The 115,343-nt window shown below is 68.8% G+C and carries 95 protein-coding genes and 1 other RNA gene (1 of these 96 running past the window's edge); 37 read left to right on the top strand and 59 right to left on the bottom strand.

Annotation, left to right across the window (positions count from 1 at the left end):
* Nucleotides 1-2,048 carry the 5' portion of a glycosyl hydrolase family 28-related protein gene (locus ACIBH4_RS00480; protein ID WP_362767666.1) on the bottom strand. It extends 16 nt beyond the left edge of the window, so only the first 2,048 of its 2,064 coding nucleotides appear in the window; it begins with the start codon at nt 2,046-2,048; its stop codon lies off the left edge, out of view.
* Between the two features lie 226 nt (nt 2,049-2,274).
* Nucleotides 2,275-2,454: a hypothetical protein gene (locus ACIBH4_RS00475; RefSeq protein WP_362508953.1), complete on the bottom strand. Its 180-nt coding sequence runs from the start codon at nt 2,452-2,454 to the stop codon at nt 2,275-2,277.
* A 1,080-nt stretch (nt 2,455-3,534) separates the two neighbouring features.
* Here ACIBH4_RS00475 and ACIBH4_RS00470 point away from each other — a divergent pair.
* The 6 genes from ACIBH4_RS00470 (at nt 3,535) to ACIBH4_RS00445 (ending at nt 13,072) form a co-directional block, all read left to right on the top strand.
* Nucleotides 3,535-4,929: an endo-1,4-beta-xylanase gene (locus ACIBH4_RS00470; protein WP_362508956.1), complete on the top strand. Its 1,395-nt coding sequence runs from the start codon at nt 3,535-3,537 to the stop codon at nt 4,927-4,929.
* Between the two features lie 483 nt (nt 4,930-5,412).
* On the top strand, nt 5,413-7,473 hold the full coding sequence (locus ACIBH4_RS00465; protein WP_362767663.1) for a family 43 glycosylhydrolase: 2,061 nt from the start codon (nt 5,413-5,415) through the stop codon (nt 7,471-7,473).
* A gap of 100 nt (nt 7,474-7,573) precedes the next feature.
* A complete protein-coding gene (locus ACIBH4_RS00460; RefSeq protein ID WP_399171409.1) occupies nt 7,574-9,025 on the top strand; it encodes a non-reducing end alpha-L-arabinofuranosidase family hydrolase in 1,452 nt (483 codons plus the stop codon).
* Between the two features lie 219 nt (nt 9,026-9,244).
* Nucleotides 9,245-11,080, top strand: coding sequence for a family 43 glycosylhydrolase (locus tag ACIBH4_RS00455; RefSeq protein WP_362768249.1), 1,836 nt, complete (start codon nt 9,245-9,247; stop codon nt 11,078-11,080).
* A 23-nt stretch (nt 11,081-11,103) separates the two neighbouring features.
* Nucleotides 11,104-11,265 (top strand): hypothetical protein, encoded by a 162-nt coding sequence (locus ACIBH4_RS00450; RefSeq protein WP_362508969.1) that lies wholly within the window; start codon nt 11,104-11,106, stop codon nt 11,263-11,265.
* Between the two features lie 133 nt (nt 11,266-11,398).
* A complete protein-coding gene (locus ACIBH4_RS00445) occupies nt 11,399-13,072 on the top strand; it encodes a lectin (RefSeq protein ID WP_362768251.1) in 1,674 nt (557 codons plus the stop codon).
* 173 nt (nt 13,073-13,245) lie between these two features.
* Here ACIBH4_RS00445 and ACIBH4_RS00440 read toward each other — a convergent pair whose 3' ends face one another.
* Nucleotides 13,246-14,157, bottom strand: a complete 912-nt coding sequence (locus tag ACIBH4_RS00440; RefSeq protein WP_362508975.1) for an aminoglycoside phosphotransferase family protein — start codon at nt 14,155-14,157, stop codon at nt 13,246-13,248.
* Nucleotides 14,158-14,382: 225 nt separating this feature from the next.
* Here ACIBH4_RS00440 and ACIBH4_RS00435 point away from each other — a divergent pair, with 225 nt between their 5' ends.
* Nucleotides 14,383-15,264 carry a hypothetical protein gene (locus ACIBH4_RS00435; RefSeq protein ID WP_362508978.1) on the top strand — a complete coding sequence of 294 codons (882 nt, stop codon included), beginning with the start codon at nt 14,383-14,385 and terminating at the stop codon, nt 15,262-15,264.
* Nucleotides 15,265-15,398: 134 nt separating this feature from the next.
* Here the strand turns inward: ACIBH4_RS00435 and ACIBH4_RS00430 are convergent, their stop codons facing one another.
* Nucleotides 15,399-15,857, bottom strand: a complete 459-nt coding sequence (locus tag ACIBH4_RS00430; protein ID WP_362508981.1) for a hypothetical protein — start codon at nt 15,855-15,857, stop codon at nt 15,399-15,401.
* Between the two features lie 104 nt (nt 15,858-15,961).
* Between ACIBH4_RS00430 and ACIBH4_RS00425 the strand changes: the two genes are divergently transcribed.
* On the top strand, nt 15,962-16,192 hold the full coding sequence (locus ACIBH4_RS00425; protein WP_364236448.1) for a VOC family protein: 231 nt from the start codon (nt 15,962-15,964) through the stop codon (nt 16,190-16,192).
* Here ACIBH4_RS00425 and ACIBH4_RS00420 read toward each other — a convergent pair.
* From ACIBH4_RS00420 to ACIBH4_RS00385, 8 genes are all read right to left on the bottom strand, one after another.
* Nucleotides 16,169-16,789 carry a hypothetical protein gene (locus ACIBH4_RS00420; RefSeq protein WP_362768254.1) on the bottom strand — a complete coding sequence of 207 codons (621 nt, stop codon included), beginning with the start codon at nt 16,787-16,789 and terminating at the stop codon, nt 16,169-16,171. The two genes, ACIBH4_RS00425 and ACIBH4_RS00420, sit on opposite strands and share 24 nt — an antisense overlap.
* The gene (locus ACIBH4_RS00415) at nt 16,786-17,583 is read right to left on the bottom strand and encodes a hypothetical protein (RefSeq protein ID WP_362508987.1); all 798 of its coding nucleotides are present in this window, start codon (nt 17,581-17,583) and stop codon (nt 16,786-16,788) included. The genes ACIBH4_RS00420 and ACIBH4_RS00415 overlap by 4 nt, the downstream gene beginning before the upstream one ends.
* Nucleotides 17,584-17,897: 314 nt before the next feature.
* A complete protein-coding gene (locus ACIBH4_RS00410) occupies nt 17,898-18,524 on the bottom strand; it encodes a hypothetical protein (protein ID WP_362768257.1) in 627 nt (208 codons plus the stop codon).
* 171 nt (nt 18,525-18,695) lie between these two features.
* Nucleotides 18,696-19,079: a MazG nucleotide pyrophosphohydrolase domain-containing protein gene (locus tag ACIBH4_RS00405; protein WP_362768259.1), complete on the bottom strand. Its 384-nt coding sequence runs from the start codon at nt 19,077-19,079 to the stop codon at nt 18,696-18,698.
* 97 nt (nt 19,080-19,176) lie between these two features.
* Entirely contained in the window at nt 19,177-19,512 is a 336-nt protein-coding gene (locus tag ACIBH4_RS00400) for a helix-turn-helix transcriptional regulator (protein ID WP_362508996.1), read from the bottom strand.
* The gene (locus ACIBH4_RS00395) at nt 19,509-19,880 is read right to left on the bottom strand and encodes a type II toxin-antitoxin system RelE/ParE family toxin (protein ID WP_362768262.1); all 372 of its coding nucleotides are present in this window, start codon (nt 19,878-19,880) and stop codon (nt 19,509-19,511) included. Before ACIBH4_RS00395 ends, ACIBH4_RS00400 begins: the two co-directional genes overlap by 4 nt.
* A gap of 130 nt (nt 19,881-20,010) precedes the next feature.
* Nucleotides 20,011-20,214 (bottom strand): DUF397 domain-containing protein, encoded by a 204-nt coding sequence (locus ACIBH4_RS00390; RefSeq protein WP_362768265.1) that lies wholly within the window; start codon nt 20,212-20,214, stop codon nt 20,011-20,013.
* Nucleotides 20,201-21,049, bottom strand: a complete 849-nt coding sequence (locus ACIBH4_RS00385) for a helix-turn-helix transcriptional regulator (protein WP_362509005.1) — start codon at nt 21,047-21,049, stop codon at nt 20,201-20,203. The genes ACIBH4_RS00390 and ACIBH4_RS00385 overlap by 14 nt, the downstream gene beginning before the upstream one ends.
* A 199-nt stretch (nt 21,050-21,248) precedes the next feature.
* Between ACIBH4_RS00385 and ACIBH4_RS00380 the strand changes: the two genes are divergently transcribed.
* From ACIBH4_RS00380 to ACIBH4_RS00365, 4 genes are all read left to right on the top strand, one after another.
* Nucleotides 21,249-21,428, top strand: coding sequence for a hypothetical protein (locus tag ACIBH4_RS00380; protein ID WP_362509008.1), 180 nt, complete (start codon nt 21,249-21,251; stop codon nt 21,426-21,428).
* Between the two features lie 62 nt (nt 21,429-21,490).
* Nucleotides 21,491-21,817: a hypothetical protein gene (locus ACIBH4_RS00375; RefSeq protein ID WP_362509011.1), complete on the top strand. Its 327-nt coding sequence runs from the start codon at nt 21,491-21,493 to the stop codon at nt 21,815-21,817.
* Entirely contained in the window at nt 21,814-21,999 is a 186-nt protein-coding gene (locus tag ACIBH4_RS00370) for a hypothetical protein (protein ID WP_362509014.1), read from the top strand. Before ACIBH4_RS00375 ends, ACIBH4_RS00370 begins: the two co-directional genes overlap by 4 nt.
* Before the next feature lie 262 nt (nt 22,000-22,261).
* Nucleotides 22,262-22,495 (top strand): hypothetical protein, encoded by a 234-nt coding sequence (locus ACIBH4_RS00365; RefSeq protein WP_362509017.1) that lies wholly within the window; start codon nt 22,262-22,264, stop codon nt 22,493-22,495.
* Here ACIBH4_RS00365 and ACIBH4_RS00360 read toward each other — a convergent pair.
* Together ACIBH4_RS00360 and ACIBH4_RS00355 are read right to left on the bottom strand one after the other, a co-directional pair.
* Entirely contained in the window at nt 22,467-22,763 is a 297-nt protein-coding gene (locus ACIBH4_RS00360) for a helix-turn-helix transcriptional regulator (RefSeq protein WP_362509020.1), read from the bottom strand. The two genes, ACIBH4_RS00365 and ACIBH4_RS00360, sit on opposite strands and share 29 nt — an antisense overlap.
* Before the next feature lie 394 nt (nt 22,764-23,157).
* Nucleotides 23,158-23,922, bottom strand: coding sequence for a transposase family protein (locus tag ACIBH4_RS00355; RefSeq protein WP_362768267.1), 765 nt, complete (start codon nt 23,920-23,922; stop codon nt 23,158-23,160).
* 456 nt (nt 23,923-24,378) lie between these two features.
* On the opposite strand from ACIBH4_RS00355, the gene ACIBH4_RS00350 reads away from it, so the two are divergent.
* Complete coding sequence (locus ACIBH4_RS00350) at nt 24,379-25,458, top strand: DUF6461 domain-containing protein (RefSeq protein ID WP_364236446.1); 1,080 nt, start codon at nt 24,379-24,381, stop codon at nt 25,456-25,458.
* A 201-nt stretch (nt 25,459-25,659) separates the two neighbouring features.
* The gene (locus ACIBH4_RS00345; RefSeq protein WP_362509026.1) at nt 25,660-26,295 is read left to right on the top strand and encodes a class I SAM-dependent methyltransferase; all 636 of its coding nucleotides are present in this window, start codon (nt 25,660-25,662) and stop codon (nt 26,293-26,295) included.
* A gap of 84 nt (nt 26,296-26,379) precedes the next feature.
* Here the strand turns inward: ACIBH4_RS00345 and ACIBH4_RS00340 are convergent, their stop codons facing one another.
* From ACIBH4_RS00340 to ACIBH4_RS00310, 7 genes are all read right to left on the bottom strand, one after another.
* A complete protein-coding gene (locus ACIBH4_RS00340) occupies nt 26,380-27,684 on the bottom strand; it encodes an FAD-dependent oxidoreductase (RefSeq protein WP_362768270.1) in 1,305 nt (434 codons plus the stop codon).
* Nucleotides 27,681-29,054, bottom strand: a complete 1,374-nt coding sequence (locus tag ACIBH4_RS00335) for an NAD(P)/FAD-dependent oxidoreductase (RefSeq protein ID WP_362768272.1) — start codon at nt 29,052-29,054, stop codon at nt 27,681-27,683. Before ACIBH4_RS00335 ends, ACIBH4_RS00340 begins: the two co-directional genes overlap by 4 nt.
* Complete coding sequence (locus tag ACIBH4_RS00330; RefSeq protein ID WP_362509035.1) at nt 29,051-30,484, bottom strand: FGGY family carbohydrate kinase; 1,434 nt, start codon at nt 30,482-30,484, stop codon at nt 29,051-29,053. The genes ACIBH4_RS00335 and ACIBH4_RS00330 overlap by 4 nt, the downstream gene beginning before the upstream one ends.
* On the bottom strand, nt 30,481-31,950 hold the full coding sequence (locus tag ACIBH4_RS00325; protein ID WP_362768275.1) for an amino acid permease: 1,470 nt from the start codon (nt 31,948-31,950) through the stop codon (nt 30,481-30,483). Before ACIBH4_RS00325 ends, ACIBH4_RS00330 begins: the two co-directional genes overlap by 4 nt.
* 182 nt (nt 31,951-32,132) lie before the next feature.
* Nucleotides 32,133-32,900 (bottom strand): DeoR/GlpR family DNA-binding transcription regulator, encoded by a 768-nt coding sequence (locus tag ACIBH4_RS00320; protein ID WP_362768277.1) that lies wholly within the window; start codon nt 32,898-32,900, stop codon nt 32,133-32,135.
* A 114-nt stretch (nt 32,901-33,014) separates the two neighbouring features.
* Nucleotides 33,015-34,142, bottom strand: a complete 1,128-nt coding sequence (locus tag ACIBH4_RS00315) for an FAD-dependent oxidoreductase (RefSeq protein WP_362768280.1) — start codon at nt 34,140-34,142, stop codon at nt 33,015-33,017.
* Between the two features lie 350 nt (nt 34,143-34,492).
* Nucleotides 34,493-35,044 (bottom strand): hypothetical protein, encoded by a 552-nt coding sequence (locus ACIBH4_RS00310; protein ID WP_362509048.1) that lies wholly within the window; start codon nt 35,042-35,044, stop codon nt 34,493-34,495.
* 479 nt (nt 35,045-35,523) lie between these two features.
* Between ACIBH4_RS00310 and ACIBH4_RS00305 the strand changes: the two genes are divergently transcribed.
* Nucleotides 35,524-37,071, top strand: coding sequence for an alpha/beta fold hydrolase (locus tag ACIBH4_RS00305; RefSeq protein WP_362768283.1), 1,548 nt, complete (start codon nt 35,524-35,526; stop codon nt 37,069-37,071).
* Between the two features lie 356 nt (nt 37,072-37,427).
* Here the strand turns inward: ACIBH4_RS00305 and ACIBH4_RS00300 are convergent, their stop codons facing one another.
* From ACIBH4_RS00300 to ACIBH4_RS00235, 14 genes are read right to left on the bottom strand one after another with little or no spacing between them, the layout of a single operon-like run.
* Entirely contained in the window at nt 37,428-38,432 is a 1,005-nt protein-coding gene (locus tag ACIBH4_RS00300) for a diiron oxygenase (RefSeq protein WP_362509054.1), read from the bottom strand.
* Entirely contained in the window at nt 38,432-39,211 is a 780-nt protein-coding gene (locus tag ACIBH4_RS00295; protein WP_362768286.1) for a phosphodiesterase, read from the bottom strand. The genes ACIBH4_RS00300 and ACIBH4_RS00295 overlap by 1 nt, the downstream gene beginning before the upstream one ends.
* On the bottom strand, nt 39,195-40,445 hold the full coding sequence (locus ACIBH4_RS00290) for an ATP-grasp domain-containing protein (RefSeq protein ID WP_362509060.1): 1,251 nt from the start codon (nt 40,443-40,445) through the stop codon (nt 39,195-39,197). Before ACIBH4_RS00290 ends, ACIBH4_RS00295 begins: the two co-directional genes overlap by 17 nt.
* Nucleotides 40,442-42,076, bottom strand: a complete 1,635-nt coding sequence (locus ACIBH4_RS00285) for a CTP synthase (RefSeq protein ID WP_362768289.1) — start codon at nt 42,074-42,076, stop codon at nt 40,442-40,444. Before ACIBH4_RS00285 ends, ACIBH4_RS00290 begins: the two co-directional genes overlap by 4 nt.
* Nucleotides 42,077-42,089: 13 nt before the next feature.
* The gene (locus ACIBH4_RS00280) at nt 42,090-43,388 is read right to left on the bottom strand and encodes a cation:proton antiporter (RefSeq protein ID WP_362768292.1); all 1,299 of its coding nucleotides are present in this window, start codon (nt 43,386-43,388) and stop codon (nt 42,090-42,092) included.
* Nucleotides 43,388-43,912 carry a dCTP deaminase domain-containing protein gene (locus tag ACIBH4_RS00275; RefSeq protein ID WP_362509069.1) on the bottom strand — a complete coding sequence of 175 codons (525 nt, stop codon included), beginning with the start codon at nt 43,910-43,912 and terminating at the stop codon, nt 43,388-43,390. The genes ACIBH4_RS00280 and ACIBH4_RS00275 overlap by 1 nt, the downstream gene beginning before the upstream one ends.
* A complete protein-coding gene (locus tag ACIBH4_RS00270) occupies nt 43,909-45,495 on the bottom strand; it encodes an AAA family ATPase (protein ID WP_362768295.1) in 1,587 nt (528 codons plus the stop codon). Before ACIBH4_RS00270 ends, ACIBH4_RS00275 begins: the two co-directional genes overlap by 4 nt.
* Nucleotides 45,488-45,919 carry an SRPBCC family protein gene (locus ACIBH4_RS00265; RefSeq protein WP_362768298.1) on the bottom strand — a complete coding sequence of 144 codons (432 nt, stop codon included), beginning with the start codon at nt 45,917-45,919 and terminating at the stop codon, nt 45,488-45,490. The genes ACIBH4_RS00270 and ACIBH4_RS00265 overlap by 8 nt, the downstream gene beginning before the upstream one ends.
* A complete protein-coding gene (locus ACIBH4_RS00260; protein WP_362509077.1) occupies nt 45,919-46,455 on the bottom strand; it encodes a DUF6031 family protein in 537 nt (178 codons plus the stop codon). Before ACIBH4_RS00260 ends, ACIBH4_RS00265 begins: the two co-directional genes overlap by 1 nt.
* Nucleotides 46,452-47,519, bottom strand: coding sequence for a DUF6001 family protein (locus ACIBH4_RS00255; protein ID WP_362768301.1), 1,068 nt, complete (start codon nt 47,517-47,519; stop codon nt 46,452-46,454). The genes ACIBH4_RS00260 and ACIBH4_RS00255 overlap by 4 nt, the downstream gene beginning before the upstream one ends.
* Nucleotides 47,516-49,135 (bottom strand): alkaline phosphatase family protein, encoded by a 1,620-nt coding sequence (locus tag ACIBH4_RS00250; protein WP_362768304.1) that lies wholly within the window; start codon nt 49,133-49,135, stop codon nt 47,516-47,518. The genes ACIBH4_RS00255 and ACIBH4_RS00250 overlap by 4 nt, the downstream gene beginning before the upstream one ends.
* Nucleotides 49,132-49,890 (bottom strand): HAD hydrolase-like protein, encoded by a 759-nt coding sequence (locus tag ACIBH4_RS00245; RefSeq protein WP_362509085.1) that lies wholly within the window; start codon nt 49,888-49,890, stop codon nt 49,132-49,134. The genes ACIBH4_RS00250 and ACIBH4_RS00245 overlap by 4 nt, the downstream gene beginning before the upstream one ends.
* Nucleotide 49,891: 1 nt before the next feature.
* Complete coding sequence (locus ACIBH4_RS00240) at nt 49,892-51,043, bottom strand: hypothetical protein (RefSeq protein ID WP_362768307.1); 1,152 nt, start codon at nt 51,041-51,043, stop codon at nt 49,892-49,894.
* A 6-nt stretch (nt 51,044-51,049) separates the two neighbouring features.
* A complete protein-coding gene (locus ACIBH4_RS00235) occupies nt 51,050-53,479 on the bottom strand; it encodes a dCTP deaminase domain-containing protein (RefSeq protein ID WP_362509091.1) in 2,430 nt (809 codons plus the stop codon).
* A 263-nt stretch (nt 53,480-53,742) separates the two neighbouring features.
* Here ACIBH4_RS00235 and ACIBH4_RS00230 point away from each other — a divergent pair, with 263 nt between their 5' ends.
* Nucleotides 53,743-54,942, top strand: coding sequence for an ATP-grasp domain-containing protein (locus ACIBH4_RS00230; RefSeq protein ID WP_362768310.1), 1,200 nt, complete (start codon nt 53,743-53,745; stop codon nt 54,940-54,942).
* The gene (locus ACIBH4_RS00225; protein WP_362509097.1) at nt 54,939-56,138 is read left to right on the top strand and encodes an MFS transporter; all 1,200 of its coding nucleotides are present in this window, start codon (nt 54,939-54,941) and stop codon (nt 56,136-56,138) included. Before ACIBH4_RS00230 ends, ACIBH4_RS00225 begins: the two co-directional genes overlap by 4 nt.
* A 124-nt stretch (nt 56,139-56,262) precedes the next feature.
* Here the strand turns inward: ACIBH4_RS00225 and ACIBH4_RS00220 are convergent, their stop codons facing one another.
* The 5 genes from ACIBH4_RS00220 to ACIBH4_RS00200 form a co-directional block, all read right to left on the bottom strand.
* Nucleotides 56,263-58,986 carry a BTAD domain-containing putative transcriptional regulator gene (locus ACIBH4_RS00220; protein ID WP_362509099.1) on the bottom strand — a complete coding sequence of 908 codons (2,724 nt, stop codon included), beginning with the start codon at nt 58,984-58,986 and terminating at the stop codon, nt 56,263-56,265.
* 667 nt (nt 58,987-59,653) lie between these two features.
* An RNA gene (rnpB, locus tag ACIBH4_RS00215) (RNase P RNA component class A) lies at nt 59,654-60,048 on the bottom strand.
* A gap of 367 nt (nt 60,049-60,415) precedes the next feature.
* Complete coding sequence (locus ACIBH4_RS00210) at nt 60,416-61,741, bottom strand: bifunctional RNase H/acid phosphatase (RefSeq protein ID WP_399171406.1); 1,326 nt, start codon at nt 61,739-61,741, stop codon at nt 60,416-60,418.
* A gap of 5 nt (nt 61,742-61,746) precedes the next feature.
* Entirely contained in the window at nt 61,747-62,487 is a 741-nt protein-coding gene (locus ACIBH4_RS00205; RefSeq protein WP_362509105.1) for a C4-type zinc ribbon domain-containing protein, read from the bottom strand.
* Nucleotides 62,484-63,320 carry a Nif3-like dinuclear metal center hexameric protein gene (locus tag ACIBH4_RS00200; protein WP_362768313.1) on the bottom strand — a complete coding sequence of 279 codons (837 nt, stop codon included), beginning with the start codon at nt 63,318-63,320 and terminating at the stop codon, nt 62,484-62,486. Before ACIBH4_RS00200 ends, ACIBH4_RS00205 begins: the two co-directional genes overlap by 4 nt.
* Nucleotides 63,321-63,492: 172 nt before the next feature.
* On the opposite strand from ACIBH4_RS00200, the gene ACIBH4_RS00195 reads away from it, so the two are divergent.
* The 3 genes from ACIBH4_RS00195 to ACIBH4_RS00185 all read left to right on the top strand — a co-directional run bounded on the left by ACIBH4_RS00195 (nt 63,493) and on the right by ACIBH4_RS00185 (nt 66,910).
* The gene (locus ACIBH4_RS00195; RefSeq protein WP_362768316.1) at nt 63,493-64,932 is read left to right on the top strand and encodes an NAD(P)/FAD-dependent oxidoreductase; all 1,440 of its coding nucleotides are present in this window, start codon (nt 63,493-63,495) and stop codon (nt 64,930-64,932) included.
* Nucleotides 64,933-65,077: 145 nt separating this feature from the next.
* Nucleotides 65,078-66,109, top strand: a complete 1,032-nt coding sequence (locus ACIBH4_RS00190; RefSeq protein WP_362768319.1) for a dipeptidase — start codon at nt 65,078-65,080, stop codon at nt 66,107-66,109.
* A 198-nt stretch (nt 66,110-66,307) separates the two neighbouring features.
* Nucleotides 66,308-66,910 (top strand): TetR family transcriptional regulator C-terminal domain-containing protein, encoded by a 603-nt coding sequence (locus ACIBH4_RS00185; RefSeq protein WP_362768322.1) that lies wholly within the window; start codon nt 66,308-66,310, stop codon nt 66,908-66,910.
* On the opposite strand, the gene ACIBH4_RS00180 is transcribed toward ACIBH4_RS00185, so the two are convergent.
* The 6 genes from ACIBH4_RS00180 to ACIBH4_RS00155 form a co-directional block, all read right to left on the bottom strand.
* Complete coding sequence (locus tag ACIBH4_RS00180) at nt 66,855-67,784, bottom strand: DMT family transporter (RefSeq protein WP_362768325.1); 930 nt, start codon at nt 67,782-67,784, stop codon at nt 66,855-66,857. The two genes, ACIBH4_RS00185 and ACIBH4_RS00180, sit on opposite strands and share 56 nt — an antisense overlap.
* Nucleotides 67,785-67,978: 194 nt before the next feature.
* Nucleotides 67,979-69,250: an MFS transporter gene (locus ACIBH4_RS00175; RefSeq protein WP_362509124.1), complete on the bottom strand. Its 1,272-nt coding sequence runs from the start codon at nt 69,248-69,250 to the stop codon at nt 67,979-67,981.
* A 282-nt stretch (nt 69,251-69,532) separates the two neighbouring features.
* A complete protein-coding gene (locus tag ACIBH4_RS00170; protein ID WP_362768327.1) occupies nt 69,533-72,709 on the bottom strand; it encodes an amino acid adenylation domain-containing protein in 3,177 nt (1,058 codons plus the stop codon).
* Nucleotides 72,706-74,808, bottom strand: coding sequence for a non-ribosomal peptide synthetase (locus ACIBH4_RS00165; RefSeq protein WP_362768330.1), 2,103 nt, complete (start codon nt 74,806-74,808; stop codon nt 72,706-72,708). The genes ACIBH4_RS00170 and ACIBH4_RS00165 overlap by 4 nt, the downstream gene beginning before the upstream one ends.
* Nucleotides 74,802-76,250, bottom strand: coding sequence for a condensation domain-containing protein (locus ACIBH4_RS00160; protein ID WP_362509133.1), 1,449 nt, complete (start codon nt 76,248-76,250; stop codon nt 74,802-74,804). Before ACIBH4_RS00160 ends, ACIBH4_RS00165 begins: the two co-directional genes overlap by 7 nt.
* Complete coding sequence (locus tag ACIBH4_RS00155; RefSeq protein WP_362509136.1) at nt 76,237-77,757, bottom strand: condensation domain-containing protein; 1,521 nt, start codon at nt 77,755-77,757, stop codon at nt 76,237-76,239. The genes ACIBH4_RS00160 and ACIBH4_RS00155 overlap by 14 nt, the downstream gene beginning before the upstream one ends.
* Before the next feature lie 1,022 nt (nt 77,758-78,779).
* Here ACIBH4_RS00155 and ACIBH4_RS00150 point away from each other — a divergent pair.
* Together ACIBH4_RS00150 and ACIBH4_RS00145 are read left to right on the top strand one after the other, a co-directional pair.
* A complete protein-coding gene (locus ACIBH4_RS00150; RefSeq protein WP_362768333.1) occupies nt 78,780-79,364 on the top strand; it encodes a copper resistance CopC family protein in 585 nt (194 codons plus the stop codon).
* Entirely contained in the window at nt 79,361-80,392 is a 1,032-nt protein-coding gene (locus ACIBH4_RS00145; RefSeq protein WP_362768336.1) for a CopD family protein, read from the top strand. Before ACIBH4_RS00150 ends, ACIBH4_RS00145 begins: the two co-directional genes overlap by 4 nt.
* Here the strand turns inward: ACIBH4_RS00145 and ACIBH4_RS00140 are convergent.
* On the bottom strand, nt 80,350-81,471 hold the full coding sequence (locus ACIBH4_RS00140; RefSeq protein WP_362509145.1) for a hypothetical protein: 1,122 nt from the start codon (nt 81,469-81,471) through the stop codon (nt 80,350-80,352). The genes ACIBH4_RS00145 and ACIBH4_RS00140 overlap by 43 nt on opposite strands.
* Before the next feature lie 258 nt (nt 81,472-81,729).
* Here ACIBH4_RS00140 and ACIBH4_RS00135 point away from each other — a divergent pair, with 258 nt between their 5' ends.
* Complete coding sequence (locus tag ACIBH4_RS00135) at nt 81,730-84,429, top strand: alpha/beta fold hydrolase (protein ID WP_362768339.1); 2,700 nt, start codon at nt 81,730-81,732, stop codon at nt 84,427-84,429.
* On the top strand, nt 84,426-85,364 hold the full coding sequence (locus ACIBH4_RS00130; RefSeq protein WP_362509151.1) for an ABC transporter permease subunit: 939 nt from the start codon (nt 84,426-84,428) through the stop codon (nt 85,362-85,364). Before ACIBH4_RS00135 ends, ACIBH4_RS00130 begins: the two co-directional genes overlap by 4 nt.
* 122 nt (nt 85,365-85,486) lie before the next feature.
* On the opposite strand, the gene ACIBH4_RS00125 is transcribed toward ACIBH4_RS00130, so the two are convergent.
* Entirely contained in the window at nt 85,487-85,651 is a 165-nt protein-coding gene (locus ACIBH4_RS00125; RefSeq protein ID WP_362509264.1) for a hypothetical protein, read from the bottom strand.
* A gap of 137 nt (nt 85,652-85,788) precedes the next feature.
* On the opposite strand from ACIBH4_RS00125, the gene ACIBH4_RS00120 reads away from it, so the two are divergent.
* Nucleotides 85,789-87,903, top strand: a complete 2,115-nt coding sequence (locus ACIBH4_RS00120) for an ATPase (RefSeq protein WP_362509154.1) — start codon at nt 85,789-85,791, stop codon at nt 87,901-87,903.
* A gap of 1 nt (nt 87,904) precedes the next feature.
* On the opposite strand, the gene ACIBH4_RS00115 is transcribed toward ACIBH4_RS00120, so the two are convergent.
* Complete coding sequence (locus tag ACIBH4_RS00115; RefSeq protein WP_362509157.1) at nt 87,905-88,900, bottom strand: 4-epi-cubebol synthase; 996 nt, start codon at nt 88,898-88,900, stop codon at nt 87,905-87,907.
* Nucleotides 88,901-89,231: 331 nt separating this feature from the next.
* Between ACIBH4_RS00115 and ACIBH4_RS00110 the strand changes: the two genes are divergently transcribed.
* Nucleotides 89,232-90,140 carry a PAC2 family protein gene (locus ACIBH4_RS00110; RefSeq protein WP_362509160.1) on the top strand — a complete coding sequence of 303 codons (909 nt, stop codon included), beginning with the start codon at nt 89,232-89,234 and terminating at the stop codon, nt 90,138-90,140.
* 69 nt (nt 90,141-90,209) lie between these two features.
* Complete coding sequence (locus ACIBH4_RS00105) at nt 90,210-91,286, top strand: Gfo/Idh/MocA family oxidoreductase (protein WP_362509163.1); 1,077 nt, start codon at nt 90,210-90,212, stop codon at nt 91,284-91,286.
* Nucleotides 91,287-91,289: 3 nt separating this feature from the next.
* Here the strand turns inward: ACIBH4_RS00105 and ACIBH4_RS00100 are convergent, their stop codons facing one another.
* A complete protein-coding gene (locus tag ACIBH4_RS00100) occupies nt 91,290-92,090 on the bottom strand; it encodes a tyrosine-protein phosphatase (RefSeq protein ID WP_362509166.1) in 801 nt (266 codons plus the stop codon).
* Between the two features lie 273 nt (nt 92,091-92,363).
* Nucleotides 92,364-94,463: a M6 family metalloprotease domain-containing protein gene (locus tag ACIBH4_RS00095; RefSeq protein ID WP_362509169.1), complete on the bottom strand. Its 2,100-nt coding sequence runs from the start codon at nt 94,461-94,463 to the stop codon at nt 92,364-92,366.
* Nucleotides 94,464-94,604: 141 nt separating this feature from the next.
* On the opposite strand from ACIBH4_RS00095, the gene ACIBH4_RS00090 reads away from it, so the two are divergent.
* Both ACIBH4_RS00090 and ACIBH4_RS00085 read left to right on the top strand, forming a co-directional pair.
* On the top strand, nt 94,605-95,678 hold the full coding sequence (locus ACIBH4_RS00090) for an imidazolonepropionase-like domain-containing protein (RefSeq protein ID WP_362509172.1): 1,074 nt from the start codon (nt 94,605-94,607) through the stop codon (nt 95,676-95,678).
* Nucleotides 95,679-95,791: 113 nt separating this feature from the next.
* On the top strand, nt 95,792-96,283 hold the full coding sequence (locus ACIBH4_RS00085; RefSeq protein WP_364236353.1) for a nitroreductase/quinone reductase family protein: 492 nt from the start codon (nt 95,792-95,794) through the stop codon (nt 96,281-96,283).
* Between the two features lie 43 nt (nt 96,284-96,326).
* Here the strand turns inward: ACIBH4_RS00085 and ACIBH4_RS00080 are convergent, their stop codons facing one another.
* The 5 genes from ACIBH4_RS00080 to ACIBH4_RS00060 all read right to left on the bottom strand — a co-directional run bounded on the left by ACIBH4_RS00080 (nt 96,327) and on the right by ACIBH4_RS00060 (nt 102,589).
* Nucleotides 96,327-98,048 carry an FAD-binding oxidoreductase gene (locus ACIBH4_RS00080; RefSeq protein WP_362509175.1) on the bottom strand — a complete coding sequence of 574 codons (1,722 nt, stop codon included), beginning with the start codon at nt 98,046-98,048 and terminating at the stop codon, nt 96,327-96,329.
* Between the two features lie 198 nt (nt 98,049-98,246).
* Entirely contained in the window at nt 98,247-99,755 is a 1,509-nt protein-coding gene (locus tag ACIBH4_RS00075) for an aromatic amino acid ammonia-lyase (protein ID WP_362509178.1), read from the bottom strand.
* Nucleotides 99,752-100,924 carry a long-chain fatty acid--CoA ligase gene (locus ACIBH4_RS00070; RefSeq protein WP_362509181.1) on the bottom strand — a complete coding sequence of 391 codons (1,173 nt, stop codon included), beginning with the start codon at nt 100,922-100,924 and terminating at the stop codon, nt 99,752-99,754. The genes ACIBH4_RS00075 and ACIBH4_RS00070 overlap by 4 nt, the downstream gene beginning before the upstream one ends.
* A 71-nt stretch (nt 100,925-100,995) precedes the next feature.
* Complete coding sequence (locus tag ACIBH4_RS00065) at nt 100,996-101,250, bottom strand: acyl carrier protein (RefSeq protein WP_350949577.1); 255 nt, start codon at nt 101,248-101,250, stop codon at nt 100,996-100,998.
* A 64-nt stretch (nt 101,251-101,314) separates the two neighbouring features.
* Nucleotides 101,315-102,589, bottom strand: coding sequence for a beta-ketoacyl-[acyl-carrier-protein] synthase family protein (locus ACIBH4_RS00060; RefSeq protein WP_362509184.1), 1,275 nt, complete (start codon nt 102,587-102,589; stop codon nt 101,315-101,317).
* A gap of 674 nt (nt 102,590-103,263) precedes the next feature.
* Between ACIBH4_RS00060 and ACIBH4_RS00055 the strand changes: the two genes are divergently transcribed.
* The gene (locus ACIBH4_RS00055; protein WP_364236440.1) at nt 103,264-105,450 is read left to right on the top strand and encodes a BTAD domain-containing putative transcriptional regulator; all 2,187 of its coding nucleotides are present in this window, start codon (nt 103,264-103,266) and stop codon (nt 105,448-105,450) included.
* On the opposite strand, the gene ACIBH4_RS00050 is transcribed toward ACIBH4_RS00055, so the two are convergent.
* Both ACIBH4_RS00050 and ACIBH4_RS00045 read right to left on the bottom strand, forming a co-directional pair.
* The gene (locus ACIBH4_RS00050; RefSeq protein WP_362509187.1) at nt 105,396-106,109 is read right to left on the bottom strand and encodes a class I SAM-dependent methyltransferase; all 714 of its coding nucleotides are present in this window, start codon (nt 106,107-106,109) and stop codon (nt 105,396-105,398) included. The genes ACIBH4_RS00055 and ACIBH4_RS00050 overlap by 55 nt on opposite strands.
* Before the next feature lie 13 nt (nt 106,110-106,122).
* Nucleotides 106,123-107,433, bottom strand: coding sequence for an activator-dependent family glycosyltransferase (locus ACIBH4_RS00045; protein ID WP_362509190.1), 1,311 nt, complete (start codon nt 107,431-107,433; stop codon nt 106,123-106,125).
* A gap of 201 nt (nt 107,434-107,634) precedes the next feature.
* Here ACIBH4_RS00045 and rfbA point away from each other — a divergent pair, with 201 nt between their 5' ends.
* The 7 genes from rfbA (at nt 107,635) to ACIBH4_RS00010 (ending at nt 114,749) form a co-directional block, all read left to right on the top strand.
* Nucleotides 107,635-108,507: a glucose-1-phosphate thymidylyltransferase RfbA gene (rfbA, locus tag ACIBH4_RS00040; RefSeq protein WP_362509193.1), complete on the top strand. Its 873-nt coding sequence runs from the start codon at nt 107,635-107,637 to the stop codon at nt 108,505-108,507.
* Between the two features lie 22 nt (nt 108,508-108,529).
* The gene (gene rfbB, locus ACIBH4_RS00035) at nt 108,530-109,561 is read left to right on the top strand and encodes a dTDP-glucose 4,6-dehydratase (protein WP_362509196.1); all 1,032 of its coding nucleotides are present in this window, start codon (nt 108,530-108,532) and stop codon (nt 109,559-109,561) included.
* Nucleotides 109,562-109,901: 340 nt separating this feature from the next.
* Nucleotides 109,902-110,696, top strand: a complete 795-nt coding sequence (locus tag ACIBH4_RS00030) for an NAD-dependent epimerase/dehydratase family protein (protein WP_362509199.1) — start codon at nt 109,902-109,904, stop codon at nt 110,694-110,696.
* A 28-nt stretch (nt 110,697-110,724) separates the two neighbouring features.
* Complete coding sequence (locus ACIBH4_RS00025) at nt 110,725-111,765, top strand: ketoacyl-ACP synthase III family protein (protein WP_362509202.1); 1,041 nt, start codon at nt 110,725-110,727, stop codon at nt 111,763-111,765.
* Between the two features lie 31 nt (nt 111,766-111,796).
* Nucleotides 111,797-112,987, top strand: a complete 1,191-nt coding sequence (locus ACIBH4_RS00020) for an acyl-CoA dehydrogenase family protein (RefSeq protein ID WP_362768342.1) — start codon at nt 111,797-111,799, stop codon at nt 112,985-112,987.
* A complete protein-coding gene (locus ACIBH4_RS00015) occupies nt 112,984-114,471 on the top strand; it encodes an amino acid adenylation domain-containing protein (protein ID WP_362768345.1) in 1,488 nt (495 codons plus the stop codon). The genes ACIBH4_RS00020 and ACIBH4_RS00015 overlap by 4 nt, the downstream gene beginning before the upstream one ends.
* Before the next feature lie 14 nt (nt 114,472-114,485).
* Nucleotides 114,486-114,749: a phosphopantetheine-binding protein gene (locus ACIBH4_RS00010; RefSeq protein ID WP_362509211.1), complete on the top strand. Its 264-nt coding sequence runs from the start codon at nt 114,486-114,488 to the stop codon at nt 114,747-114,749.
* A gap of 117 nt (nt 114,750-114,866) precedes the next feature.
* Here the strand turns inward: ACIBH4_RS00010 and ACIBH4_RS00005 are convergent.
* A partial coding sequence (locus ACIBH4_RS00005; protein WP_362768348.1) for a nucleotide disphospho-sugar-binding domain-containing protein occupies nt 114,867-115,343 on the bottom strand: 477 nt, incomplete at its 5' end.

The raw sequence follows: 115,343 nt of genomic DNA, 5'->3' as shown, positions 1-115,343 counted from the left end.
GCCGGCGGCGTGACCACCGGTGGGCGGTCGTCGCAGGTGATGGTGTTGGGCAGCATCCACGGGGCGAGCCAGGCCCCGGTGGCGCCGCCCCCGTCGTTGCCGCCGAGGTCGGTCAGGGAGAACTCCGAGCCGGTGGGCGGGAAGTTGAACGAACCGCAGTTGTTGACGCCGACCGCGCCGACGTTGCGGGCGTCCACGTTCTCGAAGGAGGCCGATCCCTTCACCCGCGCGCTCACCACCGAGGTGCCGGTGCCGTCGACCCTGATGTCCTTGAAGTGGACGTTCGTGATCGAGTACAGGTCCTTCACTCCCCACTCGCTGACCAGCATGATCGCGTTGTAGGTGTTGTCGAGGAAGTGGTTGCCGACCACCTGGATGTCGGCCTCGATGTTCTTGTCGAGCGCGTAGAGCCAGATGGCTCCCAGACCGATGTTCCAGTTCAGCTCGTACGTGCCGGCCCGGACCGTGGTGTTGTCCTTGATCGACAGTTTCCCCGCGAACGCCTCGGCGCCGAAGCGGGAGCCGACGTGGATGCCGCTGCCCTCGCGGATCGGGTCGGCGACGAGGTTGCCCGAGACGGTGTTGTCCGTGCCGCCGTAGACGGCGATGCCGTTCGCGAGGGTCGGCGTCTGCACGGTGTTGCGGTCGAAGGTGTTGCGGGCGTTGGCGATCTTCTCGGACCACAGGGCGAGGCCGTCGTCACCGGTGTTGCGGATGAAGTTGTTCGACACGACCGAGTCCGTGACGCCGCCGTGGAAGTTGAGGGCGTCGGCGATCTGGTCGACGATGATGTTGTTCGTGATCCTCAGGTTCCTCATCGGCCCGTCGAACCACATGCCCACCTTGGTGCGGTGGATGTGGAGGCCGTCGACGGTCGAGTCGCTCAGCGCCCCGCCGATGCCGTTCACCTGGTCGGTGTCGATGCGCTCGCGGACGTCGCCCTCGATCGCGAAGCCGGACAGGTGCACGTTCCTGCTGCCGCCCTTTGACGCGTCCTTGCCGTAGAAGCCGACTCCGGTGTGCACCGAGCCGTCGGGGGCCGGGGAGGGAAGGGCGACCTGTCTGCCCTTGATGATCGTGTACCAGTTGCCGGCGCCTTCGATCGTCACGTCGTCGACGACGATGTGGCGGTTCACCTGGTAGACGCCCGGTGGGATGTAGACCTTGAGGCGGCCGCGCTTGGCGAAGGCGATCGCCTTGTCGATCGCGTCGGCGGAGTCGCGCCTGCCGAGCGGGTCGGCGCCGAACGCCAGCACGTTCGCCGCGACGAGCCTGACGTGCGGCGCGCCGACGAGCTCCGAGCCGAGCAGGTCGATGACCGTCCACGCCGCGTTGCTCCCGGCCGGGACCGTGAGCCGCACCCTGTCACCCGCGCGGTACGTCCTGCCGAGCAGGAGACGCTGCTCGTCGTAGAAGTGGGTCGGGCGGAACGGCTTCGTGATCGTCGGGGCGGGCGTCGTGGCACTGGGAACGCAGGCGCACTCGGTGATCCACCAGTCGGGGTGCAGCAGGTCGGCGTTCGGGTCGTTCGTGAACGGATACTGGTTGTAGAGCCACGAGTACTGCGACGTGAGGGTCATCACCTTCCTGCCGCCGCCGTTCACCGTGACGTGTAGCGGCGCGGTGATGCCACCGCCGTTCGGGGCGTCCGGAATGCTGTAACGCACGGTGATCGCGTTCGCCGCCTTCGGCAGCGTGAACTCGACGTGCTGCCTTGGCGTCAGCCTGACCGCCCTGCGGCCTGACGCCTCCCCCGCGAGCGTGTACGCATCGCGGTCCGGGCCGATGGTCATGCCGTTCGTCGTGGCGTTCTCGGCCTCCTGCTCGGTGAAGGCGACATCGGCGCCCCGCCCGGCGACGAGTGACGGGTCGAGGGCGGCGCGCGTCACCACGGGGGCCGGGGCACCGCCCGTGCCCGCGAGGGCGGGGGGACCGGGCACGACGCCGAGGCCGGTGAAGGCCACGATCACCGCCGCGACCGCCGCCGACGCCCTTCGCGGTGGCCCGCCTGTCCGTCTCGCCGCGGCTTCCGTGATGCTCCGTGACATTCGGATGCTCGTTTCTCTCGGGGGAACACCTGAAAACGCTCGGGGCGGAGCGAACGCCACGAGGGTGAGGCGACCGTAGGACTCCGGCGCCTCGCCCCACAAGAGTCTTGCGAAATAGTTTCGCAATCTTGCTCTATAGCTGCGGATACCTCACAGGTTCTTGCAATGCGAGTCATGGATCATTGCGATGTTCCGTAACGTACGACCCACCCCGATGCGATGTGGGTCACTGGAGATCCATGGCCTCGCGGGCACGCGTCCGGGTGCCCGCGCTCACCGCCGGCAACACCGCGGTCACGATGCTGGAAAAGGTCAGGGTGAGGTGGTCCGCTCCGTCCGCGAAGGCTCCGCGTGTGATGTACGTGCGGAGCGACACCGTCCAGACGGCCGCCGTCCAGGCGAACACGAGGGTGAAACGCCACGGCGAGCCCCGCGTCGTCCCGGCCTCCTGTGAGCGGCGGGCCGGGCGGCGAAATCAGAAGGGGCAACGCGCGCTCGCGCCCCGGAGTGGCCCCGCAGGCCTTCGGCTGCGACCTCGAGGCCGAAAGCGCCGGCCTACCGCCGGCAAACCGACCCGCACGTGTCAGGGCAGGACGAGGACCTTGGTGCCGGGACGGTGTCGGCGAATGTCCCGAACCACCCTCGAGATCACCCATGGCCGAGGGGCCACCCGAACGGCGGTGAGCCGGGCAGCGAGGGCTGATCGGTGCGATATGAGTGTTTGCGCTAACACCCCTGCGAGCAATGTAAGGCCCGCGTTACGGCCGCGTCAATCGTTCACATCACAGAAACCTGTCCTGGCTCCATCGGGGTTTTCGGCCCTCCCAAAAGGGGGGCCACGCCCTCGCGAGCCGGGAGCTCGGCGCCCGCGCCTCTCGCCTCCGCCGAAGCGGCCCCTCCCCCGCCGGACACGTGGAACGATCGTCGATCCGGCGGGCATCGGGGGTCGGCGAGAAGATTTTCACCGATCGGTCCCCCTCCCCAACTTGTCAACCAGGGGTCTTGAGGAAGTCAGCTGGATTCGGTCAGAATTCCATGGTTGCCAACTGGTAACTTCTGTGAAACTTTCACATTCGCAGGCAACGCGACGCGATCTCCCTCTGGACGAATGCCCAGGCCGGAAACGTTTCGTTAGCAATGCCCAGGTCAGCGAGGGTCATGACTCGTTGACGGTGGATCGGACAGTCGGATGTACTCCCCGACAACGCACTTACAGGAGCAGGCCATGGAGATCTGGAAGCCCAGATGTTAGCGATAACAAAGCTCGATGGCCGCTGCCCCCTCGACCTGGCCAAGGAGCGTTGGATGCCCGTCTCATCCCGAACGCGAGCCCAGGACGGACCTTTGGCCCGCCTCCCGCGGTGCCGGCGACCCGCCCACCTCGCGACGACGGCTCTGGTCGGCTCCCACCCGCTCTCGAAGCCCGGCCTGCTCCTCCGGACCGACTCCACCCGCTGACGCCTCATCACCCCCCCAAGGAACCGGCATGCTCTTCACCGCGATCCCAACCATCGCCTCGAAAGCACGACGAACCATCACCATCGCGCTCGCCGCCGCCCTCGGGGCCGGCGTCGTGGTCTCCGTCCAACAGACCGCCTCCGCCGCGGAGACGACGCTCGGGGCCGCCGCCGCCCAGTCGGGCCGTTACTTCGGCGCGGCCATCGCGGCGGGCAGGCTCGGTGACTCCACCTACGTGAACATCCTGAACCGGGAGTTCAACTCGGTCACCGCCGAGAACGAGATGAAGTGGGACGCCACCGAACCCCAGCGCGGCAACTTCAACTACAACAACGCCAACCGCATCGTGAACCACGCGATCGGCCGGGGCATGTCGATTCGCGGACACGCCCTGCTGTGGCACCAGCAGATGCCCGGATGGGCCCAGGGTCTGTCCGGCTCCGACCTGCGCAACGCCGCCATCAACCACGTCACCCAGGTCGCCACCTACTTCCGCGGCAAGATCCACTCCTGGGACGTCGTCAACGAGGCCTTCGCCGACGGCGGAGGCGGCGGACGCCGTGACTCCAGCCTCCAGCGAACCGGCAACGACTGGATCGAAGCCGCCTTCCGCGCGGCCCGCGCCGCCGACCCTGGTGCCAAACTCTGCTACAACGACTACAACACCGACGGCATCAACGCCAAGAGCACCGGCATCTACAACATGGTCCGCGACTTCAAGTCACGCGGCGTCCCCATCGACTGCGTCGGTTTCCAGTCCCACCTGACCAACTCCACCCCCAGCGACTACCAGGCCAACCTCCAGCGCTTCGCGGACCTCGGCGTCGACGTCCAGATCACCGAGCTCGACATCTCCGGCTCCAACCAGGCCAACGCCTACGCCGCCGTCACCCGCGCCTGCCTGAACGTCGCCCGCTGCAACGGCATCACCGTCTGGGGCATCCGCGACAGCGACTCCTGGCGCACCGGCCAGAACCCCCTCCTCTTCGATGCCTCGGGCAACAAGAAGGCCGCGTACACCTCCGTCCTGAACACGCTCAACTCAGTCACCCCCAACCCGTCCCCCACCCCCACGGTCACGCCCACGCCCACGCCGGGTCCGGGCGGGCCGTGCCGGGTGGGGTACACCCTCAACGCCTGGAACAGCGGATTCACCTCGGCGATCACCATCACCAACACCGGGTCCTCCGCGATCAACGGCTGGTCGCTGACGTTCGGCCTGCCGTCGGGCCAGACCATCACCTCGGGCTGGAACGCCACCTACTCGCCCTCCAGCGGCCAGGTGACGGCGCGCAACGTGAGCTACAACGGCTCGATCCCCGCCGGCGGTTCGATCGACATCGGCTTCCAGGCCAACCACACCGGCAACACCTCCGCGCCCTCCTCCTTCACCCTCAACGGGAACACCTGCTCCCGCGCCTGAACTCCCGGTGGGGAGAGGCCGTCCGCCCGTGATCGGCGGGCGGACGGCCACACCACCGGCGGCTCGGTGGCATCGTCCCCCAACCCGACCACAGCGGTAATCCGGCAGCTCCACCTCGTTCTCCCCCCAACGGCCGGACCTGCGGTGTGACCTGACCTCACCCCGCGCCCCCGGTCCCGTCGTCCACCGGACGACGGGACCGGGCACCCCCCACCTGTCTCACCCCCCAGAGAAAGGAACGCCTGTGTCACCCAGCCGCAGGCAGTGTCGCCACCGCCCAGCAGCGTTCCGGTCGCACGACTTTTCGGCCCGCCTTCCGCGGCACCGGGGCCACATGCCGCGCATCGACTCGATCAACGCGTCGTCGAGTGCCTCCGACCGGCAGGACGCCACATTCAAGGTGAGGTCGTAATCGAAGTGTTAACGCTAACAAAATCCTTCAAGGGAGGACGTATGCCTTTTAAAAGGCGAAATCGCCTGCGCATGCTGCTAGCCGCCCTCACCTCGATCGTGCTCACCGGTGCCCTGCTCACACTCGCCAGCCCCGCGGCGACCGCGGCGACCGTCGACACGAACGCCTGGTACGTGCTGGTCAACCGCACCAGCGGCAAGGCCCTGGACGTCTACAACCTCTCCACCGCCGACGGCGGGCGCATCACCCAGTGGACCCGCAACAACAACAACAATCAGCAGTGGCAGTTCGTCGACTCCGGTGGCGGCTACTACCGCATCAAGTCCCGCCACTCCGGCAAGGTGCTGGACGTCAGCGGCTTCTCCACCGCCAACGGCGGCGCGGTCGTCCAGTGGGCCGACCTCAACGGCACCAACCAGCAGTGGCGCCTCGCCGACTCCCCGGACGGCTACGTGAGATTCGTCAACCGCAACAGCAACAAGGCCATGGAGGTCCAGAACGCCTCCACCGCCGACAACGCCAACATCGTCCAGTACGACGACTGGGGCGGCAACAACCAGCAGTGGCAGCTCGTCCAGGTCGGCGGCGGACCGAACCCGACCCCCACCCCGACGCCGACGCCGGGTCCCGGTGGCAACTACACCAACCCGGTCGTGTGGCAGGACTTCGCCGACGGTGACATCATCCGGGTCGGCGACGCCTACTACTACTCGGCCTCGACGATGCACTACTCGCCGGGCGCGCCGATCCTGCGCTCCTACAACCTGGTCGACTGGGAGTACGCGGGCCACTCGGTCCCCAAGCTCGACTTCAACTCGAACGCCTACGACCTCAACGGCGGCCGGGCGTACGTGAAGGGCATCTGGGCCTCGACCCTCAACTACCGGCCGAGCAACAGCACCTACTACTGGATGGGCTGCATCGAGTTCAACCGCACCTACGTCTACACCGCCTCCGCGGTCGACGGCACCTGGACCAAGCGCTCCCAGATCAACAACTGCTACTACGACGCCGGTCTGCTCGTCGACGACAACGACACGATGTACGTCGCCTACGGCAACGGCACGATCAGCGTCGCCCAGCTCTCGGCCGACGGCCTCAGCCAGGTGCGCGCCCAGCAGGTGTTCCAGACCCCTTCCAGCGTCGGCGGCACCCTTGAGGGCGCCCGCTTCTACAAGCGGAACGGTTACTACTACATCTGGCTGACCAAGCCCGCGAACGGCCAGTACGTGCTGCGCTCGACCAGCCCGTTCGGCCCGTACGAGATGCGCCAGGTCCTGCTGAACATGCCCAGCCCGATCTCCGGCGGCGGCGTGCCCCACCAGGGCGGACTGGTGCAGACCCAGAACGGCGCCTGGTACTACATGTCGTTCGTCGACGCCTACCCCGGCGGCCGGGTGCCCGCTCTCGCGCCGATCACCTGGACCGGCGACGGCTGGCCCACGATCCAGACGGTGAACGGCGGCTGGGGCGTCAACTACCCGAAGCCGAACATCCAGACCAACAAGACCGTTCAGTCGATGATCGGCCCCGACACCTTCACCTCACCCTCGCTCGGCCACCGGTGGGAGTGGAACCACAACCCCGACGACTCACGCTGGTCGACCGGGAACGGCCTGCGCCTGCAGACCGCGACCGTGACGAACGACCTGTACAACGCCCGCAACACCCTGACCCACCGCATCCAGGGGCCGTCGTCGACCGCGACGATCGAACTCGACTACTCGCAGATGGCCAACGGCGACCGCAGCGGCCTCGCCATCCTGCGTGACCAGTCGGCCTGGATCGGCGTCAAACGCGACAACGGGGCGACCCGCGTCGTGATGACCAACGGGCTGACCATGAACAGCAGCTGGCAGACCACGGGAACCGGCACCGAGGCGGCGAGCGCCAACGTCTCGGGCGGCCGGATCTGGCTGAGGGTCAACGCCGACATCCGGCCCGGCTCCGGACGGCAGGCCCGCTTCTCCTACAGCACCGACGGGACCAACTTCACCGCGCTCGGACCGGCCTTCACGATGAACAACGCCTGGCAGTTCTTCATGGGCAACCGCTTCGGGATCTTCAACCACGCCACCCAGGCCCTCGGCGGCTCGGTGACCGTGCGCCGCTTCGACCTCACGACCCCGTAAGACCAAAAAACACCCTATGAGAACCGTCCCAACCAGCCCTTCCGCTCCCCGTCGGACGAAATCGGAGTGAATTGTGAGATTTAAACCCCTAGCCGTCATCATGGCGGCGGCCACCTTGCTGGTGAGCCTGTTCGTGGCCGTCCAAACCGCGAACGCGGCGACCGTCGACACGAACGCCTGGTACGTGCTGGTCAACCGCAACAGCGGCAAGGCCCTGGACGTCTACAACCTGGCCACCAACGACGGCGCCCGCATCACCCAGTGGACCCGTAACAACGGCAACCAGCAGCAGTGGCAGTTCGTCGACTCGGGCGGCGGCTACTACCGCATCAAGTCCCGCCACTCCGGCAAGGTGCTGGACGTCAGCGGCTTCTCCACCGCCAACGGCGGCGCCATCGTCCAGTGGGCCGACCTCAACGGCACCAACCAGCAGTGGCGCCTGGCCGACTCGGCGGGTGGCTACGTGCGCTTCATCTCCCGGAACAGCAACAAGGCGCTGGAGGTGCAGGGCGCCTCCACCGCCGACGGCGGCAACATCGTCCAGTACGACGACTGGGGCGGCAACAACCAGCAGTGGCAGCTCGTCCAGGTCGGCGGAGCGAACCCGAGCCCCACCCCGACCGTGACGCCGACGCCGGGCACCTGCACCCTGCCCTCGACGTACCGCTGGACCTCCTCGGGCGTGCTGGCGAACCCGAGGTCGGGCTGGGTCTCGCTCAAGGACTTCACCGTCGCCCCCTACAACGGCAGGCAGCTCGTCTACGCCACCACCCACGACTTCGGCAGCAGCTGGGGTTCGATGAACTTCAGCCTGTTCACCAACTACTCGGAGATGGCCTCGGCCAGCCAGAACGCGATGAACTCCGGCACCGTGGCGCCCTCGCTGTTCTACTTCGCGCCGAAGAACATCTGGGTGCTCGCCTACCAGTGGGGCGGGGCCGCCTTCTCCTACAAGACCTCCACCGACCCCACCAACCCCAACGGCTGGTCGTCGGCGCAGACGCTCTTCTCCGGCAGCATCACCGGCTCCAACACCGGCCCCATCGACCAGGCGCTCATCGGTGACGGCCAGAACATGTACCTGTTCTTCGCCGGAGACAACGGCAAGATCTACCGGGCCAGCATGCCCATCGGCAACTTCCCCGGCAGCTTCGGCTCGAACTACACGACCATCATGAGCGACACCACGAACAACCTGTTCGAGGCCGTCCAGGTCTACAAGATCCAGAACGAGAACCGCTACCTCATGATCGTCGAGGCGATCGGCTCGCAGGGCCGCTACTTCCGGTCCTTCACCGCCACCAGCCTCGGCGGCAACTGGACCCCGCAGGCCGCGACCGAGAGCAACCCCTTCGCCGGCAAGGCCAACAGCGGCGCCACCTGGACCAACGACATCAGCCACGGTGAGCTGCTGCGCACCAACGCCGACCAGACCATGACCATCGACCCCTGCAACCTGCAGCTGCTCTACCAGGGCCGCAACCCCAACTCCAACGGTGTCGACTACGGCCTGCTGCCCTACCGGCCCGGCCTGCTCACCCTGCAGCGATAACACCATGACGCCGATCCGGCTCGAACGTCTCCGACGCTCACCGCGAAGGCGCACACCCCACCGGGTGAACGTCGTCACGGCACGCGATCAGGACCGGTTCGAGCCGGAACGGCGCGAGACCGATCCCCTCTGAACCGCCCCGGACGCGTCGGAGACGCCGAGCCGCCGCGTCCGGGGCCACCAACCCCCCCAATGAACGCCGCCTGAGGGAGACGACCGGTGAGACCCGCACTTCGCACGGCGAGGAGAAGAGCTCGCCGCCTGATCCTCTGGACACTGAGCCTGCTGATGTTGATCGCGTTGTCACCGCTCTCCGCGAGGGCGGACAACCCGATCGTCCAGACCATCTACACCGCGGACCCCGCGCCGCTCGTCCACAACGGCCGTGTCTACCTCTACACCGGCCACGACGAGGACGGCTCGACGTACTTCACCATGCGCGACTGGCGGGTCTTCTCCTCCACCGACATGGCCAACTGGACCGACCACGGCTCGCCCATGAGCCTGGCCACCTTCGCCTGGGCCGACGCCAACGCCTGGGCCGGCCACGTCGTCCCCCGCAACGGGAAGTTCTACTGGTACGTACCGGTGCGCAACCGGGCGACCGGCGGGATGGCGATCGGGGTCGCGGTCGGCGACAGCCCCACCGGGCCCTTCCGTGACGCGCTGGGCCGCCCGCTCGTCGAGAACGGCGAGATCGACCCGCACGCGTTCATCGACGACAACGGGCAGGCCTACCTGTACTGGGGCAACCCCCGTCTCTGGTACGTCCGGCTCAACACCGACATGATCTCCTTCTCCGGCAGCCCCACCCAGATCCCGCTCACCGCCGCGGGCTTCGGCGCGCGCAGCGGCAACGCGAGCCGGCCCACCCTCTACGAGGAGGGGCCCTGGGTCTTCAAGCGCGGCAACCTCTACTACAACGTGTTCGCCGCAGAGTGCTGCTCGGAGTTCATCGCCTACTCCACGGCGCCCAGCGCCACCGGACCGTGGACCTACCGGGGAACGATCATGCCCCGCCAGGGCGGCAGCTTCACCAACCACGCCGGGATCATCGACTTCAACGGCGGATCGTACTTCTTCTACCACAACGGCGCGCTGCCGGGCGGTGGCGGCTACACCCGCTCGGTCGCCGTGGAGAAGTTCACCTACAACGCCGACGGCACCATCCCGACCATCAACATGACCACCGCCGGCCCTCCGCAGGTGGGAACGCTGAACCCGTTCGTACGCCAGGAGGCCGAGACCATCGCCTGGGCGAACGGCGTCGAGACCGAGCCCGCCAGCGAAGGCGGCATGAACGTCGGCTTCATCAGCAACGGCGACAACATCAAGGTCAAGGGCGTCGCCTTCGGCACGGGTGCCTCGTCGTTCACCGCCCGGGTGGCCTCTGCGGCGAGCGGCGGCACCATCGAACTCCGCCTGGGCAGCGCCACCGGCACCCTGGTCGGCACCTGTTCCGTCCCGGGGACCGGCGGGTGGCAGAACTGGACCAGCGTCACCTGTCCGGTGAGCGGGGCCACCGGAACCCGCGACCTGTATCTCCGCTTCACCGGCGGCAGCGGCAACCTGTTCAACCTCAACTGGTGGCAGTTCACCGCCGGCGGCAACACCGGGGGAAACCTGCTCACCAACGGGAACATGGAGAACGGCACGACCGGGTGGACGACCTCGGGGGGCACCCTGTCGTCGGCCACGAACGTCGCCTACGCCGGCAGCCGCTCCCTGCTCAACTCCGGACGCACCTCGGCCTGGCAGGGCCCCCACCAGAACGTGACCTCGCTGCTCACCAACGGCAAGAGCTACACCACGAGCGTCTGGGTGCGCTCGCAAAGCGGCACCCCCAGCGCGAAGGCGACCCTGACGTACACGGCCAACGGCACGACGAACTACCTCCAGCTCACCCCCGCGCAAACGGTGAACGCCAACGGCTGGACCCAGCTGACCGGCACCGCGACCGTCTCATGGACCGGCACCCTGACCAACGCCTCCTTCTACGTCGAGACAGCCGCCGGAACCGACGGCCTCTACATCGACGACGCCTCCTTCCAGTGATCCGGGCAGAAAGGAGTCATCCCATGTGCAGGCACAGACCCGTGCTCACCGCCGTCACGGCCACGGCACCTCTCGTCCTCTCCGCGGGTGCCGTGGCGATGAGCCGCGATGCGAGCGCGAACACGCCCTTCGGATTCCCCGGCAACGGCACCCCGGCCACTCCGGCGGCCACCTGCGCCGCGTGACCGTAGCGCGCATCTCGACCAAGCACGATCGGGCCCCTGGTGCGGGGCGCCAGCCCGCACCAGGGGCCCGATCGTCGATCCCCCGACAGGCGGGGCCCTGCCGCCACGCCCACCCCCCACCCCCTGAGGAGCGATGTCAATGAGAAAGAACCGGCTACGCGCGTTACTCGCCCCGGCCGTCACCGTGACGCTGGCCCTCGCGATGGGAGCCGTGGCGCTCTCCACGGCCACCCCCGCGCAGGCGTTGAACAACGGCGTGGGCCGCACCCCGCCGATGGGGTGGAACACCTGGAACACCTTCGGCTGCAACATCAACGAGACACTGATCAAGCAGACGGCCGACGCGCTCGTCAACAACGGCATGCGCGACCTGGGGTACGAGTACGTCGTCGTCGACGACTGCTGGTTCGATCCCAACCGCGACTCGGCGGGCAACCTCCAGGCCAACCTGTCGCGCTTCCCGAGCGGGATGAAGGCCCTGGGCGACTATCTGCACGCCAGGGGCCTGAAGTTCGGTCTCTACCAGGCCCCCCTCGACAAGACCTGCGCCCAGTACTTCAACTCCTACCCCGGCGCGACCGGCAGCCTCAACCACGAGGTCCAGGACGCCCGGCAGTTCGCCGCCTGGGGCGTCGACTATCTCAAGTACGACTGGTGCTCGCCCACCGGCAGCATCGACGACCAGGTACGCACCTTCGCCAAGATGCGCGACGCCCTGGCCGCGACCGGCCGGCCGATCCTCTACAGCATCAACCCCAACAGCATTCACTCCAAGACCGGCCCGCAGCGCAACTGGGGCGACGTCGCCAACATCTGGCGCACCACCGAGGACATCACCAACGCCTGGAACACGAATCAGACCAACGGCTACCCGATGGGCATCCAGAACATCGTCAACGTCAACGCCCCCCTCTCCGGCTACGCCGCACCGGGACAGTTCAACGACCCGGACATGATGGTGGTCGGCCGAGGCGGCATGAACGACACCGAGATGCGCAGCCACTTCGCCCTGTGGGCGATCATGGCCGCACCCCTCATCGCCGGTAACGACGTCCGGAACATGGACAACGCGACCTCCACGATCATGAAGAACCAGAACCTGATCGCCATCAACCAGGACACGCTCGGCCTTCAGGCCGCCCAGATCAGCAACGACGGCACGCGCCGTATCCTGGCCAAGCGGCTGAGCAACGGCGACGTCGCGGTCGCCCTGTTCAACCAGGGCGGCAGCACCACCACGATCAGCACCACCGCCTCCGCGATCGGCCTGTCCGGCAACTCCTTCAACCTGCGCGACGCCTGGACGAACGCCGTCACCTCGACCACCGGCGCCATCTCGGCGAGCGTTCCCGCCCACGGCACCGTCGTGTTCCGGGTGAGCGGCGGCACGCCCAATCCCACGGTCTCCCCGTCCGCCCCGACCACGACCCGGATCCAGGGGGTGGGCTCGGGCCGGTGCCTCGACGTGACCGGCGTCTCCCAGACCAACGGGACCCAGGTGGGGATCTGGGACTGCAACGGCCAGACCAACCAGCAGTGGACCGCCACGGCCGCCGGTGAGCTGCGGGTCTACGGCAACAAGTGCCTGGACGTCAACAACAACGGCACCGCCGACGGCACCACCGTCATCATCTGGGACTGCAACGGCCAGAACAACCAGAAGTGGCGCTTCAACGCCGACGGGACCGTCACCGCCCTCGGCTCGAACAAGTGCCTGGACGTCGTCGGCAACTCCACGGCCAACGGCGCCAAGACCCAGATCTGGTCGTGCAACGGCGCCGCCAACCAGCGGTGGAACCGCACCTGATCACAACACGCCCAAGCTCCGGCTCCTCGTACCACGTGAGCCGCCGGAACCCGCTCGCCGCCGCTGTGTGCCCAGCGGCGGCGAGCGTGCCCCATACGGCCGACTTCACGACGACGGGCGCGGGTGACCGCGCAGACGTCGCGTGAGGGCGGCCGTCACGCGTTCAGATGGCGTCAGCCGGCCCGATCGTGGTCGGCCAGGACCTCGTCGACGACATGGCGGTGCTCCGCGACTTTCCGCTCATCCCCGTCGATGTTCTGGGCCAGGGTGATCAGCGCCTTCCACAGTGCCCAGCCACGAGCACGCGCCCACATGGCGGCGTCCTGAGCGACGACGTCACGGAAGACCGCCCGGCTGCGACCGGAGAACATCGTCCACGCGATCACCAGGTCACAGGCGGGATCACCGACGCCTGAGGTCCCGAAGTCGATGACGGCCCTCAGCTTCCCATCCCGAACCAGCAGGTTTCCGCTCGCGATGTCGCCGTGGAACCACATCGGCGGCCCGGACCAGGTCGCCCCGAGCGCGGCGTCCCACACGGCCGCCGCCCGGACGGTGTCGACGCGGCCCTCCAGAGCGACGAGGGTACGGCGCGTCTCCTCGTCGTAGTAGGCCGGTGGCGTACCCCGGTGGAAGCTGTGCGCGCCCGCCACCGGCCCTCCGGTCGCGTCGACGCGTTGCAGGGCGAGGACGAACTCGGCGACCGAGGCCGCGAACTCGGACAGGTCGTCGACGCGCTCAGGGCTCGCGGTCTCGCCGTCCAGCCAACCGCGGATCGACCAGTTGAACGGGTATCCCTCGCCGGGAACCCCCTTCGCGAGGGGAACGGGAATGTCGACCGGCAACGACGGGGCGAGCACCGGCAGCCATCGGTCCTCCTTGTCGACCGCGGGGGCGTAACCGGCCGCGGTGGGAAGACGCGCCGTCATCTCGTCGCCGAGACGGTAGGTGCGGTTGTCCCACCCGTCGACCTCGACCGGTGTCACAGGAAGGGCGCTCCAGTGGGGAAACTGGGCGGCGACCAGCCGTCTCACCAACCCCGCGTCGATGCCGGCGCGCCCGTCGATGCTCCTGCTCTCCACCACCCCGAGAGTGTGTCGGCCCTCCCCTCCACCACGCAAAAGGTTTTCGGCGCCCGTGCGTTCGTCGTATGGGTGGCGGCCGGTGCGAGTATCGTCCGCCTCCTCCTCGTGGAGCGACGTCGGCGCTCTCTGGCAGCCGCGGAGTCGCCGTGAGAAAATCCGCACGAACAGGCCGAACTCCCCTCTCCCGCCGAATGCCCCAAAAAGCCCGAAAAGGACGAATACTCCATGAGACGACGGGCCGCCCTGGCGGTCGCCGTACTGATCGCGTCCATGCCGGGCGCGCTGAGTCCCGCCGCCGCCGCGCAGGCGGGCGCTCCCGATCCGGCGCGCGCGGTCAAGCAGCAGTTCAGAAACGAGCACGGCGTTCGGATCTCCGAGACCAACCGCTTCTTCTACGGCAAGAAGTCCACGGTCTCCGGGAGCGGGATCCTGATCAGAGGTCGTCTCCAGTTGGCCCCGTCGGGTCCGGCGGCCGCGGATTTCACCTGGTGGGACCTCTCCCGGCCGGAGAAGGGAACCCCGTCCAAGAAATCGGCCCCCTACCGGGTGATCCGCGTCGGTAAGAAGACCTACGACGACGCCACCCGATACCCCGGCCCCGTGCCGGACGGCAAGAAGTGGGTCCAGTTCCCGGACAAGCACCGGGGACGGATGAACCGGGACATGGCCCGAGGCGCCAGTCTGCAGCCGATCGACCTGTACGACCCGTCCATGATGAAGGCCGTACTGAAACGCTCGGCGAGCAAAGCCGTCTCCGGCGGTTTCCTCTACCAGGGCACCGTGAGCTACCAGGAACTGCGCAGGATTTCCAAGAGTCCTCCCATCGCCTGGACCTCGGGCAAGCGCATCGGCAAGAAGAGCAAGGGAAAGGTCTCCTGGCGGCTCTGGACCGGCCGTGACGGTCTGCCCAAGCGCCTGGTCACCGCCGACTCCACGGGAGTGGGGAAGGAGCCGCTGGTCAAGCGGAGCGACACGCGCTACACCGACTGGGGATGCCGTCTCGTCATCACCGCCCCGCCCGCCGACGAGGTCATCTCTGAGAAGGATCTACTGGAGTACGCCCGTAGACAGAACGCGTCCGCTCCGACGGACTCCGGGAACACCTGACACACTTCGTCGATCACACCGCGCGGTCGCCCGTGACCCTGCTCTGCGGCTCTCCCGGTAGTCCGGACAGTTCGGTGCGCGGGCCGGAGCGCATCGGGCCGACCACCGCTTGATGTGGGCCGGCACGATGGATGTCAGGCGGCCAGAGCCAGCGCCGGAGGCAGGTAGGTGATGTCGCTGGTGGCGGTGTAAAGGCGCCAGTTCAGCGAGGCGGGACGGCTCACCACGGTCACGTGCAGTCCCGCTGCCGCCAGCCAGGCCGCGAGGTCGACGAAGTAGCCGTCTCCCGAACCGATCACGACTCGCTCGAACCGCAGGTCGATCCTGTCGCTCACGGCCGCTTCCGTGAGGGCGCTGTCGGCTCCGTCGGCGCCCGGACGGATCAGCAGCTGCACCCCACGGATCGCGATTCCCGCACTCACCATGGAGCGAGGGTTCACCGCGACGATGAACTGATCCTTGGGGCCGATCGGGACGCGCTCCCGATACTCGTTCATCGTCTGCCTCACCTCGGCCGTTGTCGGCGCGGAGGACGCCGTCAGGTTCTCGATGTCCAGAAGGTGGATCGACCGTCCGTCACGCAGGGATCTCATAGCCCGCACCCACTCACTTCTCTTCGCGGCAAGAGTCTTGAGAATAATTACTGTGAACTTAGTATGCAACTTCTTTGCCAACAAGGCGTTCACAGTGAAGTCGCCTGGGAAGTCCGAACATCAACGCCGTCACGCACTCGCAGATCTACGTCCCCGACCAGGACGAGGCCCTCGACTTCTACGTCGGCAAGCTCGGCCTGGAGGTCAACGCCGATGTCGACCTGGGCTTCATGCGCTGGCTGACCGTCAACGTTCCCGGGCAGCCGGATCGCCAGGTCCTGCCGGAGAAGCCGGGCGGCCCGGCCCCCGGCTCACCGCCGCGCCGGGTCGCGTGACATCCGGATCAGCACCGCGAGGCCCGCCACCAGCAGCAGCGACCAGCGCAGATGCGCCGCCGTCCAGTCCTGCGGCCGGAGTGTGAACATCGCGACCGGTCCCGGCAGGACGAACAGCAGCAGCCATCCGCCCACCACTCCGGGCGCCGCCGCGACACCGGGCTCCCGCATGCCGTACCTCGTGGCCAGCGTGGCGGCGCCGGCCAGGCCCGCGGCGAGCAGGCCCGCCAACTCCACCGTCGACCACCAGATCCACACCGCCGGCATGCCCGGCGCCAGGACCAGCAGGGACACCCCCCAGACCGGGGTGACGCAGAGCAGTGCGAACCCCAGGCGCAACCCGGTCCGTGCCGCCAGCGGCACCGGCACCGGCGCCAGCACCTCGGCCGCCACGTCGTCCAGCACGAACACCACGGCCAGCGTGACCAGGACGGCGATCACGCGTAACGACCAGACCGTGCCCTTCCAGGTGAGCGGTTCGTCGTGGGGCCAGGCCAGCACCACAGCGGTGAGCAGGAACGCACCCAGCAGCGGCTGCCATCGGATCACCTTGCCGCTCAACCGCGCCAGCAGGGCCAGCTGAGCCAGACAGATCATGGAAGCTGCCAGACGCCCGTGACCACCGCGCAGAGCACGGCGACCGCCCCGGCTCCCAGCCAGAGCTCGCGTCGTGAGCCGTCCCTGAGCATCGCCAGTGCCCCCGCCCCGATGGCGAGTGACAGCAGGTAGAGCGCGTGCGGACCGGCGTGCCCGGGGACGAACCCTGCCGGGGCGAGGTACGGCGCGGGCCCCCAGATCGTGAAGTCCAGGTAGAGGCCGAGCATGTACTGGCCCCCGTGATCAAGCATGATCTTGTTGAAGGCCATCAGCGCCAGCATGACGAGCACCGACGCCCCCGGCCACGGCAGCCACCTGGCGACGGCCACCCCGAGCAGGCAGGCCCCCAGCACGTTCAGCGGTCCGGTGCTCAGCTCCGCCAGGAACGGGAAACGCTCCAGCTCGTTGCCGGTGACCACGTAGAGCCCGGCCAGCAGGGCCTGCGCCACACAGGCCAGCGCGAACGGGCCCAGCGCGGCCAGACAGAGCGCGGCGGTGCGCCGCTGCCGGTCACAGGGGACGACCGACAGCGTCTCCTCGGCCACTCGCGTGGCGCCGGCGACCAGGTTCGCGGCGAAGAGGACCGGAACCCCCCAGAAGATGGTCATCTCCGAGGTCAGCGCGGCGAACGCGGGTCGCGGGCCCGCCCAGCCGTCGCTGACGACCCGCAGTATCCACAGCGCCAGGCCCAGCAGGGTGAGCGGATGCCGCAGAAGCCGCCAGGTCTCGTTCCGGGCGAGCGGCGGCACGACCCGTACCCCGGGGGCGGACGCCCGCAGAACCTCGGCGGTCACCGGGTCACCCCCGGCGTGGCGTCCGCGAACGACAGTGGGTGGCCAGGCGTCCCGCACACGTCACGGTCACCGCCGGCAGCGATCTTCGAACTCTCGTGGCCGCTCATACGAGCCGACTTCTCATCGATTTCACGTCCGTCTGTCGCGCCTCGGCACCCGGAGGGTTCACGGATACGCCAATCAGCTTGAAACCATTTTGACGGCTGTGCTTCTCCCCGCGGCGATCAGGCTCGGAACCCCGGCGACGGACATCCGGAGTCCGGTGTGACAGGTGTCAGGCCACCCTGGCACCTGTCACCGGGTGCGTACGCCGGTCAGGAGGCAGGGGGCTGGTCGCGGTCCTGGCGCTCGCCCTTGTCCCGCCCCTCGCCTTTCTTGCCGTGCCCGTGCCGGCCCCGGCCCTCGCGCTGGGGCACTTCGTGGATCTTGACGGCGGTGGCCGTCTCTCCCTCCACCTTGGCCATGACCACGACCTGCTGCCCGGTCTTCAGCGCCTCGGTACCCTCGCCACCGCGGTTGATCCGGGTGTCGCTGTTGATCGCGTACTCCTTGGTGTAACCGTCCGCGCTCTTGACCGTGATCGAGCCCTGGCTGACGGCCGTGACATCGCCGTACTGCCCGGCGAAGGTCACGTAATTGCCCTCCCGGTCGGGTGCCACGAACTCACCGTGAATGGGGTGGCCGCCGAAGCCCATCTTGGGGCCCATGCCCGGCCCCTTCTTGGCAGGCTTCTCCGGGGGAGCCGACGGCGTGGCGGTGTCGGTGACCGTGGGCGTCGAGGCCGGCGCGGGCGAGAACGCGGTCGCGCCGGCCACACCGGCCCCCGCGACCACGACGAGCGCGGTGGCGGCGGCGAGCATCAAGGAGCGAGGGACACGGCGCCTGGACGGCTCGTTCGCCGGCGTCTCCGCGGTGCTGAATCCATCCTGCTCAGGGGTCATCTTCCTACCTCCCGACAGTTGAGCGATGACACCACGATGCACCACTGCACCTAAAACTGCCGTAAATGCGGCCTATATCCTGATATTTACCTTTTGCCCGACTTACTCCCGCACGCGGAACCCGGCGCGAGGAGGCCGTCGCCATGACTCCCAGATCAGGAGCACACCGGCCTACCTCCAGACGCGGGTCTCGTTGATCCGCTCTTTTTCCCGCAGGGCTTCAGAGAGGTCGACTCCGGCGCGGTTGGCGATCGACGCGACGTAGATGAGGACGTCGGCGAGCTCGGCGCCGACGCTTCCCGTCGAGCTGGTGGGGTCGATCGACAGGGAAGCGTGCTTGCGCACGGCCTTGCACACCTCGCCGGTCTCCTCGCTGAGCTTCAGACATTGCTCGATGATCGTGCTGTCGGAAAAGCCGCGTTCTTGCTCCATCTCCGCGACATAACGCTGAAGCGTCTCCAGCGACGGGGAATGTGTACTGGGAAGAGGCTGCATGGTGATCCCGAGTGTGACGGGTGAGAACGTCGTGGACGACGCGATCGTGATAAGGATCATCCGGCCTCGTTTCCTCGCCCGACCGCATCCAAGCCGAACGAGACCAAGTAAGCCTTGAGTTGGTTTCGCGCAGCTGAATTGACGGCGTGCGCAGGGGTTACGCAGCGTGGGTGTCAGTGCCGCGCAGGATGTACAGGTCGTCGCCGAAGACGGCGGAGATCTGGAGATGGCCGCCGAGGGCCTGGACGTAACGGGCGATGGCCTCGACGGTGGAAACCTCGCCGCGTTCGATCTGGGAGACACGGCTCTTGGTGACGCCCATCCTCTCGGCCACCTCAAGCTGGGTCAGGTCCAATGCGGTACGGCGTTCGGCGAGGCGGTGGCCGTCGATGTATGCCTGGTTGCGTTTGCGGGCTTCGGCGACCACCTGCTCGCCCCCAGCGTCGGCGACAATGCCGGGGCGTACGTCGCTCCACTTGGGAAAGTTCGTCATCGCTGGCCCTCCTCTTCTTCCCGTTCCTTCACATACCGCGCGTACAGCTCTTCGGCTTGCGGGATCACCCGCCGGTACCAGCCGGACCAATCTCCCGATTTGTCCCCGCCGACCAGCAGGATCGCCGACCGCCAGGGATCGAACACGAAGATGACTCGTATCTCCGAGCGTCCCGCCGATCCAGGCCGCAACTCCTTGAGGTTGTGGACTTGCGAGCCCTCCAGCCGGTCAACCAGTGGCCTCCCCAGCCCGGAACCTCCCTCGGCCAGTCGGTCGATAGCGTCGACCACTTGAGCTTTGGACCTCTCATCCAAGGCGTTGACCCAGGCTAGGAACTCGTTGGTGACGCGAATCTCCCACTCCTCCACGCCGCGAGTGTAGCAAATCCTCTACCGCACGGGGATGGGGCAGGCAACGCGACGCACGGACGAGGTCTTGCGCTTGCCGCACGGCTAGGCACGTCCGAGGCACCTCAGCCGTGCGGCACTCGTGGTCGGGTCAGATCTCTTCGCTGCGGATGCCGGCCAGGAAGTTGTTCCAGGCCGCCGGAGAGAAGGTCAACATCGGGCCGGACGGGTCCCTGCTGTCACGCACAGCGATGAGGCCCGGAAGGTTGGTGGCCACCTCTACGCAGTTGTCGCTGCTTCCGCCGCTGTAGCTGCTCTTACGCCATGTGACGCCAGTCAGGTCAGAGGGGGGCATGGTCACTCCTTACCGCAGCTATGAACGCCGCAGACTCTTCGGGGGACAAGCACACACCAGCAAGACGCTCGAACGTCAGCTTAAGGTTCTCCACCTGATCCGTCGCCTCCACATAGACGTCTCCGCCTGGGCAACCGGTGTAGCCCACCACTGGATCTTCGGCATCAAATGTCAGCAGAGAGAAGGCGCCTTCCAGGCCACAGTGCGCACCGACCCGAAGTGGAAGAACCTGAACGGTGATGTTGGGCCAGTCCATGACTTGAAGAATGTCTCCCAGTTGGCGAGCCATGATGCTGGGCGAGCAGACGGGGCGGCGCAGAGCGCATTCGTCCATGAGTACATGCAGGGCGGGCGCCCGTGAGCTGAGAAGGCTGATTTTGCGTGCCATCCGGGCTGCGACATACCGCTCCAGTTCCACGGAGGCCAGTCCGGGACGAGATGTACGGATAAGTTCGCGGGCATAGTCCTCGTTCTGTAGAAGGCCCGGTATCAACAGTGGTTCCCAGCTGCGGATGGTCGTCGCCTCGGCCTCCAGGCCGACGTAGGCGCTGGCGAACACATCGCTGTAGGCGGTCCACCAGCCACGTTGGTTGGCATTTTGGCCGAGTTGGATCAACCCAGCCTTCGTCGGCGGGTCCACAGCGTATAGATCACAAAGGTCGGCCACGTCCGTGTCGCTGGGCATGGTCCGGGCGTTCTCGATGCGGCTTAGCTTGGCCGTGGACCAACGGAGCGGCGTGGCCACCTCTTCCAGAGTGAGGTTCGCCTTCTCGCGCAGTCTTCGCAGCTCACGGCCGAGGCGGCGGTGTCGAACGGTGGGACTCGCAGAAGCCATGCCGACAAGCATGCCTGATCACAGCCGTCGTACGCCGAGCAAATTTATACAAGGCACTTGTGATCATGTAAGTTGCACGCAACACTGCAAGGAGTCACTTAACTACTAAGAGTGATGGGCGGGGCAAGGGTGTCCATGCGACACCACCGCCATCGCCGGCTGCCCGCTACCTGGTCCGTTAACTCAGGGTGAGGATTCCATGACATTCGCGGACCGCTCCGTGCAGCTCCTCGACAGGCAGGTGGGCAGCGGCTGTTTCGCCGAGGTGCCGCCGATGCCGATGGGGTGTGCCCTCTGCGGGCAGGCCCCCTACGCGCACGGCTGTCCCGGCCACTCGGCCGGTACGGCGAACCCCTCCAAATCCTTTCCCGCTTCATAAAACAGGCCCGCCCCACGCTGGCAGCATCCGGACGGGCCCTTGATCAGATGGAGGTCCGATCAGTGAGCGATGGTAGTTCCACCTACCCCGAGTCCACCAGTCCCGAGACGACGATCCCCGGCTGGCGGTTGATCCTCAGCGACGCCGGGCGGTTGTGGGCCAGCCGGAAGGAGCCCTTCTCCGAGGCCGCGGCCCATGCCGGGGCCGAGCGGACCGTCGACGGCGACAGCCTGGAGGCGTTGCGGGCCGAGACCGACCGGCAGGAGACCTTCGCCCGCGAGGCGGAGGAGCAGGCGGCACGAGAAAAGGAAGCGCAGAAGGCTCCTGCCCCGAAGACCCGAGAGCCGGGGACACGGGAGCAGGCGCAGGCCGGGCAGGTGATCGTATGATCCGCCGTACTCTGGCCCGCGCCCGGGGCCGCCACCGCGACGGGGTGGTCATCACCTCCGTACCGCACTACACCTGGGACCACGAGGCCCGAGCCGAGGCCGCGATGCTGGAGATCACCCAGCCCGGCTGGTCCGTCCTGTACGGCACCAGCAGCCGTCTCTTCCACGCCATCGCCACCTGACCCACCCCCGAGCCGGTGCTCATCTGCGACCGGACCATCGACGGGTTGAAGACCCAGATGCGCGAGGCCGAGATGACCGCACTCGTCCAACGCTGGGAACTCCCCACCACCGGCCGATCCTGAGCACGCACGGCGGTCCCGTCCCTTCCCCGGTCAAAGACCGCCGTGCCACCCAAGACGTACCGCGAGAGTGCGACGCGGTGCGCGACGCGGGCGGGTCCGCGCACCCGGCCCCGCCCGCGTCCCCCAGACAGGAGCCCTCATGACCGCTCCACCCCACGATCCGCTCACCGCACTACGCCAGGCCTTCCCCGGCTGGTACATCGACCACGATCCCGTCCTCGGCCGCTGGATCGCCCTGCGCCACCGCCCCCTCACCGTCCAGGAACACAAGGCCGGAGCCAAATACTTTCTCCAACGCGCCTGCCCCGATCGCCTCAGCGCCGCCCTGACCGACCAGACCGAACTCACCCGCCGCCCCCGTACCGCCCCTTGAACCGGTAGATGGCACGTTCGATGTCGGCGACCTGCGGACGGTCAGGCTCGTGAAAGTCACGGGGACTCTCGCCGAGGAGCACGACGGTGCGTACGCCAAGGACGAAGGCGATCTGCCGCAGCAGCGGTATCGAGGGGATTCGCTTGCCTTGCTCGATCAGTTCGATGTGCCGGGTTGTGCACCCTGCCCGCGTTGCCAGCGCCGTGGTGCTCATGCCTTTGGTTTCACGCTGGCGTCTGATCGTGTGCCCCGTGATGACGTCGCGCATAAGGCTCTGCCTCCCCTGAAGGGTCGACCTCCTCAGGCTAGTGGCCCGTCTCCGAACGTTGACCGGGTATCACGACCGGGTGACCGGCTCTCTTCAGGTCTGGTTTCCCCAGCAAGGTTGTGTGACGGCCCACTAGATGCGCAGAGTGCGCTCACGCCGGGGGTTCTTGTATGGCGGCAGGAAAGTCTTCCGAACGACGCGGGTAACTACCGGCCACGAGGCGTGAACTACTTGGTGAAACCCAAAGGTGGCATCAAATATTACTACACATACGATCACCTGCTAGACGGAGATGCATTCTTCCTACGCCTCCACAACAAATCGGGCACGCGAATCAATCCCCAATCCGGCTCATCGAAAAACGTAATGCCTATTTAAGTGCAGTGAACGTATTTCATCCCGATTCGCGGGTCTGGAGAACGCAGATGGCTTTGATGAGCTGACCTGCGCGAAGGGTACAACAGCGTAGTTTCCGCAGGATGCGCCAGGTCTTCAGCACCGCATTGGCGCGCTCGCCAGGGCCCCGGAGCTTGGCGTGGGCGGAGTTGGCCGCCTTCTGCGAGGCAGGCTTCTTCCTCCCTTTGTACGGCACCAGCACCCGCGGGCCGGCGCCGATGTAGGCCTTATCGGCAAGGGTGATCAGTCCGGCGCTCTCCAGACGCCGGATGATGCCCCAGATCCGCGCCGCCGTCAGGTCGTGCACCGACCCTGGAAGGGAGCCCGACGTCCACAGCGGCGTACCGTCCGGAGCAGCGACGATCTGGACGTTCATGCCGTGATGATGGTGTTTGCCGGAGTAGTACGGCCGATCGGCGGCGACCCGGTCGATTGGGATGAGCGTGCCGTCCAAAACGACGAAGGCGTATCCGGCGCGCTTGGCCGTGCGCAGCGCCTGATCCAACGTGGGCGAACGCCGCGCGAGCAGGGCCACGGCCTCGTGAACGTAGCGCCAGGCCGTGGCCGCCCCGACGCCGAATCCGGCCGCGACCTCGGCAAACGTCTCTCCCTTGCGCAGGTGGACCAGGACCAGCAGGGCCTGCTGCCCGGGGTTGAGTCGGCGCCAGGTCGAACCGATCGAGGTTCGATGACGGCGGATCACCCCGGCAAGGCAGGTCAGGGTCCGACGTGACAAGGGCAGCGCAGCACGATAGAACAGCAACTCGAAGCCTCTGGTTACAGGTTGATCTTGGTCGACAACCCTTATACCAGGGGCTTCTCTACGTCAGGGCCGAACCCAGCAACCTACAGCGAGCTCACGACCTGCGACACCAGGTTGGAATCAGCTCATTGATCCGGCCGACCAGCCTGGTTCCTCGCCCGCCGATCCCTTTGTAAAGGTCAGCGTCGAGATCGCCCCACTGTGGTTCGGTAAAGCCCGACCGGGTAGTTCACGGTTGCTCGGTGGTTGCTCATTGGTATGCGATACGGGGCGACATCGCGCACCACCAGCGGTTACTTTGACAGCGGCAAATTCGGGCGGTCTGATAGAAATAGACAGATGAGCGACTGCTTTCGTTGCACGGGATTGTCATCCCAAGATCGCATCGACCTGACGCGCATCGTCCCAGCTCACGAAGCAAATGGGCTGCCGCACTAGCCCTTACAGGAGCACCCGATAAACCCTATCGATGCAAGTTATGCTGAGTTAATCGAAGCGGGCCTGCCTGACGACCTATGTCTTACCTGGTGTCTGGGCGACAATCTGGAGAAGATAGCCGGTAAATTCGGCGCAGACACGGAAACCGGACTTTGGGCATCGATTGACGAGTTGGAGGAAATGGAAGCAGAGGACGACTCAGAATCTCTAATCGAACTCGATTCGCTGGGTAAGTGGGCGATAGCGTTTGAGCCCAATGGCCATGAGGGGGCAAGGAAGGCCGTAATGGAATCCGTTTCCATCGGCGGGTGCGCCTTCAGCGTCTTCTGGAACGTGGAATTGGACAGCTCCATCATGTACGCAGTCGACGGTCACGTCCTGACATCGTTCACCCTACTCGACCTTGAGCGGCGGTCGGGAAGCGCCCCAGAGGCATTGGATCAAATGATGGCAGAACTAGGCATTGGTCACGGGTTGTCGATTCCGGCCCTTAAAGCGCGACTCCTGGCGCTGGGAGAGGCCATAAGCGGACAGCCCATAACTCCAGAATTTCTGCGTTCCCCAAAGTTTGCCTTCCAGATAAACAACCCGATCCAAGATCCACTTATCTCTCGCGAGTACCTGGATCCGAGAGCTCCATTTCTAGACGAGCCCGAGTTTGCGCGAATCCTGGCGAACCCCTCGCCTACCATCGCACCGACCATCACCAACATGATCGTCGCTATCGTTGTTTCTGCAACTCTTTCAGAAAATCCTTTGGTAGAAGATGTTTTACGGCTACTCAATCACGGGGAGCAGCATAAAGGAGAAAGGGAAATGCTACAAGCAAAGTTGTTCGAACAATCATCAGAGGGAGAAAGAAAGGCAGGCTCATTGCGTAGTGACTCTACACCGAATGCACAGGAAGAGGCTGTGCAGGCGCAGAGGAAAAGCCGTTCTCTCAGCGTCCTCGCCAGAGCACTAAATCCCCATCAAGTAAATGCTGCATATGGCGCTGCATTGGAAGCAGCAAGCATTCCCCTTCTTTCAATAGATGACTCCATGCGCCTGAACGTACTTTGGAAAGTCGCCAAACATATTGAGTCCAGCGGCCATTGAGGCGATCATAAGTATTGAGATTTTCCGGATATCCCGCCGATCTGTCTACCGCTCCAGCAGGGACGACTTTCCTTCTGATCTTCTCGAAAGTCTCGGAACTTATCATTACTCAGCATCATCCCGGTCAGCGGGATTTACTTCCCCTCAACATCGAAGGGCTGCTATATGACGAGTGCCGAAAGCGGACCACGTGCTTCGATCGTGTCTTTCTGGGATGCCTTCGCCGCCTCCTTCGACGAGGAGGCCGACCACGGTCTTCGCGACCCCGCCGTCAGGACCGCCTGGGCGGAACGCCTGCGCTCCTGGATGCCCGCCTCACCCGCCGACGTCCTGGACCTGGGATGCGGCACCGGCTCGTTGTCCCTGGTGCTCGCCGAGCAGGGTCACCGGCCGGTCGGGGTGGATCTGGCCCCGCTGATGATCGAGCAGGCCCGGCGCAAGCTCACGGCGGCCGGTTTCGACGCCACGATGATGGTGGGTGACGCGAGTGACCCGCCCGCGCGGGCCGGGACGTCTTTCGACGTGGTCCTCTCCCGTCACCTGTTGTGGACCCTGCCCGATCCGCAGGAGGCGTTGCGCCGGTGGATCGGTCTGCTGCGGCCCGGCGGGCGTTTGGTTCTCATCGAGGGACGTTGGGCGTCGGCAGAGCCGGGTGAGGATCAGCCCTACGAGGGGAAGTCCGAGCCGCTGCCGTGGGCGGGCGGGGTCGAGGCGGAACGTCTCCTGGCGACGCTGCGGCCACTGGTCGACACCGCCCGCGTCGATCCACTGCCCGATCCCGTCCTGTGGGGACGAGCCGTCCAGGACGAGAGATACGCCGTTGTCGCGTTCGCGTAGTCGTTCGCGCTTCAGGCCGGCCCCCTGGGAGACGGCAGCGGTGCGGCCGGATGGATGCCGTAGAGGCGCGGTGGGAGAGGGATGTCAGGCCTCCACCCCGATGTGCACGGGACCCGCCTCCGGGGAGACCGCGGTCAGGATGCCGCTCGGGATGCGGAACACCCGTCCCGGAGCCGCGGGCCACCACAGTCGTCTGCGGGCGATGACTCGTCCCCCCTGCCGCAGCACGATCCGGGGGAACGGGATGTAGCGGTCGCTCCACAGCAGCAGGCGGTGTCGGGCCGGGGCCGGGTCTCCGGGGCGGAAGATCTCCGGCGCCACCCAGCGGAAGGGCGCGTCGGCGAGGAGACGGACCTGTTCGGCCGGGGCGCTCCGTCCGGCCAGCCAGTCGATGACGGAGCGTGCCACATGAGCGCCGTCGATCGCCGCGATGTCGGCGGTGTCCACCGGATGGAGCAGGTTGCCCACCGCGAACACCCCCGGTCGCTCGGTACGGAGCGCGTTGTCGACCAGCGGGCCGTTCGTGCCCGGGTCCAGGGTGATCCCCGCGGCGCGTGCCAGCTCGTGGTCGGGAATCCAGTCACCGGTGAGGACGAGCGTGTCGCACTCGACGATCCGCCTCCTTCCGGTGTCGAGGTCCTCGATCTCGACGGCCCGCAGCTGTGGCCGGCCGATCACCTTCGTCACCCGGGTGCGGGTGGCGACCCTGGTCCGGAAGAGGATCCTGCCGGGAACGCTGAACAGGGAGTAGGAGTCCGGCCGGGGATACTCGGTGGTCATCAGGACGGTCCGGCAACCGGCCTCGCGCAGGGTCAGCGCGGCCGACCAGCTGACCAGCTCGGCGCCGACGACGACCGCTCTCCTCCCGACCTTCCCGTGCCGCAGGTGGACGAGGTTCTGCAGGTGCCCGGTGGTGTAGACGCCGTGAGCCCGGTCTCCGGGGATGAGCCGCGCCGGGCGGGGGCGCTCCCTGGCACCGGTGGCCAGGATGACGGCCCGCGCCTCGACGCGGACGCGCCCTTCAGGGGTGGTGGCCTCGATCACGCGTTCCCCGGCCCAGTTCGTCACGGTGGCGTTCGTCAGGATCTTCGCACCGGCGGCCTCGGCCTGCCTGACGAGTCTCCTGGCGTAGGCGGGACCGCTCATGAAGCGTCTCATGTCCCTGATCCCGTAGCCGGGGTGGTCACTGTGCCGGGGGATGCCTCCGGCTGCGCTCTCCCGTTCCAGGACGAGGACGTCGCCGTCGACCTTCGGCGCGAGCGCGCGGGCGGCGCTCAGCCCGGAGGGTCCGGCGCCGATGACGACGACGGCCGGGGTGAGGACGGTGACGTCGCCGGACGTGACCCCCACCGGGGGTGTCAGCGGTGTCAGCGGTGTCGGCGCTGTCATCGGGGCTCCTCAAGCAGCTTCTTGACCTCGGCGCCGCAGAAGAATCCCTGGCAGCGTCCGTTCATCGCCCGGGTACGGCGGCGCAACCCCTCCAGGGTGGCCGGTGGGATCGGCGATGCGAAGGTGTCGCGGATCTCGCCGGCGGTCACCCGCTCGCAGAAGCAGACCACCCGGCCGTAGGCGGGGTCGGCGGCGATCCGGGCGGCGTCCTGGTACGGGCGGGTGAACGCCTCCCCGAGGTTGGGCATCCGGGGCGGCTCAGGCAGGTTCTCCCGTGGCACGAGCGCCAGGCCGGCGTCGCGGGCGAGTTCGGCGACGTACTCGGCGATGGCGATGCCGGCGGTCAGGCCGGTCGAGCGGATCCCGCCGACCAGCACGTAGCGCCGCCCGGCGTCGGCCTCGATGAGGTAGTCGGGGTGGTCGCTCGCGGCCCGCAGACCGGCGTAGGTCGCGGTGACCTCCTCGCGCAGCAGGTCGGGCATCAACTTCTCGCCCTTGTCCAGCAGGAAGCGCAGTCCCTGCTCCGAGGTCCCGGTGTCGGTGCGGTCCGTGAGGTCCTCGGCGGTGGGACCGAGCAGCACGTTGCCGTAGACGGTGGGGCTGATCAGCACGCCCTTGCCGCGCGAGCTGGGTACCGGCAGCACGATCCGGTCGGCCATCGGGCGGGCCGACTTGTCGTAGACCAGCAGCTCGCCACGGCGTGGCGTGACCGTGAACCGGTCGTGGCCGAACAGCCGGTCGACGACGTCGGCGCCGAGCCCTGCCGCGTTGACCACCCAGCGGGCCCGCACCTCCCCGCCGGAGGTACGCAGCACCGTGTGGCCTTCGCGGTCCTCGACCGAGGAGACGGCCCGGTTCAGCAGCGGCGTCACGCCGCGGCCGACCGCGTCCGTGGCCAGCGCGAGGTTGGTGGTCCAGGTGCAGATGATGGACTCGTCGGGCACGGTGAGGCCGCCCAGGGCACCCTCCCCGAGGTAGGGCAGCTGCCGGTACACCTCCTCGGGGCCGACGATCTCCGTCCGGTCGTAGCCGTTCTGCTCCGCCTTGTGGCGCAGGCCCGGCAACGCGTCGAGTTCCTCGGTGGTCCAGGCCACCAGCAGTGCCCCGGTGCGCTCGACCGGGATGCCGGTCCGCTCGGCGTACTCCGACAGCAGGTGGTAGCCCTCACGGACCAACCGGGATTCGAGGGTGCCGGGTTTGGCGTCGAAACCGGTGTGCAGGATGGCGGTGTTCGCCTTGCTCGTGCCGTCACCGACGTCGTCACGCGCGTCCAGCAGCGCGACGCTCAGCTCGTAGCCGGCCAGCTTCCTGGCGATGGCCGAGCCGACGATACCGGCGCCGATCACCGCCACGTCGAACGTGCTGTTCACCGTGCTCCCTCCCCGGGCAGGGTGGCGGCGACCGCCTCTTTCCAGCGGGAGCGGAAGTCGGCCGTCCGGTCGGCGGACCACCGGGGTTCGTAGGTGGTGCTCGGCTCCCACGGGTCCACCGCGTCCGCCAGGGAGAGCGACGGGTCCAGCGCGGCGCGGGCCAGCGCCACCGCCCCCATCGGGGTGGCGTGCTGGGAGGGGTAGACGTCGATCGGGATCCGCGTCAGGTCGGCGACCGACTGCATCAGAACCGCGCTGCGGGTGAGCCCGCCGTCCACCCGCAGCCGGGTCAGCGGCTGCCCGAGGTCGGCGGCGACGAGATCGCCGAGTTCGGCGACCTGCGCCGCGATCCCCTGCAGTACGGCGAGCACGAGGTGCCCCGCACCGGTGGAGAGGGTCAGCCCGGAGAACGAGGCCTTGGCGTCGGGACGCCACCAGGGCGCCGCCAGCCCGGCCAGCGCGGGCACGCACAGCACCTCTTCGGCGTCCGCCGCCGCGACCGTGTCCAGGTCGGCGGCGCCGCGGATGAAGCCGAGATCCTGGATCCACCGTACGGCGGAGGCGGCCGTGTAGACCTGGCCGTCGAAGCAGTACGAGGTCTCTCCCCGGACCCGCCAGGCGACCGAGGCGGCCAGCCGGGCGGTGGAGCGTACGGCGGAGGTGCCGGTGTTGGCCAGCAGGAACGCGCCGGTGCCGAAGGTGCACTTCGCCTCGCCCGCGCTGAGGCAGTTCTCGGCGAGCAGGGCGGCCTGCTGGTCGACCACGAGTCCGCCGACGGGGACGTTCCCGCCGAAGGCGGAGGTGTGACCGACCACCTCGTCGCAGGCGACGATGCGCGGCAGGCGTTCGCCGCCGAGCCCGAACAGCTCCAGCAGTTCCCGATCCCACTCGCCGTCGTCCAGCCGGGTGACCAGCGACCGGCCGGCCGTCGCGACGTCGGTGACGAACTCCCCGGTCAGGTGGTGGATGATCCAGGAGTCGGAGGTGGTGACCACCCCCTGCTCCGTCACGTTCCGGCGTAGCCAGGCCATCTTCGGTGCGGAGAAGTACGGGTCCAGGACCAGCCCGGTGGTCGCGGCGATCCGCTCCCCGTACTCCCCCAGCTCCGCGCAGACGCTCTCCGAGCGGCGGTCCTGCCACACGATGGCGGCCGAGAGCGGTTCACCCGTGGCGGGATCCCACGCCAGGACGGTCTCGCCCTGGTTCGCCAGCGTGACGGCGTCGATCCGTACCCCGGCCCGCGCGACGGCCTGACGGCCGGCGTCGAGCACCGAGTCGAGCAGCTCCCGGGGGTTCTGCTCGACCCCGCCGCCGGGCAGGTAGGTGGGGCGGACCGGGAGCTCGGCAAGGCCGAGCACCTGGCCGCGGGCGTCGACGACGATCGCCTTGGTGCCGGATGTTCCCTGATCTATCGCCAGTACGGTGGTCACCGTCGGTGCGCCCCCTCCGTGTGCCCGCCCTTGGCCGCGTCCGGTGCGTCGGCGGTCAGCTCCGCGTCGATGGACTGCATCTTCGGCATCACCAGGCCCTTCGTGCCCCTGGTGAACAGCAGGTAGGCGAAGTACACGGCGCCGATGGCGAGCATGAGGAGCACGTAGACCCACGACTCCACGAACGAGGAGTCACGGAAGAGCAGCAGTTCGAAGGCGAGCCAGAGCAGCGCGACGACGATCACCGGGATCTCCCAGCGGCCCAGGTCGAAGCCCTTGCTCGGCGGCAGTGACCTGCGCTTGACCACGTACATGATGACGGTGCCGGTGTAGATGATCGCCGGCAGCAGGGTGGCGGCGGCGAACAGGCCGAACAGGGCGTCGGTCCGGGTGGAGAAGATCGCCAGGATCAACTCACCGACGACGAACATGAAGACGGTGGCGTTCAGCGGGGTGCCGAAGCGGGGGGAGACCTTGTGCAGGCCCTGCCAGCCGGGGAAGCGCTGGTCGCGGGACATCGCCCAGACCAGGCGGACGCCGGTCATCATGATCACCATGCCGCAGGCGAAGATCGCGATGACCACCAGCACGAGCAGCCCCGTACCCACGACGGGGCCGAGCGACCGGCTGATCACGTCCGCGACCGGGGTGCCGGACTTGGCCAGCTCGATCGGGTCACCGGCGAGCAGGGTGACCGCGACCAGGAACAGGAAGCCGAGCACACCGGAGGCCAGCACCGCCTGCCACATGGCGCGGGGGACGACACGGGCCGGGTCCTTGGTCTCCTCGGCGAGGTTGGCCGCCGACTCGAAACCGACGATGGTGAACGCGCCGAGCAGGAAGCCCAGCATCCACGGGCCGGCCGAGGTGAGCGTGCCCATGCTGAGGTAGCCCTCGGAGGGGACGGCGCCGGTGCTGAACAGGTTGGCGAAGTTCAGTTCCTTCGCGATGAACCCCACGACCAGCAGCAGCAGGACGAGCGCGATCATGCCGATCAACTCGGCCGTCACCGCGAAGTTGTTGACCCGCTCGGTCCACTTGGTGGAGAGGCCGACCAGCAGCGCCTGGCTCAGGATGACCACGCCGGTGATCGCCCAGGCGTTCATCGCGTTGCCCTCGTAGCCGAGCAGCACGGGCATCACGGTGGAGGCGATGGTGTAGTCGACCGCCACGACCACGACGCCGAGGAACGAGAACGAGACCCAGCCGATGATCCAGCCGAGCACGGGGTTGGCCAGCCGGGACATCCACTGGTAGGAGTAGCCGGTCACCGGGATGCGCGCGGCCAGCGAGCCGAAGATGAACGCGACGGCGAGCTGACCGATGATCACGAGCGGCCAGGTCCAGATGCCCGCCGGTCCCGAACTGTTCAGCACCGAGCCGTACGTGGTGAAGATGCCGGTGGCGATCGAGACGAAGGCGAACGCCACGGCGAACGAGGCGAAACGCCCCGTACCTCGCTTCATCGCCTGCTTGTAGCCGAATTCCGCGACATCGGAGGAAGATCCCCGGCTCTCAGCCGCAGGTGGTGAATAATGGGTCATGGATTCCCAACTCCTGTGTTTCCTGTCAGAGGGTGCATCGGTGCGGTGGTCCGAAGCCGGGTGGCGTTGCCGCGCCGCCCGGCTCTTTCAACGGTCGGGAACGTTCAGGACAGCACGATCACCCCGCCTTTGCGGGTGAACGTGTCCTGGATGGCGGACGGCGGTTCCGCCTCGGTGACGAGGCCGGTGAACTCGCCCACCTCGGCGACCCGGTGCCGGGCGACCAGGCCGAACTTGCCGGAATCGGCCAGCACGTACGAGCGCGCCGCGTTCCTGAGGATGATCTTTCGCACCGCGATCTCATCCAGGTGGTAGTCGGTCAGACCGGCCGAGGCGTCGATGCCCCCCGACCCGAGGAACGCGATGTCCGGGTTCAGGTCCGTGAAGAACGTCTGGGCCACCGGACCGGAGAGCGCGAGGTCTCCGGTCCGCAACCGGCCCCCGCAGACGAGAACCTCGACGCCGGGCCGCTCGGAGAGCTCGGCGGCGACCAGCAGGGAACAGGTGGCCACGGTCCCGGTGAAGTCCAGTGACAGGGCCCGCGCCACCTGGACGGCGGTGGTCCCCACGTCGATCATCACGGTCTGACCGGGACGCACCAGGGCGGCGGCGGCACGTCCGATGCGGGCCTTCGCGTCCGCGGCGGTCCCGGTGCGTTCGGCGAACGGGGCCTCCTCTCCGCCGACCTGCCCGAGCGCGATCGTCGCGCCCCCGTGGACACGGGACAGCCTGCCCTGGCGCTCAAGCACCACGAAGTCGCGGCGGATCGTCTCCGCCGACACGCCGAGCTCCTGCGCGAGGTCGTCGGTGCTGACGACACGGGAGGTACGCAGTGCCTCCCCGATCCGCGCATGCCGCTCAGCGGGCAGCACGTGTGCCCACTTCTGTGGAAGTTTGTGCTTGCATGACGGGAATTATGCTTATGTGTGGTTATTTGGTCAATACATGGCGCTACCAAAGAGGGAAACCTTTACCGGCGGCAGGGATCAGGCAGCGGACGGGCGGGGCAGCGCGAAGCGCGCGTCGGGTCGTTCACCGGTGAGGGCGAGGTCGGCGAGGATGCGTCCGACCGCCGGAACGAACTTGAAGCCGTGCCCGGAGAAGCCCGCCGCCACGACGACGGGACCCACTCGGTCCAGGATGAAATCAGAGGTCGGCGTCGTGGTGTACGTGCAGCTGATCGGGGTGAAAGCGTCCGCGTCGACACCGGGCAGCCACGTGCGGGCGTACTCACGCAGAATGCGCAACTGGGCGGGCTCCGGCTGGAAGTCGCGGTCGTCGGGGTCGACCACCGGCCCCGTGCCGTGAAACCCGGCCTTGACCCCCTCGCCGGGCGTCCCGAGGCCGTACACCCCACTGAGGAACCCCGTGGCCTTCAGTGTCTCGCCGTCGAGGTGATGCACGAAGCTGGGCCACGCCACGTCGTCGCGCAGCGGGGTGAAGTGCGCCGGCTGCTCCTGCGTGACGCGCAGTGGCGGCAGCGGCACGAGCCCGCCGAGCAGCTTCTCCGCCCATGCCCCGGCCGCGACGACGACCCTCTTCGCGCGGTAGACGTCCTCCCCCGCCACCACCTCGACGGCGTCGTCGCCGCGTACCGCGATCGAGGTGACCGGCGTCTCGTGCCGGACGACGGCGCCCAGCCGGACGGCCTGCGCCTGAAGCGCCGACAGGGCGTCGTCGGCGTGCAGCCGTCCGCCTGCCGGATGAAAGAGCACCCTGCCGTCGTACCGTAGACCGGGCCAGCGCTCGATGGCCTCCTCGGGGGCGAGCCACTCACCTGGCGCACCCGCCGCCTCGGCCGCTTCGGCCAGTACGTCGAGGTCCGCCGTCCGCCCGTGGTCGACTCCGCCGGTGAGGGTGAGCAGGGAGACGTCCGAGACGTCCTCAAGCTCCCGCCACAACCTCTCGGCCTCTCGGGCAAGCCGAATGTAGACGGGCTCGGCGTAAGAGACGCGGAAGATCCGGGAGGCCCCATGCGAGGCTCCGCGCACGTGCCCCGCCTCGAATCGCTCCAGCAGCACCACGTCGACCCCGCGATCGGCCAGCCGCCACGCGGCCGCCGATCCCATCCCCCCGCCGCCCACGACGACGACATCCACCTCGTGCCTGGTCATTCACGACTCATTCCGCTTTTCGTGCCGCCCGCTTCTCCTGCCCCTGACACGTATGGCGAGGCTCTCGCGGCGACGGCCTTCACCGTACACTTCCAACGGAACAAAAACCCATATTACCTAGCTGCCTTACATAAATACTGCTCAACCCGTGCTCTCGATGGGGTTCGCCCAGCAGTCCGGACAGCTTGGTACACGGTTTGGAGCACATCGGACCACCTGCCGCTTGGTGCAGGTGGTCCGGTGGATGGTGCCGCTGAGGATCTCCCGGGCGGTGCTGCGGCCTTCCGCATCGTTCAACGGCCCGGCGATCCAGCGCCGGGTGGAGGCCGAGCCGTGGCGAGGACCACCGGTCAGTGGGTGCAGGTGGCCGAGACGGTGACGTTGTAGATCCACCACGCGCCGCCGGGCGCGGAGTAGACCAGCGACGACGTCGTGGCGTAGCCCGTGCACGCCTGGCCCGCCGCCAGGAGCGCCGCGCGGGCAGCCTGCGAGCCGTTCTCGACGGCGACGGACGGGCTCGCGCCACCGGCCTGACTGGTCTCGGTGCGCGGCACGGTGTACGACGGCGGCGTGGATGAGGGGACCTCGCAGTTGCCCGACGCGGTCGCCTCGTAGATCCACGCCGAACCGTCGGGCGCGGTGTAGAGGTGCCTGGTGGTGGCAGACACGCCCGAGCAGACCTCGCCCGCCGCGGCGGCCTGCTGGTTCAGCGCGGCGCGGGCGTTGTTTTCCGCGGCTGCCTTTCCCGCCGCCGGGCTGGGGCCCCAGCCCGAGGAGGTGGCCGAGCGATAGGTAGCGGCGAGCGCGGTGGGAGCGGACAGCAACGCGCCGCCGGTCAACATCAGGGCGATGACGAGGGCGAAGCGCAGAACCTGGGCAGGACGACGAACACTGAGTTCCATGATGTCCCTCTCGCGAGAGGCCGGAGGTTCGGGACCGTCACCATAAAACCGGGCAGACCGGGCCGACCAGCGCCGGGAGCGCGGGCGGGCATCCGCGCACGTCAAGGCTGAAACTTTCACCTAGGTCCGCACCACAGGCGGAAGCCGCACGCGACATCACCCCCGCCGGCTTGACACGACCCGCGCGCCAAGTGATCGTCAGGGCCCGGCCTCCCCCGGGTCGCTCGCGAACCGCCCTTCACGGCAGGGAGACCCATGCCTGTACGGAAGCCCCGACCGGTGGACGTGCACGCACGAAAGACGGAGAGTGACGACATGACGGACACCACGGGCGACTCCCCAGACGGCACTCGCCTGCCCTGGGTGACACGGCTCTCGGACCACGCGGCCCATGCCTCCGCCTCCCGGCAACGGGGCGCCGCGGCCGCGGCTTCGGTGAACACCGCCGCCGGCGGGGGAGCGCGGACCGTGCTCCGGCCGTGCCGCGCGACGTGGGAGGGGACGGCACGAGCGCGGTCCCGGCCGACCCGGCGCGCGGGCGGGGCCGGTCCGGACGCCTCGTCCGTGCCGTGACGGCCGCCGCGCTCGTGCCGGTCGCCGCCGCGACCCTGGCCGCCCCCGCGGTCGCCGCACCCGGTACCGCCACCGGGGGCAAGGGACTGCGGTGGGAGGCGTGCGCCGGGGTGAGCACGCCGGACCTGCGATGCGCACGGGTCACCGTCCCCCTCGACCACCGTCGCCCGCGCGGCCGCACCATCTCCGTCGTCATCTCCCGGCTGCCCGCCACCGACCCGGCGCGGCGCCGGGGCGTTTTGCTCACCACCGGCGGCGGACCCGGCGGGCCGGGCGTCCCGCTGCCCGTGAGCCTCGCCCCGGCGCTGTCCCCCGAAGTCCGCGCCCGGTATGACCTGGTCGGGTTTGACATGAGATTCATCGAGCGCAGCACGCCCATCGGCTGCGGGCAGCCCGAGGAGGAGCCCAGCGGGTTCTGGGTACGCCCCGCGCCCCCCGGACGCTTCCCCGCCGAAGCCGCCGAGGCCCGGCGGTACGCCGAAGACTGCGCACGGGCCTCCGGCTGGGCCCTGCCGCACGCCACCACCGCGAACGCCGCCCGCGACATGGACCTCATCCGCGCGGCCCTCGGCGAGGAGAAGATCTCCTACCTGGGCGGCTCGTACGCGGGACTGCTCGGCACCGTCTACGGCACGCTGTTCCCGCACCGCGTGGACCGATTCGTACTGGACAGCCCGGTGAACGCCGACACGATCTGGCGGCCCTACGAGATGGGCCGCACCCCTGCGTTTGAGAAGGGAACGGTGGCCCTCGCCGCCTGGGTCGCCGGACGGCACTCCGAATACGGTCTGGGAGAGACCACCGCACAGGTGCACGCCACGCTCACCGGGATCCTCGACCGGGCCACCCGAGCGCCCATCGTCATCGGCGGTCACGCCTGGACCATCGGCGAGCTGGGTGCCCTGCTGGTGGCCGGGATCTACGACGAGCGCGCCTTCGGCGTCGTCGCCGCGGCCTTCGCCGCCGTCGCGGCCGGACGGGAGCCGTCCCTGCCATTCCCCATCCGCCCTCCGCGGCCCGAGGGCGTGCCCGGCGTACCCGCCGACCACTACACCGCCACCAACATCGCCTACCGCTGCGCCGACGCCCCCTGGCCGCGCGACCCGCGCGTCTACCTGCGCGACATCGCCTCCCAGCGGGACCGCCACCCGCTGTTCGGCCCGGTCAACGCCAACATCAACCCATGCGCGTTCTGGCCGCCCGCCAAGGACGAACCGGTGCGGCTCGACGGCAACCGCGCGCCGGCCGCCCTGGTCGTCGCGGCCCTGCGGGACGTGGCGGTGCCGCCGTCTGTGAGCAGAGCCGTGGCCGCGCGCATCCGCGGGTCACGCCTGGTCACGATCGACGCCCAGACCCACGCCCCGTTCCCGCACTACGGGAACGCCTGCCTCAACGCCACGGTCACCCACTACCTCACCACCGGTGAACTGCCGGCCACCGACACCGCCTGCTGACCCCGCCGCACAGCGCGCCCACCTCTTATCCGTCCGACAGCCGCTTCCGCCGCTCGCCCACGGCGGAGACCGCGCATCGTGCGGCCGGAGGACACGGCAGTGTCCAACGCCGCCAGGGTCTCCTCCAGCGCTCGCGCGGTCGGCTTTATCGACGCATCGACCGTCGCCGGCGTGATAGGTCAGAGGAGGACAGGGCGGACGAGTCGGCCTGTAGGCCGGGTGCTAATCCGGCCTGCGCGTGACCTGCACGCCGGCCAGCGATCTGCCTCCTGACCTGATCGGGACACCTGGTCGACGCACACGCCGGCCGGCCTCCTGAATCGCGGAGATACCTGGCTCGCGAGAGCCCCGCGGGTTTACCGATGGATCTGGACGACCGACCAATCGAAGTCGATCTCCTCGAGGACGTCCATGTCCGAGAACAGCGAGTGAATTCCACTGAAGTCGCTGAACAGGCGGCTGCCGCCGGGGCTCTTGCAGTCTTCCAGCATGCTGCGCCCCTCCGCCACGCCCACCAGGTCCATGATGCGCTGCCACGTGCTGTAGTCAGCGGTCGTGTAAGCGGTCAGGGCCTCGAAGGTCGAGCGGGTGAAGAATCGCTGCTGCGCCGGGTCGAGGCTCGGATAGACCTTCTTGGCCAACTCGGCCGCGATAGCCGAGTGGCAGTACTCATCACGGGCGTGCAGCCGTGCGGTGGCGCTGTGCACGGGCTGGATCTCGGGGGCGTCGGCGATCGTGTCGAGGTACGGGCCGATGCCGATCTCGGCGATGGTCGCGAAGGCGAGGGTCGTCAGGCTGCGCTGCCAGCGTTCGCCAGACCCTTCCCACAACTCCTGGTGGCGCCGCGAGTGCAGCGGCAGCGGCAGCGCGTTGTCCGGGTACGGTTTTCCACGCAGCTTTCGCGTAACGGCACTCGCGTTCATGTGCATGAGCGTGTGGTACTGCTCGTCGACCATCGCCTGGGTAAGGCACGTCTCCAACTCGTCACCGGACAGGGCAGGGAACTCCCCGCTGATGACCAACCCGAAGGCCGGGTTGGCGATCGCCTCTTCGGTCACGATCGTCTTCCGGTTGAAGGCGATGATCGCCCAGGTGAGCACGTCGCTGCGCTGGGCTGGGTCGAGAGCAAGCCAGGTCGGATGGTTGCGGAACGGAAGGATGCTCTCCGGATAGTCGGGGCGCTCCAACTCGTACAGGTCCTCCAAACGGAGTTCGTCACGCTTGACACTCGCGCGGCGGTGCCAGTTTCCGGCGAGCCGCCGGATCACTGCGCTCTCGGTGACATCTGCGCCGCCGTCGTTGATCGCCGCCAGATCTTCGAAGAGCGCTTCGTCGTACTCGTCGCGCTTGATGACGCCCATCAGAATTGCTCCATCTTGTAGTCAGGGCATGGTTGGAAATAGGTGAACAGGCGGTCGTCCCAGAATTCGTGCAAGACCACCAACGGTTCGGTGACCCCATGATCAGGATCCGCTCGGTCCAGCGGGAGTTTCCAGGCGTAGGCCGTACTGGGCGCCATGATCAACGGGATCCCGGCGAACTCGGTACGCACGGCCGTATGGACATGGCCGCACAAGATCCCGACTACTTGGGGGTGGTCGGCCAGCACGTCGGCGAGTGCCTGAGCATCGGCGAGTCGGGAGCCGTCCAGGTTGGGGACGCCGAGCGCGAGCGGAGGCTGGTGGAAGGCGACCACGGCCGGCCCTCTGGATCCGCGCAACGCCTCTGCGAGCCATTCGAGCGTTGCCGCTCCGAGCTCGCCTTTCGAGCTGCCCGGCACGACAGCGTCGCAGAGAAGCACGGTGAGCTCGCCGACCCTGACCACCTGGTTGACCGGACCGTCCCCTGGCTGGTTCAGCAGCATCCGGCGGATCAGGTCTCGGTCATCGTGGTTGCCAGGGCAGACGAAGATCGGCAGCACCCCCGACAGCGGATCCAGTACCTCCGCGAGCGCCTCGTATTCGCGGTCGAGCCCGTCCTGGGTCAGGTCACCGGTGATGACCACCCCCGCCAGGTGCTCCGCCCGCCGCCGCAGATACTCCACTACCCGGGACGCCCGGGCACCATGGCGCCCGTCCGCGTCTATGTGCAGGTCGCTGATGTGGGCAATACGAGTGACCCGCTCAGTTGACGACTTCATAGAAGCCTTCCCCGTCGAGGTAACGGACCGTGTGATAGTCCCGCTGGACGACCCCCGGCAGCTCGTGGACGAGATGGACCAGCATGGGGTAGGTCATGTCGTTGATCGAGCGATGCAGCCTGTCCCCTACCCGAGTCCGGATCAGGGCCTCGTCGAAGCTCTCCAGGGCTTCCAGCTCGGCCATCCGCGGGTATGCGGCCAGCACCCCCGACTTCGGTGAGATTATGTTGACGCAGGTCGCGTGGCGCGAGATCTCGTAATCGCGCATCGCCCTCTCTCTGAAACGGTCCTGGTCGACGTATGCGTCAACGGTCCACTCCAGTTGCGACTCACCGATCGCCTTGCCCGTGAGCACGGGCAGGTCGGAGCCGCAGATCCGGATGCCGGTCTCGATCAGCCGCGGCCCGTCCGGGGTGAGCTTCAACTCTGTGTGTGCGCCGCCGTTGCGCACCCCCAGAGCATCCAGGACCTCGGCGGCGTATGCGGCCAGCGAGTCCTGCTCCGGCCCCCTTCGGGGCATCAGCACAGACCCGCCGAGCAGATCCTTGACTCCGTTGATGTCGAGGTGCTGGGTCTCCCAGATATCGCAGATGTAGTGGATCCCGTCCATGCTGACCGAGTTGACGTAGTACTCGGTGCCGCGCAGGTACTCCTGGGCCACGACCCCGTCGTTCACCTGGGTGAAGGCGCTGTACGAACCGGCGAGTGACCGGAAGGCCGCGATCACCTCGTCGGCGGAGTCGCAGAAGGAGACCCCATCGTTGAGCGCGCTGCGCAGCGGCTTGATCACTACTCTGCCGCCGACCTTCTCGTACCAGTCGAGCAACGTCTGCTCGTCGGTCGCCCGCACCTGCTCGGCGGCCGCGACGCCCGCCGCCTTCACCGTCTCGACCATCTGGTACTTGTCGCGGCGGGCGGGGCTGAGAGCGGCTCCGTTGGTGCGAAGACCCAGCCGGTCACTGAGCTGGTCCGCGAGTTCGACGCCGCTCTCCGCCCCGGCGATGACAACGTACGGGCCATGTGCGGCGATCTGCTGGAGTGTCTCCTCCAGGTCTCCGCGGTGCACGATGTGCTCGTAGAAGTCATCTGGCCGGTAGCGGGAGGCGAAGACCGCGGGCGGTTCTGGTGTGCTTTGAACATGCAGGGTCCGGAAATCCCGCTCGTGGAAGAGGGGAGCCAGGAAACGGGCGGTCGAGTACGCGTCGACAATCGCGACGACAGGCTGTGGGGTCACAGGTCCCTCCTGTTCAGCGCCGCTCCGATGAGTCCGGAGAACAGCGGATGTGGCCGGGTGGGGCGGGAACGAAACTCCGGGTGTGCCTGGGTGGCGACGAGGAATGGGTGGATCGCGCGGGAATACTCGACGAACTCGACCAGGTCCCCGTCGGGGGAGGTGCCGGAAAACACCAGGCCCGCACGCCGGGCCAGTTCCTCGCGATATTGATTGGTCACCTCGTACCTGTGCCGATGGCGTTCGCGGACGACGGTGGTCCCATACAGTTCGTGGACCAGCGAATCCTCTGCCAGCACCGCCAGGTAACTCCCAAGCCGCATGGAACCGCCCAAGTCGGCTTCGCCGGAGACCGCGGCGACCTGGTCGGCCATCGTGGAGATCACTGGGTGCGGGGTGTCAGGACGGAACTCGGTGGAGTCCGCGTCAGGCATTCCTGCCAGCGATCTGGCCGCCTCGATCACGACGCATTGCAGGCCGAGGCAGAGACCCAGCATCGGAACCTGCTGCTCGCGGGCATATGTCACGGCCGCGATCTTCCCGGCGACGCCCCGGTCACCGAATCCGCCGGGTATGACGATCGCATCCGCATCGTGCAGCATGGTCTTGGGGCTGGGCAGGCAGGCCTTCGCGTCCACCCAGTGGAGGTGCACCCGGGCGTGGTGCGCGAAGCCACCGGCCCGCAGCGCCTCGGCGACCGAAAGATAGGCGTCCGGCAGCTCGACGTACTTGCCGACCACGGCGACGGTGACCTCGTGGAGCGGGTGGTGAACCCGCCCGACCAGATCATCCCATCGGGTCCAGTCGATCTCGCCCGCGACCAGGCCCAGCTTGCCGATGACGACACTGTCCAGTCCCTCGGCGTGCAGCGCACGGGGGATGTCGTAGATGGAGGCGGCGTCGATGGCGGCGACCACCGCATCTGTTTCCACGTCGCAGGCTGCGGCGATCTTCTGCTTGAGCTTGTCGGGGATGGCGCGATCGGCCCTCAGTACCAACGCGTCCGGCCGGATGCCCAGGCTGCGCAGGGCCGCCACCGAGTGCTGGGTCGGCTTGGTCTTCAGTTCCTGGGACGCGCCCAGGTAGGGGACAAGCGAGACGTGGAGGTGGAAGACGTTCCCCGGACCTTCCTCGTGCCGCAACTGCCGGATCGCCTCCAGAAAAGGGAGCGACTCGATGTCACCGACGGTTCCGCCGACCTCGGTGATGACGACATCGACGTCGTGCGCCGCCCGCCGGATGTTCGCCTTGATCTCCTCGGTGATATGCGGGATGACCTGGACGGTCTCCCCCAGATAGCCACCACGTCTCTCTCGTGCGAGTACCTCCGAATAGATCTTTCCCGTTGTGATGGAGGCGACTGCGCTGAGGTCGACATCGAGGAACCGTTCATAGTGGCCGATGTCCAGGTCGACCTCGGCACCGTCCTCGGTGACGAAGACCTCGCCGTGCTGTAGAGGGCTCATGGTGCCTGGGTCGACGTTGAGGTAGGGGTCGAGCTTCTGCATGGTGACCCGCACCCTTCTGGCGGCCAACAGCGTCCCAAGGCTCGCGCCGGTGAGCCCTTTGCCCAGGGAGGAGACGACCCCGCCCGTAACGAAGATGTACTTCAAGCTCTCTACCTCGCAGGTCACGATGCGGATGACATCAGGGCAGGGCCGGAGACTCTGCGGCCTTGGGCATGAGCTGCCCCCGAGCCAGCGCACGCTCAAGCCAGGAGCCGGCGAGAAGTGAGGTGGCGATCGCGGTGAGTATCAAGGTGGTGAACAACTGCTGGCTGACGATCCCCGCGTCAAAGGCGAGTGTCGCCATGACGATCCCCGGGCCGCCGCGCGCGTTCATCGCGACCGCCAGGTTGATCGCGTTCTGTGCGGGGCTCCCGGCCAGCCGCGCCCCGGCAAAGACCCCAGCGATCTTCAGTGTGCAGGCGAGCAGGATGAACCCGATGGTGAACCACAGGGCGAACCCGTGCACCAGATCGAGCTTGAGGCCGACTATCGCGAAGTAGATGGGAATGAAGAACCCGGAGGCGAAGGAGCGGATCGCCATCATGGATTCCGATCCTGTGCGAGGCAGGTCCGTCAGCAGTCCGACCGCGAACGCACCGAAGATCGGCGCCAGCCCGAGCAGTACACATGAAGCGGCCACGCCCAGCGTGAGCACGACCCGGATCGCCACCTGGTCGGCGGCGCGGTCGGACACGAGCCGGCGAGCCGGCCGACGTACCTTGCTGACCCCGTACACCAGCAGCAGGAATCCCATCGAGGCAAGCGTGTGGTAAACGATCGACTCGGTGGTGGAGGAAAGCTGCAAGACCGTGGACAGGCCGAATGCGTCCTGCTTCGCATGACTCACCATGCCGAGCGCGACGGCGAGCAGGACATTCAGCACGATGTCCTCCAGCACCGCGACCGACAGAACAACTCGTGCGAATGCCGTTTGCATGATGCCCAGATCGAGCATGATCCGGGCGATCACGGGAATGCTGGTGACCGCGAGCGAGCTGATCAGCACCAGCCCCAACGCGATGCTGTTGTTTGCCGGGCCGATGAGTCCGGAGCCGTCCAGGAACCACGTGAACAGCACGCCCCCGGCCAGAGGTACCACTATCCCGGCTACTGCGATCATGCCGACCGTTCGGCCGTCGCGGCGAGAGAACACCGTCCTCATCTCCGCACCGGCAAGGAACATCAGCAGCAGCATTCCGATCTGACTGACCAGGCCGAGCCCGCCGGCGACCACTCCGGTCCGGGGAAACAGCCATGCCTGTGCTTCAGGGGCGAACAGGCCGAAGAGCGTCGGCCCAAGCAGGAGGCCGCCGAGGATCTCCCCGATCACCGGGGGTTGACGGAACCGTTTGAACACCCGCCCGAACAGGTTGGCTGAGCCCAGCAGGATCGCCAACGCCGCCAGGATGCCGAACAGGTCACCGTCGGTGATGCTCACTACGGTCTCCGGAAATCGAGGCTGAACCGAGAGGCCACAGCCGAGGAAGATCCGGTGTACCTGCCGTCGTAGTTGATCGCGGAACCCTGCATCGTCCAGAAGGCAAGCTTTCCGATGATCATTCCGGGGTAGACCCGGACGGGGTGGGCGACCTTGATCTCAAGCGTCCAGGGGAAGACCGCGCCGCTGTGTCCCAGCGGCGCCGAGTACTGGATCCAGATGCCAAGAGTCGAGGCCGACCGGCAGGCGTAGAGCGTGGCCGCGTGGTGAGGGCTGCCCATCGCCTCCATCGTGCTACCGAGGTAGAGCCGGCCGGGTTCGAGAACCGTCCCGTCCGAGCCCATGGTGGTGTGCACCGCCTCCGGCAGTTCGTAGCAGTCGATGACCTTCTTCTCGTAGGTCAGGATGTCCTCCGCCAGCCGGAAGCCGTAGCTGTTGGGCTCAAGCCTTTCGGCGTCGAAGTCATCGATGTGGATACGGCCGACCTCGACCTCGGCCAGGATCTGCGCGCCGGTGAGGATCACAGCCAGCCCTTCAGGAGGTCGTGCACGGCGGCACGATGCCCGTCCAGATCACCGCTGTTGTCCAGCTCCAGGTCCGCCTCGATCTCGTCCAGCCGGCTGGTCGAGCGATCGGCGCGTGTCGGGTCCCCCCGTTTGGCCAATCGCTCCTGCCGCAGGTCCTCATCGCAGCGAACCCGCAACACCCGGAAGCCCAGGGCACGTAGGGCGACGGCGTCCACCTGCGGGTCGCGCAAGTCGTCATTGACGATCACGTCCGCGTCGACGGCACTCAGCCTGACCGTGAAGTCATCGATGAAAGCGCGCGGGTTGATCCGGCGTAGGTTGTCGGCCAGGTCCTCCATCAGGATCTGGTCTTGCGCTCCGGCGCCCACTGTCCGGCCCGCGGTCACGTACACCGAGTCCTGCAGGTCGTACAAGGGCTTCGCCAGTTTGACCCTGGCGTGGCTCAGGCCTGCGGCGGTCGCTGCTTCCTCCAGCAGGGACGCGGTCGTCGACTTCCCGCTGCCCGCCAGGCCGATCACGGCGATCCGAAGGCCTCCGCCGCGCAGTACCCGGTCAGGGTCCACATCGAGGGTGCCACGCAGTCGGATCATCGCCACCGACGGAAGAACCTCACGAAGATCGGCGAGCGATCGGTAGAACGCGCAGTAGTCCGGTACCAGGTGGGACTGCCAGGTGAAGAACGTGGTGTCCACCTGGCGGTCAACGATCTTGTTAAGGTGGGCCCAGCGCTCGGCCTCCGACCGCAGCTGCCAGGTGGTGAGCGGCTCGCCGGGGCACACCTCGGGCAACAGGATCGCTGCGAGCCGCCGCGGCTGTGCCGAGAACTCGACCCCCAGCCAGCCCTCGAAAAGGTCCGGGTCGATGAGCAGTTTGTCGGTCGCGGCCCGATCATCGATTCCGGGGTCCACCTGTTCGCGGACCAGCCGTTCCAGCCGGGCGTCGGCTCGGATGGTGCCGACACCGACGTACGGGTAGTCGCGCCACGGGTAGACCTCGATCGTCTCGCCGACGCGGCGGCAGAACACCTTGTCACCGCTGAAGTACGACCAACCGGGACGGCGCAGCGCCGACAGCATGGTCGTCGTTTTACCCGCGCCCTTCGCCCCGGCGATGATCACGGCTTCACTGCCTCGGACCAGCCCGGAGGCATGCAGAACCACGGTGCCGAGGTCCTCTTCGTTCCGGATGACCAGATCACGCAGGAAGTCGATGACCTGGATGGCGGAGCCCGCGGTGATCCGCAGCCGGAACAGCCCGTCCGACCGGGCGTCCTTCGGGACGTCCACCACCGTGGTGCGGTTGACGTAGAGGCGGCGGTCGCCCTCCTCCACCACATGGGCGTCGAAGTTGAACTCCGCCGCGTTGCTGCGGCGGATCACAGACTGCTCGGTGTCCCAGATCTGCCGGTCAACGTCGGCTTCGGGATCGTACGCATCCACCTTGATCGTGAACGTGGCCGGCCGGTCCGAGACCGGCCCCAGCAGATGCCGGAAGAAGCGGCGGATCGGCTGGAAGGCGGGTTCGGCGTCGGGTGAGATCTCAAGCCGGATCACGGTGTTCAGGAAGTCGAGGTCAATCATGGTCGTGGGGTTCCTTGGCCGAGGCGAGGGCGGACAGCAGGAGGTTTGCGTGAGCGCGTAGCGACTGCGCCCAGATGGGGTCCAGCAGCGGGGCCAGCCCGTCGATCCCGAGATGAAAAGCGATGCTCAGTCCGACCCGGGTGCCGGCGCAGTCCGGAGCGAACGTCCACGTCACGACCAAGGAGTCGAAGTCGCCCTGGGTCTGTGCGAAGACCAGCCGTTGGCCTGAGACAGTGGCCTCCCGCTGAGTCCAGCCCACCCGGCTTCCGTTGAGCAGGACGCTCCAACGGGCCGTCCCGTCCGGTTGCGGCTCGACCTCGAGCACATGAGGCGCGAGCGCCGGCAGGCCGGTACCCTCCCGGACGATCTGGTGGAGTTCGGCCGCCGACGCGGGGACAAAGGCCGTAGCGGAAATCTGAGGCATCACGACTCCTTCATGAACGGAGTGAGGAAGCCGATGTCAAGACCGGCCGCACGGGAGAGCGCAGCCCAAGAGCGCAGGGTCACCAGCATGTCGCGCTGTCCCTGCGCGATCAGACGGTCAGGCAGCTCGCCGGGGAAGGCTTCAAGCAGCCGCTCCCAGAACACGAAGATCTCGTCATGGGAGCCGGGGCCGCCGAACTCCTCCGCCAGGGCGAAGATCTCGATGAGGTCGGTCCCGGTGGCCTGCGCGACCTCCTGCAGCCCGTACTCCAGTCCGAGCGCGAGGCAGTGCGCGTCGGCCACCGGGACTCGTCCGGCGAGCCGGTTGTCCACGTCGACGAGTTGCTCCAGCAGTCGCAGCTTGACGGCACTCTGCATCTGCGGCTGGTCAGTCCCGCCCTCGATGTCCTCGATATAGGAGCGGCCCTCGGCCAGCATCAGCCAGGCGGCCTGGATCCAGGCCTCTACCGCCGCCGTGACGGGCCGCGCGTGCCCGGCCCTGACCTGGGGGAAAACCGGTATGTCCGCTGCGTTCATGCGCTCGTTCCTCCGGTGTAGTCGATCCGCTGGGCCAAGGCGCCACCCCGCAGGGCGCGCAGCAGCACTCCGGCTTCGCGTCCGGGAACGTCCCTCAACTCGGTGAGGGCGCACGGTCCAGCCGGAGCCCGGCCGGAAGCAGGCATTGCACCGTCCGACGTCAGCAGCAGCTCCGCGCCGGGCAGGAAGGCGTACCGGTCCGCGCGATCGGCCGGGTCGAAGGCGACACTGACCGAACGGGTCTGCGCGGTGAGGGCTGCCGCCTCCCTCACCAAGGCGAGGTAGTCGGCGGCGATCCGGGCATCCGGCCGGGTCAGGACGGAGGCCACTGTCACACGCAGCCGCTCCACCTCCGCACCGAGCGCGGCGAACGAGGCATCCGCCCAGCCCTGCTCTGCGACGAGCCGGGCCCACCTGAGCAGATACCACTTCCGGGTGGTGTAGACGTCACCGTGGTGGGAGAGGATCGCGTCCATCAGGAACAGGAGCGTGTTGATCGCGTAGCCGACCCGGCCGCGCAGCTCGCCGGCGGCTTCGGCCAGGGCGAGATGAACCGCCTGCTCGATCGAGCTCTGCAGTGCCGCCCGGCTCCACACGGCCGCCAGTGCCGGCAGCGCGGCGATGTAAGGCATCTGCCCATCGAGAGTCAAGCCATTGATGATGCGCTCGGTCTGTTTGCGCCGAGGTTCCCGATGCTTGTCCCAGCTCCGGAAGGCCTTGACGATCTCTTCTGGGGGACGAATGGCCAGGTCTGTGAGCTCCTTGAGGTTGGCAGCCAGCTCCGCGGCGGAGAATGAGACGACCTCCAGATGTTCACCCCACTCGAAGATCTTGGTGGAGATCCGGGCACCTTCCAGGGGTTCGTCCTGGATTCGAATGAAGTCCAGGTCGCTGGTCGCGTTGGCGAGACCGTGCACCGGCGAGCTGGTGATCAGGAGCTGCCCGGGGCCGACCCGCTCAGTCATGAGCGCGCCGAGCGCCGCCGGATCCAGCTGCCTGCTCCGCAGGAAGGTTGTGACGTTGGTGTGCCTCTGCTCGGCCAGCCGCGTCGTGGAGAGATTCATGAGTCGACTTTCTGGAGGGAGCTGAGAAATCGCCGTCGCACCAACTGAGCCGCGAACGTGTTATCGACTTCGCCCAGGTGACAGCGGGCCTTGATGCCGGGGCCCGCAGCCGCGAAGGTGGCCAGTAGCCGGTCATCGCCGGTGTTGACCACGTGGGCACCCGGCTTGGCCGCCGGCCGCACCACAGGACCGGCCCCGGCCGGCGCGGCGGTCGGCTGGTAGTCGTGGTGCAACTCGACGAAGACGACCGAAGGAACGGCTCCGTCCGACAGCGGCACGCCATGCCGGTCCAGGAACCGGGCGACGACCGGCCGGCCGGAGTCGGGGTCGATCACCTCCTGGAGCACAGCCATCGCCCTGGCCATGGCAGGTCCGGCCTCTTGCGGTGAGACGACCCCGTAAGGGCGGTCCAGGGTGTTGACGCAGAGCGAGCCGTTGTTGGCAGGGTGGTAGACCACGCTGGACCGGGCCGGGTCCAGGGCACCCGCCGCGTCCCACGCGGCCAGTCCCGCCTCGATCAAGGGCTCGTTGAGGTGGACCAGTTTCGCGCATCCCACGATGCCGTGGTCGGCGGTCAGGATCACGGTGTCGTTCTGGTCGGCTCGGTCCAGCACCCGCCCGAGGAACTGATCGGCCCAGCCGTAGACCTGGCGCACGAGCTCCCACAGGACAGCGGCGCTTTCTGGGCGGAACATCCCGCTGCGCTCGTCGCACCAGCCGATGAACTCGTGCCCGACATCGTCGGTGATCGGAAGATAAAGAACGACGAGATCGGCTTCATGGCCGGCCAGCGTCCGCTCTGCCGCCCCGGTGAACGCCCGCGCCGCGCACTGGACCGCAGAGAGAAAGACCTCCTCCGCCGCGCCATCGCCCCCTTCGACCAGACGGGGACCGAACGTCCCGGTCCGGTAGGAGGGACCGATACTCTCCCCGGCGAAGACCGGAGCGGTGCGCATCGCCTCGACCAGAGCCAGGTCCGCTCCCGCAAAACGGGCGTGGTAGAGGCCGGTATGGGCGAACAACCGATCGCCGCCCGGCTGCTCCAGACAACGAACCCAGGTGCCGAGACCGTCAGAGAACCGGCGCTCGACCCACCCCTCGGCCGAGCGCACCAGTCGGCCGTCGAACAGCAGCCCGCCCGGCACAGCTTCAAGCCTGTGCCCCTGCCATTGCACCTTCGCTCCGGTGGGGACCCGCAGATGGCCAGGACGGGCGATTCGCCTGCTGAAAGCCTCGACAGCGGCGTCGACCCAAGGCGCCACGGCACCATCGGCGTCGAACACCCATGGGACGTGCACGAAGGCCGCCCGCAGACCGAGCTCCGCCCAGACCGGCGGCACCAGCGGGAATTTCGGCCCAAAACCCGAGCTCATCCCGGTGACCGGCCCGTCCCGGTCCGGAACGGGAAAGCCGGTCACGCCGTGCCGCTCCGTCCCTGTCCCCGTGAAGAGAGTCGCGAGGGAGGGTGGGGTCTGACAGTTGGGGCGCGGTGGCCTCGCAGCGGCGAAGCTCCCCGTTGCCCGCAGCCTCCGTACCGCCGGCAGCGACCCCTCGGCCTCCAGCCGGTCGACGATCCAGGCCGCTGCGGCATCCCAGACCACCCAGTAGACCGTCATCGCGGCCCGGTCAACAGATCGGGCAGGTCCACGATCGAGTCGATGGTGTGCGAAGCACCACCGGTCAGCCCTTCGGCTTGTTGATCGGCGAACTTACCGGTCCGTACCTGGACGGTGACAGCCCCGGCGGCGCGGCCTCCGGCGATGTCGGTGGTGGCGTCGTCCCCGACGACGACGCAACCGGTGACCGGGGTCCCGGCCGAATCAGCGGCCAGGGTGAAGAACTCGGCCGACGGCTTGCCGACGACGACGGCCTGACAGCCCGCGGCGTACTCCAGCGCGGCGACGACCGCCCCGGTGTCAAGGTGATCGCCGTCTGCGCGCTTGAAATAGCGGCCGCGCTGCAGCGCCACCAACTGCGCTCCCGCGCGGAGCGCGCGGAACGCTCCGTCGAGAAGGCTGTAGTCCAGGGTGTCGCGGCAGTCCCCCACCAGCACATGCGTGCAGGGAGCGCAGGCCACGGCTTTGAACTCGGTACGCAGAGCCTCGGCAACGACCAGATAAGCGTTACCTCCAGCCGCCTCGAGCAGCCGTTGAGCTGCGACCACCGGGGTGAACAGTTCCTCCTGCCGGATCCTCAACCCGAAGCCCTCCAGGTCTGCGGCGACTCGGACCAGAGGTTTGGAGTCGGTGTTGGTCAGGAACCGCAGCACGTGGCCTTGCTCACGCAGCGCGGCGACCGCTGCCGTCGCGCCCGGGATGGGCTCACCCTTGGCGTAAAGCGTTCCTTCCAGGTCGAGCAGGATCGTGCCCACCTCAGCGCACCCCCTGGGCCAGCTCGGGGCGGGCGGACACGGAGTCCTTCAGGAAGGTCCTCTTTGAGTAGAAGCCACGCTGGTCGTTCAGGCCGCGGGCGCGAAGGAACCCTTCCAGCCACTGTGCGATCTCTGCTATCTCATCCAGGACAGCGGCCTCGTCCGCAGCGATTGCGGTACGGCTGCGCAGGTACTCCAGTTCGCACTGGTGCAGGACGACGTCGGGGGCGTCCAAAAGGCTGCAGTGGTCGAAGAAGATCCCGTATACGTGTCCGGTGGTCACGGACTCGAAGTTGACGTCGTAACGGACCCGACGGAAAGAGGGGAGCCGGACCGCCTCAACGCCTAGCACGTCGGTGATGTAGTCGCCGAAATGCTCGACCTCGACACCGTAGGTGTGGCTCTCCCTGCGCTCGAAGGAGTCCTCGGCGTACCACTTGCGCTTGACCAGGTGCTTGCCGTCGGTAGTGGGGATGAAGGAGACGTATCCCAGCTCTGCCTCGGGCGCGGTGACCTCGTACAGGTGGTTCAGGTAGTCCCACGCTTGGAACTCATCGCGGTACTCCATGACGTAGCCGGGCAGGTCGCCCGCCAGCAGGCTCCGATAGAGGTCCAGGTTGGCGGTCCATATGTCCACTGGGGGAGTGAGTGTGTACTTGTACTCGAGCTCCTGGCCGGCGAAGCACTTGCGGTAGTACCGCTGGTGGTTGTTGAGGAACAGCGCCTGCTCGCCGTGGAGCCGGGCCGCCTCGGGCAGCCAGCGCAGCGAATCGGCAGGTTCGGCCAGCGGACTCGGGGTGATCCGGATGAAGCACGCGTCTTCCTCAAGGAATCGGATCTGGGAGTACACGTGCAGCCCGTCGCCGGTGTCGCTCAGGTAGAACAGTGGGACGATCGGGCCGTCTCCCAGCAGGCTCCGGACCTCCTGGCTCGGCCGCATGCCGGGGAACAGGGCGACCCCCTCAGATCTGACCCGGCGGTCACCGGCGATCAGCTCGACCGGGCCGAGGTCGGACCAGCGCAGCACGAGGGTGTTGCCCGGGGCCTGCAGCTTCAGTGGAATCAGGATGAGCGGCTCGTCCGCGCGCAGCGGAGCTGTTCCGTTAAGGACGTGCAATCCGCCCAGGACCAGCCAGCAGTTGTTCTCTGTCATGTTCAGTCACTTTCCGCCGGTCACAGTGACGGTCCCACCGCTGATCACTACATGTCCTTCGCTGGGCAGACCCTGGGCCGCCACCGCCGGCAGACGGGCCTCCCGCAGCAGGATGGCCAGGTGGCCAAGGGTGGAGCCCTGATCGAAGACGAACCCTGCGACGTCACCGATAAGGACCGAGAGCACGGCGTACGGGCGAGAGGCCCGGACGATCGGTGGCTCCGAGCAGGCCCGGACTCGCGCGATGATCTCCGCGAGCCCTTCGTGACCGGACAGGTCCTGCGACCTGTCGACACTGACTGCCGGCCCGATCGACAGCCGGCTGAGCACTTCGTCTTCGTCCAGATCGAGCAGCGGCCCAGCGGCGGTTCCCGCCGAGATCACACGCGCGTCGGCGGAGTTCAGGGCGTCCCCGCCCAACAGCGAGTAATCGACGAAGAACAGCTTCCCCGACTGTCGCACCCACTCAAGAGTCATCGGTCCGTACCGGTCACTCATGGCCCCGGTGAACTCGGTGAGCTCGCCTACATGGGCGTTGATCGGGCTGTCGGCCGGGTCGATCCGTCCGTCACGTATCATCACCGCCGCGGCGCCCGAGGTGCCGCGATTGAGTGCCATGAGACCCTCGGGGGTGTACTCGACGATGAAGTCGTCGCCGACGCGCCGGGAGATGATTCCCAGATCGCCCCGAAGGTAGTCCCGAACGATCACTGTGTGCAGCCGGGTGGACTCCGGTCCTGCTCCGGTGGTCTCGGCGAGTCGGCCGAGAAGTTCCGCCTTGTGCACCACGATCTGCCGGAGGGTGTCACCGAAGTCCAATACGCACTCGTCGGCGTAACCCTCGTCGATGACCTCACGCAGTCGACCACCGGTCTCCGCAGCGCACAGGCCGCGCCCGTTGAAGTGGACGACCCAGCCGTGGCCGACACCGACACCGCGTTCGACGGCCAGCCTGTGCGCCGGCCCACGCTTGGCCGCATAGCCGCCATAGATCGCGGAGACCTCACCGAGATCGACGGAGGCGGGTATCTCGTCGAAGTAGAGTCTGTAGGCATCGGCGACCGGCTCGTCATGGCAGGTGTTCTGCCGGGACGCAGCGGTCTGTGGCCGGACCTGGATGAGGTGCACCCCGTCGACGTCGGCGGCCCACTCGACGTCCACGTCATAGCCCTCGGCCGCGCGGAGCCCCTGTACCAACCGCACGACCTCGGCCAGCGCAGGGACATCACCGGTGAGCTCAGCCGATTTGGCAAGGACCGGCACGGCAACCCCGGCGACCAGAGAGTCGGCCAAGCCTTCGACATATTCGATCACGACCCCGTCCTCGGGGTCGGAGAAGGCGACCCCGGCCAGCTCAGGTCGGATCATCCTCTGGACGATGACGGCCAGCCTGGGTGCATGGGAGAAGTCGCCCGCGCGGATCCGGGCCGCCACAGCCGAGGCCTCGTAGTAGGAGCGCCAGCACTGCTCGACCGCCTGGACCACCGCGTCAACGCCCTTTACCCCCAGGACCGTGGTATGGATCCCGGCCAGGCTCGAGCCGGCTGTGTCCTCGTCGAGGCCGGAGGAGCGGACGGCGAACTCGACGCTCTCGTCGTCGCCGAACATGTCGGCGATCCGGATTGCCAGCAATTGCCGGGCCTGTTCGGTCAGGTGCACCCCGGACACGATCTTGTGGATGTCCATCAGGGAGTCCGTGAGGAATGCTCCCACCGTGGCTCGAAGGTCATTGAAGACTGCGGCCAACCCGCGGCGCTGGTCGTCACCGAGCGCTCCGTCGAACTCCTCGGCTGAGATGCAGAACGCGTTAGGGACTCGGAAACGGCGACTGTTCGCCGCCAGAGCGGCGAACTTCGGTCCTGTCCCAGCGGGGTCGACGCTCGCCCCCAGGCCGGGGAAGCGCTGCCGGGCGAACTGCTTGTGGAAGTCCTTGTGGATGTCGCTGCTTCGGGGTCCGGTCGCGCCCTGGTACTTGCCGTCGTAGAGTTCGATGTCTCCCTGCGGTCGCCACCACATCATCTGACCGATGTTGATACCCGGATAGACCCGGACCGCGTTCATGGAGTAAAGCTGGAGCGTCCATTGGCCCTTGTACCCGATGTCGCCCAGACTCGCCGACAGGTTGATGAACAGCCCTAGCCTTGCCACCGATGAGCGTGCGGCGAAGGTCGGCGCATAATGCTCGCTGCCCAGGACCTCGATCGTATGCGCAAGATACAGCCGGCCAGGCTCAAGGACATATCCTTCGTCGGGAATCTCAATCTCGTCGCACTCGTTGCCGTGCCGAGCATCCAATGGCATGTTCCGATAAACGCATAGCGTCCGACCGAGCCGGAAGTTGTAGCTGTTCGGATTCACCTGCTCGGGAGTGAAGGGGTCGATGGTGATACGACCGTTCGCCCACTCCCGCTGAATCTCGGCACCCGTGAGGATCACTGTCCACCCGTCCTGAATCTTTGCTGGGTGAACAACATCCCTCCGTGGTGTAACGCAGCAGTATCGCGCCGATGGCGCACCAGATCAGTACAGGACGGCAGCGGCTCCGCTTCACCAGGACCGCAGGACCAGCCGCTACCGACGACCACTGGCGATACCTGCGTGATACGGATGACACGGGATGATTATTCACTTAGCAGCCGATCATCCCCTGGAGAGTCACCATTCACGCCCAAGGAAAACGGCCCCTGCTCATCCTGATCGTGACGGGCCTTCAGAATTACCGTGAGTACCTACTGGCGAGCATCAGTACCCGCTACCGGATTCATCTGTTCACGTTGACCCCGACCACCTGGGAAGATCCTTACCTGGTCGGCAGCACCGTCGTCACGGCGACCGACACCGACACACTCGCCGTGGCGGCCGCCGAGCTGAATGCGCGTGAGCCGGTCAGTGGCGTGATCTGCTGGGACGAATCCCGGGTCCACCAGGCAGCGTGCGTCGCCGAGCGCCTCGGCCTTCCACATACTCCTGCCGAGGCGGTGTGGCGCTGCCGCGACAAATACCAGGGCCGCTCCGCCCTGGCCGGGCTCGCACAGCCGAAGTTCGCTCTGGCCGGGACCGTCGAAGAGGCCTTGGCCGCGGCCGAGAACATCGGCTATCCAGTGGTGGTCAAGCCCCGGGCCGCAGCGGCCAGTTATGGCGTGTCGCTGGTGCGCTCCGCCGAGAAGATGTCCGAATCCTTCGCCTTCGCGGACCAGGCAACCGTGGCACATATGCCCGAGTTCGACCAGTCAGTCCTGGTTGAAGAGTATCTCGCCGGACCCGAAGTGAGCGTGGACTCCGTAGTCGTCGGCGGGCGCGTGACACCGCTGTTCATCGGCCGCAAACAGACCGGCTACCCGCCCTACTTCGAGGAGACCGGCCATGTGGTCACGAACCATGACCCGCTGCTGCGCGACCCCGCTTTCCTCACCTTGCTCCAGGACACCCACACCGCGCTCGGCTTCACCCACGGCTGGACTCACGCCGAGCTGAAACTCCACCCGATCCTGAAGATCATCGAGGTGAACGCCCGGCTCGGGGGTGACATGATCCCTTATCTCGGGATGGCCGCCTCAGGGATCGACCCCGGCCTGGCCATCGCCGCGCTGGCCAGCGGCGCCGAGCCGGCGCTCGAGGTGCGACACGACCTGGTGGCGGCGATCCGGTTCTTCTATCCCGAGCATGACGACACCGTTATCGACAGCGTGAAGTTCGACGCTGCGGCGCTGCCGGCCGAAATCGACCGAGCAGTCGCCGTCGTCATGCCCGGCGCCATCGTCTCCCCACCACCGCGCGGCCTGCTGATGGGCCGGATCGCGTACGCCACCGCGGTCGCCCCGACCGAGCAAGAGTGCGTGGCCGCCCTCGACCAGGCGGCCAAAGCACTGCAGATCAGGGAAAGGACGGAGGTTCGGTGACCACCCACCCCCCTCAGACCCACGCCGAGAAAGCCGGTGTAATCGCGACCTTCACCGAGGCGCCGTTCGCCGTGAAGGCGCTTCTCTTCGGTGTTCTGGTCAACAAGCTGGGTTCGTTCGTCCAGGTCTTCCTCATCCTTTTCATGACCACCCGTGGTTTCACAGGGGTCCAAGGAGGGATAGCACTGGGCGTCTACGGTGCCGGCTCCGTTCTGGGCGTGCTGGCCGGCGGCACGCTGGCCGACCGCATCGGCGCCCGGATGACCATCGTTTTGGGAATGGTGGGAACTGCCGTACTTCTCGTCGCCGTGCTGCACATCCGCTGGTACGCGGGGATACTGGCGGCGGTGGCCCTGGTCGGGATGATCAGCCAGGTCTACCGACCGGCAGCCTCCGCATACATCGCCGCGCTGATCCCGGGCGACCAGCAGGTGATGATCACCGCGATGTACCGGCTGGCGCTCAATCTGGGCACCACCGCCGCTCCGCTGCTCGGAGCGGCACTGGCCGCGGTCTCCTACGATCTGCTGTTCTACGGTGAGGCGGCCGCCGCCCTCTGTTACGCCGTGGTCGTCCTGGTGGCCTTGCCGCGCAGAACCGTCGTATCGGTTGCCACCCCTGTCAGTCAGACAGGTGGGTACCTGGTGGTCCTGCGTGACCGCCGCTTCGTCGCCTTCTTGGTCGCTGTGATGCTCAACTCGGCGGTGTACATCCAGTACATGAGCACCCTTCCGCTTGCCATCCGCGAGGCGGGCTTCGACACCTTCTGGTACGGAGTCATGCTCGCGATCAACGGTGCGATTGTGATCTGTTTCGAGCTGTTGATGACCAAGATCGTCCGGACGTGGCGGATGCGACAGGTGGTGACGGTCGGCTTCTTCTTGCTGGGCGCCGGTATGGCCGTATACGCGCTGCCTGGCGGACTGGCGGTGTTCGTCATCGGCACCCTGCTCTGGACACTCGCCGAGATCATCCAGGGGCCGTCGATGTTCGCCTACCCCGCCCTCGCCGCCCCCCCTGAGAGCAGGGGGCGCTATCAGGGTGCCACCCACGCGATGTTCGGTATCGGAACCGCTGTCGGCCCCGCTGTCGGCGTCGTCCTTTGGAGCAACCTCGGCCAGCCTGCCTGGATCATCATGGGCGCGATCTCCGTGCTGGCCCTCATCCCCGCCTGGTATGCCTTCGGCAAGAAGTAGGTGACGTTCACCGGCCGAGCACGGCGGGGGCAGGAAACGCGGCCGACGGGTTTCGGAGCGGATGCCGAGCAAGGCCTGGGCGATGGTTACGGTGACTCGCCCTACCCGTTCTCAGCCTTAGGACTTACTTGTCCAGGAGTTCCTGGGCCTTGCGCCAGAGCTGCAGCGCCCCGACCGTATCCCCAAGCTCTTGTCTAAGGTCGCCGTACCTGCTCAAGGTCTCGGCCTGGTTATAGCGGTGCCCAAGCCGGGGAAGTTGCTCGTCCAGGAGAATCACCTGCCGATAGCACTCCTCAGCCGCGTCAAGGTCGCCGCTGCTCTGGTACGCGTAGGCGAGGCTGTCCCATACGTCGGCCTCGCCGGCCAGGTTTCCGGATTCGCGATTGAGGGTCAATGCCTCGCGGCAGGCCGACACAGCCGTGTCGTAATCGCCGAACGACGCGAAGTACCAACCCAACGCATTGCGCGCCTCGGCCTGCCCGACCGGGTTGTCGTCCTTGGCGTGCAGATCGAATGCCCGCTCGGCGTGGTGCCGGCACTCGTGCTTACGGTGACGTCTACCGCTGTACAGGCTGAGACGGTGATGGGTCCTGGCCTGTCCGCCGATGTCGCCGATCTCTTCGAACAGGGCGAGCGCGCGGACCAGTTCCGGCTCGGCGCCTTCGCCTGCGGGATCCAGCAAGTCGGCGGCACTCCCGAACTCCAGCCGAGCGATGGCCTCAGCGTACGGATCTCCAAGGGCACATGTCGCATCGACCGTGTTCTTGGCCACCCGATACCAGTCGTGCCAGTGACCGAGCGGTTCCAGGAAGGGAGCGAGCCCCTCGACGATCCGCCACGTGTGGTTGGGGAGGCCGTCGTCCTGCGCCTTGAGAAGTGCTGCAATGATCGAGCCTCGGTTGTCCTCGAACCAAGCTTCAGCCTCGGCCACCGTTTGGAAATGGGTCGTGAGCACTCCGTGCTGCAGGGTGGGCAGCGGGGTGAGGCGGCGGGTGGGCATGAGCAGTCCCACAGCTCGGTGGACGTTGTGGAGGTAGTAATCCAGCACACGGTTGGAGGCCAACCGTCGGTCGGCCTCCAGCTCCTCCTGGTTCACGACCTCCGCGGCGAAGCTGTGGACCAGGTCGTGCATCGAGTACTGCCCCGGTCTCACATTCTCCACCAGGTGGTTTCTCGCGAGGTTGGTGAGAGCTTTTTGCGTGCTCGCCAGGGACATCCCGGCGAGAGTGGCCGCCGCCGCAGTGGTCACCTGATTTCCATGATGGAGGCCGAAGAAGCGCAACAGCCTACGTCCATCGTCGGTCAGGTGCCGGTAGGAGCCGTGGAGCAGGGATCGCATGCTGGTCGCGGTGTCGCCGGTTTCCAACCGGTCCAGCGGGCTCAGCGTCTCCTCGAACATCTCTACGAAGTCCGCGAGTCGCAAAGACGGCTGGCTGAGGGTCATCGAGGCCAGGATGCTGGCCGCAAGCGGAATGCACTCTGACATCGCGACCATCGTGGATATCGCCTCGGGCTCAGCCTTGACCCGCTCGTCCCCGACGAATTCCTCGATCAACTTGGCCGTCTCGTCCATCCGCAACGGTCCCAACCTGATCGACTTGGCGCCGGTACTGACCAGGAGGCCGGTCAGCTGGTTGCGGCTGGAAATGACGGTCAGGCAGCCGGACGAAGCGGGGATCAGGGGAAGTACCTGCTCGGTGTCCCCGACGTTGTCGAGAATCAACAGCACCCGTTTGCCCGCGAGCGCACTTCGGAACAGGGCCGCCTGCGCCTCGAGCTGTACCGGGATTTGACTTTCCGGAACGCGGAGCGCGTTGAGCATGGACCGGAGCGCGGTCTCCGGCTCGATCGGATTGCCCGAGGTCTCGAAGCCTCGGAGGTTGAGGAAGAGCTGGCCGTCAGGGAACAGATCTGCCACTTGATGTGCCCAGTGCACGGCCAAAGCAGTCTTGCCGATGCCCCCGATGCCGCTGATCACCACGATGGAGGCAGCCGTCCTGTCCCCTCGCTGCGTCTGACTCAGTACTTGGTTGAGTACTCCTAGCCCGTCGACTCGTCCTGTGAAGTGATACGGGGCTGCGGGCAGCTGTCGGGGTACCATCGCGGGCGACTCGATCGCCTGCTGCCGGGCTTCTGGTTCTTCACCGGCTTGCGGCACGACCAGGGTTTCGTCGTTCTTGAGTATCGCCAGATGCAGTTGCTGCAGTTCGAGCCCCGGCTCGCTTCCCAGCTCCTTGATGAGCTCGCGGCGAATCCTCTGGAAGGCGGCGAGAGCGTCACCCTTACGCCTACTGCGGTAGAGGGCCGTCATCAACTGAGCCCAGAACCGCTCACGGAACGGATGTGACTCGACAGCGCGCTCGAGCTCCAACACGATGTCATCGTGATGCCCGAGCGCGAGCTGGGCCTCGTAATGCAGCTCCAGAGTTCGCTGATGAAGCTGCTCGAGGTAGGGCAGCTCGCGCTCCCGAAGGCTCGCGGACGGCACCTCGGTGAATGGCTCGCCAGACCAAAGCGCAAGCGCTCGCTGCAGCTCGCCTGCGGCCGCCCTCCAGTTGCCCTCCCGTACAGCGGACCTCGCGTTCATCGCGTGCCGTTGAAACATCAGCAGGTCTACCTCATGCACCTCGGCTCTGATCTGGTAGCCCTGCGGTCGGGTCACGATCCTGCCGCCCAGTTCGTCGCCCAGTGCTTGACGCAGCCGCATCACATAGGTGCGCAGAGCTACTCTGGCGTTTTCCGGAGGGTATCTGCCCCAGAGGACCTCGATCAGGTGTTCCACCGACAGAGGCTGGTTCGGTTTTGCCAAGAGTGCGGCCAGTAGCGCGCGCTGACGGCCGGAGTTCACGGGAATCGTTCTATGGCCGTCGCTGATACTCAGCGGCCCGAGTATCTGGGCTTCCAACCGTCACCCAGCCTTTCACCATTCTCCTAACGCAACACTTTTGCTGTCAATATTTCCATGATATGGGTACCGGATTCGTAGAGCTAGTAGTACGGGCATCGCGATATACTTCTGGCCTTGGGAGGCGTTGAGGTTTTCTCGATGAAAGAGATCCGGACAGATCGAATTCGAATATCGCAGTGGCCCGAAACAAGCGTGAAACCGCCGGCAGAAGAGTGTCTTGCGACGGATCAACCTCTACACGGAACGGCTCTATATGATCTAGAAAAAGTCATTATCCGTCCTTGAAAGACCAGCACGGAAAGTGTTACCGCACCCGCACGCTACGCACTGAACTCGGCCGACGTTGAGAGCATCGAGATGTTGCCGAAGAACGCGGCAGCAGACGATCCCGCCGGCGAAGATTTCCTCCGACGCCCGTGGCGGTTCGAGGGCCTACTACTTAAGCAGGTGCGGAGATTCCTCGCCCTCGGTCCGTTTCGACCAAACGGGTTCGTCTCGTGAACCAAGCGGGGCCGGGGGCGTCTTCGTGATCTCTCGGGCGAATGTGCCCTAAATGTGCCCTGATCTTGCCTGACGGATGCTCCATGCCAGGTCAGCGGCTTAAGGGCGGACGAGTCGGCCTGTAGGCCGGGTTTTGTCCTTCACGTGTGTGAAGGGGCGACCATCCATCTAGGACCGACGTTGCCGTCGGCCTCAAGCGGTCTACCCGCGCGACTCGGGCGAGCAGCCCTCAGGCGTCGCGCGCGGGACGCTCCGAAGAGCGCCCCTTCTTGACCTTGCTCCAGGTGGGGTTTACCGAGCCGCCCACGTCACCGTGGGCGCTGGTGGTCTCTTACACCACCGTTTCACCCTTACCTCGTCCTGCGACGAGGCGGTCTGTTCTCTGTGGCACTTTCCCGCGGGTCACCCCGGGTCGGCGTTACCGACCACCCTGCTCTGTGGAGCCCGGACCTTCCTCGGCGGGCCTCGTAAGAGACCCGACGCGGCCGCCCGGCCGGCTCGTCCGCCGTGATCCAAGCCTAACGGCTCCCAAGTGGACTCCAACCGAGCGGCAAGTCGCGTGCGCTGGAATATGGATCAAGCGAGACGGGACGGACGAGCACCGGGGGAACCGATGAGAGCACCGACGACCGGCGGGGCAGCCGGTTTCGCACGCCGTGAGGGTTCCGGCCGCCGCGGAGGGCGAATGTTTCACCGCCTCCGCGGCCGGGGCCTGTCATGGACGTGAGCCGCCTGCGCGGGGATTTCAGCATCCCCGCGGCCTTTAGTGGATGGGGTTCACCACCCCTGCGGCCTTTCGTGGACGTGAGACCGCCGAGGCGGGGGTCTCATCGCCTTCACGGTCGTCCGTGGAGGTGAGACCGACGGTTCAGCGTAGGTGCGAGGTGTCGTTGAACGCCTTCACCACCGCCGGGCCGTCGGCGTAATACTCGATCAGGGACAAAGCTGACAGGTCGAGATGCATGCGGTACAGCGCGCCGAGGGGAGCGAGCAGCGCGGACTGCAGCAGCATCTTGATCGGCGTGACGTGGGAGACGGCGAGGACCGTCCTTCCCTCGTAGCGCTCTATCAGCAGGTCCCCGATCGCCTGGACCCGCCGCGCCGCCACCCCGAAACTCTCCCCACCCGGCGGCGCGGCGGACGGGTCCGCCAGCCACGCGGCGAGTTCGTCGGGCCAGCGGCGCTGGATCTCGGTGAACGTGTAGCCTTCCCAGGCGCCGAAGTCGGCCTCCCGCAGCCCTTCCTCGACGACGACCTCAAGTCCCGTCCTCGCCGCGACGATCTCCGCGGTGGCGCGGGCGCGCTTGAGCGGCGAGCTGACGATCACCTGGATGTCGTACGGCTTCCCGGCCAGTTTGACCGCGGCGGCCTCGGCCTGGGCGATGCCGTTGGGTGTGAGCTCGGGGTCTCCGAGCCCGGAGAACCTCCGTTCGATGGAGAGCGGCGTCTCACCGTGCCGGAGCAGGTACAGCGAGGTCGCGGTGGAGGTGGGCGGGCGCCAGCCGGTGCTCGAACCGGGGGGAGCGATCGTCAGAGTCGCCTGCGCCGTACGGTCCGCCTCGGCCGGCTCTCCCGTCCGGGCCGCCCGCGCCGACGCCTCCGACGCCTCCGCCGACCGGTCCCGCGTTCCGGGGAGTCGGCCGCCGGATGCTTCCGTCTCGGAGGCCCGGCCACCGGGAACTCCCGTGCTGGAGACTCCCCTGCCGCCAGGCGCTTCACCGACAGGGGGCCGACCTCCGGGTGCTCCCGCGCCAGAAGAGGCCGAGAGGCGCCAGGGGCGGCCCTTGGCCGCGGCGTCCATCGCCTCGTTGGCGAGGCGGTCGGCGTCCTTGTTCTTCTCGCGGGGGATCCAGCGCCAGGTCACCCTGAGACGTCTGGCGAGGGCCGCGGCCTCCAGGGCGAGGGGACGCAGGCCCTCGTTCTTGATCTTCCACCGGCCGGCCATCTGCTCGATGACCAGCTTGGAGTCCATCCGGACCTCGACCTTCGCGCCGTCGCCGGCGAGGGCGAGGAGGGAGGTCAGGCCCGCGATGAGCCCGCGGTACTCGGCGACGTTGTTGGTCTGGGTGCCGATCGACTCGGCGGTCTCGACCAGCGCCTGGCCGTCGGCGGCGTCCTTGACGACGGCACCGTAGCCGGCCGGGCCCGGGTTGCCCCGCGAGCCGCCGTCCGCCTCGATGACGTACGAGGTCACAGGACTCACAGGCCGGACTCGGCGGTACGGACGAGGATCCGGCGGCACTCCTCGCAGCGGATGACCTCTTCGTGGGAGGCGGCCTTGATGCGGTTGATCTCGGCGATGGACAGGCTCGTACGGCAGCCGAGGCAGCGGGCTCCCTGGAGCATCGCGGCGCCCACCCCGAACTGCTCCCTGAGCTTCTCGTAGAGGGCGAGCAGGTCGGCCGGGATGTCGCCGGCGACCTCGGTGCGCTTGCCCTGGAGCTCGCCCTTCTCCTTGTCGATCTCGGCGAAGGCGGCGTCCCTGCGGTCCTCGGCGGAGCCGCGGGTGCCGGCGAGCTCGTCGCGCTCGGCCACGAGCTTGGTGACCCGCTCGTCGGCCGACTCGCGGCGCTCCATGATCTCCAGCACGACCTCCTCCAGATCGTCCTGCCTGCGCTTCAGGGAGACGATCTCGGACTGGAGGCTGGCCAGGTCCTTGGGCGAGGAGACCTGGCCGGAGTCGAGGCGCTTCTGGTCGCGCTCGGCGCGGGTGCGGACCGAGTCGACGTCGGCCTCGGCCTTGCTCTGCTCGCGGGCGAGGTCGCCGGACTCGGTCTCGGCGGCGATCACCTGGGTCGCGATGCGGGCGATGCGCCCGGAGAGCTCGTCGATCTGGGCCAGCTCGGGAAGGGTGCGGCGGCGATGGGCCAGCCGGTCGAGGGCGGAGTCGAGTTCGGCCAGGTCAAGCAGACGTTTCTGGGCCGCAGGAGCTGCTTTCACGTGAAATCCTCGCACTTTGCTGTTGTGTTCCAGGCGTCCGTGACCGTCTCGGATACGCGCGTCTCAACAGTAATCCCCCTGGCGGCCGACGCGGACGCGAGATGGTGTGCCGCGTCGGCGAGCCAGGGCCATTCGGTGGCCCAGTGGGCCGCGTCGATCAGCGCGGGGCCACCGGAGTTCTCCATGAACTCGCTGGCCGGGTGGTGGCGCAGATCGGCGGTGAGGAAGACGTCCACCCCGGCGGCGCGGGCCGTCCCGAGCAGGGAGTCTCCGGCTCCGCCGCTGACCGCGATCCGCTGGACGGCGCGGTCGGGATCTCCGGCGACCCGCAGGCCGCCCACCGTGGCGGGGAGCCCGCGGGCGGCCTGCCTGGCGAATTCGGCGAGGGGGACGGGCTCTGGCAGCGAGCCGACGCGGCCCAGTCCGCGCCGGGGGTCGTCGGCGGCGGGGCTGAGGGGGACGAGCGGGCCGGTCAGGCCAACGGCGCGGGCGAGTGCGTCGGAGACTCCGGGGTCGGCGACGTCGGCGTTGGTGTGGGCGGTGAAGAGCCCGATGTCGTTCTTGATCAGCGTGTGGATCAGGCGGCCCTTGGAGGTGGTCGCCGCGACACTCGTGGTGCCGCGCAGGTAGAGCGGATGGTGGGTGACGACGAGGTCGGCGCCCCAGTCGAGGGCCTCCTCGGCGACGGCGGCGACCGGGTCGACCGCGAACAGGATCTTGCGCACCTCGGCGGCGGGATCCCCGCAGACGAGCCCGACCGCATCCCACGACTCGGCCCATCTCGGGTCGTAGCGGGACTCCAGCTCTGTGACGATGTCGGCAAGCGTAGGCACGTGCGCAGAATATCGGCCCTCTCCAACGGTCAGGTCTCCCCCTGGAGCTCCAGGCCCCCGGTGGCCTGCCAACGGCCACCTCGGGATTTCCCCAGTGATTGCCCCGGCGGCTTCCACGGCTTCGGGGGCATCGCCTAGCGTCAGTGAACACTCACACCCGGAGGGCGTGCGCATGGGGCCTAATGTCGCGATCATCGGTGCCGGATTCGGCGGCCTGTGTATGGCCATCCAGTTGGAGAAGGCCGGCATCCGCTCGTACACGATCTTCGAGAAGGGGTCCGACGTCGGGGGGACCTGGCGCGACAACACCTATCCGGGGGCGGGCTGCGACACCCACTCGCATCTCTACTCCTTCTCCTTCGAGAGATACTCCAGCCGGACGCGCCGCTATGCCGGGCAGCCGGAGATCCTGGGTTACCTGCGGGGGTGTGCCGACAAGTACGGCCTGCGTTCCCGTATCCGGCTGAACACCGCGGTCGTCTCCGCTGCCTTCGACGAGTCGCTGGGCAAATGGCGGGTCCGTACGCCCGCTGGGGAGGAGGTGTTCGACGTGGTGGTGTCGGCGATAGGGCAGCTGAACCGGCCCCAGTTGCCCGATATTCCGGGAATATCGACATTCAATGGAGCGGCCTTCCACTCCGCGCGCTGGAACCACTCCGTCGACCTGGCGGGCAGACGAGTCGCCGTGATCGGGAACGGGTCGTCGGCGGCGCAGTTCGTCCCGAAGGTGGCCGAGGTGGCCGGGCACCTGGACCTCTTCCAGCGAACCCCCAACTGGGTGCTTCCCAAGCAGGGCACCGACTTCAGCCCGCGCGTGCGGACGGCCTTCCGCCTCGCGCCGTTCCTGCAGCGTGCCTACCGCGAGTGGGTCTACCGGTACGCGGAGCACATCCTCTACCCGGCCCTGGCCGGGGGCTGGAGCACGGACCTGGTGCGCAAGTATGCCCTCGGGCACCTGCACGAGCAGGTCTCCGACCCGGTGCTACGGGCCAAGCTGACCCCTTCCTACCCGCTCGGCTGCAAGCGGGTCGTCATCGACAGCGACTTCTATCCCGCGCTGACCCGCCCCAACGTGGACGTCGTCACCGACCGGATCACCCGGATCGTCCCCGGCGGCGTGGAGACCGTCGCCGGAGTCCGCGAGGCCGACGCGATCGTCTACGCGACCGGCTTCGAGACCTCGGAGTTTCTGAGCACGATCGAGGTCACCGGACGCGACGGGCGGCGGCTGGCCGAGGAGTGGAAGGAAGGCGCCGAGGCGTACCTGGGCATCGCCGTGCCGCACTTCCCCAACCTGTTCCTGCTGTACGGCCCCAACACCAACCTCGGTCACACCTCGATCGTCTTCATGCTCGAATGCCAGGTCCGGTACATCATGGGCTGCCTGCCGCAGCTGGCCTCACGCGGGCCGATGGAGGTGAGGCCGGAGGCGATGGACACCTGGCGGCAGAACCTCGACCGGGACATGGAGGGCATGGTCTGGCAGGCGGGCTGCACGAGCTGGTACAAGAACGCCTCGGGCAGGGTCACCGGCAACTGGCCGGGCAGTGCGACCGCCTACCGCCGTCTCACCAAAACCCCGCGCCCCGAGGCCTTCCACTTCGCGCGCTGACCCACTCCGCGCACGCGAGTACGCGAAGCCCCCAGATCGTCGTCGCTCTCTCGGTCAACACCCACTCCGCGCGCGAGTACGCGAAGGCCCGGCGGGCCGATAGCGTCGTGGCGAACCAGAGCCGTCCGCGCAGAAGGGCCCGCCCGTGTCCGCCGACCTCCACCGCGACTCCGTGGTCGCCGATACCCACAACGATCTGCTGATGGCGGTCACCGCGCGTCCGCCGCACCGCTGGGCGTCGTTCTTCCGGGAGCGCTGGCTGCCGCAGTTGCGTGAGGGAGGGGTGAACCTCCAGGTGCTGCCGGTCTTCGTCGACGAGCAGTACCGTCCCGAGGGGGCGCTGCGCCAGACCCTGCGCATGGTCGAGTGCGCCCACACGCTGGCCGAGGGCAACGCGGAGACCGTCCGCCTGTGCCTGGACGGCGCGCAGATAGACCAGGCCCTCGCCGAGGGCAAGATCGCCCTGGTCCTGGCGATGGAGAGCATGCCGGGCCTGGACGCCTCCGTCGAACTGCTGCCGACCCTGCACCGCCTGGGCGTGCGGATCGCCTCGATCGCGCACTGGGGCCGCACCGCGCTGGCCGACGGCAGCGGCGAGGACGCCACCGGCGGCAGGCTCACCGGCGCCGGAGTCCAGACACTGCGGGAGATGGAACGCCTCGGCATGATCTTCGACATCTCCCACCTGAGCGTCTCGGGGGTCGAGCACGTGCTGGAGCTGGCGAGCAGGCCGGTGATGGCCACCCACTCCTCGGCCCGCGCGCTGCGCGAGCACCACCGCAACCTCACCGACGACCAGATCCGCGCCGTCGCCGCGACCGGCGGCGTCGTCTGCGTCAACTTCCTGGCCGCCTTCCTGGCCGAGGATCCGGCCGAGTACACCGTGGACCGGCTGGTGGACCACATCGAGCACGTCGCGGGCGTCGGCGGTATCGACCACGTCGGCCTGGGCCCCGACTTCGTGCGCGAGGTGCTGCACGACGTGACTCCCCCGTGCTGCGAGACGGACTACGACGTCGATCCCTTCGCGGCCCTGCCGGGACTGTCGGGCCCCGGCGGGCTGCCCCTGGTCACCGACGCCCTGCTCAAGCACGGCTTCGCCGACGAGGAGATCACGAAGATCATCGGCGGCAACGTACACCGGCTGTTCCGCGCCGAGCTGGGCAGGCCCGCTTGAGCGAGCCCGGCCGGTGCCCGGGCGACGGGGCGCGGCGCGGCGGGATCCCCCTCTGAGTCTCGGCTCCTCACCGTCCGTGGCGTTCCTACTCCCAAGTAGGTGACAGCGCGTGGGGTGCCCGATTCGTCCTGTGCATACCTCTGTACCCCGGCTGCACCCCGGCCCGGACGGCGATCCCTGACGCGCTAGTGTTCCCTTGTGGCAAGGGGATTTGGGCGATTACGTCGTGAAGATCTGCTCCGGACCGCCTGTGATGTCATCGCGGCCCGGGGCTTCGGTCACACGCGGACAACCGACATCGCCCAGGCGGCCGGCGTCAGCCAGGCGCTGCTCTTCTACCATTTCGAGACCAAGGAGAAGCTCTTCGCCCAGGCCTTCTCCTACGCCGCCCAGCTCGACCTGGACGCGCTCGCCAAGGTGGAGGAGTCCGGTGGCTCCCCCCTCGACCGGCTGCGGGCTCTGCTCAGGTTCTATCCGCCCAGCGGGAAATCCAAGTCGTGGGCCCTGTGGATCGACGCCTGGGCCGAGTCGATACGCAACGCCGAGCTTGAGGAGACGTCCCGCAGGATCGACATGCGCTGGAAGGAGGCGCTCCGCGCGATCATCGACGACGGCGTCGCGGCGGAGGTCTTCACCTGTGCGGACCCCGAGGGCACGACCTGGCGGGTCATGTCTCTCATCGACGGCCTTTCCACGCAGGTGACGGTGCACCGGCGGGTGCTCTCGCGGGCGCGGATGACCGAGTTCATCCGGACGGCCGCGGCGGCGGAACTGGGCCTCTCCCCCGCCGAGCTGAGCTGAACAGTCCCCCGGGCGACACGACCAGGAGCATGGCGAGGGCGATCAGCCCGCCGCCGAGGTAGACGCCCGTGGTGAGCGGCTCCCCGTGCAGTGCCACGGCGAGGGCGGTCACCCAGAGCGGCTGGGTCGACAGGATCACCGCGGCGGACACCGGCGAGACATGGACCTGGCCCCAGGAGCGGGCCAGGAAACCCAGCGCGCAGGCCACGATCGACAGGTGGCCGAGGATCGCCCAGTCGCCCGGCGTCGAGGGCAGGGTGAGACCGTCCGGCGTGGCGAGGGCACCCGTCATGGCGGCGATGGTGCCGAGCTGGATCACCGTGACCGCGTAGGCGTTCTGCCGCGCCTCGGCGGAGTTGCCGAGCAGCAGCGTGTGGACCGCGTACAGGACCGCCGACAACAAAGTGGCGACCAGCGCGGGCAGGACGATGTCCCCCTCCGCCTCCCTCATCAGGGCGAACGCGGTCATCGCGGCCGTGGCCAGCGCCACCGAGGCCCAGATGCGGGCCGACGTCCTGGCTCCGAGCAGGAACAGCCCGAGAACAGGGGTGATCACCACGTACGAGCCGACCGTGAACCCCGAGACCGACGAGGGCAGATCGTGCAGTGAGACCGCCTGGGCCGTCTGGCCCACGCCGAACAGCAGGCCGAGCAGGATGCCGGTGCGCCAGGCGTTCTCCGAGAGCCCTCGCAGGCTTCTCGGGCGCAGCGCGAGCAGTACGAGGGCGGCGATGCCGTACCGCTCGGCGAGAAGGTCCGCCACCGGCACGCGGACGATGAGATCCTTCATCAGCGGGAAAGCCGACCCCCATGCGGCGCTGACGAAGATCAGAAGCACGATTCCCAGAACGGGCCGGGGGGTTACCACTGCCATACCCGAAGGGTCGCATCACCCTCGGCGACCGAATGGTCACCGAAAGGATCGGGGGTGACATGGATACAACGCTGAGTGAAAGACGCAACACCGGCACGAGAGGCCTCATACCTCCACTTGTCTTTCCGCCAGGGGCCGACGGGGGCCCGGCGCTCAGCGGCCCTTCCGACAGGGAGCCGACGGGGGCCCGGCGCTCAGCGGACCGAGCGGATCTTCCAGACGAGGACGGCCCCGAGGAGGACGAGGGCCGCCGAGGTCATGTAGAGGACGGGATAACCGCCGAGACCTGCCACGATGGGACCGGCGATGGCGGGGCCGAGCACCTGGGGGCCGGAGTTGGCGATGTTGATGACGCCGAGGTCCTTGGCACGCCCCTCGGCGGCGGGCAGGACCTGGGTGACGAGGGCGTTGTCGACCGAGAGGTAGATGCCGAAGCCGACCCCCATGATCGCGGCGCCGACCGTCGCGACCTGCCAGTGCGGCCAGAAGGCGAGCATCACCGCGGGGATGACGCTGATCAGGCCGGAGATCGTGACGAGCGCCCTGCGGCGGCCGAGCCTGTCAGAGACGACTCCCGCGACGACGGTGGTGAGCACGACGGCCACGGTGTAGATCAGGATCAGCACGAGCAGGCCGTCCTCGGCCTTCTCACCGGGGAAGAGCCTCTCGTAGCCGACCGCGTCGGCGAGGAAGTACAGCAGGTAGAGCGTGGCGACCGCGTTGCCCAGCTGCATCAGGAAGCGGGTCAGCCAGGCCCAGAAGAAGTCGGGGTGGGTGCGGGGGCTGATCCAGAACCCCTTCAGGAAGGCTCCGAGGTCGAAGGGCGGCCTGTCCGTCAGGCGGGGGTCGGGGGTGGTGAGGACGAAGGGGAGCACGCAGAGCGGGATCAGCGCCGCTATCAAGAAATATCCGGATTCGGTGGTGGTGGCCACCATGGTGACCAGGACCACGGCGAACACCACCCCGAGCGACTGGGGAATCCCGATCCAGCCGGAGACCTCACCTCGCTGACCGACCGGTACGTGGTCGGGCACCCCCGCGCCGAGCGCGGCCTGCATCGCGTTGAGCCCGGCCTGCGCGAGACACCATCCGGCCATCACACCGAGGATCGAGTCCTGGCCCGCCAACAGGACCAGCGCCCCGGCCCCGGCCAGCGCCCCGCCCAGCGACCACGGATGCCTGCGCCCGAAACGCCCTGCCGTACGGTCCGACAACGCTCCGGCGACGGGGTTGAACAGCATCGCGACGGCGGCCCCCGCCCCGGTCACCAGTGCCAGCGCCCCTTCCTTGCCCGCCGGGTCGATCGACGCCACCTGCGAGGGCAGCAGCACCTGGAGCGGCCCGAAGTAGGCCATCCAGAGCGCGAGGTTGGCGAGCGAGATGCCGGCCACCCACCAGGGCCCCACCCTGCGGGTCGGCTCGGCGAGCGCCGCCCGCGGGTCGGGGACAGGCTGGGCGACGCTCATGAAACCTCGCATCTTCGCGGCTCGGCATCTTCGTGGTTCGACATCCTCACGGCTCGGCGCCTACGCGGTCCAGCGTTTCCCGTCTCGGCATCCTCACAGATCGATATCTCCGCCGAGCGGATCGCCGACCTGAGGGCTCGACGCCTCCCGGCGGCGTCTCCCGGGGGCGTCTCCCGATCACCCCCCGGCGGTCTCCCTGCGGCGGAGAGCCGGAGGGGCCGGGAGGCGCCTTCAGGAGGGGCGGGGAACCGGGGCGAAGAAGCGGAGCACCCGGAAAAGAGTTCAGGAACGGTCGGTGCCCGCGAGCAACTCCAGCGCCTCCTCCTCGGTCAGGGAGTCCAGTTCCTCGATCAGCAGCTCCTCCAGCGCCTCGGCGAGGGAGGCGACGGTACTTTTGGCGAAGATCGTCCGGATCGGGACCTCGACCCCGGTGTCCCGCCTGATCCGCGCCCCCACCCGGGTCGCCAGCAGGGAGTGCCCGCCCAGCGCGAAGAAGTCGTCGAGGACGCCGACCGGCCCCGTGCCGAGCAGTTCCTCCCAGATCTCGGCGACCAGCCTCTCCGCGTCCGTACGCGGCGCGACGCGGCCCGTGGCGGGGACGGCGGCGGCCGGTTCGGGAAGCGCGGCGGCGTCGACCTTGCCGCCCGAGGTGAGGGGCAGCGCGTCCAGCGTCACCCACGCCGTGGGGACGAGTTGGCGCGGGAGCGACCGCTCCAGATGCTCCCTGAGGACGGCCGGGTCCGCGGTGCCCGTGACGTACGCGACGAGTTCCTCTCCCCTGCCGGTCACGAAGGCCTGCCGCACCCCGGGGTGGGTGAGCAGACGGCTCTCCACCTCGCCCGGCTCGATCCGGAACCCCCTGATCTTCAGTTGCGCGTCCAGCCGCCCGAGGAACTCCAGCCGCCCGTCGGAACGCCAGCGCGCCCGGTCGCCGCTCCGGTAGCGGCGCGCTCCCGGGGCGCCGTACGGGTCGGGGACGAAAGCGGCCGCGGTGAGCGCCGGCCTGCCGAGGTAGCCCCGGGCCACTCCGGCTCCACCGATGACCAGTTCCCCGGTCGCGCCGGGCGGAAGGGGGTCTCCCCTGCCGTCGAGCACGTGGACGACGGTCGCGCCGATCGGGCCGCCGATCGGGGGGCGTCCCGCGACGTCCCTCGCCCCGAGGTCGGCGGCGGTGGCGATCACCGTCGCCTCGGTCGGGCCGTAGGTGTTGACCAGCCGGACACGGTCGCCGAGCAACCCTCGCCAGCGCTCCACCGCCGCCGCCGAGACCTGCTCGCCACCGAGGATCACCAGGCGGAGCGAGGACGGCCACGCGGTCTCCCTCGGGTCCTCGGTCAGCGAGTGCCAGTAGGCGGTCGGCAGGTCGAGTACGGTGACCGTCGCTCCCTCGGGGGAGGCGAGCAGGGCGGGCAGGGACACCGCGCCCTCCGGCAGGAGCACCAGCGTGGCTCCCGCCGCCAGCGTGGGGAAGACCTCCTCGACGTGGGCGTCGAAGCTGAGCGAGGCGAACTGGACGACCCGGTCGGCCGGGGTGAGGCCGTAGTCCTCGCGCATCCAGCGCACCCGCGCGGCCACCGCGCCGTGCTCCACCAGCACCCCCTTGGGCACGCCGGTGGATCCAGAGGTGGTGATGACGTACGCGGCGTCCTGCGGCGCGGGGAGGTCGCCGGGGTCTCCGAAACCTCCATGGCTCCGGGAGGTCGCGGGGGCGACGGCGACGCGGCCCGGTGGCGGTTCACGCAGGGTGATCAGGTGGGTGGCCGAGCTGTCCGCCATCGAGAAGGCCAGCCGCTCGTCGGGGACCTCCGGGTCGAACGGCAGGTAGGCGGCCCCGGCCCACCAGACGGCGAGCAGCGCGGTGATCGCGTCGACCGAACGGGGCAGGCAGACCCCGACGACGTCCCCCCGTCGCACGCCGCCCTCGCGCAGGACCTCGGCGAGCGCGCCCGCACGGGCGAGCAGCTCGCCGTAGGTGACGCTCTGTTTCCCGCAGACCACGGCGACGGCGTCCGGCGCCCGCCGCGCGGCCTCCAGGATCATCCCGGGAACCAGACCGGCCTCCGAGACGGGATCTGAGACGGGATCTGAGACGGGATCTGAGACGGTGTCCGAAGCGGTGCCCGAGGCGGGACCGGCGTTCGCCGCACGGTCGATGTCCGGGACCGGCCCGCCGGACAGGGCGCGGATCTCGGCGTGGTCGGCGTCGGTCCAGATCGGCAGGGCGGAGAGCGGGGTGCCGGGGGCGTCCGCGACGGATTCGAGGAGGAGGGCGAACCTCGCGGCCAGCCGGCCGACCTCCCCGGTCTCGAACAGGCCCGTGTCGTGGCAGAAGGACAGGTCGAGCCCGTCCTCACCGGACCAGGCCTCGACGAGGAGGTCCACCTTGGCCTGGTGGAATCCGGCGTCGAGGTCGGCCACCTTCAGGTCGCCGAACGTTCTGCGCGGGTTGGAGTCCTGGGTGTGCAGGATGAGCATGGAGGGCAGCAGCGACTCCGCGGGATGGCTGAGCTGCTCGAAGGGGACCGCGGGGTTGCCCAGCGCACCGAAGACCTCGCCGCGGGTACGGCCGATCAGTCCGGTGAACGGCGGGTCGCCCGACAGGTCACCGCGGAGGATCACCGTCTGGGAGACGTATCCGACCATCGGCTCCAGCTCGACGCGGTCCCGGCCGGCGACGACGGTGCCGACCAGGAGGTCGGTCTGCCCGGTGTGCCGCAGCAGCAGCGTCTGGTAGGCGGCGACGAGCACCGTGAACAGGGTGGTGCGGTGCTCGGCGGCGAGCCGCTCCAGCCGCCGCGCGGTGGCGGGGGGCAGCAGGACGCGCTGGACCTCCCCCTGCCCGCTCGCCTCCCCCGGGCGGCGGAACGGCAGCTCGGCCGGTGGCGGTTCCGCGAGTTTCTCCCGCCAGTACGGCACGGCCCGCTCGGCCCTGCGCCGATGCCATCGCGCGTAGTCGCCCGCCTGGACGGGCAGCGGGCGCAGCCGGGGCTCCTCCCCCGACAGGCGAGCGGCGTAGCAGTCGGCCAGGTCGTCGAGGATGACGTTGAGCGACCAGCCGTCCGCGATGATGTGGTGCATCGTGAGGCAGAGCACGTGCTCGTCCTCGGCGACCCGGATCACCGCGACGCGCAGCGGCGGCCCCGCCTCCAGGTCGAACGGCGTGTTGGCCCGCTCGGTCACCAGGCGTTCCGCCTCCTCGTGGCCGCCGGAGTCCAGCCATTCGATCCGGGGCGCCGACGCCTCCTCCACCACGGCCCAGGGCACGCCCTCCTCCTCGGCGAACCTGGTGCGCAGGCTCTCGTGGCGGGCCAGAAGGTCGGTGAGCGCCCGGGTCAGCGCGGCCGGGACGAGGGGGCCGCCGAGCAGGCGTACGAGATACACGTTGTAGGAGGCGTTGCCCGGGTCGAGGCGCTGCAGGAGCCAGAGCCGCTCCTGCGCCGGGGACAGGGGTGCCCTCATGCGCCCGGCGCCAGTTCGTCGAAGATCGCCGCGAGTTCCTCGGAGTCGAGGCCGTCGAGCCGCTCGCGCAGCGCGGCGACCTCGGCGAGGTCCAGGTCGTCGTCCAGGCGGTCCAGCTGCCTGGCGAGCCCCGCGACGGTCGGGTCCTCGAAGAGGGCCGGGAGTGGCACGGCGGCACCGAAGCGCGCCTGGACCCTCGCGATGATCTGGGCGGCCATCAGCGAGTGGCCGCCCAGCTCGAAGAAGTCGTCGTCGGCCCCGATCGGCTCGTCGATCCCCAGCACCTCCGCCCAGATGGCGGCGAGCTCGTCCTCCGCCGCCGTCGACGGCGCCCGGTAGGGGACCGTCCTCACCGGCGCGCCGCCGGGTACCGGCAGCGCCGCGCGGTCGAGTTTGCCGTTGGGGGTGAGCGGCAGGGCGTCGAGCGTGACGAGCTGCGCAGGAACCATGTAGTCGGGCAGGCTCGACCTGAGCCTGTCGCGCAGCGCCTCCCACAGCCCCGCCGTCGCCGATCCCGCCGCGGGGACCACGTACGCCACCAGAGCGGGCAGGCCGTCGGGTCCCTCGCAGGCGCCGACGGCGGCCTGACGGACCTGGTCGGCCGAGCGCAGGACGGTCTCGATCTCGTCCAGCTCGATGCGGAACCCCCGGATCTTGACCTGCCTGTCGGCGCGGCCCAGGTATTCGAGGCGACCGTCCGGGGCGCGCCTGACGAGGTCGCCGGTCGCGTACATGCGCGCTCCGGGACGGCTCGTGAAGGGGTCGGGCAGGAAGCGGGCGGCGGTCAGCGCGGGCATGCCCCGGTAGCCGCGGGCCACCCCGTCCCCGCCGATGTGCAGTTCCCCCGCCTCGCCGTCCGCGACCGGCAGGCCACCGTCGTCGAGGACGTACAGGGACGTCTCGGAGATCGGCTCTCCCAGGCCGATCCCCGCGGGGGAGGGTGCGACGGTCCCGGCGGTGGACCACACGGTCGTCTCGGTCGGCCCGTACACGTTCCACAGGCTCGTCCCCGGGGCGAGGAGCGCGTCGGCGAGGTCGCGCGGCAGCGCCTCTCCCCCGCAGAGCCGGGTGCGGATCGTCTCCGGTACGCCGCCCGCCTCCAGCAGAATGCGCCAGGTCGCCGGGGTGGCCTGCAGGACCGTGATCCCCTCCGCGACCGCCAGCGCCCGCAGCGCCGCGCCGTCGGCGGCCTCCCGTGCCGAGGCCACGACGATCCGCGCCCCGCACGCGAGGGGCAGCAGCAGTTCCAGCACGGAGATGTCGAACGACAGGGTGGTGACGGCGAGCCAGCGGTCTTCCGGTGTGAGTCCCAGCCTGCCGGAGAACGCCCCGAGGAGGTTCTCCACCGCGCGGCGCGGCACCTCCACGCCCTTGGGCCGCCCGGTGGAGCCCGAGGTGTAGATCACGTACGCCAGGCCGCCCCCCGGCCCTCCTGGAATGTCGCGGCGGTGGGCCGGGGCGGTGCCGTCTCCGGGGACGAGCGGGAGCGGCTGCGAGTCGCTCCCGTCCGGCCCAGGGAGTGTGGCACCGTCGGGGACGAGCGCGGGGAGCGGTGGGACCGTGCCACCGGGGACGAGCCGGGGCACCGCGGCGACGACGCCGTCGGGAGCGAGCCGGGACGCCGAAGAAACAGCGTCGTCGTGGGTGAACCGGGACGGCGGGGAGACAGCGCCGTCGGAAGTGCCGTCCGGGGTGAACCGGGACGGCGCGGAAACGGCACCGTCGGGGGTGAGGAGAAGCGTCCTGGGGACGTCCGCGAGCAGGCGCCGGTCCACCCCGGCCTGGGTCAGCACCAGCTCGATCCCGGCGTCCTCGCGCATGAGCCGCAGCCTCTCCTCGGGAAAGGCGGGATCGAGCGGGACGTACGCGCCCTGGGCGGCCCAGACCGCCAGGACCGCGACGACCATCCCCGTGGTGCGTTCCATGCACAGGCCGACCGGGGCCTCGGGGCCCACCCCCTGCCCGCGCAGTACCGCGGCGAGGTCGTCGACCCGCCGGTACAGCTCCCGGTAGGTCAGCGTGCCTCCGGGTCCGCTCACCGCCACCGCGTCGGACGTCGTCTCCAGCGGTTCACGCGTCGGTTCCAGGGTCGTCACCACGGTTGTACACCTCTCAGGTCGGACAGCCGGAGGTCCGGGTCGGCTCCGGCGCGCTCCACCACGTCGGTGAAGGTCCGGATGAGGCGCCGAGCGGTTCCGGCGGAGAACAGGTCGCTGCTGTAGTCGAGGACGCCGCCGAGTCCGCCGAGGCCGTCGGGGCCCCGCCAGGCGTCCACGGACACCTCGGCCTTGGTGCGTCCCGTCGCGGGGGCGGGATAGACCTCGACCGACAAATCACCCATCGTGGTCCGCAGCAGGTCCCCTTTGGGCAGGTTGTGCAGGTTGAACATGGCCTGGAAGAGCGGCGGCCGACTCAGGTCGCGGGGCAGGCGCAGCGCGCCGAGGATCCGTTCGAACGGTGTGCCGGCGTGCCGCAGTCCCCCGAAGAGCGCGGCGCGGGTGCGTTTGAGCAGTTCGCGGAAGGTGGGGTCGCCGGACAGGTCGGCGCGGAGCACGAGCGTGGTGGCGAAGTAGCCGATCAGCGGCTCGATCTCCGGCCGGTCCCTTCCCGCGACCGGTACCCCGACGCACAGGTCCTCTCGCCCGGAGGCCAGTCCGAGGGTCGCCTGGTAGGCGGCGAGCAGTGCCATGAAGAGCGTGCAGCGCGTCCCCCTGGCGACGTTCTCCAGCCGGGCGATCGCCTCTTCGGGAACGAACAGGCTCTCCTGACCTCCGCGTCCGCTCCAGCGGGCCGGGCGGGGGTGGTCGGCGGGAAGGTCGAGGGCGGGCGCCCCGGCGAGCGTCCTCGTCCAGTGGTCGAGGCTTGAGGCGTCCTCGTCCGACTCGGCGCGGCGCCTCTCCTCCTCGGCGACCTGCGGGTACTGCGCCGGAAGCTCCTGTAGCCCGGGCGGCCTGCCCTCGCGGTGCGCGGCGTAGCACTCGGCCACCTCCCGCATCAGGACGTCGAGCGACCAGCCGTCGACGACGATGTGGTGCAGGACGATGCAGAGCAGGAAGTCCTGCTCGCCCAGCCGCAGCAGCGCCACGCGCAGCGGCGGGCCGTGTTCGAGGTCGAAGGGCCTGTTGATGAGATCCACGACGATCGGAGCCGGATCGCCGGTGACGTCCACCCGCTCCACCGGTACCGGCCGGGCCGGTACGACGACCTGGACGGGACGGTCACCGGCCAGCCGGAACCGGGTGCGCAGCACGTGGTGCCGCTCGGCCACCCGGGTGAAGGCGACGGCGATCGCCTCCGCGTCGACGGGACCGCGCAGGCGCACGCACCAGGGGGTGTGGTAGGTGGTGTCGTCGGGGTCGAACCTGCCGAGGAACCACAGACGCTCCTGCCCGAACGACAGCGGCCACTCCCTGCCGCCTTCCCCGTCCCGCTCCCGCATCCTCCTCAGCAGCGCGGCGCGCTGTGCCTCGGGGAGGCGCGCCAGTCGTTCGAGCAGCGCTGCGCGGCCGTCGGGCCCCGCCCGGTGGTCAGACGTGACCACCGGCCACCTCCCGCACACCCTGCGCGCCGAGCTCCTGGGCGCCCCGCGTCCGGCCGGTGCCCGGTGAACCGGCGGAGGAACCGTTCTGGCCGTGGACGGCGGGTCGCTCGACCGGGACGATGCCGCACAGTCCGGCGACCTCGTCGAGCGGGACGTCCCCGGCCACGGAGGCGACCAGCAGACTCTCCACCCCGCGCAGCAGCGCGTAGGCCGTGGGGCGCGGCAGGTAGGCGGTGTCGGCCGTCAGGTACAGCTCGCAGGTGGTGGTGGCGGTACCGGTGGCGAACAGGGCCGTGGCGTCCACCTCGGGCCAGGATCCGACGTGGAAGGTCCTGGTCCGCTCGGTGAGTGCGGCGATCGCCGCGGGGTCGCCCGGTGGCTCCACCGCGGGCAGGTGAGGCCAGTGGCCGACGGCCCGCGCGTCGTTGAAGTAGGCCGACAGGTCGACGGGTCTGCCGCGCTCGCGGCCGACCTCCTCGCGCAGCGCCATCATCCGGTACGGGTGGTAGTGCGCGTTCCTGTAGGCGGTCAGCGCCTGCCGGTGCCCGGCACGGGCGGCGTCGGCGAACGTCCCCTCCGGCAGGTCGAGGACGAAGATCCCGTCCTGAACGGCGCTGCCCGCCATCGCCGCGACCCGGGGATCGTGCCGGTTGGCCACGATGAGCTGCATGACCACCTCGTCGTGGCCGGTGAGCGTGCCCAGCAGCACGGCGCTCGCCGTGGTCAGCACGCTGGCCGTGCTGATCGACCAGCGCTCCGCCAGCACCTCGGCCGCCGCCGCGGTGGCGTCCGACTCCATGCCGACCTTGACGAACCTCGGTTCCTCCGGCGTCGTGCGGGGGAAGTCGAACATGCTCAGGGGCGCCCTCTCCAGGACCGCGCGCCAGTGGCGCAGCGTCCGCTCGCCTCGGGCGGCTCCAGGACCTTCGCGCTCGAAGGCGGCCTGGTCCATCGGCTGCCAGGCGGGGGCCGGCGGCTCGCCACCGGCGAGCAGGTCCCGCCAGTCGCGCGCCAGCACGTCCAGCGCCCCGCCGTCCACTGCCAGGTGGGACAGGGTGAGAGCCATCGCCCTCGGACGGCCGTCGGCGGTCACGACGGCGCATCGGAACGGCAGCTCGCTCGCGTAGTCGAACGCGGTGGCCGCCAGCCTGGCGGAGAGTTCCCTCGCCGCGGCGGTCGGTTTGGCCTGTCCCGCGTCGTACACCTCGACGGTGAAGCGGCCCTCGCGCGCCACGCGCTGGACCAGCCCGCCGGGAGTCTCCTCATACGTCGTCCTCAGCGTCTCGTGCCGCTCGACGAGCACGCGCAACGCCCGCAGGACGGTGTCGAGGTCACGTCTGCCGTAGACGGGCAGCACCCAGGGCATGTTGAAGTACGGGTCGTCGTCGTCCAGCCACCGGGTGAGCCGCCAGATGGCGAGCTGGCCCCAGCTGAGCGGCGCCTCCCCGCCCCGTACGCCGGTGAACTCCACGGACGTCGCGCTCAGCCGCGCGAGACCGGCCGTCATCGGGTCCGGCCGTTCTCTTCGTCGACGCCCTCGCGGGACGCCCTGTTCCATCCGTTTATCAGCGACATCGACATTTCAGGCGCCTTCCGTCCGGCCTGTCGCGGCGGCCTCGAACAGCCCCCGCGGCTCCCTGTGATGACTTCTCCCCGCCGCTTCGCCGGCGGGGCGCCGACGACGGGCATGCGCTCGGGTGTCTCGCGCCCGGCCGGGGCGTTCCATCGGAAAGGCCCTCGATTCGACACCGGCGCGGGCGGATACCGCCTCCTCGTCCAGTGAGAGGCCGGTGCGCGTCACGACGCCTCCGTATTGTCGGGAGGGGAACCCGGGCGCGTTCCCTTACGGCGGAAAATGGAATCTCCCGAATGGGGGATCCCACGACCGACCGGATCGGCCCGGCCCCGGGGGGACGCGCGGATCCGATGGTGTTGAGGACTTGCGCGGCGCGGAGTACGGCTCCGACACCGAGATGCGCGAACGCCCGGCGTGACGTGTCCCGACCACATGTCACGCCTTCACACCGTGCGAGGGCACGGCGACTTCTTCGCCGTGCACGAGCGCGGCGAATCGACGACGTTGCTTGAAGCGAGGCTAAGGATCACGCGCCGAATTCGTCAAGGTTTCGCGGTTGTTTTACAGTCCAATAAAACCAGCAAAATATCTCTCAAGGGCTTTTACCAGATAAATCGACCTATTCTCCATTTTTTGAATGTTTGTCATCCTCTTAGTCATTGACTCTGTCCCGGCAGGCTCCTACCCGCCGCCGGGAGGTTCCCCGGCCTTCCCCGTCTCCCTCGGCCCCCATCGGCCTCCATCGGTCCTCGTCGGCCCCCATCGGCCCCTGCCGATCCCCTTCGGTGGCCGGAGCACCGGAATCGGCCCGTCCACCGGCGCACACGCCCCCTCACCGGGGCGCGGGCACCGATGGACGGATGAGACGAGACGCGCGAGTGCGATTCCCGGGCGGGAGGCCGGGGTGGGAGCATGTCATTCGTCATGACGACCCCAAAGGAAGGCCACGACCGGTGAGGCGGCTACTCACGGTCCTGCTGCTCGCGTCCGCCGCGCTGCTCGGCGCGGGCGTCCCGGCACAGGCCCACAACGTGCTGATCAGCAGCGACCCCAAGGACGGTACCGAGCTGGCCACCGGTCCCGAGAAGATCACACTCACCTTCGACCAGCCCGTCCGGCAGGGCTTCGCGCAGATCAGCGTGATCGGCCCGGACGGCACACACTGGGAGGAGGGAAAGACGACCGTCGACAGGACGAAGGTGAGCGTCGGCGTGAAACCCCTCGGCTCCGCCGGGGAGTACGCGGTGGGCTACCGGATCCTCTCCTCCGACGGCCACCCGGTCTCCAGCAAGATCACCTTCACCCTCACCGCCCCCGGTCCCGACGCGTCCGCCCAGACGCCCGCCAGCCCCGCCCCCGCCCCCGTGGCCTCCGCCGCCGCGCCGCAGGAACCCGATCTGGGCGCCCAGGCCGCCGAGGCCGCGCAGAACGGCGGTGCCGGGATGGCCGTGCTGTGGATCGCGGGCTCCATCGTCCTGCTGGGCGGGGCCACCGTCGTGGCGATGCGCCGTACGAAGGAGCAGGGAGGCGTGGGATGACCCTGACCGCCGAGCCTGCCGCCGAGGCCGGCACCGCCAGGAGGCTGGTCGTCGGCGGGCTCGTCTCCGGGGCCCTGGTGGCCGTGCTGACCGCGACGGCGCTCTCCCGCCAGGAGGCGGTGCCGGGGATCGCCATCCCCGGACCGCTGGTGGAGTACGGGCTGCCGGTGCTGCGGGTGCTGCTGGACCTCGCCGCGGTGGCGGTGGTCGGGCTCAGCCTGCTGCCGAAGCTGCTCGGGTTCGACGACCCCGACCGCACGGAGCCGGTGATGCGCCGGGCCCGGCCGGCGGCCGTGACCTTCGCCTGGGCCTGGGCACTGCTGGCGCTGGTCGTGATCGTGTTCCAGACGGCCGAGCTGAACCCCGGCCTGCTCCCCACCCCCGGCATGATCGCCGACTACGTCGACAGCGTCGGCGCCGGGCAGGGCATGCTCTTCAGCGCCGCCTGCGCGCTGTCCTACGCCGGGATCGGGCTGCTGGCCGTGCGGTACGGCGAGAAGGTCCCCGCCGAGCTGCGGATCGTGATCGCCCTCTTCGGGCTGCTGCCGATCCCGGTCACCGGCCACGCGGTCGACTCGCTCTGGCACGACCCGATCATGATCTCGATGGAGCTGCACGTGATGGGCTCGGCGGCGTGGACCGGCGGCCTGCTCACGATCATCCTGCTGGTCACCGGGGACCGGGAGCTGCTGGCGCGGGTGCTGCCCGCGTTCTCCAGGCTCGCGACCCTCGCGCTCGTCGTGGTCAGCGTCTCCGGCCTGGTGAACGGCCTGGCCACGATGGCCCTCACCCCTGGGGTGGAGCTCCCCGGGGCTCTCCTGACCAGCGAGTACGGCCTGCTGGTGCTGGCCAAGGTCGCGTGCGTGGCACTGCTGATCCCGTTCGCCGCCCACATCCGCTTCCGCCTGCTGCCGCACATCGCCGAAGGGCGGGCGACGGCGGTCGTCGCGTGGGCGGCCGCCGAGATCGCCGTGATGGGGCTCGCCTACGGGGTCGCGGTCGCGCTGACCACTGCCTCCCTGTCCTGAGCCCGCAGCGTGTGGCGGCCGAAGGACCATTCCGCGGCCAGCCACAGGACCGCGAGTCCCGCCCCCCCGATCAACATGGTCGTGGGGGGCACCAGCGGCGGCGCCATGAACGTCGCGTGCTGGAAGCGCAGTGCCTGGTCGATCAGGAGGGTGGCACCGAGGGATCCGACCAGTGCCCTGACCACGGGGATCCTGATCAGGAACGCCAGGTCGACGGCGAGCGCCCCGGCGATGAGGAAGACCGGGATCGCCGAGCGCGGGAAGTCGGCCACGGCGAGGAGCGGCCAGATCAGCGTGCGGAAGACGACGTAGGCACCGATCACGGCGGTGGCCGAGAACATCCGGCCGATCATCGCGCGGGCGTAGACGGCCACCAGGATCGCGGCGATCGCCGCGTAGAGCGGGTAGAGCTGGTCGGGCACGGGCAGCGCGAAGTGGAGCGCCACGGCCCTGTCGGTCACCGGCAGGCCGATCTGGTCTGCGGCGAACTTGATCAGGATCGGCTCGGCCTCGGGCGCCCCCCGGTCCCAGGCCGAGATGGCGTACACGCCGTACTCCTGGTGCTGGGCCGGGAACCAGACGTTCTCGAAGAGGAACACGAAGAGCCCGCCGAGGACCAGTGTGCGCGTCCGCCCCGGGATCGCCCGCACGAACCAGCCCCGGATGACGCCGCAGATCATGAAAAGCGTGCCGACGTAGAGCATGAGGTGGGACGGACTCCACGAGGTGATGTCGAGCCCGTTGACCCGGTGGTTGATCAGGTCCAGCGGGACGGCGACCAGGAAGATGCCCGTGCCCCAGGTGATGAGACGCTGCGCGAGTTTGTCCACGCCGTAGCCGGTGTAGATATGGATGATCGTGAGCGCGAGGGCGAGGGCGGTGCCGACACTGTTGAGCAGGTGCGGCGGGGCCAGGTCGTCGCGAAGCCACTTGAAGTGCCAGGAGACGTCCCAGGACGCCCCGAGCACCTTGAACGAGAAAGCCACCAGCCACCCGAGGTAGAGGATCCTGAACAGATCCTCCGGGGTCTCTCTGCCGGCCTCCCCGCGCGTCCAATACGGCAGAGCCCACTCGATCACGGGAGTGGCTCTTCTTCGAAGGCTCTCTACTGGCTTCACGCGTCGAAATGATGCCGCTCCTCTACCTCGGTCCGCAATCGGGGACAACCCTGAGCATCGGGACGCCTCCCCTGCTCCACGGCGGTGGATCATCCGTGTTCGTCCCCGCCGCGACGACCGGCGACCGACCGGCGACCGAGCCGACCGGTGACTGACCGGCTGGAACGCTCCTGAGAACGGTCTCAGGAGCCCTTCAGCTCCAATCAGTAGGCTCTCGTCATGCAACGTGGGGGAAAACGGACCATCCGGGTCGCGGGGATCGCTGCGATCGTCGTGCTGGTCATCGGTGTCGCGGCCTGGCTGGTGTGGCCGTCCGCTCCCGACGTACGGGCCCAGGACCAGATGATCACAGTGCTGGACGGGCCGGAGGACGACCAGCGGGTCACGCTGGACGCGAGCTTCTTCCCTCCCGCCGGCGGCGGCAGGGCCCCGGCGGTGCTGCTCGCGCACGGGTTCGGCGGCAGCAAGCTGAGCGTGAGGGACGCCGCCGTACGGCTCGCACGGGAGGGTTACGCCGTGCTGACCTGGTCGGCGCGCGGCTTCGGCCGCTCCTCGGGACAGATCGCGCTGAACTCCCCCGACTACGAGGTCAAGGACGTGCGCCAGCTGGTCGACTGGGTCGCCAGACGGCCCGAGGTCCGGCTCGACGCGGCGGGCGACCCTCGGGTGGGCATCGCGGGCGGCTCCTACGGCGGGGCGATCTCCCTGATGGCCGCCGCCCACGACCCCAGGATCGACGCGATCGTCCCGCAGATCACCTGGCACGACCTGGCCGACGCGCTGTTCCCGAACGCCACCGGGCAGGGCCCGGAGAGCGGGGTGTTCAAGCGCATGTGGGCCGGGCTGTTCTTCAGCCGGGGCGGTCCCACCCCGGGCGCGGCCGGTCTGGCCGCCCTCGGCCAAACCGGCGCGGGGGGCGGGGAAGACGGAGAGGGCGCGGGAGCCGGGGACGGGTCGCCGCCCGCCCAGCCGAGGCCGCTCACCGCGGAGGAGGTCCGGTGCGGCCGGTTCCTGCCGGAGATCTGTGACATGTACCAGAAGGTGGCAGAAAGCGGACGGGCGACGGCGGACGCGGTGGAGACACTGCGCAGGTCAAGCCCGATCTCGGTGCCCGGCAAGATCAAGGTCCCGACGCTGCTGCTCCAGGGGCAGCGCGACTCGCTGTTCACCCTGGGGCAGGCCGACGCCAACGCCAGGGCGATCGCCGCCACCGGCGCCCCGGTCGAGGTCGCCTGGTTCGACGGCGGCCACGACGGCGGCAACGGCGAGGTCGACTGGCTGCACGAGAAGACGCTCGGCTGGTTCGACCGCCACCTGAAGGAGAGCGAGGCGGCCGGGCAGGAAAGCGCCTTCACCGTCACCCGCGACGGCGGGCGTGACCCGGGCACCCGTCGCCCGGTCCAGCTGCACGCCGTCGCCGACGGCTACCCGGGGTTGAGCGGCACCGGCCAGACCTCCGTGCCGCTCAGCGGGCCCGAGCAGCAGGTCGCGAACCCGCCGGGCGGTTCCCCCTCCTCGATCTCCGCGGTCCCCGGCTTCGGCGGTCTCGGCGGCGCCGCCACCGCGAACCTGTCGATCGACATGGCGGGTCAGAGCGCCGTCTTCGACTCCGCCCCGCTCACCACCCCGCTCCAGGTCACCGGCAGCTCGACCGTACGGGTGCGGGTGACGCCCGAGCGTTCGGGGTCCCCCGCGGCCGGTGACGTCGCGGAGGGCGGCACTCGGAGCGGCCCAGCGAGCGGCACCGGGAGCGGCGAGGCGCGGGCGGCGGACGAGGTGACGCTGTTCGCCAAGCTCTACGACGTCGCGGGCGCGACGCAGGCACCGCTCCTGCCGGAAGGGCTCGTCGCCCCGATCAGGATCACGATCCCCGAGGGCGGCTCGGGGGAGGCCACGGTGACCCTGCCGGCCATCGACCACAGGTTCGACGTCGGGCACCGGCTGCGCGTCGCGTTCACCACCACCGACCTGGGTTACAGCACCCCCGCGGCTCCGGCCGTCCACACGGTCGCCCTCGTCTCACCGGCGGTGACCGTCCCCACCCACGCCACCCTGCGCACCCCCTCGACCGGCCCCGCCTGGTGGATCTGGGCACTGCCGCTGCTCTCCCTCGTCGTCGCGGCCGTCCTGCTGCTCGCCGGACGCCGCCGCGCCGCCGACGAGCACGACCCCGAGCTCGACTCCGTACCGCTGCGGATCCACGGCCTGACCAAGGCGTACCGGAACGGCGAACTCGCGGTGAACGACCTGTCGTTCACCGTCGAGCACGGCCAGGTGCTCGGCCTGCTCGGCCCCAACGGGGCGGGCAAGACCACCACCCTGCGCATGCTGATGGGCCTGATCAAGCCCGACGGCGGCGAGATCCGGATCTTCGGTCACCGGGTGGTGCCCGGCGCCCCGGTCCTGTCCAGGCTCGGCTCGTTCGTCGAGGGGCCGGGTTTCCTGCCGCACCTCAACGGCCGTGACAACCTGGAGCTGTACTGGAAGGCGACCGGCCGCCCCGTCGAGGACGCCGGGTTCGCCGAGGCCCTGGAGATCGCCGGGCTCGGTAACGCCCTGGACCGCGCCGTCCGCACCTACTCCCAGGGCATGCGCCAGCGTCTCGCCATCGCACAGGCCATGCTCGGCCTGCCCGACCTGCTCGTCCTGGACGAACCCACCAACGGTCTCGACCCGCCCCAGATCCGCGAGATGCGCGAGGTCCTGATCCGCTACGCCAGAGGGGGCCGTACGGTCATCGTCTCCAGTCACCTGCTCTCGGAGGTGGAGCAGACCTGCAGTCACGCGGTGGTCATGCACCGCGGGCGTCTCGTCACGGCCGGGACCGTGGCCGAACTGCTGAGCAGCCGCACCCCGGTCAACGGCTCCGGCACCCGGCTGGAAGACGTCTTCCTGGACCTGATCGGAGAGAAGGCGTGAGCGACACCGACGGTGCTCGTGGCACCATGACCGGCCCGGCGGGCGACGGCCCCGCGCGGGCGGGGAGCCCGCAGAACGGCGTCGCGGAGAACGGTTCGGCGCGCGGCTATGCGCCGGGGCGCACCCTGCCGCTCTCCGTGGAGATCGTCAGGCAGTTCAAGCGGCGCCGCACGCTGGTGATGTTCGGCCTGCTGCTCGCGCTGCCGTGGATCCTGGTGATCGCCTTCAAGCTCGGCGCCGGGTCCGGGCAGCCCACCACCACGCTGCGCATCTCCGACCTGGCCACCGAGGGCGGGCTGAACTTCGCGGCGTTCGCCCTGTCGGTGTCGGCGAGCTTCCTGCTGGTCGTCGCGGTGGCGCTGTTCTGCGGTGACACCGTGGCGAGCGAGGCCGGCTGGTCGTCACTGCGCTATCTGCTCGCCGCCCCGATCCCCCGCGACCGCCTGCTGCGCCAGAAGCTGATCGTCGCGATGGGCTACTCGGCTGCGGCGGTGATCTGCCTGCCGGTGATGGCCCTGCTCGCCGGGACCCTCGCCTTCGGGTGGAACGACGTCCGGGTGCCGGGGACCGGTGAGACGATCGCCGCCCTGGACGTGCTGCCCAGGTTCGGGGTGGTGATCGGCTATGCCCTGGTCAGCCAGTTCGTGGTCGCGGCGCTGGCCTTCCTGCTCTCCGTCAGCACCGACTCCCCTCTGGGAGCGGTCGGCGGTGCGGTCGGCCTGGTGATCGTGAGCAACATCCTGCAGGCGGTCGAGGCGCTCGGCTGGCTCAGGGAGTTTCTCCCGACGTTCTGGAGCACCGCGTGGCTGGACGCCCTCGCCCCCCAGCCGGAGTATGACGGCATGCTCAAGGGGGTGGCCGTCTCCGTCACCTACTCGGCCATCCTGATCGCGTTCGCCTTCCGCCGCTTCCGCACCAAGGACGTCGTCTCCTAGCGGGACGTGCGGGGGCGCCTTCCGCGGGACCTCCCGCCGCGCGAAGCCCTGCCGGCCGGCCCCCCCGCGGCGAGAGGTCCCGCGAAGGGGCTCGGTCGCGGGGGTCCGGCTCGCGGGAGACATCACCAGTGGGGAGGACGGTCCTCGATCAGGCGGGCGTCGTTGTCGGCCTCACGCCACTCGCTCCAGCCGAGATCGGTGTCGTCTGCGGTCTGGTCGGGCAGGATCGGCAACCCGTCGTCGGCGAGGTCGACGGGGCGCAGGTCATCGGGCTCGGGCACTGTCACGAGCCCCATGCTAGCCACCCTCGCGGCTCGTGCTCCCCTTCTCGGGGAAAGCCCGCGCCCCGCGCTGTACGGGGACAGGCCGTGGCCCAGACGGTACGATGCGGTGGCAGGTTCCGGCTATCCCCCCGTGAGGCGCCATGACAACGCCAGCAGGATGGCGGCGAGACGGCAATCTGCCCAACGAGCTGACCAGCTTCGTGGGGCGCACCAGGTTGCTCACCACACTCAGGCAGCGGCTGGGCGAGCACCGCCTGGTCACGGTGACCGGCATCGGGGGCGTCGGCAAGTCCCGCACCGCCCTGCGGATCGCCCACCAGATGCGGGGTGACTTCAAGGACGGCGTCTGGTTCGCCGACCTGGCCCGCCTCCAGGACCCTGGGATGGTCCGTCACACGATCACCTCGGCCCTCGGGATCGCCGACCAGTCCGCCCGCTCGGCGGACGAGACGCTGATCGAGTGGCTGGGCGACCGCGAGATCCTTCTGATCATCGACACGTGCGAGCACCTGGTCGACGCGTGCGGCACCCTCTTCGAGGACCTGCTCGTCAGCGCCCGGGGGCTCACCATCCTGGCGACCAGCCGTCAGTCGCTGAACTGCAGGGGTGAGCACACGGTCACCATCCCACCGCTCACCGTTCCCGGCGACTCCTCGGGCGAGGACGTCTTCACCAACGAGGCGGTGCAGCTCTTCGTCACGCGGGCGAGCGCGGTGGTGCCCAACTTCATGCTGGACGAGAGCAACATCGGCCCGGTGGCCGAGCTCTGCCGCCGGCTCGACGGCATACCGCTCGCCATCGAGCTCGCCGCGGTACGGATGCGCGCCCTGTCGGTGGAGCAGATCCTCGGCCTGCTCGCCGACCGGTTCAGCCTGCTCGCGGGGGCGAGCCGCACGGCGCTGCCCAGGCACCAGACACTGCGGGCCGCGATCGGCTGGAGCCACGAACTGTGCGAGCCGGCCGAGCGGCTGCTGTGGGCGCGGCTCTCGGTCTTCGCCGGAGACTTCGAGCTCGACGCCGCCCGCTACGTCTGCTCGGGCGACAACCTCCCCTCCGAGGACATCATGGAGCTCATCTCCAGCCTGGTGGAGAAGTCGATCCTGCTGAGCGACGGCACGCCCTCCGGGCACCGCTACCGGCTGATCGACACCCTTCGGCAGTACGGCGAGGAGTGGCTGGACAAGCTCGGCGAGAGCGCCGTGATCAGGGAGAGGCACCGCGATTACTACCTGCAGCTGGCCAAGCGGAGCGAGGACGCCTGGTCGGGTGCCCGTCAGGTCTACTGGTACGTCAGGATGCGCCACGAGCACGACAACATCCGCGTCGCGCTCGACCACTGCCTGCGCACTCCCGGCGAGGTGCAGGCGGGGCTGAAGCTTCTGTCCTCCCTGTGGTTCATGTGGGTGGCCTGCGGGCTGGCCCGCGAGGGCAGGCTATATCTGGAGAAGACCCTGGAGCTGGCGCGCCAGCCGAGCCCCGACCGGTGCAAGGCGCTGTGGGTGCTGTCCTACATCAACAGCGCGCAGGGAAACATCACCGGTGCCATCGAGGCCGCGGAGCAGTGCAGCTCCGACGCCGTCAGGGTCGGAGACTCCGGCGCGGTCATCCTCGCCACCAAGATGCTCGGCACGGCCGCGTTCCTGCAGAACGACCTGCAGAAGGCGAGCGCGCTACTGGGCGTGGCGATCGAGTTCCACAAGAGCGGCCGCGAGCTCAACCCGGGCCTGCTGCCCTCGATCGTCGAGCTGTCCATGGTGCTGCTCATCCAGAACGAGCCGGCCGAGGCCGAGGTGCTGCTGCGCGACTGCATCGCGGTCTGCACCCAGCGCGGCGAGCTGTGGCTGCGCTCGTACGCCATCTACGCGCTCGCCAGCGTGTACCAGGTGATGGGCCGCTCCCCCGAGGCCATGTCGAACGCGCGCGAGGCGCTGCGGCTCAAGCGTTACTTCCACGACGTGCTCGGGATCGGCCTCGCGATCGAGGTGGTGGCCAAGCAGGCGCTGGAAGAGGGGGAGGCGGAGCTCTCGGCCCGGCTGATGGGCGGCGGCCAGGCCAACTGGCGGACCTTCGGGATGCCGCAGCTGGGCTCCCCGTTCTTCAACTCCGAGCACGACCGCTGTGTCAAGGAGTGCAGGCGCATCCTCGGCGAGGAGGCTCACGAGAAGGCCTTCGCCCAGGGCAGGAAGCTGAACCTGGAGGAGTTGATCGTCCTCGCGCTCGGAGACCACGAGGACGGTCGGACCGTTCGGGGGTGAGTCATCGGGCGGAGGGCTTGGGCGTCTCGGCCTGCCAGGCGGACGTGTATCGGGAGCTGGTCAGCGAGTAGTCGACGCTGCCGCTGATCCAGAACTCCAGACCGCGCACGTAGGCGAGCACCGCATCGGAGCCGAGCGCCTCCAGCGAGGGGCGCAGTGCCACCATGTCGGCGATCGCCCGGTTGCGCATGGCGCCGATCGCCTCCATCGCCTGCTGCCGCGAGTAGCCCCGGTGCCTGGCGAGCACGCTCACGAGGTTGTTGCGCGAGTTGGCGCCGTCGCTCTCCTTGGCGTACGAGATGAGGTCGTTGTCCCAGACGACGACGTCGTTGGCACTCTCGGTGATCGCCTTGACATCGGGGTGGCGCCACTCCTCGGGGGTGAGGCTGCATCCGCTGGCGATGTCGATGAGGGCGAAGACGGTGAGCATGGCGCCGGTGCGCCGTCGCATGAAGATGTAGTCGTCCACCTGCGGCACGACGTCGGCCTCGCGGTTGGCGGCCTCCCACACCTGGGCGAAGAGGTAGTCCTTGGTGACGGCGCGCCAGCGGTCGAGCTGGTCGTCGTCGCCGTACCTGGAGATCCTGGTCTTGATCTCCAGGAGCGTCCTGGCGAAGACGTCGTCGACCTCCTGCCCGGCCTCAAGGTCGTCGAGGACGGTGAACAGCCGGGGCAGGGCGCGGCTTATCTCACCGGCGCCGCGGCCCGACTCGCAGAAGGCGTCGTCGAAGGCGAACAGCCACACGCACCAGTCGGTCGCCAGGCGGAGCGTGTGGTGTTCGGCATAGGGATACGTGCGGGCTCCCAGCCAGCCGTACTTGGCCTGGCGGTAGCGCTTGACGGTCTCGGGATCCTCCAGGATGCCCGTTTCCACCAGCCAGTCGAGGGTCTCGGTGTTGACCCGCTCGACATGGGGGTTGACCTCGCTGGGGAAGGGACAGGGTAGCGGAGGGATGCGGAGAGACAGGTCTGACCTACGCGTAGTAGTAGTTCCCACTCCCCAAGGATGACCGAAGGGCGCCCGTTTTCCTATACATCAGGAAACACCCGGATATCGTGGCTTCTGATTTATCACGTGAACCATTTTCAGGTATTCGCCCCCGTTGTCGGTGAGGTCTGCCGCGACCTCGGCTCCTACGCGGGCTCGGAGCCGCCCCGGCTCGCCGGGTCGGACGGACGGGTTGCGAAGAACTCCCCACGCCCAGGGTCAGGCTGCGTGTGACCCACCGCGCCCCGGTAGGGTGCCGTGTGATCGCCGAGAGCAGGCGGAATTCAGCGGCCCCCCAGCGGGTTGAGCTGAAAAGACGACCGACGAAAGGCTGGAAACGGTGTTCGACCCGACGGATCTCTACCGGCTCAGCGGAGACGTCCCTGAGCTGACCGATCCGGTGCTGCTCTACCACTTCGACGGGTTCGTGGACGCGGGCGGCGCCGGAAAACTCGCCATCACCCACCTGCTCGACGAGCTGGAGCACCGGGTCGTGGCGACCTTTGACGTGGACCGTCTGCTGGACTACCGCTCCCGCCGGCCCACCATGACCTTCGACACCGATCGCTGGGTCGCCCTGGAGAGTCCCGAGCTCGTGCTCCACCTGGTCCACGACACCACGGGGACCCCGTTCCTGCTGCTCAGCGGCCCCGAGCCCGACCGCGAGTGGGAGCTGTTCACCGCGGCCGTCGACACGCTGGTCACCCGGCTGAAGGTCGGCAAGCTGGTGACCACCCACGGCATCCCGATGGCCGTCCCGCACACCCGCCCGCTGGGCGTCACGGGCCACGCCAGCCGTCCCGAGCTGGTCACCGGCCAGACCAGCGCCTTCGGCAAGGTCCAGGTGCCCGGCAGCGTGGCCTCGCTGATCGAGTTCCGGCTCGGCGCCAAGGGGCACGACGCCCTCGGCTACGCCGTGCACGTCCCGCACTATCTCGCCCAGGCCGAATACCCGTCGTCCGCGGTGACCGCGCTGGAGGCGGTCACCAAGGGCACCGGGCTGGTGTTCCCGCTGGAGAGCCTGCGCGAGGCCGCGGAGAAGACCGACGCCGAGATCGCCGAGCAGATCCAGGCCTCCCAGGAGCTGTCCACCGCCATCACCGGCCTGGAGCAGCAGTACGACGCGTTCGCGGCGGGCTCCGAGCGCGAGAGCCTGATGGCCGAGTCCTCGGAGATGCCGACCGGCGACGAGCTCGCCGCCCAGTTCGAGGCGTTCCTGGCCGAGCGTGACGAGCGGCGCGGTGACTGACCCTCGCGCCGGCCTCGCCGGGCGCGGGAGCGGGCACCCGTCCCCGGCCGCCGACCCGCCGGCCGCGCCATGACCGACCTGCGCGTCGGCCTTGTCGGGTACGGCGTGGCCGGGGCGTTCTTCCACGCCCCGCTGATCTCCGCGACACCGGGTCTGAGACTGTCCGCGGTGGTCACCGGCGATCCCGGGCGGGCCGCCGAGGTGTCGGAGAAGTACGGCGCGCGGACGACCGGGGACGCCGCCGAGCTGTGGGACTCCGTCGACCTGGTCGTGGTCGCCTCCCCCAACCGTACGCACGTCCCGCTCGCGGAGGCCGCGCTGAGGGCGGGCCTGCCCGTGGTGGTGGACAAGCCGCTGGCCGCGACCGCCGCGCAGGCGCGCGGCCTGGCGGAGCTGGCGGGCGATCTCGGCCTGATGCTGACCGTGTTCCAGAACCGGCGCTGGGACGGCGACTTCCGCACCGTCGAGCGCCTCGTCGCCGAGGGCGCGCTGGGCGAGGTGCGCCGGTTCGAGTCGCGTTTCGAACGCTGGCGGCCGGTGCCGAAGGGCGGCTGGCGCGAGACGGGCGGGACCGAGGAGGTCGCGGGACTGCTGTACGACCTCGGCAGCCACCTGGTCGACCAGGCCCTGCGACTGCTCGGTCCGGCCGTCGAGGTCTACGCCGAGTCCGACGTGCGCCGCCGTGGGGTGAACTCCGACGACGACACCTTCATCGCCGTCTCCCACGCGAGCGGGGCCCGCTCCCACCTGTGGGTGAGCGCGGTCGCTCCTCGGCTGGGCCCCCGTTTCCGGGTGCTGGGCTCGCGGGCCGGCTACCTGAAGTACGGTCTGGACGTGCAGGAGGAGCAGCTGCGCGCCGGGCTGACCCCCGCCTCTCCCGGCTTCGGCGAGGAGCCGTCCGAGCGGTGGGGCACCCTGGGCGCGCACGGCGGAGGTGTCGGCGAAGATTCCCCCGATGCCCGTGCCGTCCCCACCGAGCCCGGCGCCTACGCCGGCTTCTACCGGGACGTGGTGGCGTGCCTCACCGGGGGCGCCCCGCCACCGGTCGCCCCCGAAGAGGTCGTCGAGGCTCTCACCGTACTGGAGGCCGCCCGGCGCTCGGCCGCCGAGCGCAGGGTCGTCACTCTGGAAACCCCTGGTTCCTGACCGTCAGTCACGCAGGCGGGCGCGCAGGAGACGCGAGTCGCCCTCGCTCCAGCCGTGGAAGGCGAGCCACTCCAGCGGTCCGCCGAAACGGTCGTCGAGGACGCTCAGGAACCGCTCGATGTACTCCGACCTCGGACGATGGTCGTCGGCCGGGCGGGTGTCGAGGTCGGCGCGGTAGGTGGTGCTGGAGCGCAGCCGCGCCAGGATGCCCTCAAGGCGGTCACCCGTGGCGACGTAGTCGGCGACGATCGCCTCGCGGGTGGCGCCGGCGACCTCCAGCGCGAGGGCGCAGACGACGCCTGTGCGGTCCTTGCCCGCCGCGCAGTGGACGATGGCGGCCCCCTCGTCGAGGGCGAGGGCGCGCAGGGCCGCCAGGACCGAGTCGGGACGGTCGCGAAGGTAGCCGTAGTAGAACCCGGTCACCCGGAGCTCTGCGAGATCCTCCTCGAGCCGCTCCTCCGTCCAGGGCAGCACCTTGTCGGCCTCGATGGTGTCGGCCTCGACGTCGGTGTACACGCCGCCCTCGGCGAACAGGGTGTGGTGGTGGATGTTCACCTCCGGCACCTTGGTGAGCGGCCCCGGCCCCTCCAGACGCACCTCGGGACCCGAGCGCAGGTCGACGACATTGCGGAGTTTCAGTGCGGTGACGAGTTGCCGGACGTCTCTTCCGGTCAGCCCCTGCAGGTTGTCGGACCGGTAGATCCGGCCGAAGCGTGTGGTCCCGCCGTCCACCGTGGCGAGCCCGCCGAGGTCGCGGACGTTGACGGCACCTTCAAGATCGATCCAACGCGTGAAGTCGTTCATCGCCTTCGAGTCTATACATCGCTTTACCTCCGGACCGTTAACTGTCGACGTCGGCATCCGTAATCATCGATGTCCTCGTTCGACATCGGTAAGTGCGCCTTTTCTCCCTTTATGGGGGACATTCGGGTCCTGACACGCCGTCCCCACCCCCGGCGTGAGCACGGCACGCACGGGGACGGGGACGGACATGAGCACGGACACGGGGATGGGCAGGCACGACGCGTAACCCGCGCCCCGGTCCCCGCACGGGACGGGTGGGACGCGGGTCCGGCGCTAACGTCCCAGCACGAGGCAGGTCGCCTTCGCCTTCTTGGACGGGTCGCTCTCCGAGGTGGCGGTGAGGGTCACCTTCGCGAGGTGGCCACCCTTCGCCGCGCGCAGCGCGTTCACGGTGACCAGGGTGTTTCCGCCGGAGTCGGCGGTCGCGAGCTCGTTGGGCAGCGACGCCGTCCAGCCGCGGCCCTCGACGCTCGCCGACAGCCGGTAGACGTCACCCTTGAGGTAGGCGCTCACGTCCTCGGGGTGTTGCCCCCGCGCCGGGGCGACCCTGCCGGTGTTGAACAGCGGGAAGCGGCAGGACGTCAGGTCCTTCCCCTTCGGGACGCCGACGGACGGTAGCAGCCTCACTCCGCGCCCGTTCGGGCCGGCGCCGTCCAGGGAGCGGATCGCCACCGTGTACGACAGGACGCCCTCGCGGTCGCGCTTGAGGTCGAGGACGTAGAAGTGGAGCCGGTTGGCCTGGTCCACGTACTCGAACTCCGAACCCGAGCCGGTGCCCGCGTGGAACAGCGCGTCCGACAGCTGACGGTAGTCGCCGATCGTGATGGGCACGGCGGCGCCGTCCGGCAGCACGTAGTCGGTCATGCCGATGTCCTGCGGGTTGGCGTCGACCACCCACTCGAAGGGCGCGCGGTCCTCGTTCTTGGTCTTGGCCAGCAGCACGCCGGAGTCCGGGGTGAAGGAGTCCGCGCCCATCCTGTCCACGACCTCGACGGTGTAGTTGTCGTAACCGCCGCCGTCGCAGAACGGGTCGGTGTTCACGTCGCAGGCCGGGCTGCGGTCGCCGTTCCCGAAGGCGATGTTGACGCCCGACAGGCCGCCGGGTCCCGGCTGCGCCACCCGGGCGGTCACCTTGGCCACCACCAGGCCGGAGTCGGCCAGTGCCTCCCTGGACAGGCGCAGCACGTTCGCCTCGTCCACCATCTCCAGCTTGATCTTGTTGCGGAGCATGTGCTGGGCGCCCATCGAGCCGCCCGAGGTGGGCGGGATCAGCCAGCGGCTGTGCGGGCCGCCGGGGCCGTTGAAGCTGCCCCGGCTGAGCATCTCCCAGACTCCGGTGTACGCCCGGCGCGGTGGCACCCCGAACGGGTTGTTGTAGTTGTCGCCGATGCCGAGGATGTGGCTGAGTTCGTGGGCGTAGACGCCCTGCCCGGAACTCTCGGCCTGGGTGGAGGAGCCGCCCCCGGCGTTGGGCCAGATGGACGCGGCCGAGGCCCAGGACGTCCACTCGACGTAGCGGGTCCTGGCCCAGTTGGGCAGGGCCGGGTCCGGCGGGCCGAAGTCGTCGGTCACCGCCTCCTTGGTCGGGAACTTGATCGGGCCGAACTCCTGCCAGGTCGCCGACTCGTCCTGCCCCGCGCTCAGGTAGAAGACGAAGTCGAAGCCCGCGGGGATCTCCTGGCCGACGGAGCCGACCCACGCGGCCCGCGCGTCGGTCCTGATGTTCCTGGTGCAGGTGTCGCCGGACGGGCAGGCCGTGCCTCCCTGGAACTCCATCGCGTACTCGTGCGACTTGCCCGGCATCAGGTACGGGCCGAAGGAGGCGAGTTCCACGCCGTAGCGGCCTCCCGAGTCCTCCATCCAGTATTCGTGGATGGTGTGCCCCCGGTTGAGCTCGTTGGGGGTGTTGAGGAAGTCCTGGTAGAACCGGGCGACCTTCTCGCGGGGAATGTCGTGGGCCTCGGCGCTGGGGTTCTTGAAGACGGTCGAGCCCTTGGGCTGGGTGACCACGAACGGCTGGTTGGGATAGTCGACCAGGACGAGCGCGCCGCGGAAGGTCCGCTTGGACCCTCTGGCCGAGGGGTCGGCCCAGTTGGTGCCGGGTGGTTTGCGGTAGTCCGCCCACGTCATGTGGTCCGGGTTCTTCCAGTTCTGCGGGTCGATCGGTGCCGGGGCGGCGGGGTCGGCCCGCCGCGCGGCCCCTGTCTCGGGGGCGTCCTGCTGCCAGGGCTGTGTCCGGGGCCAGTGGTCCACGCGCCAGGGGTTTTCCGGGTCGGGAGCGGGCTCGGCGGAGGCGGGAACGGAGGTGAGACCGATGGGGATCAGTACGATCGCGGCAAGCAGTACCTTCAGCAACCTGGGGGGTCGTATCACGCTAAAACGGTATAGACCGCTTTCAGATAGATCAACAATCTCCTGTCAAGGAGGTCGGCGCGACGTTTACCCGAGATGCATTTGAGATCTTCGGTTCATCCCCTTAACCTCTCCAAAGGGGACGAACATACAGGAGTGCCTATGTCGACGCGGGCCGGTCGGACCATCGGCACGCGTGCCCGGGCGGTCGTCTCCATCCACTGCGCGCCCCTCGTCCTGCCCGTCGCGAGCCCTCCCGTCAGGGACGGCGCGATCGTCGTCAGGGGCGACCGGATCGTGCGGGTCGGGCCGCGCGCCGAGATCGAGGCCGCCCACCCCCTGCTCTCCCCGGTGCACTGGCCCGGCATGATCGTTCCAGGACTGGTCGACGCGCATCTCCGGCTTGAGAGGACCTCGCCCCCCGCCTCCGTGCACGGCGTCACCGCGGTGGGAGGCATCGCCGCGGATCTCGACGCCGCCTCCACCCTCGGCGAGGCCGGGCTGGACGGCGTGACCTACCTGGAGACCCGCTGCGAGGACGAGGAGCAGTGGGAGGACGAGGGACGCGACCGCCTGATCACCGCGATCCGCGAGGTCGACCACCCCGGTGTCATCGGCATCGCCGCCCACTCCCCCGACCCCCTCGTCATGGAGGACCTCGCCGTCCTGTCACGGACGTTCGGGCTCCGGCTCCACGCCGAGCCCGGCCGCCGGCCGATCGCCTTCCTCGACGAGGTGGGGGTGCTCACCGCGGGCTGTCATATCGCGATCTCCGGCCCGCTCGACGAGGCCGACCGCAAACTCCTCAAGGTCCGCGGCACGGTGATCGCCATCTCGTCGCCTTTCGCCGCGGAAGGTCTCCTCGACGGCGAGAGCGCGATCGCCGTCGGCACCCGTACGGGCGGCGACCCGCTCTCGGTCGCCCGCGCGCTCTCCCACGCCCCGGACCACGACCGCCTCCTGGTCGAGGCGGTGACGCTGGGCGGCGCTCGGGCGCTGGGCATGGACGAGGGACCCGGCCGCCTGGGCTCCCTGGGACGGGGCGGCCGGGCCGACTTCGCCGTCTTCGCCGTGGAGGCCGGCGAGCGGGACGCCTACACCGCCCTGCTCCACGAGGGGCCCGGCCGGTGCGTGGCCACCTTCGTGGGCGGCCGGGCACGCTGGCGCCTCGACGAGAACGCGAGCGCCCCTGGCGCCGTGAACAGCGGTGACGCGAAGAGCAGACGTCCGGCCTGACCCCGCCCGTACCCCGCCCCGCTCGCCGCGCGGTCCGTGCACCGCGCGGTCCGCCGTCCGAAGAATCAGCCGCTCCCCCTCTTTAAATCTCCGCGAAGATGAAACAATGAGTCATGTCGGAAAACACGTCCCACGCGGTCACCATCAAGGAAACGCCCGTCATGATGAAATTCATGATGCGCCTCTTCAACCCTATGATGCGCAAGCAGATACGCAAGGGTAAATCGAGCTCCGTCGCCGGCGTCATACTGCTTCATATCACCGGAAGAAAGACCGGGAAAAAATACGAGATTCCCGTCATGAAGCAGGACGAGAGCGGCAGGTCGTGTGTCTACACCGAGGCCGGATGGAAGGTGAATCTGCGCGGTGGCGCCGATATCGAGGTGACCGACATGGGGGTACGCACCCCCATGCGCGCCGAGCTGATGGACGATCCCGACACCATGGCCGCCGAGATGGAGTCCCTGATCGAGAAGATCGGGCTCAAGGAGGCACGGCAACGACTCGGCATCGTCGTCAACGTCGACCGTCCGCCGACCCGTGAGGAGCTCGCCGAGGCGATCCGGCGGCGCGACCTCGGGGTCATCTACCTGACACCGCGTTAGGGGCGGGGCCCCACCGGGCGGAAGACCCGGTGGGGCCCTTCGCTCACTCGGGCAGGCCGAGCGAACGCAGGTTGTTCGCGTGCCTCGGAGACACCCTCCGGGGGTATTTCTTGGTCTCGGCCTTGCGGGCGTTCTTGGGACGGGTCTGCGGGGGCAGGGTGTCCGAAGCTCCGGGCAACCGGACCGACAACGCGTGGTTGAAGACGTTGCGGGGATCCCATTTCGCCTTGACCTGCTGCAACTTCGGATAGTTGTCCTTGTAGTACAGCTTGTGCCAGGGCACTCCCGAGGTGTTCAGCGCGGGATCGGCGAGGTCGTTGTCGGGGTAGTTGATGTACGCGCCGTCATAGGCCTCGCCGGGGACGGGAACGCCGCCCGTGTCCGCGTGCATCTCCCGATAGGCGTCGCGGATCGACGCCAGCCACCTGTCGTCCTCGGCCGGATCCCACCAGCCGACGTCGAAGAAGCCGATGAGCGGCGCGGTCCTGTGCGGGTTCGCCGTGGCCGCGGGATCCACGGCGTTGATCTTCCCGCCGAGCGACATCAGGTAGACCGAGGCCCCGACGTCACCCTCGCCCTCCGTCAGATACCTGTAGACGACCTTGAGCTGCGCCGGCGTCCAGGGCTTCCTCAGGTAACCGGCCTTCGACTTGAACCTGAGCGCGTAGGCACCGGCTCCCGAGTCGTAGGAGAGGGTGACCCGCAGCCACGGCGCCACGCTGAAGTAGTCGAAGGTGGGCTCGATGCCGACGCCCTCGCCGACGGTCTGCACCAGGGTCCACAGGATGCCGTCCGCGCCGGGCACGTCGCCGTCCATCGCCGTGAACAGCTCGATCCTCCCGCTGGAGCGGTGGTACATGGTCAGCGAGCTGTCGATGCTCTCGAAGGCGGGGTCGGCGTGGTTCTGCTGTTGCCAGCGGGCGTAGTTGTCGGCCAGCCGGGAGAGCGCCTCCTCGGTCATGTTCTCCCAGCTCCAGCTGGCCGAGACCACGAGCTGCTGCGCGGGTGGTTTGGGCAGCAGGGTCGCGGGGTCGTTGCCGCGGGCGTTCGGGGAGCGCATCAGGTAGCGGGTGACGATCCCGAAGTTCCCGCCGCCACCGCCGGCGTGCGCCCACCACAGGTCCCGGTTGGGGTCGCGGGCCTCACGGGTGGCGACGACGATCCGCGCCCGGCCCGAGCGGTCGACGACGACGACCTCCACACCGTGGAGGTGATCGATCACGAGCCCGTGCCTGCGCGACTGGGGACCGTACCCGCCACCGGCGATGTGACCCCCCGCCCCCACGCTCGGGCAGCCACCGGCCGGGATCGTGACGCCCCAGCCGAGGTAGAGCGAGCGGTAGGCCTGCCCGAGCGTGGCACCGGCCTCGATCGCGAACGCCTTGTGAGTGGGGTCGAAGTAGACGTCGTTCATCTCCGAGACGTCGATGATGATCGACGTGGCGGGGTCGTCCACGAAGTTCTCGAAGCAGTGACCGCCACTGCGCACGACGATCTTCTTGCCCGCGCGCACGGCCTCGTTCACCACCTGCACGACCTGCTCCGCGGAGTGGACGACACGGACCGACTCCGGCTGCGCGAGAAACCGGGAGTTGTAGCCCCTGGTGATGAGTTCCGCGTATCTCGGGTCGTCCGGCTTTATCGTCGCCGCGTTCGGCGGCGGTGCGCATTCGGAATGCCCACGCGACGACCCGCCCGGGGTCGTCGCATTCGCCGCCGATTCACCGGTGGCCAGCCCCGCGGCCGCCCCTCCCGCAACGGCCATCGCTCCCAGAAATCCACGGCGTGTTGCTTTGGCCACCGTCGTTACCAGACCTTTCGCATTTCACGTTCTCATGAGCGTTCCTCCCCGGGGAGGAATGATTTTCCTTCGCCGAGGTCGCCCTCGGCGTTCCTTTTACAGCGGGATCTGCGGTTCTTGTCGACTCGCGGTCCCGTGAATTCGCGAACCTCGGGAAAGACCTCAGCCCTCGCGGGAGAGCAGTCCCTCGGCGGCCTCCTGCAGCAGGCCGCTCGCGGCACGCACCTCGGCCGCGAGCGGCCGGTCCGCCCGCAGCGGCGGGGACAGTCTGGCCAGGTCGGCCCAGAGGCCGGAGGCCGTCTCGTTCCGCCCGGCGAGCGCGCCCCGCTGGGCCACGCCGACCGCGAGGGAGCCGACGACGAGCCACGCCAGTTCCACGGCCTCGGCCACGGAGTTGGCCCCGTTGAGCGCCATCGGCACGTGGTCCTGGTTGCCGCCGTTCGTCGGCAACGCGGTGAGGGAGGCGGGATAGGCGAGCTGCCTGATCTTGGAGACGAAGGAGGTGGCGCTCAGCTGCACCCCGGCCAGCCCGCTGCCCGCCCCCGGGCGGGGGGTGAGCATCGGCGGCACCCCGCCGTTGTACGCCGGATCGCACAGCAGGGCGAGCTGCCGCTCGGCGAGGAAGGCCACCTGCTGCACGCAGAGGCCGATCTGGTCCGAGCACAGGCCGACCGGCATGGCGTGGAAGTTGCCGCCGTGCAGCAGCTCACCCTCGTAGAAGATCGGATTGTCCGTGCAGCCCATGGCCTCGCGGACGAGGATCTCCTCGGCACCGTACAGCTGGTCGAGCACCGCGCCGAGGACCTGGGGGGCGCACCGGAGGCTGTAGGGCTCCTGCAACGGCCGGAGCGGGTCGCGTTTCATGCCGACGGGAAGATCCTCGCGGATCCACCGGGCCACGGTCAGCTGCCCCGTCTGCCCCCTGACCCGGCCGATGCCCGCATGGTAGGCCTCCGGGTTGGAGCCGAGGATGTCGGCGATCCTCGCCGTCAGCACCCCCACCGCCCTGACCAACCTCAGCACCGCCTGGTGGTTGAGTATGCACACCGCCAGGCTCACGCTGGTCCCGTTGACGAAGGCCAGCGCCTCGCGGGCCGACCACTCGACCGGTTTGGCGTCCATGTCGGCGAGGGCCCGCGCGGCGGGCACGACCGACCAGCCGCCGTCGCCGCCGCGCACCCACGCCTCCCCGGTGCCCGCGTGGGCCATCGCCGCGTGGGCGAGCGGCTGCAGGTCCCCGCTCGCGCTCACCGTGCCGTCACGCGGGATCGACGGGGTGAAGCCCTCGTTCCACAGGTCGGCCAGGGACTGCCAGAAGTCGGGCGAGACGGCCGAGTGGCCCTTGCGCATGCTGCTGAGGCGGAGCCAGACGATCAGGCGGCACACCTCGGGGTCCAGCGGCCTGCCCTGGGCCGAGCCCAGGTGGGCGATGAGGCCCGCGCCCTGCTCCATGGGGGAGTCGGCCGCGGAGAACGCCACCAGGGGACCGAACCCGTGGGTGACCCCGTACACCGAGTCCGAGCCGGAGAGCCGCTCGGCGAGCAGGTCGACGCTGGCCCGCATGCGTTGGGCGTCCTCGTGTTCGCACGGCTCCACCCGGGCGTCCCAGTGCGCGCTCCTCACGATCGAGGCCAGGCTCTCGGTGGAACGTCCGTCGATCAATGCTGTCACGTGTCTGCTCCCGCGTCGGAAAGGGAAGGTCGCTGTAGTCGCCGGAGCTTGCCCGTGTCGGAGCGGTCGATCCGATCGACCAGGCGCACCTGGCGCGGCCGGGCGTCGAACCGCCCCACCGCCGCGCGCACCTCCGTGACGGACAGCGGTGCGCCGTCCTGCTGCACCACGAGCAGGTCGAAGTTCTCGCCGCTGAAGGCGTCCTCCACCGGGAGAAAGGCCAGATCCGCGCAGTGGAGCACCGATCTCACCGACTCCTCCAGCCTGTCGAGGTCGATCCTGCGGCCGTTGATCTTCACGAGCCGGTCGCGCCTGCCGTCGAAGCGGAACCTGCGCTCGTCGAGCCGCCGCACGTAGTCGTCGGTCCGCCAGACGTCCGTGGGCGCCTCGCCCGGCCGGAAGGCCAGCCGGGGGCTCCGGACCACCAGCGGCGCCTCCTCCTCGTACGGGTCGCCGGGCCGTCCCCCGGGCGGGAGACCGGCCGGACCGCCGGCGGGATCGCCGGGGAAGGCGAACGTGACGTCGTCGAAGAGCTCCCACGGCGGCCCGTCCGGGGTCCAGGTCCGTGAGGCGATCCCGCCCGCCTCCGTCGAGCCGAAGACCTCCACGATGCGCATCCGCCTCGTCCCCGCCTCCTTGACGACGGACTCCGCCATCGCGGGAAGCGTCGCCGTGCTGTGCAGCACGCTCAGGTGCTCCGTTCCCCGCACCCAGGCCACCTGCCTGCGCAGGATGGAGAAGGTCCAGGGAACCGCCACCACGGCCCAGCGCCGGGACGCGGGGGGAGGCATCGCGCCGAAGTACTGCGGGCGGTACCACGCGGGCAGGCGCAGCCTGGCCGGTACGAGCACGCTCGCGAGCGCGCCGTACACATGCCTGGGCGGCGCGAAGGAGAGCAGAGCGCTCGGGCGGTCACGTTCGATCAGGCCGGCCAGCAGTCCCGCCTCCGACCACATCTGCTCGCGGGTCCGCCGCCAGCACCGGCTCGGTCCTGTGCTGCCCGAGGTCTCCAGGTCCACGGTCTCCGCGAGGGCCTCCAGGACGAACCTCTCGATATCGGGGCCGTCGCCGAGCAGGTCCCAGCGGACCAGCCAGGAACTCTCGTTGATCCGCGGCGCCGCGAAACCGGAGCCGAGCAACTCGGCGGGGGTCAGCTCCTCATAGGTCACGTCACGGGGCACTTCATGGAAAACGGCATCGGCGGGCACGACGCCGCCGTGTTCGGGAACTCGTTGCGCGGTCAATTCGACCCCGCGGAGAGTTCGACGAAGTCAAGGAAGTCCTGGACCGTCCTTATGCGCGCCAGATCCTCTTCCGGAATCTCCACCCCGGTCTGCTCCTGCATGGAGAAGGCGACCTCGACGACGGCCAGAGAATCGAGCGCGAGGTCGTCGGTGAACGACTTGTCCGGCAATACCCTCTCAGCGGGCACGCCTGCGACCCTCTCCACGATATCGGCCAAATTCGAGAGCATTTCCTGTTGCTTGGTAGACATTTTCTGAAATCCCTTCACGGTCACACCGGACGGCTTTTCCGACTTTTCACGCCGGTCAGAGTGATCAGTCCCGCCAGCGGCGCAGGACCAGAACCGCGTTGTGGCCGCCGAATCCGAAGGAGTTGCTGACGGCCACGTCGGCCGCGTGCTCCTGAGCCCGGTGCGCGACGAAGTTCATCTCCGGGTCCTCCGGGTCGTCGCAGTTGACGGTGGGCGGGACGATCCCGGTGCGTACGGCCTCCATCGCGATCATCGCCTCGACGGCGCCGGCCGCCCCCAGCATGTGACCCGTCATGCTCTTCGTCGAACTCACCGGCACGGACGTGGCCCGCTCGGCGAACACCCGGCGGATCACCTTGATCTCGGCGGTGTCGTTCATCCGGGTCCCGGTGCCGTGCGCGTTGACGTAGCCGACCTCGGCGGGGGTGACGCCCGCGTCCCGGAGCGCGAGACGCACCGCCCGCTCGACGGCTACCCCCTCCGGATGCGGGCTGGTCAGGTTGTGCGCGTCCGTGGTGGCCGCGTACCCCGCCACCTCGCCGTACACGCGGGCCTGGCGCGCGAGGGCGTGTTCCTCGCTCTCCAGCACCAGGATCCCGGCGCCCGCGCTCATCACGAACCCGTCGCGACCGGTGTCGAACGGCCTGCTGGCGGCGCGCGGGTCTCCGGAGCGACGCGACAGCGCCCTCGCCCTGGCCGCGGCGGCGATGTCGAAGGGGGTGATGGTGTCGTCGGCGCCCCCCGCCAGGACGACGTCCGCCTCACCGAGCCGGATCAGCCGCATCGCCTCGCCGACACAGGTCGCCCCGGTCGCGCAGGCGGTCGCCGTGCAGGCGGCGGGCCCCTGCGCGCCGACGTGCAGGGCCACCTCGGAGGCGACCGTGACGACGCCCGTGGAGGTGAAGGTGTACGGGCTCAGCGCCATGAACCCGCGCTCGGCGAACGCGGCGCCGGCGTCCACGACGGCGGCGCTCGCGCCGCAGGCCGTGCCCACCGTCACCCCGAGCCTCGGCGCGAGCGTGGCGTCGACGTCGAGCTTGGCGTCCCTCAGCGCGAGGGTGGCGGCGACCAGGGCGAGGTGCGCCGGTCTCGTGGTGCGGCGCACCAGCGAGGCCGGGAGCCACACCCCGGGGTCGAAGTCCAGGACCTGGCCGCCGATGCCCACCGGGAGCCCCGAGGTGTCAATTCCAGAAAGCTCGCGAATACCGCTTCCGCCCTGGATCAGATTCGACCACGCGGTTTCCCAGCCCACCCCGAACGGGGAAATGACTCCGTAACCGGTGACGACCACCCTCTTGAGCGGCGCACCTCGCGGAGAACGAATGTCGTCGATGACCACCAGCGCCTCACCGGGAAGTTCGGGAATCCGATGCCGGGCTCGACGGTAACCGAGACCAGTGGATTCGTCACCGCCTCGGATACGCTTTTCACGTACGAGCGGCGAAAAATCTCCTATTACACCGAGGTGCCGTCTCACAAGACCTGGGCGGGTTTTCCCGGGCGGCGGGGGCGGGGCCGTCTGCGGTTTCCCGCCCGCTTCCCGTCTTGTTTTCCCGGATAATTCCCGCCACTCCCCGCATGTTCTCGGCCCGCACCCTCGGCGTCCTCTCGGCGTCCCCCCAGCGCCCCCTCGATCACCCACTTCGCGCCCGCACCCCGGCCGCGCGGCCATGTCCCGGACGCTCCGCGTCCGCACCCGTCCCGCGACGCCGGGATGAGCGAGATCGCTCCCGGGCGGCGTGCCCGTCCTACGGTCCTTCGCCTGGCATGACACGATGTCCCGCCAGCGAGACATCTGTTTACGGGATTGACCTGAGTTCGTCGAGGGACCCCTGTGACGCAGGTAACAATAGTGTCACCCGAGGAACCTCCCTTGCCGACCCTTCGTTTCCACAGATATGGCTATATGCGTAGGTCCAACCGTTTGATCCTGAGCGCACACTCAGGAGGGCCTTTCATCGCGTCTCTAGGCGGGCTGAGACTGGGAGAGCGTTGTTGAACGACCTGGTACAGGTGCACCTTCTCGGGCCGGTGCGTGCAACACGGGGTGATCACGAACTTGACCTGGGGTCTCCGACCCAGCGAGCGCTGTTTGCGGCACTGGCCACGCGTCCCAGAGCCACTCTCAGCCGACAGGAGTTAATCAATGCGGTATGGGGACCAAATCCCCCCACAACTGTCGAAAGCAGCATCTACACCTATATAGCCCGTCTTCGACGTACTTTTGAGCCGAAAAGGCCACGAAGGGCACCCTCCGGGCTCCTGGTCGCCGACGCCAACGGCTATCTGCTCCAGCTCGACGCCCACAAGATAGACGTCCAGGTCTTCGAGAAGCATCTGGAGGACGTACGAGAGCTTCAACGATCGGGCCCCTGGCCCGAGGCGGTGAAGAGGCTGGACGCGGCGCTCGCCCTGTGGCGCGGGCCGGCGTTCGGTGGCGCGGTCGGCCCTCTCGCCGACACCGAGCGGATCCGCCTGGACGAGCTGCGCGTCACCGCCATCGAGGACCGCGCGCAGCTCCTGCTGGAGGCCGACCGCGCCACCGAGATCATCAGTGATCTCTCCAGCCTCGTCAGGACCCATCCCATGCGGGAGCGGCTCCACCACCTGCTCATGGTGGCCCACTACCGCTGCGGGCGCCGGGCGGACGCGCTGAAGCAGTTCCACAGCGTGCGGCGCCTGCTCATCAGGGAGCTGGGCATCGAGCCCGGCGAGGACCTGCGCAGGTGCCACGACCAGATCCTGAACGGCACCCTCCGCTCCCCCGCCCCGGCCCCCGACTCCCCGGTGACGCTCTCCTCCCCCGACAACGCCCTCCCGCCGGCGTTCGCACCGCCCCCCGCCCAGCTGCCCCGCGACATCCCCGGATTCACCGGCCGGTCCAAGGAGCTGGAACGGCTGGAGGGGTTCGTCGCGGCGGCCGACCGCCTGGACGAGGCCGGACTCATCCTGATCAGCGGCGCTCCCGGGGTGGGCAAGTCGGCGCTCGCCCTGCGCTTCGCCCGCGGTCTGACCGAGCGTTTCGACGGAGGCCAGCTCCACCTGGACCTGCGGGGCTTCTCCAACACGGCCCAGCCGATGATGCCGGCCGAAGCCCTCGACCACCTGCTGGCCGGGCTGGGAAGCACTCCCAAACCCTCCGAAGGCCTCCAGGTCCGCTCCAGCCGCTACCGGAGCCTGGTGGCGGGAAAGCGGATCCTCATCGTGCTGGACAACGCCAGGTCGGCCGAGCAGGTGCGTCCGCTGCTCCCCGGCGACCCGTCGTGCCTGGTGCTGGTCACGAGCAGGAACAGGCTGTCGGGACTCACCACCCGCGACGGCGCCCTCAGGATGACGCTTGACCTCATGCCGAAGGAGGACGCGGCCACCTTGGTGAGGCACGTCATCAGGCAGGCGAACGGGTACGCGGAGCATCCCCTCGTCCACGGGCTCTGCCAGGTCGGCGACCACCTGCCGATCGCCCTGCGGATCGCGGCGGAGCGGATGACGAGCCGTTTTCACGGCGGGCTCACCAGCGTCGGCCAGACGCCGCCGGGACGCGAGGACCTGCTGGAGAGCCAGGACATCGAGTGCGACGAGCAGTCGTCCATGCGTTCGGTGTTCTCCTCCTCCTACCTGGCGCTGCCCAACGACGCCGCGGAGATGTTCCGCCTCATGAGCCTGCACGAAGGCCCGACGTTCGACCTGACGACGGCCGCCGTCATGGCGGACGTCGACGTCCACCGGGCGAGGCAGAGCGTCGACTACCTACTGAGCGGGCACCTGCTGAGGATCACGCCGGACAACCGGCTCCGGTTCCACGACGGCATGCTGCGCGCGTACGCCAAGGACCGCGCCGTGGCCGAGATGCCCTACCAGACGAGGCGGGCCGCCGTCTCGCGGCTCCTCGGCCACTACGTGCGGACCGCGGACACCGCGCTGCGCCTGCTGTATCCGGGGCGCTGTCCCGTCATCCCACCCCTCCCCGCGCCCGAGGGGGTGCCGCGCCTGCGCTTCGAATGCCCCGAGCAGGCGAGGAACTGGATGGAGACGGAACTTCCCAACCTCACCGTCGCCGCGCGGCAGGCGCAGGTCTACGGCGTGTCCCACGCCAAGGAACGGCTCCCGCCCCTCATCCAGAACTTCCTGCACGCCCGGCCGGAAAGTCATACGAGCGTTCCGGCGAACAGCCCGCGTCCAGAGGGGCCGCCCTCGATGTAGTCCACCCGCAGTTTCGCCCTGGTGAAGGCGTCCTCGTACTGCTCCCGGGTGAACAGGGTGTTCACGTGGGTGACGGTGAAGTGCCGGACGGGGGTGGCCGCGTCGGCCACCACGTAGTGGACCTCCATCACGCTCGCGTCGCCCTCGCGCACCGTACGCGAGACCCTGGCGAGAGTGCGCCCCTCCACGGTGACCACGTCCCCGGCCACGTAGCCGGGAAGGAACCGCTCGGGAAACCACCACGGCTCGACGACGAGAACCCCGCCGGGTACCAGATGGGCCGCCATCCGCCCGATCGCCGCCGCGAGCTCCCGCTCGTCTCGCATGTAGGCGATGGAGCTGAACATGCAGGTGACCGCGTCGAAGGCACGGCCGAGCGCGAAGTCGCGCATGTCGCCCTCGTGCGCGACGACCCCGGGGATCCTCGTCCTCGCCACGGCCAGCATGTCCGCCGACAGCTCCAGCCCCTCGACGTGGTCGAAGAGTTCGGCGAAGAACCTCAGGTGCGACCCGGTCCCGCACGCCACGTCCAGCAGTGAGGCGGCCGCGGGGAGCCGTTCGCGGATCAGCTCCGCGACGGTCGCCGCCTCGGCCTCGTAGTCCTTGCCCCGCCCCGCGTAGATCGCGTCGTAGACGTCCGCCAGCTCGGCCTCGTACATGATCCTCCCCTTTTCAGCGGCCGGCGGCCGGGACCGCGGCACGGTAGGTCTCGACGAGGGCCTCGATGCCGGCCGCCACCTCCGCGGGGGCCGGCATCGCGTTCATCTCGTCGCGGATCCTGCGCGACTCCTCGGCGAAGGACGGCTCTTCGAGCAGCCGCAGGAGCGCCTGCCGCACGCCGGCGCCGGTCGCCTCACTGCTGTGCATCGTCAGGCCCGCCCCCTGCTCGGCGAGGTAGCGCGCCCGCAGCGGCTCGTCGAACAGGTTGGGCAGGACGAGCTGGGGGACCCCGCTCGCCAGTGTCGTGAAGAACGTGCCGCTCCCGCCGTGGTCGATCACCGCCGTACAGGTCGGCAGCAGCGCGTGCAGGGGGACGAAGCTCACCAGCCTCACGTTGTCCGGCACCCGTTCCAACTGTGCCTGGTGGTGCTCCGGCAGGGTGGCGACGATCTCCACGTCGAGGTCGGCGAGCCCGTCGAGGATCTCCTGGACCGGCACCAGATACCCGTCCAGGTTCTCCGCCGAGGTGGTCCCCAGCGTCAGGCAGACACGCGGCCGCTCGGGCGCGACACGCAGCCAGGGCGGAATCACCGCGCGGTCGTTGTACGGGATGAACCGGACCGGGACACGGTGCGGCTCCGGCCCCGCGGCCGGGTCGGGCGGCAACTCCAGGGAGGGCGGCGTGTAGTCGATGGTGAAATGACCGGTGGTCATCTCCTCGGAGAACTCCACGCCGAACCTGCGGCCGTGCGCGGCGATCCACGCCTGCAGCATGTCCTCCCGCTCCTGCGGCGGCTGCTCCGCCTTCGCCCGCAGGTAGTGGCCGCGCATCCGGCCGAACAGGTCCAGGCTCCACATGAACCGCGCGTGGACCGCTCCGCACGCCTTCGCCGCGATCGGCCCGGCGTAGGTCACCGGCTCCCAGATGACCAGGTCGGGCTCCCACTTCCGGCAGTACTCGGTGAGCCCGTCGATCATGGGTTCGTTGACCAGGCGGCACCACCAGGGAACGAACTGGGCGTATCCCCGCTTGAAGTGCTCCCAGGTGAGCTGCTCGGGGTGGTCGTCCGCCATGTCGAAGAAGGGCACCGCCCTCTTGTGCTTCTTACGGGGGTCGAAGAAGCCGAACGCCCGGTTGGCCCGCCACAGGCTGTGGTCCCTGCCCACCGGCACCGCGGTCAGCCCCGACCGGGTGATCACGTCGGTCAGGTCCGGTTGGCTCGCGACCCGCACCTCGTGCCCCTCGGCCTGCAGCGCCCACGCCAGCGGAACCATGACCAGGAAATGCGACTTCTCAGCGTAGGTTGCGAACAGAATACGCATACTCGTCCTTCCGGGCGCGCGAACGCGGAGTGGCGAAGGCCGTGCCCGTCTCGACAGGTTTCCGAGGGGACACACTCCAACCCCTATCACATTTGTTCCGCCAAAAGGCAATACCATTTTGCGGGACGGCGGGGGTTGATTTCCTGAGGAGCTCGAACAGTAGTCTCAGGCACCGCCGCAGACAAAAACGCAGGAGCTCCGATGAAAGGCATAGTCCTTGCCGGAGGAAACGGGACGCGTTTGCATCCGCTGACCCTCGCGACCTCCAAGCAGTTGCTTCCCATCTACGACAAGCCGATGATTTACTATCCCATCGCGGTGCTGATGCTGGCACAGATACGCGACATCCTCATTATTTCCACGCCGGACACCCTTCCGTCACTGCACGCACTTCTGGGTGACGGGTCGCACGTGGGGGTGAACTTCACCTACGTGCCGCAACAGGAACCGCGGGGCATCGCGGAGGCGTTTCTGCTGGGCGACTCGCACATCGACGGGGATCCCTGCGCGCTCGTGCTGGGAGACAATCTCTTTCACGGCGCGGGCTTTCCCGACCTGCTGCGCAGGGCCCGGGAGGAGCTGGACGGCTGCGTCATGTTCGGCTACCCGGTGAGCGATCCCGAGCGGTACGGCATCGGGGAGCTCGACGCCGAGGGCAGGCTGGTCTCCATCGAGGAGAAGCCGAGCGTCCCCCGTTCCGACCAGGCCATCACCGGCCTGTACTTCTACGACAAGCAGGTCGTGGACATCGCCAGGGAGCAGCGCCCCTCGGGCCGCGGCGAGCTGGAGATCACCGACGTCAACCGGGTCTACCTGGAGCAGGGCAAGGCGAGACTGCTGCCCCTGGGACGGGGCTTCACCTGGCTGGACGCCGGGACGCACCAGTCCCTGCTCGAGGCGAGCCAGTACGTGCAGATCCTCGAACGCCGCCAGGGGGTGCGGGTCGCCTGCCTGGAGGAGATCGCCCTGCGCATGGGATTCATCGACGCCGAGGCGTGCTACCACCGGGGCACCGAGATGAGGCAGTCGGCATACGGCCAGTACGTCATGGACATCGCTCGATCACTCGCGTGACTGACAGCAAAGGTGCAGGCAAATGCGGATCTTGGTCACTGGCGGTGCCGGATTCATCGGCTCGAACTTCGTCCGGCGCACGCTCTCCGGCGCCTACGAGGGGTTCGAGGACGTCCGGGTCGTCATCGTGGACAAGCTGACCTACGCGGGAACCATGGAGAGCCTGTCCACCGTCGTCGACGACCCCCGGCTGGAGTTCGTCGAAGGGGACATCTGCGACGCCTCGCTGATGTCCCGGGTGATGAAGGGCGTCTCCCTCGTCGTGCACTTCGCCGCCGAGACCCATGTCGACCGGTCGATCGACAGCGGCGCCGACTTCGTCGCGACCAACGTGGTGGGCACCCAGACGCTGCTTGAGGCCTCCCTGCGCGCCGGGGTGGGGAAGTTCGTGCTCGTCTCCACGGACGAGGTCTACGGGTCCATCGAGTCGGGCTCGTGGGTGGAGAGCCATCCGCTGGAGCCCAACTCCCCCTACTCCGCCTCGAAGGCGGCGGCCGACCTGCTGGCGCGGGCGTTCTCCCGGACCTACCGCTTCCCCGTCTCGATCACCCGCTGCCCCAACAACTACGGCCCCTACCAGTTCCCCGAGAAGGTGATCCCGCTGTTCGTCACCAACCTCCTGGACGGGGAGCACGTGCCGTTGTACGGCGACGGCCTGCACGTGCGCGAGTGGACGCACGTCGACGACCACTGCCGGGGGATCGCCCTGGTCGCCTGGAAGGGCAGGCCCGGCGAGATCTACAACATCGGGGGCAACGCCGAGCTGACGAACCGGGAGCTGACGCGGGCGCTGCTGGACATCGCCGGAGCGGACTGGTCCATGGTCAGGCAGGTGGAGGACCGCCCGGGGCACGACCGCCGCTACTCGGTCGACAGCTCGAAGATCACCGCCGAGCTGGGCTACCGGCCGCTCACCCCCTTCGCGGAGGGTCTGGCGGCGACGGCTCGCTGGTACGCGGACAATCGCAGCTGGTGGGAGCCGTTGAAGAAGGAGAGGGCCGTCTCGGTCGCCGCGGCCCCCGGGCCCGGCGCGGGCGTGCCGGCCGGCCCGTGACCCGGCGCGAAGGCGCACGACCGCGCCATCCGAGTCCCGGCGCGAGGTCGCACCGCAGCGTACCCCCGGCACCCCCGGCACCCGGTGCGAAGACCCACCGGGGCGCGCACTCCGGGACCCCGCGGGAACCACTTCAGGTAACGCCCCCGGCACGCGATCCGAAGCGCGGCGAAGGCCGCGGAATTCCCATTGAGCGCCCCGGAACCCGTACCTGTCTCGCTGGCGGGACAAACCGCCCTCCGACCGGGGGGAGCGGGGAGCTTTCTTATTACACGCGTCGCTATATGGTGACGAACGGAACCGATACGTTAACCTCCAGAGCTGGAAAGCGGTGCTGGGAATGGAGATCATCGGAAATGGCTTTCTCGCGAGACATCTGCGGCCGATCAGCGACGCACACCCGGAGATGACGATTCTCGCCGCCGGTGTGTCTCTGTGGAAGAATTCCGATTCCGACTACGAACGGGAAACCGCTCTGGTCGAGGAGACGATCGTAAAGAGCCTTCGCCAGGACCGGATACTCGTCTTTTTCTCGACCGCCTCGATGAGCATGTACGGCGGTCCCGGCTGCCGCGGCCGCGAGGACGAACCCGTGGAACCCGTGACCCCGTACGGATGGCACAAGCTCGCGCTGGAGCGGCGGATCCAGGACTCCGGGGTACGCCACCTCATCCTGCGGCTCGGCTATGTCGTCGGCCCCCACGTCCCGGCGAACCGGTTGATCCCTTCTCTCATCGAGCAGATCCGCTCCGACAACCTCACGATGTACCGCAGCGCGCGCAGGGATCTGATCGACATCACCGACTGGGTGCGGGTCATCGACATGCTGCTGGCCGAACGGATCACCCAGGAGGTGGTCAACATCGCCACCGGTGAGTCCGTGCCGATCAAGCTGATCGTCGACCATCTCGAGTCGCGCCTGGGCGTCACGGCCCGCAGGCAGATCATCGACGAGGGCACGTCACATCACATATCCGTGGAGAAGCTGCGGAGGCTGGTGCCCGCGGTGAAGGAGATGGACTTCGGTCCCGATTACCACAGGACCGTGATCGACCGCTATCTGGAGGCGACCTCCCAGCTGCGGGACGGGTCACCGGAGTTGCGGCCCACCGGCCCCTCGCGCCGGTCGGCGTGAGGAGGCGGGCGAGCAGAAAGGTACGCCATTGCGCACACCGGAGGTCTTCGTCAGGGGGATCGGCGCGTTCGTCCCCCCGACGGTAAGCGTGGAGTCGGCGGTCGCCGACGGGTTGTGCTCCGTCGAGCACGCCAAGGTCCACGACATGCTGGGGGCGGCGGTCGCCGGTGACATCCCCGCTCCCGAGATGGCGCTGCGGGCGGCGCGGCAGGCGATCGGACGCGGCGGGGCCGACGCCGGCGACCTCGGGCTGCTGCTGTACGCCGATGTCTGGCACCAGGGCCCCGACGGCTGGTCACCGCAGTACTACCTGCAGCGCCATCTCGTCGGCGGCGACCTGCTCGCCCTTGAGGTGCGTCAGGGGTGCAACGGCGTGCTCAGTGCCCTGGAGCTGGCCGGGGGGTTCATGGCGGGCGATCCGCGCGGGCGCGACGCGCTGATCGTCACAGCCGACAACTTCGGCACCGCCCGGATGGACCGGTGGTGCTCGGGCCCCGACTTCGTACTCGGCGACGCGGGAAGCGCCGTGGTCCTCAGCCGCGAGACCGGCTTCGCCCGGCTGCTCTCGGTGAGCTCGATCTCCGTCCCCGAGGCCGAGGAACTGCACCGCGCGGGCACTCCCCTCTTCCCTCCGAGCGCCACCACCGGTGAGGCCGTCGACTTCAGCGCGCGTGCCGAGGAGTTCGGCCGCATGTGCTCCGTCGACGGCGACCTGGCGCTCGCCTGGGTCATCGTGCAGCAGCGGATGATGCGGGTCCTCGGCCGCACCCTGTCCGAGGCCGGCATCACGGCGAACGATCTCACCCGCACCGTGTTCACCAGCCTCTCCCCCGAGGCCGTCGAGCACCGCTGGATGTCGGTCCTCCGCATGCCCATGTCGAAGTCCAGCTGGGACTACGCCAGGACCGTCGGCCATCTCGGCGCGAGCGACCACCTCGTCTCCCTGGACCACCTGCTGTCGACCGGGCAGCTCGGCCCCGGCGACCACGTGCTCCTGGGGGGCATCGGTCCCGGCGTCACCATCTCGTGCGCGGTCCTGGAGATCCTCAGCACTCCCCCGTGGATCTAGGGGGAGCCGTCTCTGAAGGGAAGGACGGTTCATGGAGTTCGGTCTCACCGGCGCGCGCGGCGAGCGGCGCGACGCGATGTTCGACGGCGCGCGCAAGCGCCTCCACGACGCGTCGGAGTCATCATTCGAGTCACCGTCTGAGTCACCGTCTGAGTCACCGTCTGAGTCACCGTCGCGGCCGTTCACCCGCGAGCGCTGGCGCGCCGCCGCCGGACTGGGCGCCACCGGCCTGTGCCTGCCCGAGCAACACGGCGGCGGCGGCCTCGGAGCCCTGGACACCGCGCTGTGCCTGGAGGCCCTGTCCGAGGGGTGCGGCGACACCGGCCTCGCCTTCGCGGTCTCGGCGCACCTGCTGGCCTGCTGCGTCGCGATCCGCGACAACGCCGGCGAGGACGTGCTCGCGGAGCTGCTCCCCGGCCTCGCCTCGGGGGAGCTGATCGCGGCCAACGCGATGACCGAGGACGAGGCCGGATCCGACGTGAGCAGGCTCGCCACCACCGCCCGGCGCGACGGCGACTGCTACGTGCTCGACGGCGTGAAGTCCTTCGCCAGCAACGCCCCGATGGCCGACGTCCTCGTCACGTACGCCGTCACCGACCCCACCCTCGGCTTCCTCGGCATCAGCGCCTTCGCGGTGCCCCGCGACCTTCCGGGAGTCCGGGTGGGCGAGCCGATGGCGAAGATGGGCCTCGACAGCTGCCCGGCGGGGCGGGTGGAGTTCTCCGGGTGCCGGGTCCCCGCCAGGTTCAGGCTCGGCCCCGAGGGCGGGGGAAGCACCGTCTTCCAGGGCTCGATGGCGTGGGAGCGGGCGTGCCTGCCCGCCGTCTACCTCGGGATGATGGAGGAGCAGCTGCGGCGGGCGGTGGAACACGCCCGTGCGCGACGCCAGTTCGGCCGCGCGCTGGGCGACTTCCAGGCGGTCTCGCACCGGCTGGTCACGATGAAGCAGCGGCTGGAGGGAGCCAGGCTCCTGCTTTACCGGGCGTGCTGGGCGCTGGACGAGCAGGAACCCGGCGCCGCCACCGCAGCGGCGCTGTCGAAGATCGCCGTCTCGGAGGCGGCCGTGGCGAGCAGCCTCGACGCGATCCAGATATTCGGCGCCACCGGCTATCTCGGCGCCGCGGGCGTCGAACGCCAGCTGCGCGACGCGGTGCCGAGCACGATCTTCTCCGGTACGACGGAGATACAGCGGGAACTCGTCGCGAGAGGGCTCGGACTGTGAGCCTGCACCGGCTTCTCATCGACAGCGCCTCCCGCTTCCCCGACAACCTGGCCGTCGCGGGCCCGGCGGGCGAGATGCGCTACGCCGAGCTCGACCACCGGGCCGACGCCCTGGCGCACACGCTGTCCCGCGAGGGCGTGCGGCCCGGCGACCGCGTCGTGGTCTGGGCGGAGAAGTCACCGCTCGCCGTCGTGGCGATGCAGGCCGTACTGCGCCTGGGCGCCGCCTACGTGCCGGCCGGCGAGACGACGCCGGTGGCCCGGGTCGCCACCATGGTCCGCGACTGCCGCCCCCGGGCCGTCTGCGGCTCCGGCGACCGGCTGCGGCGACTCGTCAAGGACCTGGAGGCGGACGTGCGCGCCGTGGACCTCGACGAGCACCGGGACGTGCCCGGCGACCGGGTGCGGCCCGTCGACCATCCGGTCGACCCCGACGACCTGGCGTACGTGCTCTACACCTCCGGCTCGACCGGAACTCCCAAGGGGGTGTGCGTCAGCCACCGCGCCGCCCGCGCCTTCGTGGACTGGGCGGCGGCCGAGCTGGACGCGCGGCCGGACGACCGGTTCGCCAACCACGCGCCCTTCACCTTCGACCTGTCGGTGCTCGACCTGTACGCGGCGTTCTCCGCGGGGGCGGCGGTCTGCCCCGTCCCGTCCGAGCTCGCCTACGCCCCCGCCAGGATGGTGGACTTCCTGCACCGCGAGCGCGTCAGCGTCTGGTACTCGGTGCCGTCCGCGCTCACCCTGATGATGCGTGACGGCGGCCTGCTCGACAGGCCCGCGCCCGGCGCGCTGCGGGCACTGCTCTTCGCGGGCGAGCCCTTCCCGATCGCGGGGGTCCGCGACCTGGCGGGCTGGACCCGCGCGCGGCTGCTCAACCTCTACGGCCCGACCGAGACCAACGTCTGCACCTTCCACGAGGTCGTCCCCGGCGACCTGACCCGCGACCGCTCGGTACCCATCGGCCGCGCGGCCTGCGGCGACACGGTTCGGGTGATGCGGCCCGACGGGAGGGAGGCGCGCCCCGGCGAGGAGGGCGAGCTGGTCGTGGAGGGGCCCACCGTGATGCGGGGCTACTGGGGTGCCGCGCCGCAGCGCGGCCCGTACCGCACCGGCGACATGGTGCGGGTGCTCGACGACGGATCGCTCGACTACCTCGGCCGCCGCGACCACATGGTGAAGGTACGCGGCCACCGGGTGGAGCTCGGCGAGGTCGAGGCCGTCCTCGGCGGTCACCCCGAGGTGGCCGACGTCGCCGTGATCGTCGGCGGCGAGGGCCCCGACGCGCGGCTCCACGCGTTCGTGGTACCCGTGCGCGACAGAACGCCGGGCGTGCTGAGCCTCAAGCGGCACAGCGCGGAACGACTCCCGCCCTACATGATCGCCGACGAGTTCCACTTCGTGGGCGAGCTGCCCAGAACCCGCAACGGGAAGATCGACCGGGCCGCGCTGGGCTCGGAGACCACGCCGTACGGCCGACTGTGAAGGAGACGACCACCTTGACCACCACCGACCTGTCCGAGCGGGAGATATCGGAACGCCTGATCGCCTTCATCAGGGAGCGGTTCCTGTCGGGGGATCCGCAGGGAGAGCTGGACGAGGACACCCCGCTGCTGGAGTGGGGGATCCTCAACTCGCTCAACACCGCCATCCTGGTGAGTCACATCCGTGACGAGATGGGGATCGACGTGGCGTTCGAGATGATGGACCCCCGGGCCTTCAAGAGCATCCGCGGCATCGCCTCCGCGCTGCGCCCGCTCTGAACTCCTCTCCGGCCTGCGGGCCCGGGGGTTCTCCCTTCGCGGTCGAGCGGGGGCCGGCTCCTCACGGACCTGCCCCCGGATCCCCACGTCGTGGCCCCGGCCCCGAGGCACGCCGCCTCAGCCGGTCCCTGTGCTGCCGCGGTGCCGGGCGGTGAGCCTTTCCAGCTCGGGGACGAGGTCGTTGGGGGTGGGCATGGCGTGCATCTCCTCGCGGAGCCGTGCGGCGGCGTGGGTGTAGGAGGGGTCGCCGAGCAGGCGCAGCAGGTCCTCGCGCACGCGGGCTCCGGCGGCCTCGCCACCGCGCACCACCAGCCCCGCCCCCAACCCGGCCAGCCGCTCGGCCCGGAGCCCGTCGTCGAACATGAACGGCTCGATCAACTGCGGCACCCCCTGCCCCGCCACGGTGAGGAACGTGCCGCTCCCCCCGTGACTGATCACGGCGGAGCAGGTGGGGGCGAGGGCGTCCAGGGGGACGAAGGAGACCAGGCGGGTGTTGGCCGGGACGTGGTGGAGTTCGGCCTGTTGTTTTTCTGGGAGGGTGGCGATGATCTCGAGGTCGAGGTCGGCAAGGTGGGTGAGGATGTCTTGGACGGG

Source organism: Streptosporangium sp. NPDC050284, from assembly GCF_044459525.1.
Classification (GTDB): Bacteria; Actinomycetota; Actinomycetes; order Streptosporangiales; family Streptosporangiaceae; genus Streptosporangium.
This window is presented reverse-complemented; position numbering and strand designations above follow the sequence as displayed.

Bases quoted from the DNA above. Each gene is read 5' to 3' on its own strand.
- ACIBH4_RS00085 (WP_364236353.1), top strand. From the start codon at position 95,792: ATGTCGGAAAACACGTCCCACGCGGTCACCATCAAGGAAACGCCCGTC.
- ACIBH4_RS00170 (WP_362768327.1), bottom strand. From the start codon at position 72,709: ATGAGGGCACCCCTGTCCCCGGCGCAGGAGCGGCTCTGGCTCCTGCAG.
- ACIBH4_RS00100 (WP_362509166.1), bottom strand. From the start codon at position 92,090: ATGAACGACTTCACGCGTTGGATCGATCTTGAAGGTGCCGTCAACGTC.
- ACIBH4_RS00295 (WP_362768286.1), bottom strand. From the start codon at position 39,211: ATGAAGTCGTCAACTGAGCGGGTCACTCGTATTGCCCACATCAGCGAC.
- ACIBH4_RS00155 (WP_362509136.1), bottom strand. From the start codon at position 77,757: ATGACGGCCGGTCTCGCGCGGCTGAGCGCGACGTCCGTGGAGTTCACC.
- ACIBH4_RS00120 (WP_362509154.1), top strand. From the start codon at position 85,789: ATGACAACGCCAGCAGGATGGCGGCGAGACGGCAATCTGCCCAACGAG.
- ACIBH4_RS00300 (WP_362509054.1), bottom strand. From the start codon at position 38,432: ATGGGCGTCATCAAGCGCGACGAGTACGACGAAGCGCTCTTCGAAGAT.
- ACIBH4_RS00370 (WP_362509014.1), top strand. From the start codon at position 21,814: ATGATCCGCCGTACTCTGGCCCGCGCCCGGGGCCGCCACCGCGACGGG.
- ACIBH4_RS00405 (WP_362768259.1), bottom strand. From the start codon at position 19,079: ATGATCCTTATCACGATCGCGTCGTCCACGACGTTCTCACCCGTCACA.
- ACIBH4_RS00195 (WP_362768316.1), top strand. From the start codon at position 63,493: ATGGGGCCTAATGTCGCGATCATCGGTGCCGGATTCGGCGGCCTGTGT.
- ACIBH4_RS00435 (WP_362508978.1), top strand. From the start codon at position 14,383: ATGAGACGACGGGCCGCCCTGGCGGTCGCCGTACTGATCGCGTCCATG.
- ACIBH4_RS00450 (WP_362508969.1), top strand. From the start codon at position 11,104: ATGTGCAGGCACAGACCCGTGCTCACCGCCGTCACGGCCACGGCACCT.
- ACIBH4_RS00410 (WP_362768257.1), bottom strand. From the start codon at position 18,524: ATGACCCCTGAGCAGGATGGATTCAGCACCGCGGAGACGCCGGCGAAC.
- ACIBH4_RS00065 (WP_350949577.1), bottom strand. From the start codon at position 101,250: ATGTCTACCAAGCAACAGGAAATGCTCTCGAATTTGGCCGATATCGTG.
- ACIBH4_RS00090 (WP_362509172.1), top strand. From the start codon at position 94,605: ATGTCGACGCGGGCCGGTCGGACCATCGGCACGCGTGCCCGGGCGGTC.
- ACIBH4_RS00360 (WP_362509020.1), bottom strand. From the start codon at position 22,763: ATGCGCGACGTCATCACGGGGCACACGATCAGACGCCAGCGTGAAACC.
- ACIBH4_RS00050 (WP_362509187.1), bottom strand. From the start codon at position 106,109: ATGTACGAGGCCGAGCTGGCGGACGTCTACGACGCGATCTACGCGGGG.
- ACIBH4_RS00310 (WP_362509048.1), bottom strand. From the start codon at position 35,044: ATGGAACTCAGTGTTCGTCGTCCTGCCCAGGTTCTGCGCTTCGCCCTC.
- ACIBH4_RS00145 (WP_362768336.1), top strand. From the start codon at position 79,361: ATGACCCTGACCGCCGAGCCTGCCGCCGAGGCCGGCACCGCCAGGAGG.
- ACIBH4_RS00465 (WP_362767663.1), top strand. From the start codon at position 5,413: ATGCTGCTAGCCGCCCTCACCTCGATCGTGCTCACCGGTGCCCTGCTC.
- ACIBH4_RS00315 (WP_362768280.1), bottom strand. From the start codon at position 34,142: ATGACCAGGCACGAGGTGGATGTCGTCGTCGTGGGCGGCGGGGGGATG.
- ACIBH4_RS00105 (WP_362509163.1), top strand. From the start codon at position 90,210: ATGACCGACCTGCGCGTCGGCCTTGTCGGGTACGGCGTGGCCGGGGCG.
- ACIBH4_RS00385 (WP_362509005.1), bottom strand. From the start codon at position 21,049: ATGGCTTCTGCGAGTCCCACCGTTCGACACCGCCGCCTCGGCCGTGAG.
- ACIBH4_RS00430 (WP_362508981.1), bottom strand. From the start codon at position 15,857: ATGAGATCCCTGCGTGACGGACGGTCGATCCACCTTCTGGACATCGAG.
- ACIBH4_RS00020 (WP_362768342.1), top strand. From the start codon at position 111,797: ATGGAGTTCGGTCTCACCGGCGCGCGCGGCGAGCGGCGCGACGCGATG.
- ACIBH4_RS00135 (WP_362768339.1), top strand. From the start codon at position 81,730: ATGCAACGTGGGGGAAAACGGACCATCCGGGTCGCGGGGATCGCTGCG.
- ACIBH4_RS00365 (WP_362509017.1), top strand. From the start codon at position 22,262: ATGACCGCTCCACCCCACGATCCGCTCACCGCACTACGCCAGGCCTTC.
- ACIBH4_RS00400 (WP_362508996.1), bottom strand. From the start codon at position 19,512: ATGACGAACTTTCCCAAGTGGAGCGACGTACGCCCCGGCATTGTCGCC.
- ACIBH4_RS00380 (WP_362509008.1), top strand. From the start codon at position 21,249: ATGACATTCGCGGACCGCTCCGTGCAGCTCCTCGACAGGCAGGTGGGC.
- ACIBH4_RS00045 (WP_362509190.1), bottom strand. From the start codon at position 107,433: ATGCGTATTCTGTTCGCAACCTACGCTGAGAAGTCGCATTTCCTGGTC.
- ACIBH4_RS00030 (WP_362509199.1), top strand. From the start codon at position 109,902: ATGGAGATCATCGGAAATGGCTTTCTCGCGAGACATCTGCGGCCGATC.
- ACIBH4_RS00180 (WP_362768325.1), bottom strand. From the start codon at position 67,784: ATGGCAGTGGTAACCCCCCGGCCCGTTCTGGGAATCGTGCTTCTGATC.
- ACIBH4_RS00270 (WP_362768295.1), bottom strand. From the start codon at position 45,495: ATGATTGACCTCGACTTCCTGAACACCGTGATCCGGCTTGAGATCTCA.
- ACIBH4_RS00460 (WP_399171409.1), top strand. From the start codon at position 7,574: ATGGCGGCGGCCACCTTGCTGGTGAGCCTGTTCGTGGCCGTCCAAACC.
- ACIBH4_RS00240 (WP_362768307.1), bottom strand. From the start codon at position 51,043: ATGACAGAGAACAACTGCTGGCTGGTCCTGGGCGGATTGCACGTCCTT.
- ACIBH4_RS00470 (WP_362508956.1), top strand. From the start codon at position 3,535: ATGCTCTTCACCGCGATCCCAACCATCGCCTCGAAAGCACGACGAACC.
- ACIBH4_RS00445 (WP_362768251.1), top strand. From the start codon at position 11,399: ATGTCAATGAGAAAGAACCGGCTACGCGCGTTACTCGCCCCGGCCGTC.
- ACIBH4_RS00420 (WP_362768254.1), bottom strand. From the start codon at position 16,789: ATGATCTGTCTGGCTCAGCTGGCCCTGCTGGCGCGGTTGAGCGGCAAG.
- ACIBH4_RS00260 (WP_362509077.1), bottom strand. From the start codon at position 46,455: ATGAACGCAGCGGACATACCGGTTTTCCCCCAGGTCAGGGCCGGGCAC.
- ACIBH4_RS00080 (WP_362509175.1), bottom strand. From the start codon at position 98,048: ATGGCCGTTGCGGGAGGGGCGGCCGCGGGGCTGGCCACCGGTGAATCG.
- ACIBH4_RS00390 (WP_362768265.1), bottom strand. From the start codon at position 20,214: ATGCCCCCCTCTGACCTGACTGGCGTCACATGGCGTAAGAGCAGCTAC.
- rfbB (WP_362509196.1), top strand. From the start codon at position 108,530: ATGCGGATCTTGGTCACTGGCGGTGCCGGATTCATCGGCTCGAACTTC.
- rfbA (WP_362509193.1), top strand. From the start codon at position 107,635: ATGAAAGGCATAGTCCTTGCCGGAGGAAACGGGACGCGTTTGCATCCG.
- ACIBH4_RS00340 (WP_362768270.1), bottom strand. From the start codon at position 27,684: ATGACAGCGCCGACACCGCTGACACCGCTGACACCCCCGGTGGGGGTC.
- ACIBH4_RS00175 (WP_362509124.1), bottom strand. From the start codon at position 69,250: ATGAGCGTCGCCCAGCCTGTCCCCGACCCGCGGGCGGCGCTCGCCGAG.
- ACIBH4_RS00255 (WP_362768301.1), bottom strand. From the start codon at position 47,519: ATGAATCTCTCCACGACGCGGCTGGCCGAGCAGAGGCACACCAACGTC.
- ACIBH4_RS00250 (WP_362768304.1), bottom strand. From the start codon at position 49,135: ATGACGGTCTACTGGGTGGTCTGGGATGCCGCAGCGGCCTGGATCGTC.
- ACIBH4_RS00265 (WP_362768298.1), bottom strand. From the start codon at position 45,919: ATGCCTCAGATTTCCGCTACGGCCTTTGTCCCCGCGTCGGCGGCCGAA.
- ACIBH4_RS00325 (WP_362768275.1), bottom strand. From the start codon at position 31,950: ATGAAGCGAGGTACGGGGCGTTTCGCCTCGTTCGCCGTGGCGTTCGCC.